Below are 115,343 nucleotides of genomic sequence, written 5' to 3'. Positions count from 1 at the left end.
TAGTCAACGGCTGCTTTCGGATCGTGTACCGAACAGGGGCCAACGATCACCAGCAAACGCGGATCTATCCCACTTAAAATATTTTCTATTGTTTTACGGGCACTCATCACGGTATTGGCTATCTGATCATCAAGCGGATATTCCGCTGCCAATTCATCAGGCGTGACCAGAGTGTCAATGCGTGCAGTGCGCAACTCATCAGTTCTAATAGGCATTATATTCTCTTGGTAACTTCATACAGACGGGCTGTGAAGAGACTCACCTAGACACAATAACGAAATTTAGGCAGGCTGCAAACAGGTAGGGTCGATTCAGAGCCGATAAAATGGCATATAGAAAAATAATTTTAGGAATTGGCGAAAATTGGCGATGTGTTGTGCAAATTATCAACAAATATAAATAGGGGGATAAAAAGAGACGGATCGGCTGCACTGCTCTGGGTAATAGCATCTGTGTAATGGCAGGTTTGTGTCGTCACCGGTGATCTGGTTGCAAAAAATCTCCCGCTACTTGTGTTAGACAAGACATACGTGCAGTAAAACAGTAGATTAGATAAATACAGTAGGCATGGCTTTGTCAGGGGTAGGTGTAGACCACTATCAAAGCATGAGGACGCAATGTTGTAAGGGATAACAATGATGATTCCGCGTTTATCACATGTGCCGGGCGTAGCGCCGGTCACGCACGCTTTTCTTGATGCGCTAAAAGCCCATGGCTTTACGGGGGATGCAGAGCATACTTATGCTGCGCGCCTAAGTATGGCAACGGATAACAGTGTGTATCAACAACTTCCGCAGGCAGTGGTCTTTCCGCGCTCGGTGGCCGATATGCTGCTGTTAATGCAAACCGCCCAGTTAGCTGATTTTAAAACGCTGACATTTACCCCACGTGGCGGCGGAACGGGAACAAATGGTCAATCACTGACGACGGGCATCGTGGTCGATACCTCGCGTTACATGAACCGTATTTTAGAGCTGAATTTAGATGAAATGTGGGTGCGCGTAGAGTCTGGCGTAATTAAAGATCAACTCAATGCTTATCTGCGGCCACATGGTTACTTCTTTTCACCCGATCTCTCCACCAGCAACCGCGCCACGATAGGCGGTATGATTAATACCGATGCCTCAGGTCAGGGGTCACTGTTGTATGGCAAAACTTCGGATCATGTGCTGGGTTTACATGCCGTCATGGTTGATGGCACGCTACTTGATACCGCGCCGATGGCTGTCGCGCTGGCCGAACATCTTGCGCAGAAAAAAGAGCGTATCGGGCAGGTGTACCAAACCGTTCTTGGGCGTTGCCGTGCACAACGTGCATTAATTTTAGAGCGTTTCCCACCATTGAACCGCTTTTTGACAGGCTATGATCTCAAGCATGTCTTTAATGATGACCTCAGCCAGTTTGATTTAACCCGTCTATTAACTGGATCAGAAGGCTCTTTGGCGCTGATTGCCGAAGCAAAACTCAATATCACTGCCATTCCACACGTTAGGCAACTGATCAATATTAAATACGACAGTTTTGATTCGGCACTGCGCCATGCGCCTTTTATGGTACAGGCCAATGCCTTATCTGTAGAGACAGTCGATTCAAAAGTACTCAACCTTGCACGTGAAGACATTGTCTGGCACTCCGTACGAGAGCTGATTACGGATGTCCCCGGTGTGGATATGCAGGGTCTGAATATCGTGGAATTTGCCGGTGATGATGCCACGCTGATTGAGCAGCAGGTCAATGCGCTGTGCGATAAGCTTGATAGCCTATTACCCGAGCATCTCTCGGGTGTGATTGGCTATCAGCGTTGCAACGATCTGGTCAGTATCGAGCGTATTTACACCATGCGTAAAAAGGCCGTTGGGTTGCTCGGCAATACCAAAGGCGCGGCCAAACCTATCGCATTTGCAGAAGATACCTGTGTGCCGCCCGAGCATTTAGCCGATTACATTGCCGAATTTAGAACCTTACTCGATCAACATGGGCTGCATTACGGCATGTTTGGCCACGTTGATGCGGGGGTATTGCATGTTCGTCCGGCGCTGGATTTGTGCGATCCTCGGCAAGAGATCCTGATGAAAACGCTCTCTGATCAGGTTGTTGCACTGACAGCAAAATATGGTGGCCTGATGTGGGGTGAACACGGAAAAGGCTTTCGTTCCGAATACAGCCCGCTGTTTTTTGGTGAAACACTGTGGAACGAGCTGCGCCACATCAAAACCGTGTTTGACCCTGATAACCGGCTGAACCCCGGAAAAATCTGTATTCCACTGAAAGCGGATGCACAATTGGTGCAGGTCAGTGATGAAAAACGTAGCTGGCATGATAAAAAAATCCCGCTAACAGTGCGTGAATCTTACCGCGGCGCACTTGAGTGTAACGGTAACGGCCTGTGTTTTAACTTTGACACCCACAGCCCGATGTGTCCCTCAGTAAAAATTACCCGAGATCGCCGCCACTCACCAAAAGGCCGCGCCGCGTTGGTGCGCGAATGGCTGACACTGTTGGCCGATGAAGGCGCAGATACGCTGGCGATTGAAGCATCGTTGACCGGAACACGCACCACATTCCGCCAGCTAATAGCAAAAACGCGTTACACTTTGGCTGCACGGCGCGGTGAGTATGACTTCTCGCACGAAGTGAAAGAGGCGATGTCTGGCTGCTTGGCCTGTAAAGCCTGCTCAACACAGTGCCCGATTAAAATTGATGTACCGGCTTTTCGTTCACGCTTTTTGCAGCTTTATCACACCCGTTATTTGCGGCCTGTGCGTGATTATATGATTGGCACAGTCGAACAATATGCCCCCCTGATGGCCAAAGCCCCTCGGTTGTTTAATGCCCTCATGCAGCCAACGTGGATGCAACATCTGACAGAAAAAACACTCGGTATGGTCGATGTACCCTTGCTATCTGTGCCGACATTGCCCGAACAGCTAACCGGACACACCGCCTTGCAGTTTGATTATGCACAGTTGCAGGCGCTCAGTCAGGCTGAAAAATCACGTTATCTGCTGGTAGTACAAGACCCGTTTACCAGTTTTTATGATGCAAACGTTGTTGCAGACTTTATCAGGCTGGCTGAACACCTAGGCTTTCATCCCGTATTACTGCCGTTCAAACCCAACGGAAAACCACAACATGTCAAAGGTTTCCTCACCGGGTTTGCCAATACCGCCGCAAATACGGCAGAGTTTTTAAACCATATTAGCGCATTGGGTATTCCGCTGGTGGGTGTTGATCCGGCTCTAGTGCTTTGCTATCGCGATGAATACCGTATCACGCTGGGGGATAAGCGCGGTGACTTTAACGTATTGTTGGCTCATGAGTGGCTGAAAAATCAACTGGCTACCTTGCCTACTTACCGTAAAACTTCTGACACATGGTATTTGTTTGGCCACTGTACTGAAAGTACCGCATTACCTGAAAGTAGCCGAGACTGGGCCTCGATATTTGTGCATTTTGGTGCAGAGTTACAAGCGGTTAGTGTTGGGTGCTGTGGTATGGCCGGAACATACGGGCATGAAAAGAAAAACCGAACACACTCTCAGGGGATCTATGCTTTGTCTTGGCAATCACAACTCAAAATTCGCCCATTAAATCGCTGTGTTTCAACCGGTTACTCGTGCCGCAGTCAGGTTAAACGTGAAGAGAAAACCGCCATTTTACATCCAGCGCAAGCACTGCTGGCGATTTGTCGCGATGGCAATTTGTTGTAGTCACTATCGCACAATCATGTCGGTATAAACCGGTATTCCGTGGCGTTTTGAGTGACAACATCACCCATTGTAAATGTGTAATTATGTGCACTCTAGGGTTGTTATGGGGTTTGCTATCGAGTTATATCCATAATACTTATAGGGGATGTGAAGCACAAAACTGCCATGAATAGCGATGAATACCATTCACGGAATTGCATGCAATTTATTGAATAACATGCTAAAAAAGAGAGTGTACCTATGATGTGGAAGCGTCAGGCAACCCTTAGCCAACTCAATGCAATGGGAACAAATTGTATGGTTGGTCATGTTGGTATCGAATTTATCGCGTTGAATACAGACAGCATTGAAGCGACGATGCCGGTCGATCAGCGAACTACTCAGCCGTTTGGTTTATTACACGGCGGTGCGTCGGTGGTATTAGCAGAGACCCTTGGCTCAGTGGCAGGGTACTTGTGTACAGAGGGTGAACAAAAAGTGGTGGGGCTAGAAGTGAATGCCAACCATATCAAAGCGATTCGGCAGGGTATGGCACGCGGTGTTTGCAAAGCATTACATACCGGTAGCCGACATCAAGTCTGGCAAATTGAGATCTTTAATCAACAAGATCAACTCTGTTGTAGTGCTCGTTTAACGACTGCGATCATTGATTAGCCAACGATTAACCAATGATTAAGTACACAAATATACGTGATATGAGAGTATGTAACCCGAAGAATAGAGCAGTAACCAAAGACAGATTTTAATTTTCTCGTAAGATTTTTATCGTCCTTTTATAGTTACAGTGTCACTTTTTTATTGCGTTTACTCTGACGACGACGGCAAGAGCGGCGGTTAGTATCAGGTTGAGTGTTGTCTTGTTCTTCGCGTAAATGGCGCAATCTCTCGGTTCTGATCACTTCCTGTAGCATAAGCTCTTGTTCTAGCCAGATATCTATACTTTGTTTCATCGTGGTGATCCTTTAAATAGACTTAACAGATGATAACAGGGCGCTAATGCTAATGTTGACAGGCAGAAATCTACCACAGATTGATAGATCGGAAATGGAGAAATAGATTCAAAGTGTGATCAATACAGAGAATTACGGCAATATTTTAGGATAAAAAGATGCAACTAAGTGATGTATTAGTAGAGGGTGCTGTAACACAGATATTTTTAGATGGAAAAGGTGGTGCATTACCCATAAACAGTGTTGTCAATACAATCCCTTCATTACCTGCGTGGATACATCTGGATTATAGCCATCCACAATCGGCAGAGTGGATTAAAAACAGTGATGTTTTGCCTGAAGGGGTAAAAGATGCGTTGCTGGGAGAAAGCTCGCGTCCGCGTTTCACCCGTATCGGAGAAGGTATTTTAGTTACCCTGCGAGGAATTAACTATAACCACGGTGAGCGGCCAGATCAGATGGTTGCATTGCGCGCTTACATCACCCATGAGTTGATTGTATCGACCCGAAAACGTCGGTTATTTCCAGTAGAAGATGTTGAATCTACACTTTGGTCTGGCCATGGCCCGACAGACAGTAGCGAATGGGTTGTCGAGTTGTGTGATGCAATGACCGATTACGCCTCTGAGTTTATTGATGATTTGCATGAAGTTATCATTGAGTTAGAAGATGGTTTAATTGACCACCGAGTCCCCGATCGGGGGCAGTTAGGCTTAATTCGTAAGCAATTAATTATCTTACGCCGCTATCTTTCACCACAGCGTGATGTGTATTCACGTATTGCGGCAGAAAAAATCCCGTGGTTTAGCGAAGAGGACAAACGTCGGATGCAGGATGTTTCCGAACGTCTTGGCCGTACACTCGATGATTTGGATGCGGCTATCTCACGTACATCAGTATTGGCCGACGAAATTGCCAATTTGCTGGCTGATGCAATGAATCGCCGAACGTATGTGATGTCATTGTTGGCCATGATGTTTTTACCTTTATCATTTTTAACAGGATTGTTTGGTGTTAATTTAGAAGGTATTCCAGGTGCAGGGTTTCGTGAAAGTTTTGCGTTTTTTTGTCTCACTCTAGTGGTGGTTGCTATTGGAATAGGGGTTTGGTTGAAGAGAAAACGCTGGTTATAACAGAGCTTGTGTGTAGAAAAAACAGAGATAAAAAAGATCTTTTGCCACAGAGTTTAACAGTGATGACTGAAAAATTGAGCAAAATCAAAGTAGCGATGGTCACGTTATCGCATACTCTATAACGCAGGTGAATACAGTATTTATGCGATGGATGCTGTACTCCACGTTGTCTTAACTTCCTTCAATTTATTTGTATTATAGCGAAACTCTATTTTTGCAGCGCCGATATGATATCGGCGTTTTTTTATACTAATTTCTACTGCTGCATTGCTGCTATCTATATCCCTAATATTTTCTTCTTTCTTCTTTCTTCTTTCTTCTTTCTTCTTGTTTGGTATTTTTACTTTTAAGATCTTTCGCCTCATCAGCAACATACGTTCATAACGTGAGTTGTTGCATACTGATTATTTCGTATATTGGATACAACAAATAACCATGATGAGGCGATAATCAGGCAGACTTAGGCTTTTTTAAGGAAAGCGGCAACCAGAACAATATGTACGCCATTAACTCGGCCTTCAATGTGCTCCGGATTGCTGGTTAGCGTAATATTTTTTACCATAGTACCTCGTTTTGCCGTGAAGTTAGCACCTTTCACGACTAAATCTTTAATCAGGGTAACTGAGTCACCGTCTTGCAGCGGGTTGCCATTGCTGTCGAGTGTTGGTTGGGAGTCATCAGACTCTTCTGCTACACCGGCTGTGGCCCATGCAAGGGTTTCATCATCAAGATAGAGCATATCGAGCAGATCATGTGCCCACACTTCAGTGGATAACTGCTTAAGCTGCCGCCATGCCATCACTTGTACTGCAGGAACCTGACTCCACATGCTGTCGTTCAGGCAACGCCAATGGCTAACATCAGTCAACGCTGGATTTTCAATCTGAGTACGGCAGGTTTCACATAACAATACACTGTGATCGGCATCATCAGTAGTAGAGTGTGGCACAGAGTAAACAGCAAGATTTTGTTCGCTGGTACAAAGTTCACAGTGGGCGTTGCTACGTTGCAGTAAAGTTGCTTCGACTGACATATTTTTTTCCGATAAAGCAGAATAATAAGCTATTAATATAGCATAAACTTAATATCCATGGGAGTCTGGGCGTTTTTGCGCTCGGTAACTGAATAAAAAGAAGCCAAAGAGTGCGTCGTGAGAAGCATATCATGCTTCACTGCTCGAAATATAATCAGATAGGGATATTGAAAAAGAGGATATGCGGGAAATGAACGCTTCCCGCAGTATTTGTGTGTGTTGGTAGTTTACATTGCAGTATTAGTTTGATGTTTGAATGCTTGTTTCATCTTGGATTTGCTCAAATACGTCAGATGTATCTTCTGTATCATTCGCCAATGGCCACCCGCCTAAACGCTTCCAGCGGTTTACCAACTCGCAAAACAGCTCGGCGGTACGCTCTGTGTCATACAATGCAGAGTGTGCCTGATGATTATCAAAGGAAATTTGTGCTGTTTTACATGCTTTTGCCAGTACCGTTTGCCCTAATACCAGACCACTGAGTGCGGCGGTATCAAAGGTTGCAAAAGGGTGGAAAGGGTTGCGTTTTAAGTTGGCTCGCTGTGCAGCGGCCATTAAAAAGCCATGATCAAAAGCGGCATTGTGTGCTACAACAATGGCGCGGTTACATTCAGCCGCTTTGAGCTCTTTGCGCACCACTTTAAATATTTCATGTAAAGCATCATATTCACTGACTGCACCCCGCAGTGGGTGATAAGGGTCAATGCCAGTAAAAGCCAGTGCTTCAGGATTTAAATTTGCCCCTTCAAACGGCTCAATATTAAAACTTAATTTTTGATCGGGCAGCAACCAACCGTTTTCATCCATTTTCAGCGTAACAGCCGCAATCTCTAAAAGCGCATCTGTTGTTGCATTAAATCCACCTGTTTCAACATCAATCACGACAGGGAAATAGCCACGAAAACGGGCAGTTAGGCTGTTAGGGTTGGTTATTTTAGCCATGGGCTCTCTTTGCTGCTGTATAAATGACACGAATGAGCATTCTATTATTGCAATTTATGGGAGGTAACTAAAGTATTCCTTTGCATTGCCGCTAAGTAGAGAGCATTCAAAGAAGAGTAACAGTGAGAAAGTGCTTTATGATTCGTAGCCACCGATACATTCTCATGGCGGTATTATTGATGAACAGCCTGCCTTTGTGGGCAAACACTCGCTTTTTTGCAGGTATTGATGATTCAAAATGGGTAATGACACAAGATTCACCACTTGAATGCCGTTTAGAGCATGTGATTCCAAACTACGGAACAGGCGTTTTTACTAGCCGAGCCAGTAAAAAAATCAACCTTGACTTTGCGTTGCACATGTTACGCCCAATGGCTGAAACACGCCGTACAACACTGCTGACATTACCTCCTCGTTGGATGCCAGGTATAGCATCAGAGTCAATAAGCACATTAACCCTATTTCAACAATTTGATGGGTACATAGCAGATACATATGCATGGCAAATGTTGGCAGCACTTGAGAAAGGGCGTTTACCGACACTGCAATACCGTGATGCTTATTATGGGCACAGTCAGATACAAGTGAGTTTATCACCGGCATACTTTAAATCGGCATATAAACAGTATTTATCCTGTGTACAGCGATTATTGCCCTATAACTTTGATGATATTGCGTATACCGTGCTGCACTATCAACCAGAAAGTGAACTTTTAGTGGCTGACTCTCAGCAAAAATTGGCAAAAATAGCCGAATATGTAAAGCATATTAAAGATGTTGAACTGGTGCTGGTGGCTGCACACGGTGACGATAGAGAAGTGGTTATCAATAGTGAAGAGTTAGCTCGTAAACGGGCTGAAACTATTCAAAATTACTTTGTGAAATTAGGGCTAAAGCCTGAGCAAATACAATTGCAAGTTTATGGTGATAAGCGGCCAGTTGCTGATAATCGTTCACCAACACAGCGTAAACTAAATCGCCGTTTAGTGATTTCATTAGCACGTGGTGCAGAGAGCAGCCTGTAAAATATACGAGTAGAGTAAATTTTTATTGTGCGGTATATAAAACGAAAAAGAGTTAATCGTTATACACCGCACAGATAACAAACTTACAAGATACTTAAATCAACCTAATCCAACAGAGGCTTGCTTATTTTGGATTAATTCAATTTTGTAGCCATCAGGGTCTTCAACGAAAGCAATAATAGTGCTTCCTCCTTTCACAGGGCCTGCTTCTCGGGTAATTGAACCACCGGCATTACGAATAGTTTCGCAAGTGGCTGCAACATCATCAACACCCAATGCAATATGCCCAAATGCAGTCCCCATTTCATACTGCGTTACACCCCAGTTGTATGTTAACTCAATAACTGCACCAGTACTTTCATCACCATAACCGACAAAAGCTAAAGAGTATTTATACTCTTCATTTTCACTGATACGTAATAGGCTCATGCCTAAAATACGGGTATAAAAATCAAGTGAACGCTGCATGTCAGAAATGCGTAACATCGTGTGCAAAATGCGCATAATACCCCTTATAAATGTTAATGATCATCAGTTAATTTGAATATAATGCTATGCATACTCTCAGGAATGCACTAGAGATAAAAGGGTTTTATTAAAAAATAATACCCTTGTGCTTTATTTTGAGAAAAAATAAAGCGGAAAAATAATGTGTTATATTGAATTTATTTCGTATGTTTATCTCTGAGTAACACACTAAATTGTTTCTAGTTGTGTTTTAACTGCTAATTTTATGCATATAAATGCACTTTAATTGCAATTATATTGAATTATTTTTGATAAAAATCAGGCTTAAAATTGATTTATTCGTTATTAATAAAAAATAATTCATTCGGTGTTTCTCTATATCATTTTGTTTTTATTGTTGTTTTTAATTTTCATTGAGCGTGTAGTTGTCTCTTTAGAGCAGTGTTAATTTTAATTAGAAAATAATTTTAAAAAGAGTAGGCTATAGCTGTTGTTTTAAAAATTAATTACTGGATACATAGCAAAAGAGGGGAGTTAAGTCATCGCGTACGTGCAGTAGACGATATGACTTATACCTCAATAGCGGGCTCGTTAAAGTCACTTGTGTTCATGGATGCATATCAGGTGTAAATATGTTGATGATAAATGGAATGAAGTTAAAAGATATCGTTATAAATGCACTAACATTTAGAGTATTATTTGCATTGATTACCGGTGTATTATCAATTGTTTTTCTATGTGAACTGATAATTCAGCTAAATACAGACAGTACTAATTACCATGATTCACTCACTTATTGTTGGGATCTAGGCATTTCAGCTGTATTTATGGCTTTACTGAGTATTACCGCAATAACGAAAGCAATAATATAAATTGAGATAAGCGATATAAAATAGAGTACAAAAATAACAGTATATACAAAGATAAAAGATCAGCTTTGTAATACTGTAATACATAAAGCCCTGTTCATTGAACAGGGCTTTATGTGACTTGCATTTAGTTGCGGCGGCAACGATTAAAAATATCGAGTTCAGGTTGGTATACAGATGTTTTTACATTCATTATTCCTAATAACGAACTAAACAAGTTATCGTGTGAGAATGACTCTGTTTTAGCTCTTTCTTTTAGACAAAGAAGGTCTAAATTATTTTCCTTAGCAAATCCATCAGAAAACCATGTAATCATTGGGATTTTTGTTTGATATTCAGGTGCTAGACTATAAGGTGTTCCATGTAAATAAAGACCATTCTCACCGAGAGACTCACCGTGATCAGAAAGGTATAGCAGAGCAACATTATATTTATCTTCATACTTTTTAAGCATGTTAATGATTTCGGATATGACAAAATCAGTGTAAAGAATGGTGTTGTCATAAGTGTTAATTAACTCTTGCTGTGTGCAATTTTCAATATCACTACGCTGGCAATCAGGAACAAACGTTCGCATCTCTTTAGGATAACGTAAATAGTAGGTTGGGCCATGGCTACCAATCAGGTGTAATGCGATCATTTTTGAACCAGAGATATTTTGAATATCGTTTTCTAGCCCAAGTAAAAATGCACCATCATAACAGGTTGAACCATTACATAGCCCATTTTTCTCTTTTACATTTAATGTGACAGTAGGAATGCGATCACAAACACCTTTACAACCACCATCATTCTCTTTCCAAAGCATCTCAACACCAGCACGTTGCAAGATATCTAACGCATTATCTTGGTTTTTTGCCTGTGCTTCATTGTAATCACTTCGACCTAAATTAGAGAACATACACGGAACTGATATTGCTGTTGCTGTTCCACAAGAGTGCACGTTTTGAAATGAAATAACATCAAGATCAGCAGTGTATTGATTTGTGGGTTTGTTATAGCCATTTAATGCATAATTTTGACTGCGTGCTGTTTCACCGACTAATAAAAAAAACAACGTCGGTTTGGTATTTTTTTCTGATGTTGAAGAGTGCTCAACAGTGATAGGTGATAGCGTGGCATCTAAACCTATTTGTTGATAAATCACTGGTTTAGAAAAATAGGCTTTTTTAATGTATTTATATGTATTGTTAATATAATACGTTGGTACGATAACTGAACGCAATGTTGGATTATTTCTGCCCACGGAAGCGTAATCTTTATAAAATAGTAAAGCAATAATACCCACAATAATAAGTGATGCTACTAATGAGAGTAGTCGCCAGCCTTGTTGTTTTAAAAATGAGGTGTAGCGAATAGGCGTAAATAAAATAATAATTGCTGGTAATAATCCAGTAAGAGAGAGCCAGAGCAGTGCAGATAAGCTAAAGTATGAGTTTGCCTCGCTGACATTCGTTTCAAAGATATTTTGGATCATATCTTGATTAAAAATGACCCCATATTTTGTCATTGCGTAAGAGACTAACGCAGAGGTTATAACCAGCAATATAAAAAATGGCTTTATAAAATATTGCCAATTAAGTAAATTAAGTAAAAAATTGAGTGTTGCAATAATAAAAAATGGGATTGATATAACAAAGAAATGATCGACCGTAGACATTTTCGAAAAAATATCATACAAATTTCGGTAAAACATTTCGTTGAGTACTAATCCAATATAAGTACTGGTTAAGAGCGTAAATAGAGAAAGAGAAACACCTTTAGTGCAAGGGGGTCTCGCTATCATCGATTTGATTCCATTCATTTGATACAACCTAGCAGCCAATGAAAATGAAGCATACACACACCTTAAATGCTGAGTAGTATGTTATTTATCTATCATAACAGGTTAGATAATTGATTATACTGATTTTTTAAGCAAATTACCTACATAAGAACTGACAAGTGAAAAGCGATGCTTGTTTATAGAAAAGCATAACTCTGGTGCTTTTATCAGTATTGATTGTACGCAGTTTCAACGGTGAGTTAATCACTATTTCACCTGTTAATTTGTATGATCTTTATTATACTTAGATGACTTTGCATCGCGATGGATGCCGCTATGAATCCATTCACTGTTCTTATTATCATTGCTATAGGAGTCGGGGCATTTTATGAACTTGTTCAGCAAGTAACCCCTGATATCTTTATTCCAGAACAGGGAGTGGTGTGTGATCGTATTGCTAAATTTTGTGCAACTAAAAGTGGTATATCTCTTCTACACTCTTTACACTATATCAATAGTACTCTTTATTTAGATGGTGCTCATTTAAATAATACAGTTAATAAAGACAGATTGTCCCATATTATGGGTGAGATGCTTACTGACACTACACATATTGATGCTATCAATAGCCAAACCAGTGATATCGTTATAGAGGTTACTGAGAAACCAGCACGTAATATTCAGTTTAGTCATGGTATTTATTGTAATTTAGACACTCAACATTGCAGCCCTGTTTCAGACCGTGCAACGTATATTGAAGTTAATTTGTTCTCTATGGGTGACTAATCAAACTTCATACAGTAGGTAGTAGGGACAGTGGGTGGTAGGGAGACGAGAGATTAGATCTATATGTTATTTTTAGTTCTAATGTACTCATAACTTAGTGTTTAACCCGATACTCTATTTTTTTGTTGTTATTACACTGCTTCTTTATTTTTATTTCAAAGTTGTTTAGTTGATTTTTTATCTATTTTTGTGATTTTAATTTAAGTACCAATGTATTATTTGGAGTAGATAAACGTGAAAAATAAAAAATATATTATATCACTTATCAGTCTACTTGCTTTTTTGTCTGTGTTTTTCTTAGTCTGGTTATCAGTAAGCTACCAACAAGAAAAAGTAAGGCAAAATGTTATGTATGGTATTCGAAAAATCATGGATGATCGAATAGATAAAATTGTTGATGATATGTTGTATATTACAACATTAGAGAATTTACAGTGTAATAGTGCGAGAAATAAGCTAATCAGGCGCGCTTCATACAATACAGATGTCAGATCTTATATTCTTGTGCAAAAGGGGGTGGCTTATTGCTCTTCCTCTTTAGGCAATATGACTGAACCGGTTGAAAACTATTTGTTAGGTGTTGACTTAGATGAGACATACAGTATTGGCTTAAGCCAAGGTGTATTATCATCAGAAAATTCGCCTCTTATTACTCTTTGGATCGGGGGTGAGAACTTAGGGAGTAAAACCGGTGTATTAGCAACGATTCCTCTTTCTATCGAAAGCTATAAAACAATTGTTTTTACCTCTGAACGTATTGATGGTATTGCTCTTGTTATTAATGATAAAGCCGTTGTTACCTCTACAGACAAAATTATCCCCAAAAGCGAGCTTCCTAATCCAATCGTGCGTGTTACATCAGAGCGATATGGTTATGAAGTTTATGTGTTTGGTGATAATCTCTCTCTTTCGATGTGGTATGAAATTTTATTTCTTTCTGTATTGATTGCGCTGATGAGTGGTTTGTTATCTTATTTTTATTTAGGTAACAACAGAGATATGAAAACGCTTATTTTACGTGGTATAAAAAACGATCAGTTTTTTGTGCTATATCAGCCAGTATTCAGTTTACGTGATGGCTCTCTGAGTGGGTTTGAGGTGTTGCTACGCTGGAAGCACCCAACACAAGGGTTAATTCCTCCCGATCAGTTTATTAGCTATGCTGAACATTCAGGAATGATTATTCCGTTAACACAGCATTTGTTTACATTAATTATTAATGATAGTGCATCTCTGGCAGAGATATATCCTGCTCGTACTAAAATAGCCATTAATATTTCAGCTATTCATCTCAATAGCCCTTATTTTATTGATGACTTAATGTCTTTTTATCAACAACTACCCCAAAATCACTTTATATGCGTATTAGAAATTACGGAAAGAGTATTGATTGAAGATAATGAGAGTGCAGAGCATATTTTTGTAAAATTGAGGGCATTAGGGTTTTTGATTGCTATTGATGATTTTGGTACAGGGCACAGCGCATTAATTTATCTACAAAAACATAAAGTTGATTATTTAAAAATAGATAAGGGTTTTATTCAATCTATTGGTTTAGAGACTATTCATACTCCGGTATTAGACTCTATATTACAAATGGCTCACTCTATGGGAATGGAGGTGGTTGCCGAAGGTGTAGAAACTTCCGCACAATTGCTCTATTTGCGTAATTTAAATGTTGATCATGCGCAAGGGTTTTTATTTAGTCACCCATTATCAAAAGAGCAGCTAATTAGCCATCCCGTGGCAGATATCACACTGTAAGATACGTGTGTTCTATATGTTTTATTCAGAACTATGGGCAACGAGATATCACATTGCCTTGAAAGGCTTTAGCGCCTTCAGTGGCAGCATTCCCAGTTTGTATCCTACTGATAAAGACTTTCTTTTCATCTGTAGAGATTGACCATGTTTCGATAATCGTAACATTGCCTTCATCATAGACACCTGCAGCAGTTTTATTTCCCATTGAGATAAAATTAAGATTGCTTGGTGTTATCTTTGTTAAGTTGTTACTTATTTTAACAATGAATTTACTTTTATTAGCCGTATCACTATTTAACTCAGTTAGTTGGCCTGCACTGTTATAACCTTTAATATCACCAACTAGCCAACAGGAGGCTTGAGTTGAAAAAGAGAGCAATAAAAGTGAATAAATAACAATGTGTTTTTTTATCAGTGAAATCATAATGTAAATAACATGTTGAGGTGAGTGAGTTTACTATATGATTTTTTAGTTACCAGTATCAACCATTACTTACAATGACCTTATATTTTATTTTTTTATAAAAAAAGCCCTTATCATAACAATAAGGGCTTTGTGCTTTAGAATTAAGAGTAATCTTAAGCGGCTAGGTTTTGTGCAACAAATTCCCAGTTGACCAGTGCCCAAAAACCATTGAGGTAGTTAGGACGTACATTGCGGTAGTCGATGTAGTAAGCGTGTTCCCACACATCAACAGTCAGTAGTGGAGTATGGCCTTCAGTCAGTGGGCAGCCAGCATTTGATGTGCTGACAATTGCTAGTGTGCCGTCAGCTTTTTTAACCAGCCATGTCCAGCCTGAACCGAAGTTTTTTACTGCGGCATCATTAAACTGTGCTTTGAAAGCATCAAATGAACCGAAAGTGCTGTTAATTGCATCAGCCAGTGCACCCGTTGGTTCGCCACCAGCTTGAGGCGCTAAGCAGTTCCAGTAGAAGGTGTGGTTCCACACTTGTGCTGCGTTATTGAAGATAGGGCCAGAAGAGGTCTTTACAATCTCTTCTAATGATTTGCCTTCAAACTCAGTGCCTGGAACCAGATTATTCAGGTTAACCACATAGGTGTTGTGGTGCTTACCGTAATGGAACTCCAGCGTTTCAGCTGACAAATGAGGTTCAAGTGCATTTTTTGCATATGGTAGCGCAGGTAATTCAAAAGACATTGCTGAAATCTCCGTTATTGTTAGGGCATAGCCCAAGTTCTTTTGCTTCCTAAAATCACACGTTAAAATGGTATGATTAGCCACAAAGGGCTGTTGTATAACTGTTATGGTTTGGGATTTTAGCAAGTTTTTCCTATATTAAAAGGATATTAATGAACATAACGTGTAAATTATCTCGATGCGTGTAACGATTTTTATTTTTTTGAATAAAAAATCAAATGAGTGTGTCTGTATGCACGTTATAGTGTGAAAATTGGGTGCGAAAGCGTATTTCACGGAAGATACGCGCATAAAAATGCATCTGTGTTCTACGAGCCATGCCGTAATATATCCCTACAAAAAAAGGGATTTTTTATTTATGCTCAGACTCGGTAGAATCAGCAAATACTGACATTCATATAATAGGCAATAGAGGTTAACAATGGAAACCATTGATAAAATTAAGCAACAGTTGGCAGAAAACCCAATTATTCTGTACATGAAAGGGTCACCAAAGTTGCCAAACTGTGGTTTTTCGGCTCAAGCAGTGCAAGCAATCATGAGCTGTGGTGAGCGTTTTGCCTATGTTGATATTTTGCAGAACCCTGATATCCGCGCTGAATTACCAAAATTTGCTAACTGGCCAACGTTCCCACAATTGTGGGTTGAAGGTGAGCTGGTTGGCGGTTGTGATATTATGCTGGAAATGGCGCAAAAAGGTGAGTTACAGGCGCTGATTAAAGAAGTTGCAGCAAAATATAAAGATGAATCTGCAGAGTAATATCTTGCTCTCTTATGATTTATTAAAATAAATTATTGGCTTTGATGCTATTAGTCAGAGCTATACACTGATATATATGTATATTTCAGTGTAATAAAGTGGCGCACTCATGTTGTGCCATTTTTTTATTTGTTGCCGCAAACGTTTGGTATTTTGACCAAGATACCGTATGATCCTGACCTCGATGCTTGTATATCTTTGTTTACGTATCGAATTCTTTTCCTGCGTACCCACACTTCTGATGACAGATAGCAGCAGACTTTAGTAACCCATACTATTCATCACATGAATAAACGGTTTGCTACCCCTTTATTTTATTCTGTCTGTTTTATAAGGTTCAGAATGTTCTCTTCTCTAAGACAAAGTATTGCCGGATTACAAATTTTGTTTGTGGCCTTCGGTGCAATGGTTCTTGTTCCGCTTCTGACAGGTTTAAACCCTTCCATGGCGCTGTTAGGGGCAGGGGTCGGAACGCTGCTGTTTCAGATCAGCACGCGTAATCAGGTGCCTATCTTTTTGGGATCAAGCTTTGCATTTATTGCGCCGATTATTTATGCCACACAGACATGGGGTGTGCCTTCGACCATGTTTGGTCTGTGCATGGCCGGTATCATGTACTTTGTTTTTGCCGGTGTGATTCGTGCTCGAGGTGTAAATTTTGTGCACCGTCTATTGCCTCCGGTTGTTGTTGGGCCGGTGATCATGGTGATTGGTTTGTCGGTGGCACAGGTCGCGTGCAATATGGCGATGGGGCGGGTAAATGGTGAGCAGATTATTCCGCTGGATATAGCTATCAGTTTGGCAGGTATCTCTCTGGCAACCACTCTGATTACCGCTGTTTTTTGTAAGGGGTGGATACGTCTGCTGCCAATACTCTCCGGTGTGGTTGTCGGTTATGTTGCGTCGATGATGGCGGGTATTGTTAATTTTGAACAATTGTCTGCTTCGGCATGGTTTGTTATTCCTACCTTTATTACACCGGAGATCAATTGGGCTGCCGCGCTGTTTATGTTACCGGTCGCCATTGCGCCTTGTATCGAACATATTGGTGGTGTGATGGCTATCGGCGGCGTAACGGGTAAAGATTACACCAAATCACCGGGTCTGCACCGTACACTGTTTGGTGATGGTTTAGGTGTCTGTTTTGCCGGTTTGATTGGTGGCCCGCCGGTAACAACCTATGCGGAAGTCACCGGTGCTGTGATGTTGACGCGTAATTTTAAAGTGCTGACTATGACATGGGCGGCTATTTTTGCCATTATTTTGGCATTCGTGGGCAAATTTAATGCGCTGTTGACTTCAATTCCTATGCCGGTGATGGGCGGTATTATGTTACTGCTGTTTGGTTCTATTGCGGCAATTGGGCTGAAGACTTTGATTGATGCAAAAGTTGATCTGGGCTTACCGCGTAATATCGCGATTGTGGCGGTAACACTGACTATCGGGATTGGTGCGCTTGAGCTGAAAATCGGCAGTTTTGCATTGGCGGGCGTAGGGCTGGCTTCACTGGTTGCTGTACTGCTGAATTTGATTTTACCGCATACGGTAGTGAGTCATGTTGATGAAGCTAAATAACTTACTGAGTAAGTAATCAGTAGCAAAGTGCTTTTAACGGATTAATATGGTGAAAGCCATGTGCACGCAGTGTGGTGTACATGGCTTTTTTGCTCCTTTATTTTGGCCGTTTTTCTGTTATCTATCTGAGTGTTAAAAGGTTAGCATTTTTGGTTTTTGAGTACGTTTTTAACTATCTGCATGCACATTCCGCGGAAAATAAACAGATGGGCTGGCATCATCGCAAACCAGTAGAGTAACCCCGGAAAGCCGGCCGGGTGCCACCACGCTCTAACATCCAAATAGCGCAGATTATCTTTTTCAGTGATAGTGAAGTCGAGACGGCCTAAGCCTGGTGCTTTCATTCCAAATAATAAACTCAGTTTTTTTTCAGGATCAGCACAAATCACCTTCCACGAGTCGACTTTATCACCCACTTGCAACATGGCATGTTCAGGGCGCTGACGCACGTGGGGTTTTCCGCCGAATAAACGATCTAGATGTGCGCGGGTTGTCCACAATATATCGGCATAAAAGTAGCCATGATCACCGCCGACTTTGTTGATCTCTTCCCATAAATCTTTACTGCTTACGCGGGTGGCAAGACGATAACCGGCATTTTTAGGATAGAAGCTGTAATCGGCTTTCCATGTTGATTTGGCATCGGCATCGTACCCCCAGCGGGCGGAGTCGAGAAAATCAGAGCCGTGCTTGAGCGTTTCACTGATGGCCTCTCGGTAGCTAAGAAGAGGCTGAGGGATCAGCGCCTGAAGCGGGGCACTGTTGGCAGGGAGGTCGTGCGACAACCCACCAATCAGGGCGCGAGCAATGTTTATCGGTACGGTAGTAATTACACGTAACCATTTTGCAGAGAGTGCCGGAGATAAAAATGGCACGGGAATAATGATGCAAGATTTACCGGTAATATCAGCGTAAATCTTCATCTGATCTTGGTAGCTAATATAATCAGGCCCGCCGACATCAAAAATACCGTCATTAATGGGTGTGTTAATCAGCGCAGAGAGATAGAACAGTAGGTTATCAAGAGCAATTGGGCTGGTTTTCGAGCGCACCCAGCGTGGGGTGATCATTATCGGCAGATGATTGACCAGATCACGCATCACTTCAAATGCAGCGGATCCTGCGCCGACAATAATGCCAGAGCGCAGCTCGATAACTGGAATACCGCTGCCGCGTAGAAGCTCTCCGGTGATCCGACGGGCTTGCAGGTGTTCTGATTGTTTGGCGTGTGGTTGTAATGCACCAAGATAAATGACTTTTTTCACTGATGATTGCTGCAGTATTTGTGCGCAATGTGTGGCCGCACTCTGCTCTTGTTCTAAAAAGTGGTTGCCACCATTCATGCTGTGTACAAGGTAATACACGATATCAATGTCGGTCAGTAAACCGTTGAGTGAGTCTGCGTTTTGCAAGTCAGCATAGACTAATTCAACCTGTGGTGATGTTGCCCATGTTTGATGCTGAAGGGTTGTAATATCACGCGCTGCAGCACGAATATCGTAACCTTGCGGTATAAGATAGTTGATTAAACTGCTACCAATATAGCCGTTTGCACCAAGAATCAATATGCGAGATAGGCTCATGTGCTGCGTTCCGTGCTCAATAAAAAGAAGAAAAGTAACATTATACTACAACCTGATAGTAATCAGGCTGTAAGGTATATTGTTTGCCGCTATACGTTTTTATCTTATAACACGGCGTTTTTATGTCCGTTCTATCAATTATCTTGCTCTTTTGATTGTATAAGTAAAAGGAATTTGTGGGATACAGAGCTTGGTTTTTTATCCCATAAAGCCATTATTTGCTTTTGAATACTCTTCCTAATGTGTGAGTGATCCATGCAGCAAGCAAGCTAACAGGGAAAGCACCGAGAATATCAAATGGAAAGTGGACTCCGAGAAAGACTCTTGCCCAGCCAATGCCTGTTCCACAAAGTAAAATCAAGAGACCTGCAGTACGATAGCGCGACATATATAACGAGCAACCAAGGCTAAAAACCAATGTAGCATGCCCACTAGGAAATGAGGCATTAGCCGCATGATAAAGAAAGGTATTTCCAATAGGCAGCATAAAAGGCCGTGGATGTGGGAATGTGTGGCCAATAATTGAGCATAAGAGATAGCCTAATAGCCCACATCCAAATGCGGTGATAATGGCTTTTCTACTATTGGGTGATCCCAAAAACAGAGCTAAACCAAGGGCAAAGAGAATCAGATCAATGAGCCATGTGGCAATGAAATGGGAAACAACAGAGAGTGTTGGAGAAGGGGGCATACTGGCATTTATCAGCAAAAAAAGTTGATGATTAAGTATTTCCATATTGTGTTTAACTCCATAAGCAGGGTGGTTGAGAGTTAAAAGTAAAGGGCTTAATGCATAGGGTGGAGTCTGGCTTGAAACTCACCGAGTAAGAAAATGATTTACCGATGTAGAGCACAAACTGCGACTCTTTTTTGTAAAAATAGCGCGTTGGTGTCAGTTTCGTTTAAGTTTTGGTTGACATGGAGATGTAATGACAAGTGATAAGCAATAAGCAACGTAAAAGTATGGTGAAGTGTTTGCCACAGGCGGTATGGGTCATTTTGATTATTGATGCATTATGTGTGGCATTTTGGCTCATGAATATCGTGAGTCGCGGGTATTTTTTGCAGTTTGGTTTATTACCTGGCAGTACAAATGTACTGCCTTCATTGCTATTTGCACCGCTTATTCATGGGTCTTGGGCGCATTTATTGAGTAATTTATTGCCCTTTACGCTGTTGTCTTGGTTGGTATTAGGTTATGGCTCGGTTCGTTACTATGGTTTATTAACGTTAGTGTGGCTGGGTGGTGGTATTTTAGTGTGGTTGTTTGCACGCCAAGCTTATCATATCGGGTTAAGTGGGGTTGTTTACGGGCTATGGGCCTATTTATTGGTCTATGCTTGGGTACTACGTAGCGTTAAATCACTGTTGATTGCGTGTGCAGTTTTGCTGGTTTATGGCGTGATGTTTTTTGGCCTCTTCCCTGTGTCATTACGCGTGAGTTTTGAAAGCCACCTCTTTGGTGCCGCCATTGGCGGTGTTTATGCCTATTTATTGGCATGTTATGACAGCCACAAAACAACAAAATAGTAGATAAATAGACAATTACGAAAAGATACAAGTGCTATATTTCCAGAAAGAGGCAAGTTAACGTTACGCTGTAGCACGGTATTAGCGCAGGCTATAACTTGCTATTTTAGTCCAACAGGCGGTAAATAGAGACAGTTTCACTGATCTTCTGGAGAGTTAATATGAGCCACGATTTAAAGAAAAAGCCACAGAAAACTCAACAAGAGCGCCGAGCTGAAAAACGTGAGAAAAAGCATCACGAAGAGCATCAAGATTCGGCAAAGTAAAACGATAAAATCGATTATCAGATTGACCATAAAATATAATATGTAATTGACGATAATCACTATAACCTGTCTTTTGAAGTCATTTTTAAGCGTTGGGTAGCCAACTTAAAAAGGATTATTTCAAAAAGGCAGGTTTTTTTTATGTCTAAACAACCATCAAAGAGCAGAAAGATCGCTGGTGCATATTGTGAACGATACAATCCTATTTATGCGTAATAATACAGGGTTGTTTTTTGTGCAATTTAGCAGTGAAAATTGCTTAAAAAAAGCAGTTAACAAGCGAAATAGAATCTGATAAGGGGCGATGTGAGGTAGCCGAGGAAGCTAAATAATATTGCATGGGAAAGAGTCGCTCACGAAAAAGAGTTGATCCAGATCAATGTGTCAAACCGCGTAATCTCGCCTAATACACCACATCTAGTAGATAGCTTTATCATCTCATCAATATTTAGTGTTTTGCATAAAGTATGGCGAGTTGGTAACAAGTGGAGGAAGTTCAGTGAAGCCGGTGGTAATTAAGCGTGACGGGTGTCGTGTAGCGTTCGATGCAGAAATGATTAAAAACGCAGTCATTAGTGCGGCTCGAACGGTTGAAGAGATGAACCCGACCTATGCTGAAGCCGTGGCAGAGGCTGTCGAATCTTCCCTTAATGGCGCGCAGGAAGTGGCCATTCATACTATTCAAAATGCAGTAGAAAACCAACTGATGTCTGGGCCGCATAAAGCGGTTGCAAGAGCCTACATTGAGTATCGCCACGATCGTGATGTTGCGCGTGAAAAAACCAGCCGTTTGAACAGTGAAATTCGTGGGTTAATTGAGCAGAGCAATGCCGCTTTGCTCAATGAAAATGCGAATAAAGACAGTAAAGTGATCCCAACTCAGCGTGATTTGCTGGCCGGTATTGTGGCCAAACACTATGCTTTGCAGCATTTGTTACCGCGTGATGTGGCACAAGCGCATGAGCGCGGTGAACTGCACTACCATGATCTCGATTACGCGCCATTCTTCCCGATGTTCAACTGCATGCTGATTGATCTTGAAGGGATGCTGACACACGGCTTTAAGATGGGGAATGCTGAAATTGACACGCCAAAGTCAATTTCAACGGCAACAGCAGTGACCGCGCAGATTATTGCGCAGGTGGCGAGCCATATTTATGGTGGCACGACCATCAACCGGATTGATGAGATCCTTGCGCCTTATGTTACGGCCAGCTACAAAAAGCACCATGCAGTTGCGCTGGAGTGGGATATTGCTGACCCAGTGGCTTTTGCGCATGCTCGCACCGAGAAAGAGTGTTACGACGCATTCCAATCACTTGAGTATGAAGTGAACACCTTGCACACGGCAAATGGGCAAACCCCGTTTGTCACCTTTGGCTTTGGGCTGGGGGTTTCATGGGAATCACGCCTGATCCAGCAATCTATACTGAAAAACCGCATTGCTGGTTTGGGGAAAAAGTGTAAAACCGCCGTTTTCCCAAAACTGGTCTTTGCGATTAAAGATGGTTTGAACCATAAGCCGAGTGACCCGAGCTACGATATTAAGCAGCTTGCGCTAGAGTGTGCCACCAAGCGTATGTATCCGGATATTCTGAACTACGACAAAGTGGTAGAGGTGACCGGTTCATTCAAAACCCCGATGGGTTGCCGCAGTTTCCTTGGTACGTATGAGGAAGAGGGTGAGCTGATCCATGATGGTCGTAACAATATTGGTGTTGTCAGCCTGAATCTGCCGCGTATCGCGTTGGAAGCAAAGGGTGATGAACAGGCATTCTTCCGCTTACTGAATACCCGTTTAGCGCTGGCTAAAGAGGCGCTGGATACTCGTATTGCGCGTTTGCAGGATGTAAAAGCCCGTGTTGCGCCAATTCTGTATATGGAAGGGGCATGTGGTGTGCGCTTGAATGCCGATGATAGCGTGGCGGAGATCTTTAAGCATGGTCGAGCGTCTATTTCTCTTGGCTATATTGGTCTGCATGAAACCGTGAATGCTCTATACGGTACACAAACACATGTATACGACTCTGCCGAGCTGCGTGAAAAAGCCATTGCCATTGTGCAGTGCCTGCGTGATGCCACTGATGCATGGAAAGAAGAGAGCGGCTATGGCTTTAGCCTGTACAGTACACCGAGTGAGAACCTGTGCAGCCGTTTTTGCAAAATAGACACACAAGAGTTCGGTATTGTTGCGGGCGTTACCGATAAAGGTTACTACACCAACAGTTTCCACCTTGATGTTGAAAAAGCAGTAAATCCATACGATAAGCTCGATTTTGAGATGCCTTATCCGGCTATCGCGAACGGTGGTTTTATCTGTTATGGCGAATACCCGAACATGCAGCATAATATTGAAGCGCTGGAAAATGTGTGGGATTACAGCTATAGCCGTGTGCCGTATTACGGTACAAATACCCCGATAGATGAGTGCTATGAGTGCGGTTTTACCGGTGAGTTTGAGTGCACCAGTAAAGGTTTTACCTGCCCACGTTGTGGTAATCATGAGCCAACTAAAGTATCAGTGACTCGTCGTGTTTGCGGTTATCTGGGCAGCCCTGATGCGCGTCCGTTTAACTATGGTAAGCAAGAAGAGGTAAAACGTCGGGTGAAACACCTGTAACGTTGGGCTAAATAAGATCTGATTTGAGTGATGCCTGTGATGAAAACACGATAGTTTGTGTGACGGCGTCACTTTTTTATTGCACAGACTCTTTTTTGCTGTACACCAGTCAATGCTTGAAGTGGGAATACTGCGGTGAACTATCATCAATACTATCCGGTCGATGTGATTAACGGGCCGGGAACTCGTTGTACACTGTTTGTATCGGGTTGTGAGCACCAGTGTCGGGGCTGTTATAACCAGTCTACATGGCGGCTTGATTCTGGACACCTGTTTACGCAGGCGATGGAAGATCAGATCATTGCTGATCTGTTAGATACCCGCATTAAGCGGCGCGGATTATCCCTTTCCGGCGGCGATCCGCTGCATCCTGCCAATGTTTCGGCAGTGCTTGCATTGGTTCAGCGGGTGAAACGCGAGTGCCCAGATAAAGATATTTGGTTGTGGAGTGGGTACACACGTGCCGAGCTAACGCCCACGCAACAAGCGGTATTGCCCTATATTGATGCGCTGGTGGATGGGAAATTTATTCAGGCTGAAGCTGATCCGGCATTGGTCTGGCGCGGCAGTGCGAATCAGATTATCCACCGCTTTACGCTGTAAAGCGGTGTGTATTGATCTGAGATTATGTCGCTTTGAGATTATATAACCAGTACAACGTATCTGACCGTTTAGTATTAGCTATTTATCCGAAAGTGATTTATTAGCGTATTTAAGTGTTACTCGGCTGAAACCGCTTCACCAAGCGGTGTTATCTGAGATGATTTATCTGATATCACGTGGAAAATCGCCTGCACTAATTGCCGTATATCATCTTGAGTGGCGATATACGGCGGCATAATGTAAATCAGCTTTCCAAACGGGCGTATCCAAACACCGGCCTGCACAAATTGAGCCTGTAATTGCGCCGTTGATACCGGCTCTTTCATCTCGACAACCCCAATAGCGCCCAATACCCGCGTAGCGGCAACATGGGGCAATGCGGCCAGAGGCAGCAGTTCGGCTTTTAGCTGCGCTTCAATGTCAGCCACCTGTGTTTTCCATTCCCCTGTAGCCAGTAGCGCCAAACTCGCGTTAGCAACACTGCATGCCAGTGGATTAGCCATAAACGTTGGGCCGTGCATAAAGCAGCCTGCTTCACCATTACAGACGGTATCGGCGACATGGCGAGTGGTAATGGTTGCCGCCAGTGTCAGATATCCGCCTGTTAGTGCTTTGCCCAGACACAAAATATCGGGCGTGATACCCGCGTGTTCGCAGGCAAACAACTTTCCGGTACGGCCAAATCCGGTGGCAATTTCATCGGCAATCAGCAATACACCATACTGATCACACAGTGCCCGCACTTTTTGTAAATAGTTCGGGTGGTAAATTCGCATGCCTCCCGCGCCTTGTACGATAGGTTCGAGGATCACCGCCGCAAGCGTTTGGTGATGCTGTTCTATCTGTTGGGCAAAAGAGGCGATATCGCGCTCATCCCACGGATCATTAAATCCACATTGTGGTGCATCAGCAAAGCGGTGTTGTGGTAAAAACCCCTGATACAAGCCGTGCATAGCATTTTCAGGATCACAGACTGACATCGCGCCAAAAGTATCACCGTGATAACCGTGCTTAATCGTCAAAAATTCCGCACGAGGCTCTGCCCGTGCCTGCCAGTATTGCAGTGCCATTTTCATGGCGACTTCCACCGCAACAGAACCTGAATCAGATAAAAATACACACTCAAATTCGGTTGGCGTGATATCCACCAGCGTACGGCACAGTGTTATTGCAGGCTGATGGGTTATCCCGCCAAACATGATATGAGACATCTTAGGGATCTGAGCCTGTAATGCGGCATTGAGTGCCGGATGGTTGTAGCCGTGTACCGCCGCCCACCATGATGACATTCCGTCAATCAGTGCTGTTCCATCCTCTAAATAAATACGAGTTCCGTGTGCAGAGCTGACTGGATAGCAGGGTAGCGGGTTGCTCATCGAGGTGTAAGGATGCCAGATATGGCGCTGATCAAACTCAAGATCGGCAATAGAAGTCATGGCGATAAAATAACCTTATGTAAACCATTATTAATTCATGTTATTGACAGTGTACCTGTGAGAATTACACTAGCCAAAATTTTTTCACGATTATTTATCCGGCAATAGCATGGAGCAAGGTATGGAACAGCCTAGAGTGCAACCGATAGCACAGCAGACATTAGCAGGCGATAACACCGTTCGTCATGATTGGACAGTAGAGCAGAGCCGTGCGTTGTTTGAGCTGCCATTTATGGATCTGCTGTATCGCGCCCAGCAGGTGCATAGGCAGTATTTTGATCCGAATCATGTGCAGGTAAGTACGCTTTTATCCATAAAAACAGGCGCTTGCCCAGAGGATTGTAAGTATTGCCCCCAAAGTGCACGCTACCAAACGGGCGTTGAAGCCGAGCGTTTGCTGGAAGTGGAGAGCGTGCTTGAATCAGCACGTAAAGCAAAACTGGCCGGTTCGAGCCGTTTTTGTATGGGGGCAGCGTGGAAAAATCCGAAAGCGCGTGATATGCCGTATTTGGTCAAAATGGTCGAAGGCGTTAAACAGCTTGGGTTGGAAACCTGTATGACACTCGGAATGTTGACAAGTGATCAAGCTGAAACACTGGCCGATGCGGGGCTTGACTACTACAACCATAATCTGGACACCTCGCCTGAGTTCTATCAGCAGATCATTACCACACGTACTTATGATGATCGCTTGAATACGTTAGCGCATGTTCGCTCTGCGGGTATGAAGGTGTGTTCCGGCGGTATTGTGGGCATGGGTGAAAGTGCGCAAGATCGTGCCGGATTGCTGGTTCAGTTGGCTAATTTGCCCGCACATCCTGAAAGTGTTCCGATTAATATGCTGGTGAAAGTGGCCGGTACACCGCTGGCCGATGCTGAAGATTTAGATGCTTTCACTTTCATTCGTACCATCGCGGTTGCGCGGATTATGCTGCCACGCTCTTTTGTGCGGCTGTCGGCAGGGCGTGAAAAGATGAATGATCAGATGCAAGCATTGTGTTTTATGGCGGGTGCAAATTCGGTGTTTTATGGCTGTAAATTGCTGACAACACCCAATCCAGAAGAGGATAGTGATGTACGGTTGTTCTCACGCTTGGGGATTAACGCGGCAGCATCGGTAACTGAGCAGGGAGATAATGCACTGTCAGACCAATTGGCGGAGCAGGTTATGCAGGCCGAACCGCAGACCAGCAATAGCCTGTTTTATGATGCAACGGTTCAGAAGGCACAATATCAAACTCAGGTGCAGCATCAAACACAGGTACAGCGCGGATGAGCTGGCAGCATAAAATAAGTAGTGCACTGGCAGCTCGTGAAGCACAAGGGTTGTTGCGCCGACGCGTGATCAATCAGCACGGCAGCGATCGCACGGTGAAGATAATAGAACAGATTACGGGCTCGCATCAACCTGAATCATCTGCCTATTTAAATTTTGCCGCGAATGACTATCTGGGGTTGGCTAAAAATCCGCAGATCGTGGCTGCATGGCAAGCGGGATTACATCAATACGGTGCGGGAAGTGGGGCATCTGGCCACGTTTCAGGACACACCCAAGCACATGCTGAGTTTGAAGCGCAGTTGGCAGACTGGCTGGGATATGATCGCGCCTTGCTGTTTATCAGCGGGTTTAGCGCAAATCAGGCAGTGGTGCAGGCGCTGTGTGGCGAGGGCGACAACATTGTTGCCGATAAACTCAGCCATGCCTCGTTGATTGAAGCGGCAATGCTCTCTCCGGCCACCTTACGGCGCTTTGCGCATAATGATCTGTCTGCGCTCTCTCGTGTGCTAGAAAAACAGGCCATCCGTTCATCATCGGCAGGAAATACCCTGATTATCACTGAAGGTGTATTCAGTATGGATGGCGATCTTGCTCCACTGGCGGCGTTACAACGTCACGCAAGTCAGCATTCTGCGTGGTTGCTGGTCGATGATGCGCACGGTATTGGTATTCATGGCCCACAAGGGCGGGGAAGTTGTGCACAAGCTGGCATCAAACCCGATATCTTGGTTGTCACCTTTGGCAAAGCATGGGGCGTTGGGGGGGCCGCGGTGTTGTGCTCACAGGCGGTAGCTGAATATCTGTTGCAGTTCTCCCGCCATCTGATTTATAGCACGGCAATGCCTCCGGCACAGGCCTGCGCACTGCAAGCGGCGCTCCGTTGTGTACAGCAGGCCGATGAGCAGCGTGCTCATTTACGCCAACTGATTAGTCAGTTTCAGCAGGGCTGTCGTGATATTCCCTTTACACTGCAGGCCTCTGATACACCTATACAGCCTCTTATTTTGGGGGATAACCACACAGCAGTGACTCTGGCCAGCCGCTTGCACCAGCGTGGGATATGGGCACCGGCCATTCGCCCACCTACGGTCGCCCCCGGTAGTGCTCGTTTGCGGATCACACTGACTGCCGCACATACACCCGCTGATATTTCACATCTGCTAACCACACTGCACACAGAAGCACGACAAATAGCAGCACTGCATACCAAAACTGCTACTGAGGCCGCGGATGTATAATCATTTTGCTTCCCATAATACACAAATTGCGGCCCGTTTTAGTAAAGCGGCGGCCAGTTATGACAGTGCCGCGGCACTGCAGCGTGAAATCGGGCACGACTTGATGCAGTTAGCCGATATTCCTGCCGGTATTTTGTTGGATATAGGGTGCGGCACTGGATATTTCAGCCGTCAATGGCAGCAACGCGGGCACAGCGTGATTGCACTCGATATTGCCGAAGGCATGCTGGCCGTTGCCGCCGCACAGCAAAGCGCTGAATGCTATGTGTGTGCAGATATGGAATCTATTCCGTTACCTGATAACTCGGTGGATACCTGTTTTACCAGTCTGGCTATCCAGTGGAGCAGAAATTTGCCACAGGTGTTTCGTGAGTTAACCCGGATTACTCGTCCTGGGGGGAAAATTCTGTTTGCTACTTTATTGGAAAATACCCTGTCTGAATTAAGAGCGAGCTGGCATGCGGTTGACCCGAATATTGATCTAGATGCGCATGTGAATGCATTTCTTTCGATTAATCAAATAAATATTGCGCTGGCGCAAGCAGGAATTTCGCACCATCACCTAAACTTCAGCACGAAAAAAGTGATGTACCCCAGTGTTGTTGCCTTAATGCGTGATCTTAAAGCGATCGGCGCAAACCATGTCCACCGTGAACGGAGATCGGGTCTGGGGGGAAGGCGACAATTGGCTGAACTGGAGCGGCACTATCGCGAAAAATTTCAACAGCAAGCGATGCTACCAGCCAGCTATGACGTGTGTTGTGGAGTAATAGTCAATGAGTAAGCGTTTTTTTGTTACGGGCACCGATACCGAAGTGGGTAAGACTGTGGTTAGCCGTGCCTTTATGCAGGCTGCTGCCAGTATGGGGCACTCGATTGTTGGCTATAAGCCCATTGCATCGGGTTGTACAGAAACCAAAGAGGGGCTGCGCAACAGTGATGCATTGGTTTTACAAAGTTCAGCGTCTGTTGCCGTACCTTATGAGCAAGTGAACCCGATAGCACTGCGTGAGCCTATCTCTCCGCATTTGGCTGCCAAGCTTGACGGAATTGATATTGATTTTACGCATCTTTCAAAAGGTGTCACAACACTAGAATCACAAGCTGAACTGGTTCTGGTTGAAGGGTGTGGCGGTTGGCGGGTACCGGTGACAGATACACAAAGCCTCTCTGAATGGGTTGTGGGTGAAAAAATGCCCGTGATCCTAGTGGTAGGCATTAAACTCGGTTGTCTGAATCATGCCATTCTTACGGCGGAGTCTATCGCCAATGATGGTGTTGAACTGGTTGGCTGGGTAGCAAACCGCGTTAATCCGTGCCTGACACACTATGCTGAATTAATTCAAACCCTGCGTGCGCGCATACCCGCACCACAACTAGGTGAAATTCCATATATCTCTCGCCCAGAAACGCAGCAACTAGAAAAATATATGAATTTAACTCCGCTGTTTAGTGAGTAACATAAATTATTCTTATTATATTTTCTTAGCTTTTATCAATACGTTGGATAAATGTTCCACTAACAATACCTAGTTAGGGTCAACAAAAATAAACGCATAAAAAGGCACTAAAAAGTGCCTTTTTTCACATATAACTTAATGACAGTGTTGATAGGTATGTAATTATTCAGCGGCTAATACGCAAGCCGAATCACTGTTGCTCGTATGTGAACCGTGTGCACTTTTTTCTAATCCTAAAACTTCACACGCCTCTTCATAACTTTTTCCTAAATGACAACGTAAAATATCAATCGCAACCAAGTAGTTTTCTTTGTCGGCCATGGGGTCTCCTTACCTGAGTGGCGTGTATGCAATATCAGAGCTTCCTTGTATACACTTACTATCAGTTATAGATCGCATTTTCGCAAGTAAGACTATAGTCGTAATCATTAGTTACCCTTGTTGCCCTATACAGTATAGATGACTGCTTTCATCTTTATGTTTAAGCTTATTTTTCGAATAAGTGTATTGATGCAGATAGGGTATCTGTGCTTTTTTAAGCGTGCTTAGACGGTAAAATTTAGAACATGAAATGCTATATCGTATTTCATTGTCTCTAGAGTTGATCCTTGTCACTTATTTTAAATTAAAATATTGATGAAGATCGTTAAAATGAAAAAGAATATGTCTAAAATGCTTGAAAGATGACATTCAGGCTCTATGATGCCTGTAATTCTACTCATGATTCGACTCTAAGGACGTAACGCTTATGATGCGTATTGCATTGTTCCTTTTAACTAACCTTGCGGTGATGATGGTTTTCAGTTTAGTACTGAGCCTGACAGGTATTCAATCGAGCAGTGTGGCTGGATTAGCTATTATGGCTGGCCTGTTTGGGTTTGGTGGTTCGCTGATCTCACTGATGATGTCTAAATGGATGGCTTTGCGTTCAGTAGGGGCAGAGGTTATCGAGCAACCACGCAATGAAGTTGAACGTTGGTTGATGGAAACCGTGCGTCAGCAAGCACAACAGTCAGGCATTGCAATGCCGCAAGTGGCTGTTTATCACTCAATGGATATCAATGCATTTGCAACTGGCCCAAGCCGTAATAATTCGCTGGTGGCAGTCAGTAGTGGGTTGCTAGAGAGCATGACTCGTGATGAAGCCGAAGCTGTACTGGCCCATGAAATCAGCCATGTTGCAAATGGTGATATGGTCACGATGACCCTGATTCAGGGTGTATTGAACACCTTTGTGATCTTTATTTCACGTATTATTGCGCAAGTGGCATCCGGTTTTCTTTCCAATAATGATGATGGTGAAGAGAGCAGTAACGGAAACCCGCTGATCTACTTTGGTATTAGCATGGTGCTGGAACTGGTGTTTGGTATTCTAGCCAGCATTATTGCTATGTGGTTCTCACGTTACCGTGAATTTCACGCCGATGCGGGCTCTGCCAAGCTGGTGGGCCGTGATAAAATGGTCGCTGCACTTGAGCGTTTAAAAACCAGCCACGAGCCACAAATGGAAGGATCTATGATGGCATTTGGTATCAACAGTGGTAAAAAAAGTTTCAGTGAGTTGTTTATGAGCCACCCTTCACTGGATAAACGAATTGCCGCATTAAGAGCGGGCCAGTATCAATAAGTGTGAGCTCTATAACAAGTTAGTATTAAAGGCTGCCAATGGCGGCCTTTTTTTTAACCGATCTCTCGGTTTTTATGGTCATAACCCTATTATTCTGAAGATCTAATATGCACTTTGTCCAGCATATCAATGCCCATCAAGATTAAAGGGGTACACCATGGCTCTTGCACTGATCCACATAATTTCCGACAGCGTTTGTGCGGCTACGCTACGAGAGATGTTGCGGCGGGCAGGGCGTATACACGAAAAAGTGGTGGTCTTTGATGATACCCTTTGCCATGGCGATTTAACCATTGAACGCAAAGCGTATTGGCAAACCCTAATGAGTGGTAGCCCAACATTTCCATTTTCAGCTCATGAGCTCACACACGCATTACTTTCGATGCAAAAACCGCTCGCTTTATTATCTGATTGGCTTGTTCAAGGGAATACGATACAACTGTGGTTATCAGAAAGCCTGCAAGATGTACTCATGCAAAGCCAAGTTTTACGAAATATTGAAACGGAGTATCAACACCGTCAGCAGGTGCGTTCTGTGCACTATTTACGTGGTGAGCAAGATAGGGCGCACTTACGACAAAATGAGCAGCACGCAACATATTTCCCGTACTCTGCTTATCGGCAGGCAACAGAACTTTGGCAACAGTTAGTAGATGATCGCGGAAGTTTACGCTATCAAGATAAGGGTAAAATCGTTAGTGTACCGGAAAATTTATATGATCCGCTGCTGCTTGATGCTATTGCCCAGCCAGAAGGTATATCACGAGAGTCTATCGCTGAGTTAGATACTCATACTGGAGATATTTTAGAGATATCGCACACTGAATATGCAGGACAATATTCGAAGCGGTGGAGTAAAGCCTTAATGGTAGTCGCTAAAGCTTCTGCCTGTATTCATGACTCGCCTGGCTATGAGTTTTTATTGCAACGTTTACTTTGCTTGATAAAAGAGGGCCGGGTCATTGCCCGGCACATGCATAACTTCTGGCCAGAAGTTGAAGTTTCACTGAGGTAATTTATTTAACCAGATAAACAATTATTGTGATGAAGCTTGTTTTGGTTTTGTTGCAGCGTTTTCTGTTCGCATCCCTTGTAAAAAATAGCCGACTAACACCAACATTGCCATTAACAGCATAGTTTGGGTGGTGGCAATCAGCGCATCTTGTGCTTGCCACGATACCAACATACTGGCTAGAAAACTTAATCCCAATTGAATAGCATTTTGCAATGCCGCAGCACGGCCAGTATGCGCTTTCCATGGTGCTAATGCATTCGCCACCACTATTGGGTAGATAGCCCCATTAGCAACAGCCAATAAACAAAAAGGAATCATCAACAACAGCAAAGAGACATACTTTGTCAGTGGGATGATATACAACATTCCTACACTCAGAATGAATAGCCCAAGCAACCATGGCAGCATTTTTTTACCAGTGGTGCGGGTCAGCAACGTGCGGCAACCATAACCGCCTGCTAAGAAAGCAATGGTTTGGGGGATATAACTCAAACCGATATCACGCGGGCTGTAGCCTAGCTCACCTAAGATAAACGGTGAACCGGTTAGCCATGCAAAGAACGCAGCAGAGCAGGCAGCAAAAATCAGCGCATTACCTGAAAAGATGGTTGATTGCAAAATGGTTATGTAGCTGACCGATTTTTGTGTAGCAGGTTGCGCGCCGCGCGCTTGCAAACGCAACGTGCACAGCAGTAGCAGAATACCAATCACACCCAACGCGACAAAAATTGCCCGCCAGCTGAAGTGTTCAAGTAACCAAACGCCCATCAATGGTGCAAGTGCAGGGGAGAGTGCGACCAGCGGCATAATGGTTGCAAACATTCTATTGGCTTCATTTCCCTCAAAGCGGTCAACAACCAATGCCTGCCAGCTTACTGCGGCAGCACAAACCCCAACCGCCTGAATAAAGCGCAGTACCAGTAATTGTGTCGTACTGGTGACAAACACACAGCCGAAACTGGCGATAGTAAACAGTAAGATCCCCGCCAGCAGAATAGGACGACGGCCAAGGCGATCAGAGAGCGGCCCCCAGACCAGTTGCGCTATCGCAAAACCGGCAAGGAAGATACTTAATGTTGCACCGATAGCACTGGCATTGCTGCCCAGAGAGACCTGCATAGATTCAAATGCGGGCAAATACATATCAGTGGCCAAAAAGCCAAGCATACTAAGCCCAGCAAGGTATACGGTAAAACCGAGGGAGGATTTCATGTGGCTATCCTGTGTTTTTATTGTTATGCGTATAAGGCATCTGCCTGTGAGTTTATGCAGTAAGCTTTATACGGTAAGTATGATATTGCGCGCAGTCTACTGAGTGACGTTTTCCCTGTAAAACGTTAATATTTGTCTATTGCTTTCAATTATATTGATATCAGAATGATGTGGTCAGAATATACACTGCAAGTGGTTGAATCTGTAGCAAGAACCGGAAGTTTTAGTGCCGCAGGGCAAGAGCTTCATCGCGTACCATCGGCCATTAGTTATACGGTTAGGCAGCTAGAGTCTTGGCTTGCTGTTACGCTTTTTGAAAGAAGACATCGCGATGTGGTGCTCACCCCGGCAGGGCAAACGTTTGTTAATGAAGCGCGTGAAACGCTGAAACGGATGAGCGATATCCGTCACCGTTGTCAACTGGTGGCTAATGGGTGGCGTGGGCAGCTATCGATTGCGCTAGATAATATTGTGCGCCCAGATCGTGTTCGGCATCTGGTGGCAGACTTTTACCGTGCATTTCCCGATATGGAGCTGCTCATTAGTATGGAGGTGTTTAACGGTGTGTGGGATGCGCTGGTCGATGGTCGTGCAGATGTGGGTATCGGTGCAACCAGTGCGATACCAGTTGGCGGGAGTTTTGACTACCGTGATATGGGGAGTATGTCATGGCGTTTTGTGGTTAGCCCTGATCATCCAGTCGCACAAGAGGTTCAGCCACTTAGTGATCAAATACTGAGTCGCTATCCTTCTGTTTGTCTTGAAGATACTTCACGGTTATTGCCCAAGCGAACAACATGGCTGTTGGATAATCAGCGCCGTTTGGTTGTACCTGACTGGTATGCAGCAACAGATTGTTTGTGTGCAGGGTTATGTGTAGGAATGATACCAGCACATATTGCAAAACCACTTGTATTGGCTGGTCGTTTAATTGATATGCAAGTAGAAACGCCAACACCAGACAGCCGATGCTGTGTAGCGTGGCGTTCACAAGATCACTCACCAGCTATGCACTGGTTACTGCATTACTTGGGGGATACCGGCACACTTAATCGTGAATGGCTCTCTACTGTTGACACTACCGCATCAGCTGCGGGAGCAGATGTTGACGCTGTACCATAGCGGCGTAGCCATTCCGTTTCGAGTGCATTTGCCCATGAAGGGTGAGGTTCTGGTAGTACCCGATAAAGTTCGCTATGCGCAGTGAATTTTGCTTTTTCTGCTTCACTAAGAGCAGGTAAGTTCAAAATAGTGGGATCACCCCAAACTGCGGGGTCTTCTTTATAAGCTTGCGCTTCAGGGGATAACAAAAAGTTGATAACAACTTTTGCGCCATCAGGTGAAGGTGCATTAAATGGAATAGCCAAAAAGTGGGCACGGGTAATTGCACCTTGCCCAAAAGCATAGGCTTTGGCTGTTTCTGGTAAACGATTTTGTGCTATCGCGTGCTGCACCTCATTAGGGTTGAAACTCAAAGCCATATCAATTTCACCTGCATTGAGCAATGCAAGCATCTCGGTCTGATTGCGAGGAAAAGTTTGCCCTTTTTTCCAAGCATATTCATGAAGAGTATCAAGATATTGCCACAATGGGGCAGTTTGGAATTTAAAATCACTCTCCTTAACATCACGGTATAGCACATCAGGCGTAGGCGCTAATTGCAATAATGCGGCTTTTAGGAAGTTTATACCGTGAATTTCGGTAGGAATGGGGTAGGTAATCTTTCCTGGGTGCTGTATCGCATAAGTAAGAAGATCTTTAAAACCTTGCGGAGGTGTTTTTAGTGTTGCGGTATTATAGATAAAAACCAGTTGGCTTAATCCCCACGGAGCTTCATACCCCTGAGTTGGAAGTGTTGCATCAATTTTTACTGGTAGGCTTTGGTCAACATGTTGCCATTGTGGTAAATCTTCAACAAATGGGCCTTGCAATAAGTCAGCACTGCGTAATGTATTAAAATAGCGCCCTTGCAACCAGACAATATCACTGACACCAAGCTGCTTTTTACCTGCAATTTTATCAGCCATAATGCGGCTAACAATCTCAGTATTATTCGGCGTTTGAGTATGGATAAGAGTAATATTAAAGCGTTGTTTAACGTGAAGTGCCGCCCACTTAAGATAATTATTGAGTTCTGTATTCCCTTCTTGAGTATTAATGTAGACAGTCTGTCCTTGTGCTTGCTGTAATGTCTGTTGCCAAGGTGTGATTTCATCAGCATACACACCAGTGGTCCATAAACTACAGGCAAGCAGTGTCGCTGATATCCAGTTTTTTTTCACAGATCTATCCTCATGCCGGGGAGTTGCTCAGTGCATTATCGGCGATGGTATTACCTTTAAGGCGGCGTAGTTTACCAAAATAAATGTAGATTGCAGCAACTGGCTGTCATTTCATCTTTATCTTGGGAAGAAGAACATTTAATCAACTGTGCATTTAACAAAAACAAGTATATTGTCAACAATAATAATTGGTCAATGCTCAATTATTTACAAAATAAAGTGTAATTATTTAATTGTTTAGTGCGAGTTAATCAAGCACACACATTAAAGAGAGAGATGCAGATAGAGGAGTATACAAGCTATTTGTAGTTAAATACGTACAAGCTACTTAATGATGAGTGAGTTTAGCTAAGTGTCGAGTTTAAGGCATTGTGTTTTTAATGCATCAAATGCTTATAGTAAAAGTATCCTATAAACGCACGCATGTTCTTTTAAGGTTTATAGGATAAAAAAAGAGAAGCGATAAGAAGAGCATACAAAACAGCACGTAAGTATTTTATGTATTAGAGTATGGTCTATGCAATTAATGGTTACGAGAATGTTTCAGCATCAAACCAGTCGTCTGCGCTTTCCCACAAGGCTTGCAAGATCTCTTCAACACGATCTTTATCACCTTTATTTCCCCGTAAAATTGAAATACCCACAGGGCCTCGTTTGATGATGACATCAGGCTCATCGAAGATTGTACTAAGGCGCTTTGTAAGCTCAATGTGTAATTTTTGTTCGAATTGAGTAGGAAGAGATAAATTACGATCAAGCGAAACTTCAATACGCATAGATAACCTCTAGAGATCTCAGTTAGGTATATACATGATAAAAAGAAAGCCTCTTTACTTGCGGTGTATATATATACAGTTGTTTTTAGTGGTTGTCTAGATAACGCAACGATTAAACCGGTTTTAGAGACCGATTCTAGAAGATGAAATTTGACTTTAAAGGCTAAGAGGGAAAAGAGAAAAAGAGGAGGTAAAATATGTTAATCACACAGCAGCTAAAATCTTTACGTTATTAAGCGATACAAATATAAAGCTCGATAAACAGTTATAGCTGCTGTGATAATTATATATTCAGATGTGGCTATTTACCTTGTTTATAAGGGCCATCAATCACCGAATTGCGGGCAACAAGCTCTGGGTGCAGTTCAATAATTTGACCGCCTTCACGTTTATTAATAATGCGATCAATAAGCATATCAAAAGCCATTGCACCTAAACGGGCTTTTGGCTGGTGGATTGTAGTTAATGGTGGCGAAAAGAAGCGTGCATCACGAATATTGTCATAACCAACAATAGAAATATCGTGTGGAATACGTAGATTTTGCTCACCTGCGGCACAAATTGCACCCATCGCCATTGTATCATTAAAGCAGAACACTGCAGTCGGGTGCTGTTTATGGCTTAAAATGGTATTCATTGCCATGTGTCCAGACTCAGGCTCAAAGTTACCTTCGGCAATCCACTGATCATTAATCGGTAAACCAGACTCCTGCATCGCTTTGATAAAGCCATCGTAACGTGTTTGAGTGGTTGTTTTACTCAATTGCCCAGTGATCACACCAATATCACGGTGGCCACGATCAATCAGGTAGCGGGTCGCTAAATAACCACCATCAAAACTGTTATCTTGAATACGGTCGGTGTAGTTGCTGTCAGTGAGCCCCCAATCCATCACTACCATTGGAATGGTACTGTAATTTTCCAGCAGTTCAAGCAGCTGCGCATTATACTCAGAGCACATCACTAGCAGGCCATCAACCCGTTTTTGTGCCAGCATCGCAAGATAGGCTCGCTGTTTTTCAAGGTTATTTTGTGAGTTACACAAGAATAATGTATAGCCTTTGCGGTAACAGTGCTCTTCAACAGATTGCACTATCTCTGCAAAATAAGGCGTATCGCTGGTGGTTACTATCATACCAATAGATTTAGTATGATTAACTTTTAAACTCCGAGCCACTGCACTCGGTGAGTAGTGCAGCTCTTTTACTGCTGCCCATACCCGAGTACGTGTCTCTTCTGCGACAAAGCGCGTTTTATTGATAACATGCGATACTGTGGTTGTTGAAACACCCGCAAGTTTGGCGACATCTTTAATCGTTGCCATAAATTAAGTAGAACTCCTGACTTGAGCGAGCATCAAGACACGGCAGAGGTTAGCCTGTTTGCCTTATTTACTACGGAAGCGTTTGCTTCTGTTGCTTGCTATATTGTGGTAATTAATAATGCAAACGGGCTTTAGTTATCGTTATAAAACTCATGATAGCCCGATGCCAAAAATCCAAAAGATCATTTTCTCTTATAATCTGCGAGACGGGAAGTAGAAAAAAGAAATATTGTGTGATTTTTAGTGACTTCTCGTTTTTATATAACACATCAGTAATCACCAGAAAATACGATTTGTGCTTTGCACAATACGCAACATGATAAAATAGATACTATTTGGTGCAATGTAGTGCCTCTATCTTCTTCATTGCGCGGTTATAGTTGTCTAATTCTATACGTACATTTTCTGGGTGCGTTAATAACTCAGCAAATGCAGAACGAAGTGCATAACTTTGTGGATTAGGTTTGACCACTCTGTCATTAAAAACCTGCGTATTTAACCGAGCAAACTCACTGTTTTGGTTGCTGAGTGTCTTTTCAGACTCTTCATCAAGTGAAAGCCATTCATTGACGGGTTTGTCTAATGCTAACTTATTAGGTTCGTGGCTAAGATACCACTTCACCGCAGAAAGGTTACGGTTAAGATAGTTTGTGCGTTCATTTAAAAATTGTTCACTTGCCACTTTTAGCGTTGGATTTTGTTGCGTCACTTTATTTAAGAGTGTGGCATACCATGCATCAGACGCCTGCACAAATTGTTCATATTTATGAGTGAAGCAAACTTGATCAAATGCGTGAGCTGGCAGAGGGCTAAGAAAGAGCATTAGCGTAAAAAATGGCACTCCATGACGCATAAAATATCCTTAAATTATGTGTTATTTATGTGTTATTTATGTTTTTAAAAGAGTGTATCATTGTTTGTGCGTAATGGAACTCACCTTGACAAATTTAACAAGCTTAACATATGACTGTTTAATGATACTCAAAACATAGCACTTATGCTTACAATGAATAGGCTAGATGAGTGCAAAGCCATGCAAGTACATTACGCAGCACATAAACTTAAGGAGAGAGTATGGAGACTGAATTGTGTTGGGCGCTGCTGACGACTACAGGTGCATTAGCAATGATTGTTGCATTTAGTTTTATCGCGGTGTTTATCTGATCGTGTTTAGACTAGCAGTAGCTACGGCAAAGGTAGTTACTGCTACATTATCGCTATACAGGGAAAGTAGTTTGCTTGTACTTGATAACTCACTTTATACATACTGGCTCATATTAAACGAAAGTATGATTACCGTATAAATGGGAGTTTAAGTGATAATTGACGAAACGGTTTACGTAATGTTTGTGAAAGTGGTACACCACATAATGTAATTAATCCACCAATAATATGGTAATGTTCAACACTTTCCTTTAACAGTATGACTGCAATAATTGCAGTAAATAGGGGCATTAAATTCATAAAAATAGCAGTTTTGCTTGCACCGAGATGTTTAACGGCTTGCAACCAAAAGAAAGGGGCAACAACAGAAGCTGGTATACCTGCATAAATAATAAGTGGTAATGTTTGAGCATTAATATTGATATTTTGTGCTAACAAAAAATGAGGAAGTAACAGTAATACACCAAAAAAAATCTGAATGTATACTGATTGCCATGCAGAAAATGGTAATTGCCATTTTTTCAGTAACACACTATATAAGGCGTAAGCACCTGAACCTGTAAGTAAAAGCAGCTCTCCAATCCCAATTCCCTGATGCAGTAGGCGAATTATATCCCCGCAGCTAACAAGGTACAAAATGCCATACAGTGAAAGTACGGTACCTAAAATTATACCTATTGTTGGCTTTTCAGCCAAAAGTAACAGACTAATCAATACAGTCATTAACGGAATTAATGAGGTAATAATTCCGATATTCATGCACTAATAGTTAATCCGGCGTAATAACCTAATGTTTGGTTGATCGCCATACCAAGCAGAGCAAGAACAATAAACTTCCCCCAATATAGGCGCAGTTTCTGACGATTATTCCACACAGAGAGCAGCATAAAAGGGGTTAACACGATAAAAGCTAATAACCAGCGATAAAAAGCAATTGCAGCAGGATCTATACTGGTAGCGGCCATTTTATTAACAATGGCATTACCTGACCAAATGAGAACAGTAAGCAAAGGAAGGAGGTAGTACATTTAGGCATCAGTAATAAATAAAACAGAAAGAGCAGTGTACTCTTTCTGTTCTTATGTTGCGATTTATACCACAAAATTCATCATAAATAATGCATGGGTTAATATTCTCTATGGAATCATAAGTTTTATTAACACTAAGTTAAAACCCAAACATTTTATAAAACCCAAATAATAATGCTGAGGTAATTGTCAATGGAATGAGTTCCCACATAAGTTGATTAAGAACAGGGTAGTTTGGAATTATCAGTGTTTCTCTGATCTCTTTTTTGCTACGTGAGGGCAGAGCACCTATCTGATCTTGCATAAGTTGATCATCAATTTGATCACGTGTTTTTGCTAGTCTCTCAGAGAGTTTCGCTCCTGAGTTTTTCACTGCACTCGCAACAAAAATCAGAATATAGATAGCAAAAAAGCCAATTGATGCGCTACTGGTCAGATTTGTATGATCTGGGGTTGGAGAGCTATTCCAAAATGAGCTTAAAAATTGCGTTTTACTGTAGATAAAGATAAAAAATTGCTTATAAGGGTCAGCCAACACCGCCGATGCCATCGTTCCATTGTCAATATGAATGCTAAGAAATTTTAAGATAGATATTGCAGTACTGATCACCGCGATAATAACTAAAATCCATCCTATCAAGCGTTTAGAGGCTGATAAGATAACGGCATTCTTATAATTCACGTGTTTACTCTCCAGTTACCAGCAGAATACTGCTTGTTATGTGCTACATATCAGGGTATAGCGTAGCAGAGATATCGGTGTTTCAGAAACATTGAAAATGTTTCATACAATAACTCTTATTTAAGTCATCATCCAGTTTTATTCCCACCTAACCCATAGGTCACTGCTAGATCCTAGATAAACATAAAGCGCAAACAGCAATAAAATTATGCTGTTAACCTATATCTATTTTGTTGTCTGTTATTGCTTTTTTAGCGTTAACATAAGTACCATTGGTTGTATTTCAACCATTTTAGTTGAGAGGCAATGCAAAAGAGTGGGGGCGTTATAAAAGTGGACAGTAAAAATGATAGAATTTTTATGCTATTTACTGTGTGTTATATGCTCGATAATCAAGGTGTTATAAATATGTAGAAGTTTATCTATTTATATTTTAATTACGAGGGTTAATGCAGTATTCATATAATTGACGACGATTATATAAATTAAATACCTCTTGTGAGTCTTTTGTTTGTTTTTTAAAATTATCAATGAAATCATTAATAGTGTTAATCGGATCGTTATCAATATGTTCCATTATCTCTCTTATTGTAGAGAATACAAAAACACCACATCCATTTGGTACATTATCTTGAATGTTACTTTCAATCCATTCAACATTTTCATTAGCAACACCTGCAATATTTGCAGAATCAAGAATCTTATTTTTTGCATCTTCATTTAGTGGTAAGTATGAGTTAAATAAGAAACCCTTCATAACTTCACAATCTGCTGTTTTATTCTTGTATAAGCCAAAAAGCACCCAATGCTCTCCAGTGTTTACTGGGAATAACTCGGTCTGGTTAGAGTTTAATCTATCGAGTACATGAGATGATAAGTTATTCTCATTGCTATGCTCATTAACGAGTCCAATAGGGTAGTTTACTGATAATTTATGATTATCAAATGAGATTTTTTTCACAGTAAAATTAATTTCATCTGTTGTGATTAATCTGTTTGCTCCCCATAAATCAACGTCTATAAAATCATCCTCTGGCGCTATACACTGATTTTGCTGGAGTATATTAGAGAGTGTTTTTTTTACTTCGGAGTTTTGAATAGCAGAACCAACAATGTAGAGTAGTTTAGAAGGCGAATGAAGTTTTTCCATATTGTTATAACCAAGCACCTTAGCATGGTTAGCTATCTCATATAACTTTAAACCAGCTTGTTGAATATCATATTCCACACCAATTTTCCCTCTTTTTTTTCCACTAAAAAGGTCAAAAAGAGCTTTTTCTGCAAGATCACCGCTATTATTTTTTTGTAACGCTATGTTATATAATAAATCAATGTTATTTACATTACCATTTGCAGCAGACTCAGATAGTTTGTTAATAACGTCTGTATTTATATCCTCAGAGAACAAGCTATTAAATTCAACTTCAGGTATATTGAATATTTCATGGATACTTTGACAATGGCTAATCGCTGACATTTAACAATACCTTCTAGTCTGTTTTATCGTTAGCAAATAGGTTACCCATATTTAATTTATATATAAGTTAATAATAATTTAAAATTAGTATTAACCCTGAGGTTATTAATTTTGGCATCATACTTTATGATGTTTTAGTGAGTTTAAGAAAGAATAATTAAATTTAAGGAGGTGAAAAATTGAATAATAATACCTCTATACAAGGACTTAAGCCGTTGCATAGAGGCTATTTAAAACATCAACTTCTTACTTTAACACTCTGACCTTGAAAGGAGACAACCTTACCTGGTTGAATTTTACAACGTTTACGCGTTTCTACTTGTCCATCAACTGTTACTAAACCTTCAGCAATAGCCGCTTTTGCCGCAGCTCCACTTTCGCTCCACCCCTGAATTTTTAACAAGTCACACAGTTCAACGAAAGGGTGGTTTTCTAATTGAAAGATTTCCATCATTTTGCCTTTTAAGGAGTAAAAAATAGCCATTGGCAATCAATAGACTAAAATATTCTTACATTTTATCAGCTAAATACGGTGTAATGCGAGATTAATATTGATACTCAGTGATATTACGGTTGTGCTAGTATGCGCACGTTTCTACACCAATATGGCATTGCTCTTGAACTAATTTGGAACGTTATGATTAATAATGATGTTTTACGTAGCCTACGTTACAGCTTGCAACTCAGTATTGCTCACATGTTGCGTATTTATAGCCATGTTGGTTTAACGGTTTCTACAGATACGTTAAATGGTTGGCTAAAAAAAGAAGATGAAAATGCTTTCATTGATTGTGATGATAATGCATTAGGTGCGTTTTTAGATGGCTTAATTCTTGAATTGAGAGGCCCTTCTCCACATTCTTCAACTAATACGGTAACAGAAAAAGAACCACTAACAAACAATGTTATTTTACGTAAAATCAGAATTGCACTGCAATTACAAGATGAAGATATGCAGGCTATTCTGTCTGCTGCTGAATTAAGAATTTCAAAATCAGAGTTAAGCGCGCTTTTCCGTCAAAAAGGGCATAAGAACTATCGTCCTTGTGGTGATCAGTTTTTACGCAATTTTTTGAAAGGGTTAGCGCGTACTAAACGCGTGTCGTAGAGCAAATAACATATGTACTGGAATAATTTTCAACCACTATACTTGTATGTTAATCAAACGAAAATGATGGAGCATCTATGAGCAAAAGGAGTCGTATTCTGAGTGTTATTTGTGCACTAACGCTCTCTGTATTGGTCACAAGCCTCACTCCGGCAGAGGCATCATCATCGTCAGGCTCATCGTTAAAACTTGCCTCTGCAAGTGCTTTAGTGGTTGATACGCGTAAAGGAAAGACACTGTACGCTAAAAATCCGAATAAAGTTGTGCCTATTGCATCACTGACTAAATTAATGACAGCATTAGTCGTTTTAGACTCAAAACAGAACCTAAATGAAGTTATTACTGTTGACCAGCGTGATCGCGATACGTTAAAGCATACTCACTCAAGGATTAAGTTTGGTACAAAAATAACACGCCGTGATGCGCTGTCTCTTGCGTTAATGTCATCTGAGAACCGAATGGCATCAGCATTAGGTCGACACTATCCTGGCGGAAAACCTGCTTTTGTGAAGGCAATGAATAGAAAAGCAAAAGCGTTAAAAATGACACGATCTCGCTTTGCTGATCCAACAGGCTTATCAACAGGCAATGTATCAACCGCAAATGATTTAGCTAAATTGGTAAAAGCAGCTTATGCACAACCTTTGATTCGTCAGTTTACACAAACTGAAAATCGAGAAATGCACTTTAATACACCTTCATACGTATTACAATTTGTGAATACGAACCCATTAGTCAGAAATGACAGTTGGAATGTTCGTTTAAGTAAAACAGGTTATACCGATGAAGCGGGGCGTTGTCTGGTTATGCGAGCGCAACCAGGCCGAGATGATATCACTATTGTATTGCTTGACTCAGTAGGGAAAAGAACCCCAATGGGGGATGCCAACCGTATTCGTCAGTGGTTAGAAGGCAGTAAACCAGCAAAAATTCCTGTAGCAGCAAAGCGTTAATACCCATTGTTGTATTAATCACGGTATTTTTTGATAATCAAACGGCTACTGTATACCTCTAGTAGGTTAAACAGTAGCCGTTTTTTAACATCGCTTATACTCTTTTTAGCTCTGACGGTGTGTATTACGATGGAAATGCACACGAGCAAGAAAATAATCCTTCATATGTTCAGTCATATTTCCCATATATTGTTCAACTGAATGCCATAAAATCTCATCACTATTCATATCATCGACTTGTTTACGTGCGAGTTGGTCAATAGCAGTCATTTGTTGTTCAGTTAACGTAGTCGTTGAACTTGTCATTAGAGTGCTCCTGTTCATTAAAGCAAAATTAGAGTAAATCATGCTAACAAATCACTATTACGGTCAAAAATGGTTTTGTGTAATAGCGTATATTTTGTAGACACACAAGTGCAGTGAAAAGCAGCAATTTGGCTATATTTAGTGCAAACAGTTCACTTGATTTGTTTTTTTGATATTTCAGGCTTGCCAGCACTGAGGTTCATCGTTAATATTCACCTCGCTTTCTGGTTATGGAAAACATAAATTTCTATAATGTGCGTCCTTAGCTCAGTTGGTTAGAGTACTACCTTGACATGGTAGGGGTCGGTGGTTCGAGTCCACTAGGACGCACCATAAAGTAAAATATAGTCAATGTGTCATACACCCATAGCTCAGTTGGTTAGAGCACTACCTTGACATGGTAGGGGTCGGTGGTTCGAGTCCACTTGGGTGTACCAATAACATATTTACACTCTCATACATGTTAGTGAATAAATATGAGATGATTATAAGGTATTTACTTTAAGTACATGTTTACTTTACACCCATAGCTCAGTTGGTTAGAGCACTACCTTGACATGGTAGGGGTCGGTGGTTCGAGTCCACTTGGGTGTACCACATTTTAGACAAAGCCCGCATAATGCGGGCTTTGTTGTATCTGAATGCTCTCTTCTCGTAAAAAAGCAGCACTTTGTGCTGTTTTAAAATCGAAAAAAACATTAACTCGTGATGTTAGCGGCTTGCCATCTCTAAAATCTTATGACTATCTTGACGTTGTAACCAACGAATACGCAGGATAAAGAGCAGAGCAGCAGTGGTTAATCCGGTAATAAAGCCAATCCAAAAACCGTGTGCTCCCATCGGTGCAACAAGATAATCTGTTCGGCCTAATACATAACCAATAGGTAAACCAATCAACCAATAAGAAATAAACGTGATCACAAAAATTGCACGGGTATCTTTATAACCGCGTAATACGCCACTGCCAACCACTTGAATAGAGTCAGAACACTGGTAGATCCCTGCAAACACCATCAACTGCACAGCAACATGAATGACTTGAGGATCACTGTTATAGATATTGGCAATATTTTCACGGAATAGGATAGTCAAGATCGCTGTAGACATCGCTAACATAAATCCAACTACTAGCCCAGTAATAGCCGCTACACGTGCATCATCAGGCGATTTTTCGCCTAAACGGTGGCCAACACGAATCGTTACGGCGATCCCCATAGAGAGCGGTAACATAAAGACCATCGAGCTAAAGTTCAGCGCAATTTGATGCCCAGCAACAATTGTTGTACCGAGCGGAGAAACTAATAGTGCAACTACAGCAAACAAAGTCACTTCAAAAAACATCGCCATCGCAATGGGAAAACCCAGCCGCATTAGCTTAATCAGTGTTTTACAATCGGGTCTTTCCCAATGAGTAAACGCATTAATATCACGATAACTGTGCGCGCGTGTTGCATACAGCATCATCATGATAAACATTGACCAGTAAACCATTGCTGTTGCAACACCACAGCCGACACCACCAAGTGCTGGCGCGCCAAACTTGCCGTTAATGAACACATAGTTGACTGGGATATTAATCAGTAAGCCCACAAACCCAATGACCATGCCAGGCTTTGTTTTAGAAAGCCCTTCATTGAACGATCGCAGCACCGCAAACATCAAATAACCGGGTACACCCCACATAATGACCTGTAAATAACGCACAGTAAGGTCAGTAAGATGGGGGTCAATGTCCATTTGCTCGACAATAATACGGCTGCCATACAGCACTAACATGATAGGAATAGAGATCAGCCATGCCATCCAAAACCCTTGGCGTACTTTATGACCGATTTTATCACGTCGACCAGATCCATTGAGCTGTGCGACAACGGGTGTTAATGCCATTAGCAACCCATGCCCAAATAATATAGCAGGCAGCCAAATAGATGAGGCAATGGCGACAGCTGCCATATCCGTAGCACTAACTTTACCTGCCATCACAGTATCAATAAACCCCATAGAGGTTTGTGCTACCTGAGCAATTAACACGGGGATAGCCAGTTTTAACAAATTTTTAGCTTCTAAACGATATCGTTGCACAAACACTCCGCATTGAAAAACAGCACGCCGTTGACAACAATGTATTTTTTGTCAGCAGAAAATGCCGTGATAATATCACCCTCGAATCAGAGTAAACCCACTAATTCTACTGGTTAATTCTGTTGTAGCAAACAATTACGCTAAGGTTTCGTTTTGCATTAAAAATCGTTGCTGTATCCGCTAAAATAGACAGTCTAAACTGCTGCTTTAGCACTTCATCATCAAAAATCGAGAGACCGATCATGTTTACAGGAATCGTGCAAGGAAAAGCTCAACTCATTTCCATTACAGAAAAAGACCATTTCCGTACACATGTTATCTCGTTGCCTAACCACTTATTGCACCAACTCACAACGGGAGCATCGGTTGCACACAATGGTGTATGCCTGACAGTGACACAGATTGATGGAAACAATGTCAGCTTTGATCTAATGAAAGAGACGCTGCGTATCACCAATTTAGGGCTATTGCAGTGTGGTGATTGGGTTAATATTGAAAGAGCGGCCTGTTTTGGTGATGAAATTGGTGGGCATGCAATGTCAGGGCACGTTATGGCAATGGCAGAAGTGGTACGAATACTCACATCAGAAACTAATCATCAAATCTGGTTTAAATTGCCTGTTGAGCTAATGAAATATGTGCTCGATAAAGGCTATATTGGTGTTGACGGTATCAGTTTAACCGTTGGGGAAACCACGAAATCACGTTTTTGTGTTAATTTAATTCCTGAAACCCGTGAGCGGACTACGCTTGGACAGCGTCGTTTAGGGGAAAAAGTCAATATTGAAATTGATCCGCAGACCCAAGCCATTGTTGATACTGTAACCCGTATTCTGGCAACACAACCTGTGGCAACACTTAACCCCTCAGGATTCACAACAGCCCCTACAAAGAATTATAAATAATGATGAAGGTTTTGCTCAGTTGGAGCTCAGGTAAAGATGCTATGCTGGCCTTGCTGCGGATGCAAGAAGATCCAAATTGTCATATTGTTGGATTGTTCACGACCTATTCAGCATCAGAGAATGAAGTGCCTATTCAGGGTACACCAATACATGTGGTTCGGTTACAAGCACAACGCATGGGCTTACCGCTAATTGAAATTCCGCAACCTGTTTGGCCAAATAACCGTGTTTACACAACCTCTGTGGTTGAAGCACTACAGCAAAGTCAGCTAGATTTTGACACATTAGCTTTTGGTGATCTGTTTCTTGACGGCATTGCAGAGTTTCGTCGTAGTTACCTCGAACCACATGGGTGGCGTACATATTTTCCACTGATGGGGCAGCCTACCACTGAGCTGGCACAAGAGATTATTGCTCGCAACATAGAGACCTATTTAGTCAGTATTGATACGACACAGTTATCAGGCCATTTTTGTGGTCGGCGTTTTGATAGCTCGTTATTAAATCAATTACCTGTACAAATAGACTTGTGCGGAGAGCGAGGAGAGTTTCACACTCTTGTTATTAATTCACCGGCTTACACGCATCCGCTAATCGTTAAGTGGGAAAATATTGAGAAACAAGAGCGTTTTTATTTTCAGCGTTATACAGCAGTATAAAAAGCATGAATAGTTATATGAAACGGGCTATTAATGGCTAGAAAAGCAACGAATGAATTATTGCAAAAAGCAAAGAAATCAAAGAGTGATGAGTTTTACACACAGCTTTGTGATATTGAGAGTGAATTGCAACATTATAAGATACATTTTAAAGATAAAGTTGTTTATTGTAATTGCGATGATCCACGAGTAAGTAATTTCTTTAAATATTTTGTTAATAACTTCGAAGGGCTAGGTCTCAAAAAAATAATAACATCTTGTTTTATAAGTAATGATAACGACAGTGGGTTTTTCTTTGAGTATAGCAATACAAAAGAAGAAAAAAATAAAATCAGCTCACCCAATGTTTTACCTTATGAAGGGGATGGTGACTTTCGTAGCGTAGAGAGTATTGAATTGCTTAAACAAGCAGATATTATTGTTACAAACCCACCATTTTCATTGTTCAGAGAATATGTTGACCAACTGGTTAAATATAACAAACAATTTTTAATTATTGGGAATGTAAATTCAATAACATATAAAGAGATTTTTACGCTAATTAAAGAAAATAAAGCTTGGTTAGGGATACACCTAGGTAGAGGTGTTTCTGGGTTTATTGTTCCTGAGCATTATGATCTTTACGGAACAGAAACACGCATTGATCACTTAGGAAATAGAATCATTTCGCCAAATAATTGCTTATGGTTAACTAATTTAGATGTTTTTAAACGTCATGAGGATATTCCTTTATCCAAACGATATTTAGGAAATGAGGAGGAATATCTAAAATATGATAATTATGATGGGATTAATGTTAATAAGACAAAAGATATACCACTAGACTATAAAGGTGCGATGGGGGTGCCGATTACATTTTTACATAAGTTTAATCCAGAACAGTTTGAGATAATAAAGTTTAGAAAAGGTGATGATGGTAAAGATTTATCTATTAATGGAAAGTGCCCATACTTTAGAATACTTATAAAAAATAAACGATTATAAATTAAGTTTCCTTAAGGAATATGTAATTAATAAATGTTGTATCCTGATATCATGGCAAATTAGGATACACATAAATACTATTTCAAATGCAAATAATTTACTAACTGTAAACTCGGCAAGCAGTAATCAGCAATTGACCATTTTGGATCATCTAATAATAGTTTCTCAGGGATCACGACTGTCTTCATACGCGCAGCTTTAGCAGAAATGAGCCCCGGTAGTGAATCCTCAAATGCAACGCATTGTATTGGTTGAACATGTAAGGCCTGTGCACATTTAAGGTAAACCTCTGGATGAGGTTTTCCATAAGGTAGCGATTTTGCTGACTCAATAGCATCAAAACAGTCTGTTAAGCTAAGAGCTTCAAGTACCTGATGAATTAATTCTAGTGGTGAAGAAGAAGCTAATCCAATTTTCAAATCACACTTATGGCACAAGCTTAGTACATCTGTTACACCGGGCATTATGGGCTTATAACGTGCAACCAAATTACCAACTTGCTGAACAATCTGTGCAACAACAGCTTCTTTACTGATACCTGACCAAGGAAAGCGGCTATACCATAGATTAACTATCTGATCGATACGTACACCCGTCGTTAATAGTGTATCTTGTAATGTAATATCAACACCGAGTGGACGTAATATATCAATTTGAGCCTGTTGCCAAAACGGTTCAGAATCAACCAATAATCCATCCATATCAAATATGGCTGCCTTTAGCATTCCATCACTCCTTTGAAATAGTACAACTATCTATGCAATATTATGTATATTCATCATGATAAATATCAATATCAAGAGTGAAAAATCATTCGGTCGATCACGGTTTGCGCGTGTGCTAAATAATGTCCACCAAACAAATTGCATAAATTCAGTAAATGATAAAGTTGATAAATGCTCTTACGCTGATTATAACCAGCGGGAAGGGGGCTTAAACGCTCATAAGCCTGCTGAAATGTTGCGGGTAACGGTGTGAATAACGTATTCGCCAGCTCACTTACCGCAATATCACACTCTCTATCGCCCCAATAACAAGCCGGATTAAAAACCACTGGTCCGGTTGATGAACTTCCACAGTGTGTGCTTAACAAATTTCCAAGCAGTAAAGAGGGCTCAATCGTATGCCCAGAGAGAATATCTCTAACGTATAATACAATCTGTTTGATATCTCCAAAATAAATGCCTTTTTCTTGGCACAGCTGTAATTGCCAGCCAATACGTTGTTCAGCAAAAAAAGTGTCCCAACGAAGTTGCCAGCTATTAGGCTGTGGAGTACAACCTAAATTATTGTCCTCATCAAACCCAAATTTTAACTGCTCACCCCATAAGTGCAAACAAGCCAATTGAGCACCTAACTCTGCGGCATCTATCGTATTGAGTGGCGCAAGGTCAATATACTCCATGAGCAAAAAACTTTTATTTCTGAATACACCAACAGCATAAGGGGTGGGTGCACGCACGGTTTCTGTGCTACTTAGTAATGAAAGTGCATCGTATTCACTTTGAAATTGCGATAGGGTAGTGAGATCATTTACTTTAACAAAAACAGGGTGATGCCCATTCGAAATTCGATAATTTTCAGATATCTCACTCCCTCGTAGCACAGTTTTTTCTGAAATCACATAAGTATATTGGAAGTGTTCACTTAACAACGTACAGACTGTATGCCACATAGTATGACCCCTTACGTAAAGTGATAGGGAAAAGTTACCGCTGTGTTATGTTAGTTCAATCAAGTCGTATATTAATTAAGTATAATCTCTGGATTAGCGCACAATTGAGCACATTGTGGTATTAAATATAAACAAAAAGCTTTGGCTTACAAAAAGTGATGTGAATACGTTATGCATTGTGTCGTGTTTCAATGCGTTTATGTAATGTAGTGTTATACCTCATTTTTAAATTTATTCCCATTATTGTAGTTCATACAGTTTAAGCTTGTAGCAAAGGCAATTGTGGCCGATAGCGAGCCTGGCAATCGAGTTTTTGTTTGGATAATTCACGCATAGAGTAAGGAAATAGCACGTATTCGGTTAGTTGATGACCAATTGGTAAATATTGCACACATCATAAGGGTGCAATTGATCTTTTGTTGGTGTTAACATCAACTTATCAGGTGGCTATTGATAGATATAGCAAGAGAACATCTGTGTACTAAGTTGTGTACCAATGTAGTGATGGTTTATTAGATTTATACACAACAAACTGTAAATTAACGATTATTAAAGCTGTATGTGATCTTTCGTGTGGGTCACCACTGCAGAATAAGGAATCATTATGCCTGTTATTACCCTTCCTGACGGCAGTCAGCGTCAGTTCGATCATGCTGTTTCTATTATGGATATCGCGCGTGATATCGGCCCAGGTCTGGCGAAAGCCTGTATTGCCGGCCGTATTAACGGTGAACTGGCTGATGCCAGCGATCTGATCGAACAAGATGCACACGTTGCTATTATTACGGCAAAAGATGATGCGGGTGTCGAAATTCTACGACACTCCTGCGCACATCTGTTAGGTCATGCTATCAAGCAGTTGTGGCCAGACACCCGTATGGCAATCGGCCCTGTCATCGACCACGGTTTTTACTACGATGTGGATATTGACCGTACCTTAAGTCAGGAAGACTTAGATCAGCTTGAAAAGCGCATGCTTGAGCTGGCGAAAAAAGATTACGATGTCATCAAGAAAAAAGTGAGCTGGCAAGAAGCCCGTGACACATTTGCTACACGCGGTGAAAATTATAAAGTCGCCATTCTTGACGAAAATATTGCGCGTGATGACCAGCCGGGTCTGTATCACCACGAAGAGTACGTTGATATGTGCCGTGGCCCGCATGTGCCTAACATGCGTTTCTGCCACCATTTTAAACTGCAAAAAACTGCAGGTGCATATTGGCGTGGTGATAGCAGCAATAAAATGCTGCAACGTATTTATGGTACGGCGTGGGCAGATAAAAAACAGCTAAGTGCTTATTTACAGCGTTTAGAAGAAGCAGCAAAACGCGACCATCGTAAAATCGGCAAGCAGCTTGACCTGTATCATATGCAGGAAGAAGCACCGGGTATGGTCTTTTGGCACAATGATGGCTGGACTATCTTCCGTGAGCTAGAAGCGTTTGTTCGCATGAAACTGCGCGAATATGACTACCAAGAGGTCAAAGGCCCATTCATGATGGACCGCGTGCTGTGGGAGCGTTCAGGTCATTGGGAAAAATACGCTGAAGCAATGTTCACCACCTCATCAGAGAACCGTGAATACGCCATTAAGCCAATGAACTGCCCAGGCCACGTACAGATTTTCAACCAAGGTTTGAAATCTTACCGTGATCTGCCACTGCGCATGGCTGAATTTGGTTGCTGCCACCGTAATGAGCCATCAGGCTCACTGCATGGCCTAATGCGTGTACGCGGCTTCACCCAAGATGATGCCCATATTTTCTGTACTGAAGATCAAGTACAAGAAGAAGTAACCAATTGTATTAAAATGGTTTACGACGTCTACAGTACTTTCGGTTTCCAGAATATTGCAGTAAAATTATCAACACGTCCGGAAAAACGCATTGGTTCCGATGAAACATGGGACAAAGCAGAAGAGGGTCTGGCCGAAGCACTGCGTGCAAATGGCTTAGATTTTGATCTTCAACCGGGTGAGGGGGCATTTTATGGCCCTAAAATTGAATTTACTCTGCATGATTGTTTAGATCGTGCATGGCAATGTGGTACTATCCAGCTCGACTTTGCACTGCCAGGTCGTTTAAATGCCTCTTACGTTGGTGAAAATAACGAACGCCACGTACCAGTCATGATTCACCGTGCAATTTTGGGTTCACTCGAGCGTTTCATCGGTATCTTAATCGAAGAGTACGCAGGGTACTTCCCGTCATGGCTAGCACCGGTACAAGCGGTTATCATGAATATTACTGATAACCAAGCCGATTATGTACGCGAATTGACCGAAAAGCTGCAATCTGCAGGTCTGAGAGTAAAATCAGACTTGAGAAATGAGAAGATTGGCTTTAAAATCCGCGAACACACTTTACGGCGTGTACCGTATATGCTGGTTTGTGGCGATAAAGAAGTGGAAGGCGGCCAAGTCGCCGTACGCACCCGCCGCGGTAAAGACCTAGGCAGTATGAATGTTGACGAATTCATTGCTCATTTGAAGCAAGAAATTCGCAGCCGTAATTTGAATCTTTTAGAGGAATAAGCTTATTAAAGGCGCAAAACGAGTTCAACCGACGCGACCAAACCGTATTAACGAAGAGATTCGCGTCCGTGAAGTCCGTCTGATCGGCGTAGACGGCGAGCAAATCGGTGTTGTTAGCATCCTTGATGCTCGTGAAAAAGCAGCAGAAGCAGGCGTTGATCTAGTAGAGATCAGTCCTACAGCGGAGCCGCCAGTTTGTCGTATCATGGATTACGGCAAATTCCTTTATGAAAAGAGCAAGGCTGCGAAAGAGCAAAAGAAAAATCAAAAAGTTATTCAGGTTAAGGAAATTAAATTCCGTCCTGGTACAGATGACGGCGACTATCAGGTCAAACTACGCAACCTGATTCGTTTTCTGGAAGAAGGCGATAAAGCTAAAATCACACTGCGTTTCCGTGGTCGTGAAATGGCTCACCAACAAATCGGTGTTGAAGTTCTTAACCGTATCCGTGACGACTTAGCAGAACTTGCTGTAGTTGAATCGTATCCGAGCCGAATTGAAGCACGTCAGATGATTATGGTGCTCGCACCTAAGAAGAAACAGTAAGGCATATACAAGTAGTTTATGTTGGCATTTCGATGCCAACATAGCTCGCCTAGCTGGTTCGTTTCAATTAACAATGCGGAGTAGATACTCATGCCAAAAATGAAAACCGTGCGCGGTGCCGCTAAGCGCTTTAAGAAAACTGCTTCTGGTGGTTTCAAGCGTAAGCAGTCTCACCTGCGTCATATCCTGACTAAGAAATCGACTACTCGTAAGCGTCACCTACGTCACAAGTCCATGGTTGCTAAGTCCGACCTGGTTCTGGTAGTAGCGTGTCTGCCGTACGCATAACATTTTTTTTTCAGGTTTAAGACGATTAGGAGATAACCATGGCTCGTGTGAAGCGTGGTGTGACTGCACGTGCACGTCACAAAAAAGTTCTGAAAGCAGCGAAAGGTTACTACGGTGCCCGTTCTCGCGTTTATCGTGTTGCTTTCCAAGCAGTAATTAAAGCAGGCCAATATGCTTACCGTGACCGCCGCCAGAAAAAGCGTGTGTTCCGTCAGCTGTGGATTGCACGTATTAACGCTGCAGCACGTCAGAACAGCATGTCTTACAGCCGTTTCATCAACGGTTTGAAGAAAGCTTCTATTGAAATCGATCGTAAGATCTTGGCTGATATCGCAGTATTCGACAAAGTAGCATTTGCTGCTCTGGTAGAAAAAGCGAAAGCAGCACTGGCATAAGCTAGTTCAATAGGTAAGGGAGGCATTGCCTCCCTTATTTTTTTACTTAAAAGCGTTAACTGATACAGCCAATACATTACAGAATGACTTATTATTCCAGCATCATCTTTCGTTTCTTTTTTTGCTTTATCCCCCAATAAACAGGGAGGATTGCTTCGCGTTGAGAAAAGAAACGAAAGACGAATGCAAAAAGCCTCCCAATGGGAGGCTTTTTTGTTAGGTAATTGTAGATTTTACAGCAGTAATAATAGAACAACGCTCTAAAATGGCACAGTATTAAAGACGGCAAACGCTGATTTAATCATGATAGGGTATTAGCATTTGGTGAATAGACAGGAAAACGATAATATCCTTGTTTATTGATAAGTTACAGTTACGAGCAACTCCCTATATGGGGTAATTGAGGAATACACATGCAACAGCAATTAGCAGAATTAGTTGCACAAGCTCAGGCCGCTATTGAGCAAGCGAATGATATCGCGGCACTAGATACGGTGCGTGTTGAGTTTTTAGGTAAAAAAGGGCACATGACTCTGCAAATGCAGTCTTTACGCAATGTGCCAGCAGAAGAGCGTCCAGCCGCAGGTCAGGTAATTAACCTTGCTAAACAGCAAGTACAAGATGCATTAAATACAAAAAAAGATCTGCTTGAATCAGCTGCCCTCAATGCTCGTTTAACTGCTGAAACTATTGATGTTTCTCTACCAGGTCGCCGTATTGAAAACGGAGGCTTGCACCCTGTAACACGCACTATCGAACGTATTGAAACTTTCTTCGGTGAGTTGGGTTTCAGTGTGGCTAACGGCCCCGAAATTGAAGATGATTTCCATAACTTCGATGCCTTGAATATTCCGGGCCATCATCCGGCACGTGCTGATCATGATACGTTTTGGTTTGATGCACGCCGTTTGCTACGTACGCAAACCTCTGGTGTGCAGATTCGTACCATGCAAAATGAAGAGCCGCCAATTCGCATTATTGCTCCAGGCCGTGTTTACCGTAACGATTATGATCAAACCCACACGCCTATGTTCCATCAGGTTGAAGGTTTAATGATCGATAAAAATATCAGTTTCACGCAGTTAAAGGGTATTTTGCATGACTTCCTGCGTAATTATTTTGAAGAAGATTTGACCATTCGCTTTCGCCCATCTTACTTCCCGTTTACCGAACCTTCTGCAGAAGTTGACGTTATGGGTAAAAACGGCAAATGGTTAGAAGTGCTCGGCTGCGGCATGGTACACCCAAGTGTGCTACGCAATGTAGGAATCGATCCTGAAGTGTATTCCGGTTTTGCATTTGGTATGGGCGTAGAGCGTTTAACCATGTTGCGTTACGGTGTCACTGATTTACGTTCTTTCTTTGAGAACGATCTGCGTTTCCTTAAGCAATTCAAATAATTTCGGGAGTCGAATACAATGAAATTCAGCGAATCTTGGCTACGTGAGTGGGTTAATCCTACAATTAGCACCGAAGAATTATCAGAACAAATTACCATGGCAGGCTTAGAAGTTGATGCTGTTGAGCCAGTTGCCGGTGCATTTAGTGGTGTCGTAGTTGGGCATGTAGTTGAGTGTGCGCAGCATCCTGATGCAGATAAACTGCGAGTCACTAAAGTTGATGTGGGTAACGACACTCTTATTGATATCGTTTGTGGTGCACCAAATTGTCGCCAAGGCCTGAAAGTCTGCTGTGCAACCGTAGGTGCAGTGCTGCCGGGTGATTTCAAAATAAAGAAAGCCAAACTACGTGGGCAACCCTCTGAGGGTATGCTGTGCTCTTTTGATGAGCTGGCAATTCCGGTTGAATCTGACGGTATTATTGAATTACCGGCTGATGCGCCCGTTGGCATGGATATACGTGAGTATCTAAAACTCAACGATAACGCGATTGAAATCGGCTTAACACCAAACCGTGCTGATTGTTTGGGTATGGCGGGTATCGCCCGTGAAGTGGGTGTACTGAACCGTTTACCGGTGACTGAGCCAGCGATTAACCCCATTGTTGCAAGCATTGAAAATGTGCTACCAATCAAGGTGAATGCACCTCAGGCTTGCCCGCGCTATTTAGGTCGAATTATCAAGGGGATTAACCTTAATACCGCAAGCCCATTATGGATGCAGGAAAAACTGCGCCGCTGTGGTATTCGCTCGATTGACCCGGTTGTTGATATCACTAACTATATGTTGCTTGAGATGGGGCAACCAATGCACGCATTCGATGAAAGCAAAATCGATGGTGGTATTGTTGTTCGTATGGCAGAAGAAGGTGAAAAGCTAACACTGCTCGATGGCAACGAAGTGACATTACGCAGTGATACATTAGTTATAGCTGACCATAAACAACCACTAGCAATGGCCGGTATTTTTGGCGGTGAGTACTCAGGTGTAACGGCAGATACGCAAAATGTGTTACTTGAATGTGCCTTCTTTAGCCCACTGAGCATCACAGGCCGAGCACGTGCTTATGGTTTGCATACGGATTCATCGCACCGTTTTGAACGTGGTGTTGATCATGCCATGCAGTATAAAGCGTTAGAGCGTGCCACTGCATTGCTACTTGAGATTTGTGGCGGTGAAGCAGGCCCTGTTATTGATGTGACTTCTGCAAGCTATTTGCCACAAGCTGCGACTATTACGTTACGCCGTCACAAACTTGATTCGCTGATTGGCTATGTTATTGAAGATAATGTAGTTACTGATATTTTAACCCGCTTAGGTTGTCAGGTCAGCAAGACAGCCGACGGTTGGACGGCTATTGCGCCATCTTGGCGTTTTGATATGGAAATTGAAGAGGACTTGGTCGAAGAAGTGGCCCGTATCTTCGGTTACAACAATATTCCAAATGAAGCTCCGTTGGCTGAGTTGCGTATGAATGACCATAAAGAGTCAAACTTACCGCTTAAGCGAGTTAAAGCAGCATTGGTAGATTGTGGTTATCAAGAGGCGATTACTTATAGCTTTGTTGATCCGAAAATTCAGGCTTTATTGCATCCAAATGAAGAAGCAATGATTTTGCCAAACCCAATTTCTGTTGAAATGTCGGCAATGCGTTTATCTCTATGGTCTGGTTTATTGGGCGCAGCGGTGTACAACCAAAACCGTCAGCAACCTCGTGTTCGCTTGTTCGAAAGTGGTTTACGCTTTATTCCTGATGCTAGCGCAGAAAACGGTGTTCGCCAAGAAACGATGCTGGCAGGTTTAATTACCGGTAATCGTAATGGTGAGCATTGGGCTCAAGAGAGCAAAACGGTTGATTTTTTTGACCTAAAAGGGGATTTAGAAACAGTTCTGGAGCTAACTGGACGTTTAGCAGATATTAAATTCCAAACGACATCTAACCCCGCTCTGCATCCTGGGCAAAGCGCAGCTCTGTTTTTAGATGGCGAGCAAATTGGTCTGATAGGCGCTTTGCACCCAGAGCTTGAGCGTAAGCTGGATCTTAACGGCCGTACTATGCTGTTTGAAGTGCAATGGGATAAAATCTCTCAACGTGTGATCGCTTCTGCACAGAGTATTTCACGTTTCCCTGCAAACCGCCGTGATATTGCAATTGTGGTAGATGAAGCTGTTTCAGCACAAAATATTGTTGATGAATGTCAGAAAGTTGGCGGAAATCAGTTAGTTGGCGTAAACTTATTTGACGTGTACCGTGGAAAAGGTATAAATGATGGTTGTAAGAGCTTGGCAGTAAGCCTCGTTCTGCAAGATACTTCCCGTACACTGGAAGAAGAGGAAATTGCTAACGCTGTGTCTAACATAGTGGAAGCGTTAAAAGTAAGATTTCATGCATCCTTGAGGGACTAAATCTATGGCACTCACCAAAGCCGAAATGGCAGAGAATCTATTTGAAAGCCTCGGACTCAGTAAGCGAGATGCCAAGGATCTGGTTGAAGCGTTTTTCGAGGAAATCAGAAAGGCTTTGGAGAATGGCGAACAGATTAAGCTGTCTGGTTTCGGAAACTTTGAGCTTCGTGATAAAAACCAGCGACCTGGGCGTAATCCGAAAACCGGTGAAGATATTCCGATTACAGCCCGTCGGGTTGTAACCTTTAAACCGGGGCAAAAACTAAAGGCACGTGTTGAAGGCACGGATGTAAAAGAGTAAATAGGGTGATATTGCGCGTATATAGCGCGCATTTGTCTGCTATTTATTTTTTTAGTGCATCTATATTCAGATGCTGATTATTCAGCAATCGTGCTATTTATCCCTAAAAGGCTACCGTATTTATGGTAGCCTTTTTTAATCGCTCTTTGAGCACCGTATTTTACGTTATATGCTCTACGCTAGGATGGCGAAAATTGAACAGTGCGAAATTTGGCGACATCAACGGAGGTTTTTTATGCGACTGGTTGAGTTGTTAAATGGTGACTTTTTAAGTCTTTCATTAGTAAATGAGTGGCACTTAACGGCTAGTGAGTTTACGTTAAACAACGGTACAAAAGTCTCTATCTGGGATACAGGGGTTATTATATTTTCACCCCAAACATATTCTGAACGCGATATTATTTTGTCATGTGGTATACATGGTAATGAAACCGCACCTATCGAGCTGTTATCTGATTTAGTTCAGACATTACTGCTGGAAAAATGGCAAGTAAATCAGCGGGTGATGTTTATATTTGGTAATCCTGCAGCAATTAATGCCAATGTACGTGAGGTTCGTGATAACTTAAACCGGTTATTCAGTGGTGCACACCTTGGTGGACGCTCACGTGAACGCGATCGAGCAGCAAAACTCGAAGCCTATGTTGATCGATTTTTTCGCGAAGGTGGAGCAACTCGGGCACGTTATCACTATGATCTTCATACTGCTTTACGCAGTTCACTGTATGAAAAATTTGCTATTTACCCTTATTTACATGATTCTGCTCACAATTTAGAACAACTCGCTTTTTTATCGGCCTGTGGTATTAGTGCGGTCGTACTAATGAATGCACCAAGTACAACCTTTAGCTACTTTTCAAGCAAAGAGTTTTCAGCGCATGCATTTACTCTTGAACTGGGTAAGGCTGCACCTTTTGGGCAAAATGCCCCTCATGCATTAACGTTGTTACGTACACAATTGATAAATTTTTGTGGTCAGATTGATTATGTATGGCCGCAATCAGTAGCCGAGGTAAATGTATTCGCTGTTTATCGCGAGATTCGCCGTAATAGTGATGATTTTCGATTTTTGTTTTTAGATGATCTCCCTAATTTTGCCTTTTTTCAAAATGGTGATCGGTTTGCTGTTGATGGCGATATAAACTACTGCATTGAACAACCCCAAGAGACCATTATTTTTCCTAATCTCAATGTTGCAATAGGGCAGCGTGTATGTCTGACCGCTATCCCCATTTCTATTCCACTTCTTTTACAGAATAATCTTAAATCCTAATGTCTTTTTACTCTTTAATGGAATTACAGCATCGTCGCTGTCGTCAAAAAATAGTTGTGATGAGTGCTATTTTATTGTTGATGATGCTATTTAGTTTAATGGTGGGTGAACAGTGGTTGTGGCCAACGCAATGGAATACACCTATTGCGCAAATGCTGGTTTTTGAATTGCGTTTACCGCGCATGATAACAGCGTTGTGTGTTGGTGGTGCACTGGCTATTGCTGGGTCATCAATGCAAAATTTGTTTGCAAATCCATTAGCCGAACCTGGACTACTTGGGTTATCAAATGGTTCAGGGGTTTTACTCGTTATTGTGATGTGGTGGTTTCATGGTTTCCCTCCAATTTGGTTAGTGAGTTTGTTATCCATTATTGGGGCACTGGTTATTACTTTGTTTTTATTGTGGCTCGCGCATGTAAAACGATTAAATAATGCACGATTGCTGTTAATGGGAGTTGCATTTAGTATTTTAAGCGGTGCAATGATGACATGGATGGTATATCTAAGTGATGATTTGAGCTTACGCCAGTTAATGTATTGGATGATGGGTAGTTTTAGTGGCGTCAGCTGGAGTCAGCTAGTGATGTTACCCTTGTTATTATTACCAGTAGCCTGGTTACTTCGGCAGTCAGCCTCATTTAATTTACTTTTGTTGGGAGAATCATCAGCAAAGCAATTAGGGTTAAATATTCGTTGGTTACGCGTGACGCTTGTTATTGCTGTTGCTTTTATTGTTGGAACAAGTGTTGCGTTAGCCGGAGTAATTAGCTTTGTCGGATTAATTATTCCCCATTTATTACGCCTTGCTGGTTTTACTGACCAACGCTATTTATTACCTGCATGTTTCATTGGTGGAGGAATAGCTTTGGTATTTGCAGATTTATTGGCGCGGTTATCATTACAAGCAGCAGAGTTACCTGTAGGTGTCGTAACTGCGAGTATTGGTGCACCATTATTTGTTTGGATGCTGTTAAGTCAATTAACAACAGATTAATACGCATAAAATAAATATACATCTATTTTCATCTCAATAAGGTTATATATGTTAACGTTACTGAGCGTTTGTTTAAATAAGCGATTAAAACATATTTCAGGGCAAATAGAGCCGAATAAAATAACTCATTTAATTGGGCCTAATGGGGCAGGGAAAAGCACGTTACTTGCTGTAATGGCTGGTATGTTAACACCTGATAATGGCAGTGTACGTTACATTGATAATGGCATAAATGAAGATATCACACAGTTGTCACTGCATGAATTAGCGCGTTTTCGAGGATATTTAGTACAGCAACAACTGCCTGCTATGGATATCCCTGTGTATCAATATATTTATGCACACTATCAGGGGGTAGCATCATCTGTTGTTGAGACGACTATTATTATGTTAACTGATAAGTTGCTATTAACAGATAAACTACCGCGTCGAATATCACAACTATCAGGGGGCGAGTGGCAGCGAGTTCGTTTAGTCTCTGTTTTTTTGCAAGTTTGGCCAACTATCAACCCTGCTATGAAGCTGTTATTTTTAGATGAACCAATGACTGCTCTTGATGTTGCGCACCAAGTCATTATTAATGATTTACTAAAAACATTAATAATACAAGGTGTAACTATTATTATGACTGGGCATGATCTTAATCATACATTGTGTAATGCTGATAATGTGTGGGTCATATCAGAAGGTCTGTGTATTGCATATGGAAATACAGACTCAATAATGACTGAGGCATTGTTATCATCAACATATGGCGTACCTTTCAAGTGTATGAGCATTGAAGGTCGGAAGATATTATTGACACCATAACAGCTGTCATATTTATGGTGTTACTATAAGTCAGTAAGAATAAAGTGACACTGTCACTTACTGGCTGTTTTAAAAAATAAAATAATGGTAATGATATATGATTAGGGTATTTCCATTTCGCTTTGCTAGTTTAGCCATTACAGTACTCTTATTAGCAGCATGTTCCTCTTCTCCGGTAAAAAAAAGCACATCGATTAAAGGTTCACTCGGTGATCCCATTATGGTTATTGCTGCACTACATGAACAGCTTGATGATTGGTATGGAACACCCTACCATCTTGGTGGAATGACAAAACAAGGTGTTGATTGCTCTGGTTTTGTTTCAGTAACATTCAAAGACCGTTTTGCTCTTGGCCTACCGCGTACAACCAAAGAACAAGCACGTAAAGGCGCTAAAGTGACGAAAAGTGAACTTCAACCTGGTGATCTTGTTTTTTTTCGCACCGGAAGAGGGCCTAATGGGTTACATGTAGGCATTTATGCAGATGATAATAGCTTCATTCATGCATCAACCTCTTCAGGCGTGGTGAAATCATCAATGAATAATCCGTATTGGCGACAAGTGTATTGGCAATCTCGTAGGTTATAAGATCAAACAATAAAGTAGAATACTGTATTTAATAAAAAATTTTAGTATAGTGAATGTTTTGCTATCAGGGGAATTTAATGGCCCGCAGAATTGTTTATACATTTAAAGGAAAAACAAAAGAAATTCCTTTTGCTTATACACAGTACCACGATATGTATGAGGCAGTAGCTAAAGCCGAGTGTATTGATTTAAAAGCATTTATTTTGATGGAGCAACAAGTTGCTGCAACATCAAAAGGTTCAAAAGCAGTAAAAGACTTCCGGCATAACTACTTTCTGACATTAGGTTTTTCAGTGATTACGTTTGTAAAAGATGAGAAAGAAGAGCAGGGAGTTGTGAATAAACGACAATAAGAAAAGAGAGATTGTATAAACTAAGGCACCGAATAGGTGCTTTTTCTATGTAATACGATGAAGGCCCTGTATTTTTATTCTAAGCAAAGAGAGTGGGTTCAGTAGATATAAAAAAAGCATCCCTAGGGATGCTTTTTACTTTTAGTAAAACAAAAGTCTTACTAAAGAAGGCTCAATTACAGCTTGATTACGTTAGCTGCTTGAGGACCTTTCTGACCTTGTTCAACGTCAAAAGAAACCTTTTGACCTTCAGCCAGAGTTTTGAAACCTTCGCTCATGATAGCACGGAAGTGAACGAATACGTCAGCGCCGCCGTTATCTTGAGTGATGAAGCCAAAACCTTTCTCTTCGTTGAACCACTTAACGGTACCAGTAGATTTAGACATTTTAGTCTCCTGAAAATCTTTTATTTAAAGTTAAACATTACGCATAGCGCGTTCTAGCCAGAATAAAGAAATATTTATGATGACCAATTGAACGAAAATCTTCAGGACAACTACTAACAAAGTTAAGCGGTGTAGCGAAGCGTTCAGAATCAAATTGTTGCATAAATAAGGTCTGCTTTACAGGCCGGAATGGATGTTACCACAGATTAGCCTCTTGTACATACTTATTTGCTTGGTTTTCATAAATTTTTCGTAAACTCAAAACTAACAACAGAACGTTGTAATGCGCACTGCCGCTTGATTATAGCTTATAATCCACAGACATCCACAAGTCATTAATGAAATTTCGTGATAAAAGACCAATAAGTTGTTTTTATTTAAAAAAAGACATCGTTTTATAAGAATATGAGAAAGAAAAGGGTGGTACTGGTTATTTTACACTCATATTTTTGATGGTCATTTATGAAGCAATGAGTAATCTAGTCTGTTTTTTTTATGTTAAGCAAACTAAATTGAAAAGCAGTGAAACTAATAATGATGAAGAGGAGGAGTGCAATAACTGATCTAGTTCACATTTCAATCATTTCCATTACAAAGTATAATGCAGAGATTGCTATGATTTTCTTCTAAAATTTTTGTATCTCTGAGTATTAGTGTATCATTTATGAATAAGCCACGTTATTGGTTTGTGTTGATCTTGTTTACGCTTGCTCTTGCAGGTTGTAGCAGCTCAAGCAGACACACTTCAAAACAACCCAGTTATCAATATACAACATTAAGCCCACAGGCTAAATGGTATATGTCTTCTATAAAAAAATCATCACGTCGCTATGGGGTTGATGAAAAGTTGGTTATTGCACTGATACAGATTGAGTCAGGGTTTAACCCTAATGCCATTAGCCGTTCAAATGCTATTGGGTTAATGCAAATTAAACGCGAAACAGCAGGACGAGAAGTGTTTCGTGTTTATAAAAATAGCTCAGGTATGCCAACAAAAAGCTATTTACTTAACCCAGCAAATAACATTGATATAGGTACTGCATATTTAAGTATTTTACGTGATAAACAATTGGCGGGTATCCGGCATCCTAAAAGTATGCATTATGCAATGATGGCAGCATACAGTAATGGTGCTGGTGCATTGTTACGCTCCTTTCATCCAGATAGAAAAAAAGCACTGCAAAAAATTAATCGCATGAGCCCTGAACAAGTTTATCGGTATATCAATACACAACATAACGATCAACAAGCGAGACGTTATATTTATAAGTTAAACTCAATGTATAATGCGATTTAATTAAACAATACTTATTTAACATATAACCGTGGCTTGATTGTCACGGTTTTTTCTATCTATTCTTACCTATAAAGCATTAGACCAGTGCAATAATGAAAATGAATTGATTTTTTTGCTGCGTCTAAAATTTATCGGGTGTTATACACGTAGCTTATATCTTAAATCGCCATTGTCATTTGTTTTCGTTATTGACTGATTTGTTTTTAACCAGATCAATGGTTATTTATATCATTTATAGTGAATAATTGAATAAAGAATCACAGTAATCACTGCCTACTATTTTGTGTATATTGCTATAAAATCGCTTCTATTAATCCCCCATAGTTTTCATCCCATATTAAATATAATTGATTGTCTTTTAAGATGCTATTTTAGTATTTAGTGTACAAATATATTTTATATGACATAGAGAATTGAGCAGTTACTTTTAATGAGTAAATATAAAAACCTTGAACACTATAAGCGTAGTGTTAATTTGTCATGAGTGGTATTAGCCATGTTGTTGTACACAATAACAGAGCAGTCAATGTGAGTGGATAACGAGATAAAAATGATAATTATCTCTAAACATCAGCGTTCTGATTGGCTATAAATCACCCATTTAGCAGTAAGCTTTTTTGATAAACAAAAGAGCCACTATCTAGGACACAAGAACAAGAGGGGATTGTTATGATAATTTGATGTGATCAATCTCGATTATGTTGATTCAATTCTCGTTTATACATATTCAAAACTGACAGTGTTTTATATTTTTATAACTGCAATTGTGCTTTACATGCTTTAGATTTTACGTAGCGCGATCAGTTTGTTACGCATTTAGGCTAGTAGACGATATGATAAGTGATGAGCTGCGATTTAACCTACCTAAAGTGCACGATGTTAACATGCCAATATCGTATGTTTTGATTGATTATCTTACGGTTATCAACGTAGCAGTCATTTCAAATTATCCTTTCAAGAAGGGTGGGTTCTTTATACAACAACCTAGTATACATTTTTACTTATGTGATTACGTACTATGTACAGTATGCTTCGCATTAAATTGATTTAACATAATATACATTGTGCGCACTAGTGATGTGCGTATAAGATTATGTGTAATACTAAGAACATTTTTGTGTTAGTTGAAAACATTAATCTAAAGATACAAATACAACACTTAATTTATACAAAATATAAACAACCAGAAGATTGATCGCGCTATGCAAAATCTGACTCTACCTCTCACTATATAAGGCATGAATTTAATGCTGCGCACAGTATAAATTTGTTTATATGATAAATAATATACGTATTATCTTGGTTATTGAATTAAAAAATAGACGTTTAGTATATTAATTAATCTTTTCTGCTCTGCTTTAGAAGCAACTAGCTTGTTATTTAATCATGCAAAATTAAATACTTCGCTTCTAAGAAATCCTTTGCTGATATAGCGACATGTGCGTAAAATTTGCGAGTATTCAATGACATTAGTGATTATTCATTTTTATGATAAAACACATTGTCCATAATATAAAATGCTTGGGGCCGATATAGTGATATCGGCTTGTTTAGACCATTCTTCAGGATCTCCCGACATTGAACAAAAAACTTGGTCTTGGTGCATTAACTGCACTAGTACTTAGCTCCATGGTTGGTGCTGGTGTTTTTAGCCTACCTCAAAATATGGCAGCCGTGGCTAGCCCTGCTGCTTTGCTCATCGGTTGGAGCATCACAGGTGTTGGTATTATTTTTCTAGCACTCACATTATTACATTTATCACGTTTACGACCCGATCTTGAAGGTGGCATTTTTACGTATGCTCGTGAAGGATTTGGTGAGTTTATAGGTTTTTGTTCTGCTTGGGGTTATTGGTTATGTGCTGTCATTGCTAACACCTCTTATTTGGTTATTTTATTTGCAACATTAAGCTTTTTTACTGATAGCCCAGGGCATGTCATTTTTGGTGATGGTAATACATGGCAAGCTTTATTGTGCTCATCTGCCCTACTTTGGATTGTTCACACAATGGTTTTACGTGGTGTACAAGAGGCCACAAGTATTAATAATTTAGCCACAATTGCTAAACTTATTCCATTGTGTATTTTTATTATTTGTGCAGTTTTCTTTTTTAAATGGGATACGTTCCATATTGATTTTACGGGTATAGCATTAGGTACACCTGTATGGCAACAAGTCAAAGAAACAATGCTGATTACCGTTTGGGTGTTTATTGGTGTTGAAGGTGCTGTTGTTGTGTCCTCTCGTGCAAAACACAAACATGACATTGGCCGGGCAACTATGCTAGGTTTGTTATCAGCATTAGGGATCTATTTATTGGTAACATTATTAGCTGTAGGAGTAATGCCTAGATCTGATGTTGCTTTATTACGCAATCCTTCAATGGCAGGTATGCTTGATTTAATGATTGGCCCTATGGGTAAAATCATTATTAGTCTGGGACTAATTACCTCTGTCTGTGGTGCATATTTGAGTTGGACCATTTTAGCTGCTGAAGTTCCTTATGTTGCTGCACAAAAAAATGCATTTCCACGTTATTTAGCAAAATTAAATAAAAATGGATCTCCATCTGCGTCTTTATGGTTAACGAATAGTTGTGTTCAGATTGTATTATTGCTGATCTATTTTTATGGTGGAACGTACAGTTCTTTATTAACGATTGCCTCTGAAATGGTATTAGTGCCCTACTTTTTAGTGGGCGCTTTTTTGCTTAAAATTGCGATAGAACGAAACAGTATACTTTTAAAAACAATCAGTTGTGGTGCATGTACTTATGGTATATGGCTATTGTATGCATCAGGGCTTCCTCATTTAATGTTATCTGTTTTAATGTATGCTCCGGGTATGCTGCTTTTTTTCTATTCGAGAAAAAATAATATTGATGTTATCCCTCTAGAGCGTGTTGATCGGATGGGCGTTGTAATGTTGTTGCTAGGTATATTGCCTGCAACATGGATGTTGTATCAAAACTTACATTCATAACACTTAAAAAAACCGATGTTAATGCATCGGTTTTTTATTTAAAACTAAATAAGCTATTTCACTTTCTTATGATAGGTACTATCTTATGCCACTCAGTAATGAAGACTCAGATGTCATTATTATCACAGGAGGTGCAAAGCGTATTGGTTATGCACTGACTCGTTATTTTTTACAACAACAAAAAACAGTTATTATTAGCTACCGAACATATTACCGCGAAGTAGATGAGTTAACAGCATTAGGTACTATTTGTATTTGTGCAGATTTTTCTACTGATCAGGGTATTGAATCATTTTATGATCAAATTATGGTTACATTAAAAAAGCTGAATAAACATAAAATAAAAGCGTTAATTCATAATGCATCGGAGTGGAAAACAGATCAAAAAAAAGTAAGCGAACTCAGTATTGTATTAAATACAATGATGCAAATTCATGTTAAAGCACCTTATTTACTAAATATGTTACTGGAAACTTATTTTGATGATCATTCGGATATTATTCATTTTACTGATTATGTTGTGGAAAAAGGCAGTGATAAGCACATTGCATATGCTGCAAGTAAAGCTGCATTAGAGAATTTAACACTCTCATTTGCAAAAAAATTAGCACCTTTCGTCAAGGTTAATGCTATAGCGCCTGCATTAATTATGTTTAATACGCATGATGATGCAGAATATAAAATTAAAGCATTAAATAAATCACTCATGGGTATTGTGCCAGGTGAAATTGAAATTATTAAAGCAGTACAATATCTGCTTGATAGCCATTATGTAACAGGTAGGATTTTACATGTTGACGGTGGTCGACATTTACAGTAATTGATAAAAACTTAAAATTCACAATAATACAAATCACGATCAAAATTTATTTTCTTGCTATGCCCGATTAATTATCGGGCATGATTTATACAGTAAATGACCTACTCTACTATTTCAATATTTAAACGTGGAAGCAGTGATTTTCCTTTGCCTATTGGCCTACGATGTTTTGATTCTGCATCTATTCGGTTAAACTCTTTGAGTGGGGTCACTTTTGTGGGTATACATGTTGTCAGTAATGGTAAATTCACTTTACCGTTACCACGTAATGTTGTGGTGAGTCTTGTATCTGGATGTTGTTCTTCGTATACCCAATTAACTTGTGGTACTTCCCGTAATATTCGACGGTAACGTAATTGAACATTCTCAGACAGAGCTTCAACTATTGCAATCTCTTCTTCTATTTTCGCTGCCCAAATATCCCCTTCTAAGCTCATTGCAATATGTGCTGGAGGATAGCGTCGCTCTTGAGTTAGTTTTTCAAGTAATGAAAATTTATTGAGTTTATCACTGTCACTTTTTGATGCAATTGGCCTTTGCCATGAGAAGCTTATTTTTTTTGTGTTACAGGGTAACAATTTAATATGACGAGTTGCCTGTAATGTTATCATCATTGGAAAACGAGTATGCACCGCTTCAAAACGTTGCTCTGAATTACCGACAGCTGTAATTGCATTAGCGAATCTATCTTTACTCTCATTTATATTACAGATAATTTTATTGAGTTCATTATAGTCTCCTGAGCATACTGCTAACCCAGGATAGCGTTGAACAATTTTTGTTGAGGGTATTAAGTGAGTACTTTGAGTCTCAGGTGCATAAAATTGCCGATATATTTTCATTAATAGCGGAGTGAGCTCTTCCCCACCAATAATTTCAGTAACAGGAATGATGTCGGGAAGATTACCTTCATCTTCTCTGTTCCATTGTGGTAACTCATACAGCCAAAGATGACTAATAGGGTTTCGATCTAAAAATGAATCAAGTACATCAAGAGCACAATCAATATCATATTTTGCGGATTTTAAAGAAAGACTCATGTAAAGACCTTTTTATTTTAGACTATGTGGTATGTAAAATTGTTTAAATCATACATTGGATGATGACTTAATTTCAAGTAATTAAAATAAAAAGAGCAAGCAATAAAAACACTCGCTCTTTTTTATTATTTGAGCTTTATCTATATAAGAAAATAGGTCGGCTGGTTTTATGGTTATTACACATTTGAAAATGTGATATGTATTGGGGATTTTCTTGCTAATTGGATATTATCAAACTGATTAAGATCGGCATTTCTCATTAAATTATGCAAATCACGGATATAGTGTTGCCCTCTGGATGAGTAGCGAACTAAACCATTAGCTAAAGAATAACCTAGCAATTGATCATCATTATTCTGCATTTTCTCTCTTCGCATGCGGAAGTCTTGATACGCTGGATTAATATTTAAATTATGAATATATGCATATACAGAGTCATATAATGTATTAAATCCGGCGAGTCTGACTCTTCCATGATCTGCACGAATAACATAATTTTCATGTTGCGGTGATTCATTTTGACCAAAGAGAGCATTACCGTGTTTAGCCGTGTATGATGTCCCCCACCCACTTTCATCAATACTTTGTGCTAATACAAGCGAGGCAGGCACAATATTAACGCGTGTAAGCAGATGGCTAAAGTCACCATTTGATACGTCATATTTTACATATATGTCATTAAGCCATTCAGATTCATCATTAGATAATGATTTATCATCAAGCTCTTGATTATGTAATTTGATTATTTCTGCTCTTGTTTCTTTTATCTCTCTATTTACTTTTTTAATGATAGGCAGCATTATCATAATAAATGCTTTTTTCTTTTGTGGTGTATCCATATCACGAAGGCCGTCTGGTAAATTATTACAATAAACGGTAGGAACACCACTGCTATCTATATTAGATATATTATGCTTTTGCATAAATTGCATATAATCTGATGCATTATTTAATGCTATATGTTCAACAGGCGTTATATGCTGTTTATCTGATAAATTTGGTCGTTCACTTGCATAAGCCATTGACGATAAAAAAATAGCGGTACATGTAGCAATAGCTTTTAACGTCAGCGTAGTTTTTCTAAATAAAAACATAAATCGAATCAACCATTCTGGTGTTAAAATAAGACAGCTTGATATATATACAAGCGGTAAGTTTAAAATGTGATCAACCTTGTACCGTGATTTGTTTTCTATGCACACTCATTATCTGTGTCAAAACATGTCACCCAACACCCAGCGGCTACAAAACGATCAATTCAACTTACTTATAGCGACCACATTAACATTCATGTAAACTACCATGATGGTTATTAACTGATAAGAGCTGATTTGTCTACTTTCATAGGTGGAAAAATGAAGAATAAAATTTTGTCATCACCTGCACTATTGGTATTACTGTCTACTGCTACTCATGCAGCAACACCCTTTGATATCCCCAAAGAAAGTGGCTGGTCTGGTTTTATTTCTGGCGGTGTCAATATTACACAGAATAAATCAAACTTATATCTTGGCCCAACAGGTGAAAATGATGGTAATAAATATGTAGAAGATAAAAATTCGTCTGTTAAAGCACGGAGTAAACTAGCCCCTTCTTTTAACGTAGATTTACGCTATACACTCGGTGACTCAAGAACACAGTTTTATTTAGGTAATTTGATCCAAGATTCTGTTCGGCTCGATTTCTCTCAGCAAGTTGGTGTTCGTCAGCAGGTGGGTCAAAGTGGTATTTTTTCTGCTTCCTATGTTTTTTCTGGATTAGCAAATAAAGTATGGCAAGACCCTTATGCTTTTGGGGTTGATCGTTCTGATACCAAGCGAAATACGAGAGGGGTTCAAATTGGATGGCAAAATATTTTAGGCAGCAATTTTTCAGCTGACTATACTTATCGTAATTTGTCTATCAAAAATGAAACGAGCGGACAACTTTTATACCAAAATAATGAGTTAACATCAACTCAAATGCAAATGCTTGATCGAAATGGTTATAGTAATTCATCTCGAATCTCTTATTTTTATGCTATCAATCAACGCCAATATTTAATACCTGAGTTCAGGTATGTTGATAACCAAAGAAACGGTTCGGCAATGAGTAATCAACAGTATGGTATGCTAGTCAGTTATTTTTGGCGTTCGATGCCATATAATTTAGTGAGTAACATATACGTAGGAAAGATAGACTACTCGCAAGAAAATCCGATATTTGGTAAAAAAACCAATTCAACTGACTTTGCTGCGAATGTGACCCTGTTTAGAAGTAATATTTTTCATATGCCGAAACTCTCTCTTTATGGATCTTTAGCGTATGGCGAAATAGACTCTGATGTAACCTTTTTTAATTCTCAGTTAAGCAATCTTGCTATTGGAATGATGTATCGTTTTTAACAGTTTACTGACTATTTCATTATCTTCATCATTCCGATTTAAATAGAAACGCCCTCTTTTAGAGGGCGTTTTTTTAACAATTTCACATTATTTATGTATTAGTTAAGTGCGTCATCAATGGCTATTTTTACCCGTTTGTCTGAAATCGGATACGGTGTCCCCAATTGTTGAGCGAACAAGCTGACTCTTAGCTCTTCTAGCATCCAGCGTAAATCGGATACTTTATCTGGAACAGGCTGCCCTTTTGAGACTTTACCTAGCAATAGTTGATACTCTTTCTGTACTGACTCAACTTTAAGCATTTGTGCTCTATCACGATTCGGATCAGTAGGTAGTTTTTCTAAACGGCGCTCAATAGCATTTAAATAACGTTGTATATCAGGTAAACGTTGCCAACCGCATTCACTAACAAAGCCTCGGTAAATTAAATTTCCCATTTGAGCTTTGATATCAGACAGCGCAAATGCCATGGTAAAATCAACTTTTCCTTTTAAACGTTTATTTATTTCATGTGATGTGGTTAATATACGTTCAACTTGTTGAGCAATATCCACTACAGTATCATTCAAATGTGCTCTAACATGATCACGCAGTTGCTCAAAATGGCTATTTTCCCATGCTGGCCCACCAAACTCTGTGGTTAATTTATCAATACCAGCATCAATACAGTCATCAATTAAATCAAGAACTTTACCAAATGGGTTAAAATAAAGCCCTAGTTTTGCTTTATTAGGCAAACGCTCATGCAGATATTTAATGGGTGAAGGTACATTTAATAATAATAACCGACGTGTTCCTTTTAGCATTGCTTTGTGCTGTTCTAATTCGGTTTCAAAAAGTTTAATACTGACAGAGTCTTTATCATCAACCAATGCAGGAAAGGCTTTTACTGAGTACCCTCCTCGTTTTTGCTCATAACATTGTGGTAATGAACCAAAACTCCAGAGATGTAAACCTGACTGCTCAATACCATCATCAGCAACGGCAGAAAGCGTCTCTTGCACCTTTTCTTTCAGATTCAGTTTTAATGTATCCAGATCAGTGCTCTCAGCTAATTTCTGGTTTTTATCATTTACAACCCTAAACGTTATGTTGAGATGATCAGGGATAGGTGTTGCCCCCCAATTCTCGCGTGACACTGTCACGCCAGTCATGCGGCGAAACTCACGTTCAAGTGCATCAAGTAAATAACCATCAAGCGGTTGTATTCGACTTAAAAATGCTTGAGCATAATTAGGTGCAGGAACAAAATTACGGCGTATTGGCTTGGGTAGTGATTTAATCAGTGCGATAATGAGCTCTTCCCGTAAACCGGGGATTTGCCAGTCAAAACCTATTGCATTAACTTGGTTTAGTACTGGCAATGGAATATGTACCGTGACGCCATCAGCTTCTTGACCTGGTTCAAATTGATAAGACAGTTTTAATTTCAGGTTGTCCTGATACCAAAAGTTGGGGTAATCTAACTCGCTGATTTTCCCCGCCCCTTCTTTAATCAGCATTGATTTTTCAAAGTTGAGTAAATCCGGTTGTGCTTTTTCTGTCTGCTTCCACCAACTGTCAAAATGTCGACCAGAAACAATATCATGTGGTAAACGTTGATCGTAAAACGAAAATAAAGTTTCATCATCAACTAAAATATCGCGCCGACGTGATTTATGCTCTAACTCTTCCACTTCCGCCAATAATAAACGGTTTTCACGGAAAAACTTATGCCGCGTATTCCACTCCCCTTCAACTAACCCTGAGCGGATAAATAGCTCACGAGATAACAACGGATCAATCTCGCCATAATTGACTTTACGCGCAACAACAATAGGAATGCCATAAAGTGTGACGCGCTCACTGGCCATAACCGCATTTTGTGCTTTTTCCCAATGCGGTTCACTGTAGCTACGTTTTACCAAATGCTGGGCCAGCGGTTCTATCCATTCAGGTTCAATACGGGCGGCAATTCGCCCCCATAAACGCGATGTTTCAACAAGCTCGGCAACCATTGCCCATTTAGGGGATTTCTTAAACAGAGCAGAACCTGGGAAAATAGCAAACCGAGCATTACGCGCACCCTGAAATTCATTTTTCTCGGCATCTTTCATACCGATATGGGAAAGCATACCGGTGAGGAGTGCTAAATGAACGGAACGAAAATCTGCGGGTTCTTCATTAATAGAAAGGCCTTGTTCACGCACAACTTGACGTAATTGTGTGTAAATATCCTGCCATTCACGAATACGTAAATAGTTAAGGAAATCAGATTTACACTGTCTGCGAAACACGTTGCTCGAAAGTGCCTTTTGCTGATCGCGCAGATAATCCCACAGGTTCACAAATGCCAAGAAGTCAGAGTCTTTATCATGAAAACGGCGATGCTTTTCATCTGATGCTTGTTGTTTTTCTTGCGGACGTTCACGCGGGTCTTGAATAGACAACGCGGCAACAATGATCATAACCTCACGCAGGCAACCATATTTAGGCGCATCTAACACCATACGTGCCAAACGCGGATCGACCGGAAGCTGTGATAACTTGCGCCCCAGTGGAGTTAAACGCTTTTTCGCCTCTTTTTGTTCAGGATCTAGCGCACCCAGCTCTTCAAGCAAGCGAACGCCATCTTGGATATTGCGTTTATCTGGCGCTTCCACAAATGGGAATGCACTGATATCCCCTAACCCTAATGAGGTCATTTGCAAGATGACCGACGCTAAGTTGGTACGCAAAATCTCAGGATCAGTAAACTCAGGGCGCGATAAGAAATCATCTTCAGAGTACAAACGAATACAGATACCGTCAGAAACACGGCCGCAACGCCCTTTACGTTGATTGGCCGATGCCTGTGAAATTGGCTCTATAGGTAAACGCTGAACTTTGGTGCGATAACTGTAACGTGAAATACGCGCAGTTCCCGGATCAATGACATATTTGATCCCCGGAACAGTCAGTGATGTTTCTGCTACGTTGGTTGCCAATACAATGCGGCGACCCACAGAGGGTTGAAACACCCGATTTTGTTCTGATGATGAGAGACGTGCATACAGCGGTAAAATTTCAGTATGCGGCAACTGGCGCTTTTCCAAAGCATCAGCGGTATCACGTATTTCACGCTCACCGTTCATGAAGATCAGAATATCACCACGATTTTCCAGATAGAGCTCATCCACTGCATCAAAGATAGTTTGTAGCTGATCGTTATCTTCCCCCGCATCAGCAGCGCAATAATAACGGACCTCTACCGGATAAGTGCGACCAGACACTTCAATGATCGGTGCATTATTAAAATGTTTGGAAAAACGCTCAGGATCAATGGTTGCAGAGGTAATAATCACTTTCAAATCGGGGCGTTTTGGCAACAGCTCTCGCAGATAACCCAGAATAAAATCAATATTCAGACTGCGCTCGTGCGCCTCATCAATAATAATGGTGTCGTATTGGGTTAAATACCGATCATTTTGAATTTCTGCCAGTAAAATACCGTCAGTCATCAGCTTAACGAGCGTGTTATCACTCACCTGATCATTAAAACGTACTTTATAACCAACGGTTGATCCCATTTGGGTTTTCAACTCATCGGCGATACGGTTTGCGACTGAACGCGCAGCCAAGCGGCGTGGTTGGGTATGCCCGATTACCCCCTGAATACCACGGCCAAGCTCTAGACAGATCTTCGGCAATTGCGTAGTTTTACCTGATCCGGTTTCTCCGGCTACAATCACCACTTGGTGATCTCTGATGGCATTGAGGATGTCATCTCTTTTTTGGCTAACCGGCAGTTCCGGCGGGTATTCAATGGCAGGAATTGAGGCGCGACGAGCCTCTATCTTACGCTTGGCATCCGTAAGATCAGTGGTTATCTCATCAACTACTTTTTGTAGTGTTTGCGGATTTTTAATCTTCTTTGCGCCTTCAATCCGGCGCTGCAAGCGGCGGCGATCACGCAGCATAATACCGTTTAAATCGGCTATACGGGGCAATAAAGAGGATGTTGCAATTGAGTTACCGTTCATTATTGTGATTCTTATTCAATTCCAATACGGAGTCAGGGTGTTCTGCACGGCACACATGCCAGTTCTGCTTTATGCGATAGTGTCTATATTACACCTGATATTCTGTGAATATTATCACAGAGCGGCATGTCATGCTCTTTAGCAACCTGTTCTTATGAGTGAGTATACTTTTCGAATGGAAAAACAAGGTGTTTTTTTGATAGAAACAGAACCAAGTATCAAGAGATAAAGGGAAATATGTCACAACTGATACGGTAAAAATGCTGAATATTTCCTCAACGAGATCTCACTCACTGACGTTTCAAGATACCCAAGATGACTGTCACCCTACCAACAAGAAAAGGATCTGGTTTGATACGATAGAACCTACCGAGTGGGTTCATATGAGTGAAACGTGGTTTGATGTGATAGAGCCTCTTGCCGAGCATGTTGATCACACTGATATCTACTTTGATGCTGAAGAGTTACCTGCTGATGTTGAGGAAAAAATTGAGGCTTTTGTGCCTTTTACGGAAGATTGTCGACGATGTATTCAACAACTTATTTGTACACTTAGCCGTTATCAAACAAACGCCATATTTTCAGCCTGCTTATCAAAAATCATTCCAAGTATACCGCTAAATATTATAATGATCGCCGAAAGCATGTATAAGGCGTTCATAGAAAAAAGAGAGATTGATACTGCATTATTACAAGCTCTGGGTATTGCTTCATGGGTTATTCCTAATGATTTTAATATTATCTCTACATTGGCTCGTTTTATTCAAGAAACCATAATTCATTGGACAGAAAATACATATATCAATCACTTCTTTGATAAGAGTGAACAATTTTTACCTGAAAATACGTTTACTGCTCTGGCAATCTTTTCAATTATCGCCAACCACTGGATTACTAAAGAAAACAAACCTCAACGTGCTTTGTTAAACGTTCCGAATTTTATCGCAAATCTTTTATTACGCGCTAACTTTTATTGGCGACACTTAGGAAACATGGTTAATACGGTAAAAAGTGAAAGTAACATTATCGCTAATCAATATGCATTTGAAGTGGACACCTATTTAAAAACAGGTAAACTCAATCAAGTAAGTTCAAAAATAGGCATTACCGCATTATCATCAAACTCAACAACAATACCTGAATTTTTTTTAAAAGCCACAGTGCAAAATGAAATAAAGCCATTATCACTTATTACACCAATATCCAGCGATAATCTGGCTGAAAAAATACACACATTCTCCATCGCCAAATTACAAAAAAAAAGCAACATAGACAGTTTGCAAAACTGCCATACATATAAAAAAGAACAATATGAATGGAACATGACATACTCACATTTAAATACAAAATGTGATGCATTAATGCCTTTATCAGCATCCCCTGCTACTTTCAAAAATATAGATACTGAATATAAGGTATTACCTCAAACACCTAAACCTTTATCCTCAACGGCGAATCAGTATAATGTGGCAGCACAACTCCCCCTTATTACAGCAACAATTGCAATAACAACGGTAAACATACCCCACACCTCCTCTGTTTTGTACGCAGTTAAAAAACATAAGCGTATTGCAGCATTTATCATGACAGGTTTAACCCTGCTGACTACTATTGCCATTAAAATACCCTATTATATAAATCTCCTTTTCTTTCCCACCAAAAAAAACTTACATCACCTAGATAAAATAACCATCAGTAATATCAATAAAACACTCAATGTAGATGAGGAAATTAAAAAAATTCAGAAATTGCATGTAGTGAATCTAAACATAATCCCTGAGAAGTATTATCAAAACCATAGAGGGAAACGTGCTATTGAAAAAGAAAAAAATACTAATGACATAGCCAATTTATTTCAACAAAACAATTTCACAGGAATAAATAAAATTATCATTGGGGCCATTTATGATAAAGCTTACCATTCGCCAGAAGTTAGTTTACAAACGGGCGAAAGAAAAAAAGTCATGGTCATCATGAAATGTATACAATACATTGATGTTTTTATTCGTGAAAACCCTCATTTAAAAAAATACAGCATATATCATCATGCGAAATCAATAGAGAAATCACTCTATCAATATTTAGAGTCCATAGAGAGCAGACGCCTGGTTATTATTCTTTCTCATTTAACAGCATCTAATAATAAAGATGACGCAGCTCAATATGGCATAGCCAACAAAGAAGGTCTTTACACATTGCTAAAAGAAAATAATATTACTCAAGAAAGTACCATTTCAAGAAAATCACTTGCCTTTTTAACAGCCAATTTACTCCTAAACAGCGGAAGCGTGAAGATCAAAAAAAAGACAGCTTCATTTATTTCAGGGATTAATGCTAAGAAATTAAACATTGGAATGTCAGAGTCACTGGTGTTTAATTATATATTCAATGTATTAATAAAAAAACACTATGAGCATTTTATCAAAAGTATCTTAGTTCAAGGTGAAATGTTAGGTTTTCATCTCACACATTATTTACAGGAGAGCCTAACTCATGAGTTTAACTTGTGCAATATCGTGATGACACATGCAGAAAAAGAGAAAACAAATCATTATATAACGAATAATATTGTTAGACACTTTATACCGATGTTAAATGAAAAACATGTGAAATATGCAATAAATTCGACTCCTTGGGGGCTTATGCATATCAGCATGACTCTCTTTAAACGGTTAGGTGTTGATTACAAAGATATGGATGATACTGATCTTTTCAATGCTGGCGTGTTATTTTTTAATCTGTTGAATAAAAATGCAATACCTGCGGCATGGGTTGATGCCTTTTTACTTCCTGCTAAAATACACTCTACAATACACTCAGAAAATAATACATTCTATAGAGTAAACGATGCTGATATACTTGAAGCGTATTTCATGCAACTAGAAAAAGCAATTGATAGATATCAATTGCTAAGTGAAAAATTAAATCAACACATAAGCAACTTGAGCACATTTAAAAATAGAAGTGATTTTTTATTTCACCATATAGATTGGCATATTATTTACTCAACAAAAGAGCTTGCATATGTAGAAATAACAGGAGATCTTGTTCAAAAAGAAAATAAAGACGATGATTTTTTCACTCCGGTCGATAAGCCATGGCCAGAGGAGTTTTCTCAAGCAAACTCACGAGATAAAGCATATGCTATTCAAAATAAAAAACTAAAATCATCATTTAAGACGGTTGACAAGCATTATCTCTTAACGACTATCAACGAGCTCCCTAAAAAAGAATTTGATTTCATAAACAATGCAACAATTAATGAGGGTATAGTAACACTGTTTGCTAACTATTATCCAGGAGTGAGTAAGAAAACAGTCACTGGACTACTGCCCTCTCCACAAAGAATAAAAATACCTTTAGAAGATGGTTTTTATACTTTCTTTGCAAAAAATTGGGATGAGACAAGAATTTATTCTTTTTGGAAAACCAGAATTGGTTATGTAATAGCAAGAACTGAACATGAGTTACCTATATATCAATCACACTTATTTGATTCTATTGGGCTATATGATAATTTTAGTTTAAGAAGCATTCAGCAAGGGAAAATACTTAAAACAAGTAATGACCCTATTGAAATATTTATCGATGCTGCATTAGAGCCTCATGCGGACCTATTTTATCAGCAAATACATAAAATAGGTTATGATGAGACAAGCAGTGAAAAAATCATGCGATTTTTAGTTCCTTTTTACGACTGTGTAGAAAACATCAAAGAGAAAAAAGTGCCTGAATCAATAGCTTCATGCACACTTGAGGTTTTAGGGCTAACAAGTACGGCATTAAAAGCCTCTGTACTATTAGCAAAAATACCTAGATTTTTAATTAGAGGGTTTATCGCATCAGGCTCTCGTATTGCGATGATGCTTAGGCTTGTTGGCACACAAAAATTACTACATCAAATAGAAAATACATTGATAAAAAGAGGTCTCTTATCTGCAAATTCAATAACAAGTAAAAAAGCATTCATCAGCCTTGGGCTTGCAATCACCAGAGTATTTGATCCCGGCATTGAATTAACATATCAGATTATAAAACTAACCAAAACAAACACACTTAAACTTCTTGAACTATTTAAAAATATATTTAAAGATAAATTTAGGATAACTAAGAATATAGCTCATCACTATTTACCCTTATCTGCTACAGGCGGATATAATATCGGATTAAGTCATATTATGTTTTGCTCTGTAAAAAAAAGAGGGAAAAGAGTACCAATGGATACAGTGTTTTCATGTATACCCAGAAAAAAGAGTGTGAGTTTGAAAAATGAGGTCAAAAGAGTAAGAGTCGATTGGAACTCAATTACAGCAGATAGAATCCACGGTTCATCTACTGTCGAGCAAGATTTAAGAAAGCTTGAAGTTATTTATGGGAAAAACAAGCATGAACTAGAGTCTATTAGCGATTATACTTCTGGAGGTTCAGATGCTATTAATTCATTTTTAAGAGGCGGAGAAACTCAATTACGGCAAGATACTAGCAATATAAAACAGACCATCGCTCAAATGCTGACAGAGTATGATGCTCTTGAGGATTACAGTAACTATTCGTATAGGGTTATGAACACAAGATCAAGTGCAGCAGATGGGTTTAGTAAAGGCGATATAATCACAGATAAAGGATTTGTTAGCTCATCTGCTATTTTAACTAATGCCAATAATTGGCACGCAAATTCATGGTTAAAAACAAGAAAAAAACCAGGTGATACAACACTCCTGATCATTTACAACCCCGATATTGAGAAAAAAATCGCAGGAAATAATCTTTTAGTTGATCATATTTTAATTAAACCAAATACAAAATGCGAGATACAAAAAGTAACAAATATCATTACCACAGAAGGAGAAAATATTCGAGTTATTGCAGTTGTTCCAAATAAAAAAAATACTGTAGCCAAAGATATTTATACAGGCGATGCGATTGATGAGTAATAATATCAACTTGCTCGTGACGCAAGCCTCCCCTGCTTATTACTCATACAAAAAAGACGCTAAGTATAAAAAATAACCAGGAAATCAGGCTATTTTTTAATACGCTTTTTATATAAAAGGTAATAAAATAGTCAATGCCAACCAACATCATTATCATTAAGTTTGGAACACAAAATAAAAAAAATATAAAAACCGTATTTCACACTACAAACAAACAGATTCCCGCTATCATTAGCAATATTATTTTTTTTGGTAGACATATTTGATGAGTGATACAAAAAAAAGCCTGCACCCACGCAATCTGCATTGTACATCTTATGATTTTGCAGCATTGACAAAAACTAACCCTGAACTAGCAACGTATGTACAACGTAATGCTTACGGCACAGACTGTATCAATTTCTCTGATCCGAATGCGGTGAAAGCCTTAAATCGTGCGCTACTGAAGCATTTTTATGCAGTAGAGAGCTGGGACATCCCAGAAGGTTATCTCTGCCCCCCTATTCCAGGTCGTGCAGATTATATTCACTATCTTGCTGATTTACTGGCTGAAAGTAATCATGGCCGGATACCTAAAGGTAAAAGCATTACCGGTATTGATATCGGTGTTGGTGCAAATATTGTGTATCCTCTGCTCGGCCAACATATTTATAATTGGCAGTTTATTGGCTCAGATGTTGATACTACTGCACTAGAGTCTGCTGGGCGGATTCTGGCACAAAATCCGGCTTTGCGCGCCCACATATCACTTCGCCACCAACCCTCGTTAGAGCATATTTTTACCGGCATCATCCAACCTGATGAGATGATTGATTTTACACTCTGCAACCCACCATTCTATTGCTCTGCTGAGGAAGCAGAAGAAACATCACAGCGCAAGCGCGATAATCTTGGTTTTAACCAAAAGATTCGTGGCAATAAAGTAACCGTCTCAGCACACTCCGCATCAAATTTTGGTGGTAAAAACAATGAGTTATGGTGTGATGGTGGAGAAGTTCAATTTATCTGCACAATGATTGCTGAAAGCCAAAAGTTTTCCCAACAATGCTTTTGGTTTACATCACTCGTATCAAAAAAATCAAATCTGTCTGTTATTTATGATGCTTTACAAAAGGTGGGTATAGTAGAAATGAAAACGGTAGAAATGGCGCAAGGTCAAAAAATTAGCCGTTTTGTTGCATGGACATTTCTTACCCCTGCACAGCAAAAAGCATGGCGGATGTACCGTTGGAAAGCGCGTGGATAAAAGTTGTTTATCCATATAGTCTAAGTAGTATCAATTATTAAATATACCTTAAAAATACCGTAAACAATGTGTTTACGGTATTTTTTATTATAGAAAAATAACAAGCACATTATTATACCTATCTCTATTCAACACTTAAAATAAAGTTTTTAACTTATGTCACTTTTTTTACTTTTAGTGATAATTGCTTCTACCTTATTTATTACGACCACTTTTTCATCTTGTAATCTACACTCTTTCATCTTGTGATTTAATAGTATGATAAAAATATAAAAATCTCTTCATCACATAGAGCTAAGTAACCCGTGCAAGCTATCAACACTGTCACTATGTGTCTTATCAAGACAAGCACAGAAAGTTAAAATTGAACCGGAGAAAATAAAAATGGCATATACCGTTAATAGCAACTCAGGTGCGCTTAACGCAGCTATATACTGCGCAAATGTTGCAACAAAAGATGGATTAAATAAATTGACTAATCCACGAAGTGTTCTTGAGTATATTATAAACTTCATTACTTTTGGGGCAATAAGAAAAAATTATTCTGAATCATATAACGCATTTTCAAATGCAATGACAACCGCACTATTAAGCTCATCTGCGAACATCCCCCCTTATAAAGTACCTGAAACACTCATTGTTGATTTTTCTGGCTATACAGTAAAGTTCAACTCATCACAAGAACATAGTGAACTGCCAGAACATATCACTATTGAGGTTAGAGGACACGGAAAAGAAAGCTCGAAAGCCTTGGTTGATAAAGATTTATATTCCAAAATCTGCACTGCATTGGTTTTACGCCATAAAGGGAATCTCCCTCCTACGTCAGCAGTATTAAACGATAATAACGGCGCTAATTTGCGCGGGGGGGTATTTGAAAATTTTGATATGTCTGGTGCTTACCTTCCATATGCAGATTTTTCTGGTGCTAAGTTGTCTAATTTAAATATGAGTAAAGCAGATCTACATGATGCAGTTTTTAATACCAATGACTCATGCCCCACGTCTTTGGAGAATATAAATTTCGACGAGTCAACTCTAGACGGTGCTTTTTTTCAACAAATGCTTCTAGAGAATGTTTCATGTAAAGGCGCTAGCTTGCAACATATCCATATGAATAATTGTTGTTTTAAAAAAATAGATTTCAGTGGCGCCAATTGCAAAGGTGCAGATCTAAGTGGTGAATTTCCACATTATCGTTTTGTGATGGGGATTACGTCACCCTCTTTTTATCAACCTGTATATATTAACTTTAGTGATGCTAACTGTGAAGGTGCTGATCTAAGTGATAATAATTTTAGTAATACTAACTTCAAAGACACTAAGTTAAATAGAGCTAAAATAGAGAACACATTATTAGATGCATCTGATCTAACTAACACAAAATTAAACGATATCCCACTATCAGAACGCCCCCTACTGCGGCTTCCTAAATGGGATGAAGAATCACTAAAGAGGTATATGAATTATATAGAGAAGGGTAATAATCGTAATATTCTGACGACGATAAACAGCATCAGCGATCAGTATCGTGAAGTAAAGCTACGTATGGCGCATGAGCTTATTGATTCACTGGATTCAATAAAAAATTCACGCACAGGGATTTATACTTTAGCAAAACCTATTATAAAAAATTTCTCTAACGGTATTTACGGTGAAGATGAAAAAATCTCTACTTGGTTAGGGAAGTACTCACGTTAATACAGACAAAAACCTAAACACTCCCTACTTAGAACACATAACGCAAACGTAGTGCTGTTTGCTCTATTGGCGAAAGTGCCAACCACTCAGCACGGATAGCCACCGCTTCCTGCGGGTAATCGGTAATTAGCACATCAGCCCCCAATGCCAGCATGTGGATCATCTGCTTGGGGTTATTTACGGTCCAGACATGGATCTGCTTTCCGCTTTTGTGTGCTCTGGCAATAAGCTTTTCCGTTGCCACCGATTGATTGACAGCCAAGAACTGCGTATTTATACGGCTTGGATCACCGATTGACGTTGTCACTATTAGCCCTGTTGTAATCGAAGGGTCACGCTGACGCACCTCTTCTATCGCACGTGCATTAAGTGATGTAATCACCACTTGTTGAGTCATTTTCTCTTTCTGTAATAACGCAACCACCTTTTCGGCTAAAAAAGGATCTGGGCGGTTATATTTTAGCTCAATATTCAACCCAATTTTATTACGTGCTGCATCTAACATCTCTGACAACAACGGCACAGACTCTCCGGAAAAAGTGGCTCTGTGCCAACTACCTGCATCGGCAGATTGAATTTGTGCCGCACTCAGATCAGAGACTTTACGAGGATCATTAGCTATCCGCATTAAATCAGCATCGTGCAACACAACTAATTTCCCATCAGCCGAAGTTTGTACATCAATCTCAGCATAATCAGCGTGCTCTGCAATAGCCAGACGCAGTGCTGCCAGTGTATTTTCTGGCCCACGTACAGCTCCGGCTCGATGTGCGGTAATCAAAATTTGATCGGATTTAGGTTCGTCAGCCAAATGATATAATCCAGCAGCAAGCATCACGGTAAAAACAGCAATCAGAATTGTGCCCACCAGCTTTATTGATAAAGCATTTTGGTGGGCGGTCGTATTACGCTCTAATCGCGCCAGTGAAGCTAACTGACCACCCGACTCACGATATAACTGTTGAACAATCAGTGCTTCACCTGACATTCCTAACAAAGACCATCCCGCACTGAGAATAAAAATCAACGTTGCCACCAGCGTGACTATCACAACTTCAGTAGATAATCCTATCGCAAGATGATCCAATCCATAATCAGCGATTGTAGAAATGACGCTATTCAGTGAAAAAATCAGTATCGCTAATAATAACCACCAGCCCCCTGCCACTTTAATAATAAAACGCTCATGGCAAGCAGTCATTTGCCAACTACAACGTAGAGCACTAATCGCACCAAGACGTTTACTCACAATCATGGTTAACGCCAAAATTGAACGCGCCCATAAGTGAATAGCAAAAATGGCATAACCGAGAACCAACAGAGCAATACATCCTAAAAAAATAAACCATTTTGTTGGCTGATGATAAAGGTAGTAATTAATATCGTGACGCTGTAACAAAAAATAGGCGGCAATCGCCCCTGCTATGATAAAAGGCAAACTAGCCAACAACAAACCCAACGCATATATTCCGCCTAACCGCAGAAAAACCGGCAACCGACCCAGTGCGAACACCAAAGACCGAATAGGCCCAACGGGGCGATCATGCACCACTGATGCGGCCAAAATAGTGACACCTGCGCGTTGGGTAAAAAACAGTGTAAAACTGCTGCATAATGTCACCAAAATAAAGAGTATTCCGTAAGGGGATAACGCAAAAGCCATTAGGTCATAATTAGTAATCGCCACATTTCCCGTTCGGTTGATCAGATGATTAAGAACCAAACTAGAAAGCGGCACTATAATTCCTGCTGACATCAATGCAAATAGCAGTTCAAACTCAATCAGTTTACGCCCACTACGCCGAATATTTCTCCACGCCTCTTGCCAATATTGGCTGATAAACCCTGATTGAGGTGTCAACTTCATCGAACTGCGCATGCATTCTCCTTATGGTGCACGGGTTGTATACGGTGTCTCTCTATACGATATACAAAAGCGACCACAAGGCTGCTTAAGTCTGAGTGTTTATGACATTATAACAGCGTCATCTTCACGTGAACGTAAACTAAAGGTGAATACTGCATCAACTCATCATGTTTCCATCACCATAATCAATAGTAATGACAAATACGTTTTAATGTCTTTATCACGACTATATCCCCGTAAATATTGAAACTGAAATACAAAATAACACTCACAGCAATAACTAAAACTTATTTCAAGATGAGAGGTATGCAGCAATATAGTCTTTTAAACACATTTTTCTATGTGAGCTTTCCCGCTATTACAGCCTATTTTAGGCTGTTTTATGTGCATTTTTACCTGTCATTTTTTTCACGCTAGATAAAAGAAAAATGTTCATTTTCGTAGGGATAAAAGTGATTAATTTTACAGCTAACACCCCTTTTTAGAGGATAACGCTATAACCAATATAAATAGCATAACGATAAAAAATAAGGTTATGTGGAATACTCACCCGACATTTTTGGTACAATCAATGATAATAATCTGATTTGGCATCTGTTTTTCTTATTCCACCAGCGTTGTAGTCCGCTATGTAGAGTAAGCATTGAGCCACGTCAAAACACAGAAAATAACACCCCGCAAAGAGTGATCAAAGTTATGGATTATCGCCAGTTACGTGCATTTACAGCCGTTTTTGAAGAGAGAAATATGACTGCAGCAGCACATCGTTGCCACATTTCGCAACCTGCGCTATCAACTGCTATTCGGCAACTCGAAGATCAACTGGGTATCGAATTATTTATTCGCCAGCCTAAAGGTGTTGCACTGACCGAAGCGTCGCGCCGACTTTACCCAACAGCGCGTCGTTTGGTAAATGAGATTAACGCTCTGCCTGATCTGTTTGTTGAACAAGGTAGTGCATTGAGTTTACAGATTGGCCTGATGCCCTCTCTTGGCCAGCAGCTTCAAAGCCAGATCATAGCAGCATGTTATCATGCGATCCCCAATCTAAAGCTGGATGTTCGATCGGGTTGCTGTGGTGATATGCGGATCAGCCTTGATACTGCGTTGTGTGATGATGATCTGTTCTTTCCGTTAATTGATGAAGAGTATCGTATAGCGATCGCTGCCGATCATCCACACAGCATCGTCTTACGCACGCTATTTGCTGAAAAAAACACCATTTCAGCCAGTGATATTCCTGCAAAAAGCTGGCTAGTCTGCAATAACAGCACCAGCTATCAGCGTATTATGGGTATCCTTGCACAGCACTCTCTGGTGCTCTCACCTAAAGCAAAAGCAGAAACTGATATTCAACTAGCCGCAATGATCCATGCAGGGCTCGGTGTTGGCTTACTACCAAATAGTATATTAGCAGACTGGCCAACTTTGCAGACATACAAACTGCCAGAATTGACACTTTCCCGCAGAATTGGCTGGTGTTACAGCGTAGAAGCAGCTCAATTACCTGCCGTACAACAAATTATTCACTACTTCTCTCAGCCAAATCGCCTTAAATAACCACCTATTTATGCTCTATTAGCGCATGTCTGCAAAAAATCGGTCAACTATTCTATTTACTCGAAAGATTAGACCGATTTTTTGCGCTTTTTAGCCCTATTTTTTCGTGTAAATTGATGTTATTCCCACAACAATGGGTTTTTAACCAAATAGCAAAACATACAACACAGATGAATACAGGAAATAAGCGTATGCGTAACGTCTTAGTTTTAAAATCCAGCATTATGTTAGCCAAATCAGAATCAAACAAAATGGCTGACTTTTTGATAACACAATATAATGAAAAAGGTGACAACGTCACAGTTCGCGATCTCGTCGCGAATCCTATTCCCATGCTCGACAGTGAAACAGTAGGCACACTTCGCCCTACAGGGGAGTTAAGTTTACGTCAGCAAGAAGCTCTCGCATTATCTGATCACTTAATCCACGAACTGCTTGCTCACGATATTATTGTGCTTGCTGCACCTATGTATAACTACAGCATTCCCGTTCAACTAAAATCGTATCTTGATATGGTATTACGGGCAGGAAAAACATTTCGTTATACTGAAAAAGGGCCAGAAGGTTTAATTCACGGAAAGAGCGCCATAGTATTAAGTAGCCGCGGGGGTATTCATAAAGATTTACCAACAGATCACATTACGCCCTATTTGACGACTGTACTCAACTTTATGGGAATTACCCATATTGATTTCGTTTATGCTGAAGCTATTGCATATGGGCCCGATGCAATAAACCAAGCACATGTTACTGCACGTGAAAAATTAGCCACAATCATAAAATAGAAGTAAAAGATAGACATATAATAATACAACTATCGCATCATGAAAAATAGACTACTCAAAAGCGTAGATTTAAGTATTACATCAAAACAGTGCATCTAAATATATCATTTAGATAATATCTTTTAGATATAAAAGATAAATAACGTGTTGAAATAATAATTGGAATAAAGGATATCCACATGAAATATATTGATCTCCTCGCCCGTATAATGATGGCTTATATCTTTATTATTGCAGGCTGGGGTAAATTAGGTGTAGGTTATGCTGGTGTTGCAGGGCATATGCAATCTGTTGGATTGCCGGGTATTTTATTACCCTTGGTAATCTTACTTGAGCTTGGTGGTGGTTTGGCTTTACTTATCGGCTTCCACACACGCTTTATGGCTGCAGCGTTGGCTCTGTTTTGTATTATGAGTGGTATTCTTTTTCACTATCAACCCACTGAAAATATGCAAATGACAATGTTAATGAAAAATATAGCAATGGCCGGTGGTTTGCTCATGTGGGTACAACATGGTGCAGCAGCATTAAGTTGGGATGCTTATCGCTCAAGATTATGTAAAAGAAAACAATAAAGAAGATAATCAAAATAAGCAAAACAGCAATATAAAAAGCTCACATCGTGGGCTTTTTCATGCGTAATCTCTTTTAATATCCTACCTCTATAGTATTACATGTCGTATTACGTTTACATTAGGTGACTAAATAAGTCTATTTATACTCTTTCAATCGTGAGTAACACTGCCCTATTATGAATAACGCTTATTTATTTGTTGCAACATTGGAGTATTCACTTTATGCCCTTTGCGGTAAATGTTCCTGTATTAGCTATCGACGACGTATTAATAAAACATAATGATACGGTGCTAATTGCGCCTTTCTCAGCACAAGTAATGCAAGGTCAACGCGTATCACTGACTGGCGAGTCAGGGTGTGGTAAAACCACGCTACTTATTCAACTTTGTGGTATGTTTCCAACACAAAGTGGCAGTATTTCACTCTTTGGAAACCCAATTTCACCTGAAACACAAGCGAGTATTCGCCAAAAAATAGCCTATTTACCGCAACAAATTCCTGCAATAGAGATGTCTGTTGAACACTATTTACAACGCATTTTGCAGTTTTCACACAATCAACACCTAAATACACCCACTATGCAACCGATTATGCAGCAAAGAACAGTCTCGCTCCTCGAAGAGATTGGTTTAAATGCCGACATTCTTACACAACGCATGTCAGATCTTTCTGGCGGACAGCGCCAGCGAGTCGGTATTGTTGCATGTCTGCAACTTGATAGACCACTACTGCTTGCCGACGAGCCTACTTCGGCACTCGACAGTGAAAGCAAACATAAATTTTTTGCTTTACTCGAAAAACAGGCTTGCAGTTTGCTTGCTGTTACACACGATCCTGATCTGATGCAGTTTTGTCATCGCCACTGGTTAATCACTAACCAGCAATTCCACGAGCAGCCTTTACAGCATCAATTACCTCAGGAGCGCGTATGAATGAACTTTATGTAAGTTGGATAGATGTGGCACTCGGTGCACTACTGTTCATTATTCCTCTGAGTTTAAGCCGTTGGCTAAAGTTAAAACTTGAAGCAGATATGCTGACATCAGCACTACGGATGGTTATCCAACTCATACTCATTGGTTTTTATCTTGAATATTTGTTTAAACTCAATAACCCATTTTTGAATATTATTTGGCTGTTAGTGATGATCTCTGCTGCAGCATCTAATGCCATCAAACGGACTCCACTCCCTCGTGCACGTCTGTTTGCACCCGTTTTTATCGGTATATCTTTAGCCTCACTCTCTGTATTGGCCTATTTACTGCTAGTGGTTTTACAACCAACTCCGCTCTACGATGCCCGTTTTGCCATTCCACTGGGTGGTATGCTATTTGGCAACGCATTAACGGCTAATTATTTAGTGCTTGATCGTTTTTACCGCGCCATTATTAGCCAACAGTCTATGTGGATGATGGATCTCTCATTAGGGGCTACGCCCTTTGAGGCTGCATTGCCACATCTGCGGCAAGCGATGCGTTCAGCATGGTCACCTGCAATTTTATCAATGGCAACACTTGGGGTCGTTTCTCTTCCTGGAATGATGACAGGGCAAATTTTAGGTGGTAATAGCCCTCTGCTGGCTATTAAATACCAAATTCTCATGATGTTAGCACTGTTAGCTTGCACTACGCTCTCATCAACATTGATGATTTTACTCAGTTTGCGCCATACCTTAACGCCACAAGGGATCATGGATCCAGTATTGACTCAGCTCTATCGTGATTAGCCATTTACATTGCAGTGAGTCACAGTAAGCACCTGTTCAAAAGAGTGCGCAATAATCTGTTTATTTATCGCGCACTCTTTCTAACACAACGGCCTGATCAGCAAATTCAAGATACGGTGTAATATCTATACCACTATCAAATACAAACTCAGTCAATAGCTTACGGCATATGGCTACCAACATATCTGGTTGCCATGGCTTTTCAAGATAGTACTGAATCTGTGCACGGTTTACTGCCTCAATGGTATCTTTGTGAGATGCCTGCCCTGTGAGCAAAACTTTTTTCATCAGATAAAAACGCGGGTCAACAGCAAGTTCAGCCAGAAAATTAACCCCATTTTTTCCCGGCATAATATGATCTGATATTACCAGTGCGATACGTTTTCCCTTCGCATCAAGATCATCAATTAAACAGATTGCTTCTGCAGCCGACTCACACTCTTCAACATTGATCCAACTGGCTAACTTATCTAGATCACGCACCACGGCACTGAGCACTTCACGTTGATCATCGATACAAATCAGATATAACCTTTCCATATGATTCTCCCTGAATGGTTTATATACTTTACGCTGCCCAACATTGATCTTCGTTGGCCTTATTGCAGCTGTTGTAGTGGGATCCGCACTCGAAACTGCGTATAATCTACGCTACTTTTAAGTAACAGATCGCCTCCGTAGCTCTCAGCTAACCGCTTGACGATATACAGCCCCAAACCTAAACCAACTGTTTGGCCACGTTTTTTGGTGGTAAAATTTGGCTGGAAGATCCGCGCGGCAATCTCTTCGGGGATCATCGGCCCATTATTTGACAATATCACCTGTATTGATCGTTTTCCTACCCGTGAAGTGATCCACAATGTAGGGTTCGGTGTGTGGGCTTCTTTCATCGCATCCCAGCCATTTTTGATGATATTAACCCACATCTGCACCAGTTCGATGTGATTGCCATATATTGGTGAGAGCTCGCCTAAATTTAGCTCCACATTTACCTCTCGTAGAGGGCTTTGCAATAATGACAAAGCCTCATGTAAAGAGTCATTCACATCGACCCCCCACTGCCGCTGGTAATCACCACCACCGAGCTGTTTAACTGATTTTACAATCCCACTAGCATGGCGTGCAGCTAATTGCATATCATAACAGTCACGGCCTATCTCCCATAATTGCAAAGCCTCATCAAGATGCTCAGGAAGATGCTCCGGTACTGGCTGATCACCCAGCGCACGTGCCCATGTTTTGGCTTGCGCATGCGAAAGTGCAAATTGATCACGCAACAAGTGAGCTAAATTGCGTACCTGTAAACTAGACGCTAACTGCCCTTGTTCCCGCCCTTGATCAAACCATGTAATCAATGCCGGAGAACGATCTTTGAGCAAATGACGTGTAACATCACTAAGATAGTCTGACTTACGTGCCAATACACCTACCGCATTATTTAACTCATGTGCTAAACCTGCGGCTAATTGGCCAAGCGTAGAGAGCTTCTCAGCTAAGTGTAAACGTCGGTTTGCAGCTTCTTGTTCACGTGCCATTTGGCTTAAACGCCACTGTCGCCGTTGCAGCTCCTCAACAATAACGGGCATAAATTGTTCACTTAAACTACCAAAGCGTTCACGATCAACAGGTACAGTACGCAGATCTATCCATGCCAATTCAGCTTTTGTCTCAGCAACGACTCGGCTAGAAGCCACCAGCCGATATGAGAAAAAGCTGTGTACACCAATAAATGTTCCCGGTGAAGCTAAAAAAAGCTCCGTTTGCTCCTCTTCACCAATATCATCCAATGCTTTTACTGTTGCCTTGAGCTGCCCTTCACGCACATAGTAGAGACGATCATTAAATTGCCCTTGATCCATCAACACATCACCAGTGTGCAAACAAAGTTGATACTCTGGGTGCATGAAATAGTCACGAATAATCCGTTCGATAACGGCCAACTGCTCTGTTTTAGCCTCGCTCATCAAATAATCCCAAACTGAGTGAGCAATACCAACATACATAAACTCAACACTACGCCAATAATACCCAGCCATGTCCCTGTTTTTGCCATTTGTGAAGACGCCACCATTCCTGTGGCATGTGCTAACACATTGGGAGGGGTGCTAATAGGCAATGCCATACCTAATGAAGCTGCAAAAGTCACACCTAAGATCAACGTAACCTCATTTAACCCACTGACCGAACCTGCTAATGCAGCCATTAACGGTAGCAATAAGTTTGCTGTTGCAGTATTCGACATAAAATTTGCCATCAACAACGTTAATATCGCTGCCCCCACTAATACTGCTATGGGTGAATAATCTGCAAACGGAATAGTCTGTACTAAACGCTGGGCTAACCCAGTTTTCTCAAGTGCTAAACCTAAAGCAATACCACCAGAAACTAACCAGAGCACATCCCATGATATTTTTTTCATATCATCACGAGTGATAATGCCAGTAGAAATAAACACTGCAACGGGGATCAGAGCAACAACATACGAGTTCATATTGTGCAAACCACCCAACATCCAGAGCAGTATGGTGGTAATAAACGTGATATACACAACAATTGCCTTACCTGTTTTCAAAAATTTACCACGAATTTGTAACTCAATTTCTTTTTGTGATGACGGATAAAACACATTCAGTAACCACCAACCAATCAGTAACAACACCAACACAAACGGCACACCAAAGCTCATCCATTGCCCAAACGAAATTGCATGTTCAGAGCTCAAATACTTCAATGCAACTGCATTAGGTGGTGTACCAATAGGAGTACCAATTCCACCAATATTCGCTGCAATGGGAATAGACAATGCAAACGCGATCCGCCCCCGATCTCCTGCGGGTAATACTGCCAATACGGGGGTCAATAAAGAGAGCATCATCGCGGTTGTTGCGGTATTACTCATAAACATCGAAAAAATTGCTGTAACAACCATCAAACCTAACATGACGTGGCGTAAATTTTTACCAAACGGCTTTAGCAATACACGGGCAAGATTGACATCTAAACGAAATTTAGTAGCAGCCATTGCAAGAAAGAAACCACCTAAAAACAATATGATAATAGGTGATGCAAACGTACTCATGATCTCTTGATATCCCAATACAACCCCAAAATCAACAGCATCAGCAGCAGGCAGAGCCAACCAAATTGCGCGATCTGAAATCAGCAATAGCTCCAGTAAAATGATGAGCACGGAGGTAGCATAAATTGGAATAGGTTCAAATACCCAACACAGCGCAGCCAATATAAAAATGGCTATAACACGTTGTTCAACCGTGGTTAAACCTGGCATCATAAACCAGTGAGAAGGCACTAACAGCATGATCAAAAACAACAAAAATGGCATTGCCGTCATCAATACTGACGTTATCGCATAAAAATCATGCCGCGTTTTACTGACTCTATCCATGAATAATCACCATGATCTTTAATCCCTAAAGTTATTAATGGAATATGCTAAAAATGGGAAAATTTCACCGTGAGTCACATCTAAAAACAGCCATTAAATATTGAAACAAACGTTCATTTGATTTACATCAATTATTTTTGTAATTTAATTACAGTTAAGATGTGGAGTAATCTGATGAACATCGCAATATTTAGCAGTAAACAGTATGATCGTAAGTTCTTTAATCTGGTAAATCGTACCTTTAATTTTAAACTGGATTTTTTTGACTTTAAGTTTGATGCTAAAACAGCACGTATGGCCGAAGGTGCTGATGTTGTTTGTATTTTCGTCAACGACACGGCTGACAGAGAAGCAATTCAAATTCTTGCACAACAAGGTATTAAACTTATTGCATTACGCTGTGCTGGCTTTAATAACGTTGATTTAGCTGCCGCTGCTGAATTTGGTATTGCGGTTGTACGTGTACCTGCCTATTCACCAGAAGCAGTAGCAGAGCATGCTGTTGGTATGATGCTAACGCTCAACCGCCGTATTCACCGCGCTTATCAACGTACCCGTGATGCTAACTTTTCACTTGAAGGGCTCACCGGATTTAACATGCACGAACGTACTGCAGGTATTATTGGTACAGGGAAAATTGGTATCGCTACCATGCGGATTTTGAAAGGGTTTGGCATGAAACTGCTTGCTTTTGACCCGTATGTTAATCCTGAAGTTGAAAAACTTGGTGGTGAGTATGTAGATTTAGACACGCTACTTGCTCAATCAGATGTAATCTCACTGCACTGCCCGCTTACCCTAGAAAATCGTCATCTCTTAAATGAAGCGGCATTTGCTAAAATGAAGCAAGGTGTAATGATCATCAATACAAGCCGTGGGGCATTACTTAACTCGCAAGATGCTATTGAAGCACTTAAGCAAGAAAAAATTGGTGCACTTGGTCTTGATGTATATGAAAATGAGCGTGATCTGTTCTTTGAAGACAAATCAAATGATGTCATTAAAGATGATATATTCCGCCGCCTCTCTGCTTGTCATAATGTGTTATTTACTGGCCACCAAGCCTTTTTAACTGAAGAAGCATTAACCAATATTGCTGATACCACACTGAGTAATATTGCAGAGTTTGCTCGTACTCAACATTGTACCAATCAAGTTATTTTATAAAGAAGAGACTATTATATTTATACAACAGTGTGTAAATATTTTTAGACATAACAGGCTGTAACGTGTATGTTACGGCCTAAATAAGACAAGTTGATCTATTTAAATATTGAAATGTTGTATTGCCTTAATCTATTTTACATGTAAGAGCTCTTACCTCCTTCTCTTTTCTCTTTGAACTCATAAACACCTCTCCTCAGTTTTATTGACATTTTGTACAATAATTAATTGTTTTCATTACGTTAATTGAAAAAAAACGATCTGTTATATAAATAACTGATAAATATCCTAAAGATAGCTGACTAATCACACCTTGTTTGTTTCTTATTTTCTGCTAAGTTATGCACTCGCTTGCACAGAACGTTCGTTCAGTAAAGCAGTTTATAATCATACTCTTTCGAACATTGGGTGATAATCATTGCTAAAAACTGGTTCATTTTCCTATCGGCATGAAGCAGTAAGTAAAAGCAATAATAATTTAATTTCGCTACACATTGACTAGCTTAAACTTTCACGTCTAATTTTATATGTGAAACAACACCAATAGTGACAAAAAGATCACAAATGGTCATGACAAAAACCACACATGAGGAACACGTCGTGCAACGACAACAACCACTACAACGCCGTAGCCGTGAGCGCGTTCAGCGTATTCTCGATGCCGCCGCAGAATTATTCGAACAAAAAGGGATTGATGCAGTCAATCCTGGTGATATTGCAACTCAAGCGGGTATTACGCGGACATCGTTATACCGTTATTTTCCTAATAAAACATCCGTTATTCATGCGCTGGCTATCTGCCACCTTGAGAAATTGCGTGAGCAATTCCGTGCAGTCAGTGATCAGCATTTAGACGGTGAAGCTTTAATCAATGCCCTGCTTAATGTACATATCCATTTTTTAAGTAAAGAGCCAGGTTATCAAGCAGTTTGGTCATCTGTGGCTATTACACCTGAACTTCATACTCTGTATGAGTTGGAAAATGAGTGGTTATCTGATATTTGGGGAAATTTGATTACACACTTAAACCCACAGTTTGATGAGAGCCGACTCCCGACAATCCGCCGAATGATCCCACTGATTGTTACTGCAGTATTGCGCGATTGCTCACGCGATAATACAGAACAACTTGACGCTTATTTCTCAGAGTTACGTAATATGCTGCACCAGGTATTTGGTTTACACGCCAAATAAACAGAAGGCCAAGGAGTGGCCTCTGCTCTATCTTATAAAGTACTGATTTAATCTAGACATGCTTATCTCTTATTTCTTATTTCTTATTTCTTATTTCTTATTTCTTATTAAAATTATCCTCTACAATTTCATTTCTCGTTAATTCACTCTTAATATAATATATCTGTTATTTAATATTTTCCTTTACCACTCTGCTCTCAATATATTCCCAATACATTTTAAATACAACCGTATTAAAACATACCCACCGTAATAGCAGAGAAATAAACAATCATGAATTTCAATGAACCTAAGTTATCGCAATCCTTCGCAGCATTATGATTTTTATATGCTCTTTATTATACTCTACTCATCAAATAAACATCGCTAAAAACGCACTGGTTAAATACAAGAGAATCACACTGATTAATCGTTGTTTTGATGGCGTTGATTTTTCTTTTAAATTTACATCATCTACATTTGTATATTGATGATACATGATTAATGGCCATACCCAGATTAAAAACCCAGCAGCCAGTAATATTAACCTTACTGTAATTGAAACCATCAGTATGGTTGAATATATCACATTAACAGGTGTATGAAGTGCTTGATAAACTGTATTTCCACACGTAATAAAAATACCCACAAAACCAGTAAATGGCAGTAAGCGGTGAAAGGCCTGTAAACGGCAGCGTGCAGCAACCATTAATAAATGGGTAAATACTGCACCTAACGTCAGTAGTGTAGAGATAAGTAAACCAAACGTCTTTGGCCATATATCAATAAACAAAATAGCTGTACTAATCGCTAAAATAGCAGATAATTTATTACAATAATCTGCCCAGCGTGTTGCGGTAGAAATAGAGAGCTGCTTTATTGTATACAATGAGAAAAAGTGTACACAGGTTGTCGATATTGCCAGCCCAATTAACCATTCACTCTCATTAATGGCTGCAATACAGAGCGCACTGAATACTCCCCATAAAAAAGTAAGCACATATGATTGCTTGACTAACCTGCGCCGCTGACCTGGACATATCTGCCCTTTTCCACGCATAAGACTCAGTGTCAGTGTTGCCATCAATACCGTTGCAAGAAGCACACTGATAAACAAGGGAAGTGATGTGCTAAAAACGTAAGAAGAGGGTGTAATAAATGAAATCATACTATCGGCCATAATCAAAACAGTGCAGATCAACAGCTCTGTTATTAGAAAAATCAACGCGCAGAGTATAAAGTGAGAACCACTAAACTAAAACATTCTTAAACATACGACTGACATAATGTGATCTCAATGACCTTACTTAATACACTCTCTCTTAGTTTACTCTGTTTCTCTCTGCTGGGTTGCGTTTCAACCCCTTATGCCTCAGCGGATAATGAGCTCACAAACCCATTATCTGAACCCAGTGTGGTATCTCTTGCTGACCTTGCACACCATCATTTTGTTCTCCTTCGTGTTGATGGTAAATCATGGCAACCGTCTGCCCCCCAATTGCACGCGCAGGCTATGTATCCTGGTATTGATTTTAATGAACAAAATATTCTTAGTTCAACATTTTGCAATACGTTACAGGGTCACGTAAGCCAAATAGATAAAACAATACAGGGTATACTGATACCCATTAATGGTTCTCTACCCACAAAAAAGACCATATCAACAAAAAAATGCAGTGATAAGCAGTTAAATCAGTGGGATACGCTATTTCAGCAAATGATAAAGGCAGGTGTAACACTCAAACAGCAGGACACAACACTATTTATCGAAGGGAGTGGCCACACAATGGTATTTATGTTACGTGATTGGGTATATTAATCATTATAACAAAATATAAAAAACCGGAATGCTATTTAGCCATTCCGGTTTAGGGTTTCACTCTATCTATAAAGCTTGATATACAAGTACTTTTTACTGTACGTATTACAGAGAAACTGACTATTTTTACGTTAACATTCAAAGTCATCAGCAACCTATGTGTTTATTACGGCTTATGTTGCAGATAACTTCACCGTGTTGAAAAACATTGATAAAACTTTTTTGAACACTTTATTCAATTTCACGTTTCCAATAACTCGGCGAATTTGAAAGCCGATACCGTGGTTTTCCATTTAATGATCGTTTGGTTATAACAAACAAACCAATCACAAGCAGTAATACAACAGCACTTAACAGTAATGGAACTAGCATCCTGCCACCTCCTCGGCGATTGGCTTGCGTAGCTTTGTAGCAGTAGTTTTTGAGAACACTACGAAAAACAAAACATTTACTTCATAACTGTTTTCATATCGTTCAAATATAGATAACTTTCGTTATTTATAAATGATAATAGCTTTTTTTCACTTTCAACGTATTACTCAATTAATTTTCATTGTTACCGTTTGTTTAACAAGCTATTTAACGACTTCCTTGCTTACTGTTATTGCTTTACAGATGCCACATATTGCTAAACTCACTCCTTCGAGGTTGCTCCTTGATATGATTAACTCACTATTTTTTCACAATCTGACGCTTTTATAACCTATTTCCACAGAACTCCTGTAGGAGTCACTCTATTGGCGTAATATTGCATTACGCACGATCTAGCAGCAGATTTATTTGTTGCTTTGTTGCTTTGTTGCTTTGTTGCTTTGTTGCTTTGTTGCTTTGTTGCTTTGTTGCTTTGTTGCTTTGTTGCTTTGTTGCTTTGTTGCTTTCCAGCATTTTGTCATGCTTGCTTTCGCGGCATACAAGTGTGCTTTTTTAATGTACCTATCAAAAAAGGCATCGTTTATATGATACCTATTATTGAGTGTAGATCGACTTTGAAAATTAGCCAGAAAATAAATAGCAAAAATCACCAAATTTTTAGCATAATCGTCTAAAACCACAACAGTGTGTTTAGTGCATATGATCAAGACAAACGACAATACCCTTCTCCTTAAAGTTGATATTTCATTTATCAACTCCCCCAAACTCAGTAATTAAGTAAAAGTTTGAAATAAAAGGAAAAATCATAATGAATAACACTGAAGTGTAAAAACAAGACACTTTATTACGTTAAAATATGATACACATCAACCCGTTTATTTTTACATAACACAAATGACTCACTTCAAACTTTATAACATAAAATACTAAAAAAACGCCTGCTAATTTGATTTACGATAAGGTTTTATGCTTAATCTTAGAGGCTTATTTTATTGGTTTGAGTTGGAAACAATATCAAACGTTATATTGGCAAGATAGCCAGAGCCATGATCGGTAGCCGTATCGGTTAGTATGATTTTTACTCTTCTTCCCCGCTTGGGGCAGTTTGTCATTTCAAAAGAAGGAACTATTACATGAAGGGAATAACACTGGCGTGTGCACTTTCAACCGTTCTCACAACCTCTGTATTCAGCTACTCGGCTGCCGCAGCTGAACAATTTGTCACTATTGGTACGGGTGGCCAAACCGGAGTGTATTATGTGGCCGGTCAGTCTGTTTGCCGTTTTTTAAACCGTGGTGCAGCAAATCATCAAATTAAGTGCAATGCCCCTGCCAGTGGTGGTGGCGTTGCAAATGTAAATGGCCTGCGCAGTGGTGAATATAATTTCGGCATTATGCAGTCAGATCACCAGTATAAAGCAATGAAGGGCCTTGCTCCGTTCCAAAAAGAGGGTGAAATGGCGGATATGCGCGCAGTGTTCTCCTTACAAAGTGAAATTTTCACTGTTTTAGCGCGAAAAGAGGCGAATATCAGCAACTTTGATACGCTACAAGGAAAACGCGTTAATATCGGTAACCCAGGTTCAGGTCAGCGTGATACATTTGAAGAGCTAATGTCGGCAAAAGGCTGGAATCGTTCGGCATTTAGTTTAGTCTCTGAGCTTAAACCGGCAGAACAAGCTTCTGCGCTTGGCGACAATAATATTGATGCGATGAGCTATTTTGTTGGCCACCCGAATGGGGCAATTCAGGAAGCATCAACCACCACAAATGCCGTACTAGTGCCTGTTACAGGGCCAGAAATTGATAAACTACTGGCCGAAAAACCCTATTTTACCAAAGCTGATATTCCAGGGGGGTTATATAAAGGCAACCCAGACCCTGTTCCTTCCATTGGTGGAAAAGCCGTACTCTCTACCCGTGCCGATACTGACCCTGAAATTGTTTACCAACTGGTAAAATCCGTCTTCAGCAACATTGACCGCTTCAAGAAGCTTCACCCCGCGTTTGCTGAGTTACAAGAACAAGAGATGATTAAAGTGGGTCTTTCTGCACCGCTGCATGAAGGAGCCGCACGCTACTATCAAGAGCGTGGCTGGATGTAATCCCCCTACCCACCGGTGTTTATTTACGGGTGGGTATATGTTTAACCCGATGTCTGTTTAGCCGATTATTTTAACTTAATGTGGCTTACCGGGTTTTTACTTTTACCTGTACACAATATTAGCTCACCACTACGTGCAGGTATGCCGCGCTTAATAAACATTCGTTTATTAAGTCAGTCTGTTTAGTTGTATCCGTTGAGTTATCTTATGCAACCACAATCACTCTCTACTGAAGAACTTATTGCAGAAGATGTTGGTGCACGTTTGCCAACTGGTGCTATGGCATGGACAATTGCCGGATTAGCACTGATATGGTCTCTGTTTCAACTGTGGATAGCCTCTCCACTTCCCTTTATTTTTGGTGTTGCAGTATTAAATGATACTGAAACACGTGCTATACATTTAGCCTTTGCGCTGCTGCTTGCCTATCTGGTGTTTCCTGCATTTCGCCGCTCCCCTAGAAAGTATGTTCCGGCTATTGATATCGCGCTGGGGCTGGTTGCCGCGGCGACAGCCGCCTATCTGTTTGTAATGTATAAACAACTGGCGCTCAGACCCGGAAATCTGGCAACTGCTGACTTTATTACGGCCTGTATCGGCATCCCCCTACTGTTAGAAGCGGCGCGTCGAGCATTGGGCATTGCACTACCGGCGATAGCACTCACCTTTTTAGCCTACAGCCTTGCAGGGCCGTGGATGCCGGGATTATTAGCCCACCGCGGCGTAAGTTTAACGGCTCTGGCCAACCACCAATGGATCACAACCGAAGGTGTATTTGGTATCGCTCTGGGGGTATCCACCAGTTTTGTATTCTTGTTTGTGCTGTTTGGGGCCTTGTTAGAGCGTGCCGGTGCCGGGCACTATTTCATTCAATTGGCATTTAGTATGCTCGGACATTTACGCGGAGGCCCAGCCAAAGCTGCGGTTGTCGCCTCTGGGCTAACAGGGCTGATTTCAGGATCATCGATAGCCAATGTAGTAACTACCGGTACATTTACTATTCCGATGATGAAGCGTGTCGGTTTTAGCGCAGAAAAAGCCGGAGCGGTAGAAGTGGCCTCATCGGTTAATGGGCAAATTATGCCTCCGGTCATGGGCGCTGCCGCGTTTTTGATGGTGGAATATGTCGGTATTCCCTATGTTGATATTATTAAGCACGCCTTTTTGCCTGCGGCAATTTCATACATTGCCTTGCTGTATATCGTGCATTTGGAAGCACTCAAGCTGAACATGCAGCCACTGGCACAGCACTCAGCACCCCGCCCGTGGTTATATCGGTTAACAGGGTTTGCATTTGGTGCTGCGCTCATTAGCGGGCTTTCGCTGTTGGTATATTACGGTTTAAGCTGGTTAAAACCGCTTTTGGGAGATTATGCACTCACCGGTATTGGTGTGTTAATTGCCATAACTTATATTGGATTACTGAAAATTGCGGCCAGTAACGAACCTTTGGCGGTTGAAGACCCCGATAAACCACTCAACCAACTGCCAAAAACCCGTGCAGTACTGCTTTCCGGCCTGCACTTTTTACTGCCAGTTGTGGTTCTAGTGTGGTGTTTAATGATTGAGCGTTTGTCTCCGGGCTTATCTGCCTTTTGGGGCAGTGTAATACTGATGATCATTTTGCTTACACAGCGCCCACTGCTAAATATGTTACGCCGTGATAACCGCCACTGTTATGGCCGTTTTATTGATGGTGTAATTGATCTGCGCGAAGGCTTAATTGCCGGTGCCCGCAATATGATTGGTATCGGTATTGCAACCGCTACCGCCGGTATTATTGTCGGCGCGGTATCGCAAACCGGTGTTGGTCTGGTATTGGCCGATTTGGTCGAACTGCTCTCTATGGGCAATCTGCTGTTAATGCTGCTGCTCACTGCCGTACTCAGCCTAATTTTAGGTATGGGGCTGCCGACCACGGCAAATTATATTGTGGTATCGAGCCTGCTTGCGCCGGTTGTCGTGGCGCTGGGGCAACAAAATGGGCTGATTGTTCCGTTAATTGCCGTTCATCTGTTTGTGTTTTATTTTGGAATTATGGCTGATGTTACTCCTCCGGTTGGATTGGCCTCATTTGCTGCGGCTGCCGTATCAAAAGGTGACCCGATAAAAACCGGTATTACTGCGTTTTATTACAGTTTACGCACTGCCGCACTGCCCTTTTTGTTTATTTTCAATACCGACCTGTTGCTGATCAACGTTGATTTTGCACACGGCGTACTGATATTTATTGTTGCCACCCTTGCTATGCTCATTTTTGCCGCAGCCACACAGGGCTACTTCCTGACTAAAAGCCGCTGGTATGAAACCATATTGCTTTTGCTGGTGGCATTTACCCTATTCAGACCCGATTTTTGGCTGGATAGAGTCTCTGACCCTTATCAAACCACACCACCTGCAGAGTTAAGCCAAACTCTAGGTTTAGTCGATGAAAACAGTACGCTACGCTTAGAACTTCAGGGGGAAGATGCGGTAGGAAAACCTCGCCAGTTTACTGTATTACTTACCGTACCTGATGGCGCATCAGGTGAAGAGCGGCTGGAAAAATTAGGGATCAGTACTTATCAGGAAGATAATATCACACGCATTGATACCGTAACATTTGGTAGCCCTGCCGCCACTGCCGGTATTGAATTTGATCAAACGCTCTTACAAATTCGTACCCCAACAACGCGTATCCCTAAAGAGATAATGTGGATCCCTGCATTTATTCTTTTTATCTTTATTATACAGTTACAGCGCCGTAGAGTTCTCAAAGAGAAACATTATCATTCATCTTTTTCATACCCTTTCTCTACTTCTGCTAAATAAAAAATCGTATTTCAATAGGATAAAAATAGGCCACTTTTATGTGGCCTATTTTTTTTATTGCGCTTATAAAAAATTAAAATCAAAACACACCCAATAAATAAACAAAATAAAAACATTGGGTATGCATATTATTTACGATGGTGAGATCACACAAACTCAATATAAAACAAATAGACACATTTAATGTCAAATTTGATACAATTAACACACAATACAAGGAATCTATTTTCTGCGAATTACCATAAATTATACCTATTAGAGTAATAGAATAACCAAGCTATTTAGTTCATAGGTAACGCATCTATACTTAGATAACACAGTAGCATAAAGACAAGGAATACAAGATGTCTGATAAAAAACTTACTACCGCTTTCGGTGCTCCTGTACCGAATAACCAAGATGTTCTCACCGCAGGCCCTCGTGGCCCTATGTTGTTACAAGATGCATGGTTTCTTGAGAAACTGGCTCATTTTGATCGCGAAGTAATTCCAGAGCGTCGTATGCATGCTAAAGGCTCTGGTGCATTTGGTCATTTCACTGTTACGCATGACATCACTAAATATACAAAAGCAGCACTGTTTTCTGAAGTAGGTAAAAAAACTGAGATTTTTGCCCGTTTTTCAACTGTTGCTGGTGAGCGAGGTGCCGCTGACGCTGAACGCGACATTCGTGGTTTTGCAGTTAAATTTTATACTGAACAAGGTAATTGGGATCTTGTAGGGAATAATACCCCAGTATTCTTTTTAAATGATCCAATTAAATTCCCAGATTTAAATCACGCTGTAAAACGTGACCCTTATACTAATATGCGTTCAGCCAATAATAACTGGGATTTCTGGACTCATTTACCTGAAACTTTGCACCAAGTAACCATTACCATGAGTGATCGTGGTATACCATTCTCATATCGCCATATGCATGGGTTTGGTAGTCATACCTATAGCTTTATTAATAAAGCTAATCAACGTTTTTGGGTCAAATTCCATTTTACTACTCATCAAGGTATTAAAAACCTTACTGATGAAGAAGCAGCGGCAATCATTGCCAATGATCGTGAAAGCCATCAACGTGATTTACTTGAGAGTATTGATCGTGGTGATTTCCCTCGTTGGACATTAGCTGTTCAAATTATGGAAGAGAAAGATGCTGAAACATACAAAGTTAATCCTTTTGATTTAACTAAAGTATGGTCGCATAAAGATTATCCATTAATTGAAGTGGGTGTTATGGAATTAAACCGTAACCCAGATAACTATTTTGCTGAAGTAGAACAAGCCGCTTTTGCACCAACAACTATTGTACCGGGTATTGGTTTTTCACCAGATAAAATGTTGCAAGGCCGTCTATTCTCTTACGGTGATGCACATCGTTATCGTTTAGGTGTTAATCATAGCCAGATTCCAGTTAACGCTCCACGTTGCCCTGTTCACTCATTCCACCGTGACGGTGCAATGCGTGTTGATGGTAATAATGGCCGAACTCTGGGTTATCAGCCGAATAGCTACAAAAAATGGGAAGAGCAACCTGATTTTGCCGAGCCACCACTTGCAATTAACGGTGATGCTGCACACTATGATCGTAATATTGGTAATGATCATTTTGCACAAGCGGGTGACTTATTCCGTTTGATGTCACAAGATGAGCAGATTCGTCTGTTTGAAAATACTGCACGCGCTATGTTTGGTGTAGAAGAACACATTAAACTGCGCCATATTTGTAACTGCTTCCGTGCTGATCCAGCCTATGGTATGGGTATTGCTACCGCGTTAGGTATCTCACCTGATGCAATAATGAATAAACATAAGTAATCTTTAAAACTCTCATATTATAGCGTTTTAAATCAAGCGGCATTATTATAATGCCGCTTTTATTTATATTTAAACACTGTTTTTCATAAAACCATCTCCTTCCCTCTCCCATAAATAGCTCGCCTCACCTTATTATTCATAAAAGTCTAAACTGTGCAAAATCACATTCAGCATAAAAAATAAACACCATTTCTAATCGTTATCAGGAATTACACTTATGCTGTTTATCTTGTTAATGTGGTAGTTTTTAAGGCCTAGAGACTCTGTTTATTTTCAATGGCACTTGAAATTTAGAATAAGGAAATATATTAATGACTAATAATATTATGGGATCTATTATTTCTTTTGGAAATACACCACAAAATCCTTCTCTATTAAGATTTAAAGATGCAGATAGTATAACTAAAGGGATAATTCCAGAAATAGAGCTTTCTACGCTAGATGAAATTGTTGATTTTTTTAGAATGCTATTCTTTATGGAAACAAAAAAACAAGCAATAAGTTATGCTATGTCAGATTTTTTTGATGAAATAAAACAACTCCAATCACAATCAACATCTTTATGTAATAATAAAAGTAATCAACTAGACATAATTAACAATGAGGGATTACGCATATTTGCGTGCTGCATGAAAACGATTGAACTTACTGATAGTAAGCAAATACAGCGATTCACTTTTAAATTTCAATTTGAAAGTGCGCTAGAGGAACTACCAAAAAGTGGTGATGACTATGAAAGTAAAGCTGAAGATATAACCAAAGCAAGAGCTGTTTTTTTTTATAATGGATATGAGATTTCACATTTTTCGTTAAACATGAATGACTATGAAAAAATAATTTCAAACACTACCCTTTTTCATTTAAATAAAAATGAGCAGTCTGTTTCAATACAAAACAAAGCCATTAAAGGAAAGAACAGCCCACTGTTAAATATTGCGCTTACCGACTTTATTTCAAAATCATCTATAAGATGAAGTAGAACATAGAAAACAATGATGAAACATTTAGAGGTAATGTGCTTCACTGATTAATTGATTCCATTTACCTTGAGGAGTACTATTTCAAGGTAAATGGCCATTGAATTGACATGAACAAATTATACCGAACTGCATCCAATAAGCATATCTCGGTGTTTTATGCTATTTATTCTAAAAAGAGTCTACCACATTACCCTCAGTAAATCCGCACTTTCAACGTGAATGATGTAGTTTTGTTGTTAGCTTTTACACCACCCATCTGATAAACGCGAATAATATACTGACCTGACTTAAGAAGAGTGTCATTATAATTATCATCAGAGATTGAACTGTTAAATAATACATCTCCACCATCAGGGCCAATAACATTATAGTACGTTGTTAACCGTTTACTTTTTAGGTAAATCTGCATCTGTTGGCCTTTTTTGGCAATCAGTTTATAATCACTAATATCTCCTCCAGTGATCTTTCCTCTTAGCTCTGTAACCGATTGACCCTGACGAAACTCAACATATTGTGAGCTATCTGCCGCCCATCCCCATGGACAAGTGGAAAGCAATACTACGCCAAGAAATCTGGCCATCATTTTCTGCAAATAATGTTGCATTTCATGACTCCACTCAAACAGTCATTATTACCAGCTATCATCTAATTTCAGAAAACGTACGGATATATAATGCCTCAACCTTATCACGAGCCCATTGTGTTTTACGTAGAAATTTTAACGATGATTTAATCGAAGGATCATTTATAAAGCAGTTAATATTAATATAGTCATATAAATCATCCCAACCATAGTGCTCAAGTAGTCGGGTTAGAATTTTCTCTAGGCTTAAACCGTGTAGCGGATTGTTAGGTTGCTCGTTCATCAAGTTACTCTCTGTTATTATTCACTTTGCTTGTACAAATAGACGTTAGGGATAAAGTCTAACAGAGAACCCTTCATAACTTAAAAATATAATAGCTTCACTATTTACTGATGAAAATTAGCAAAACTATACTTTGAAGAGAGAAAGAGAAAGAGAAAGAGAAAGAGAAAATTTAGTCTAATTTTAGAATACAGCTGTTCTAACAAAAAAAGGGAAGCCAAAGCTCCCCCGTTTAAGCGTAAAAGTGATTCAACACAATTACATGTGTTCGCACATCGCCTTGGCAAATTCACTGCACTTCAATAACTTAGCATCATCCATCAGACGCTCAAAATCATAAGTGACCGTTTTCGCGGCGATAGCGCCTTCCATGCCTTTCACGACAAGATCGGCCGCTTCGAACCAACCCATATGGCGCAGCATCATCTCGGCAGACAAAATCAGTGAGCCTGGGTTCACTTTATCTTGTCCGGCATACTTAGGTGCTGTACCGTGAGTCGCTTCAAACACTGCACACTCAGTACCAATGTTAGCACCCGGTGCAATACCAATGCCCCCGACCTGAGCGGCCAAAGCATCAGAGATATAATCACCGTTTAAGTTCATGGTGGCGATAACATCATACTCAGACGGACGCAGCAAAATCTGTTGCAAGAATGCATCAGCAATGCAGTCTTTAATGATAATGTCACGGCCAGTTTGTGGATTTTTCAGTTTCATCCACGGACCGCCATCAAGCAGTTCAGCGCCAAACTCTTCACGAGCCAGCTCATATCCCCAGTCTTTAAAAGCCCCTTCGGTGAACTTCATGATGTTGCCTTTGTGAACCAGCGTCAGTGAATCGCGATCATTAAAAATCGTGTATTCAATTGCTGCACGGATCAAACGCTTAGACCCCTCTTCCGAGGTTGGCTTAATGCCGATACCGCAATTCTCAGTAAAGCGAATTTTCTTCACGCCCATTTCATCACGTAAAAAGGCGATCACTTTATCTGCATCGGCGGTGCCTGCTTTCCACTCAACACCAGCATAAATATCTTCCGCGTTTTCACGGAAAATAACCATGTCAGTCAGTTCAGGATTTTTCAACGGGCTCGGTGTTCCGTTGTAATAACGCACTGGGCGCAAGCAAATGTACAGATCAAGTTCTTGACGCAGAGCCACGTTCAAAGAACGAATACCACCGCCAACCGGAGTAGTCAGTGGGCCTTTAATCGCCACTCGGTATTCACGGATAAGATCTAATGTCTCTTTCGGCAGCCAGATATCTTCCCCGTAAATCTGGGTCGATTTCTCACCGGTATACACTTCCATCCACTCGATTTTACGCTGACCGCTGTACGCTTTCTCAATTGCGGTATCAACCACCAGCTTCATCGCGGGAGTAACATCAATGCCGATACCATCACCTTCGATATAAGGGATGACCGGATTATGTGGAACAACCAGTTTGCCATGTGCATCCAGTGTGATTTTCTGGCCTTCGGTCGGTACAACTACTTTGCTTTCCATTGACATCTCCTGACATCTCCTTCGAGCGTCCATTTGTTATGGTTTTGTAAGAGGCGCGTCAATAATACTCGAACATTATCGTTCCGCCAATCTCTTGCAGAATCCGCTATACTGTTTCGCTCACAGAATTTATTGAACAGAGTAAAATGATTACACGCCCAACGAAAAAAAAATCAGCCAAACCGTTTAAACGCAGCCCGTTACGTAAACCCACGTCTCCGTTATCCGAACCGCAGCGTATCATTTTGTTCAACAAGCCGTTTGATGTTCTACCGCAGTTTACTGATGAATCTGGTCGAACCACATTAAAAGATTTTATCCCCGTACAAGGTGTTTATGCGGCCGGTCGCCTCGATCGCGACAGTGAAGGCCTAATGGTGCTAACCAATGACGGTAAACTACAGGCCACACTGACACAGCCCAATAAACAGACGGGTAAAATTTACTGGGTTCAGGTTGAGGGCGTGCCAACAGAGGCTGATTTACAACGCTTACGTGAAGGTATCACTTTAAATGATGGCCCAACGCTACCTGCTCATGTGCAGTTGCGTGATGAACCGCACTGGCTATGGCCGCGTAACCCGCCGATTCGTGAACGCAAAGCCATTCCCACATCATGGCTTGAATTGACACTTTTTGAAGGGCGTAATCGTCAGGTTCGCCGAATGACCGCGCATATCGGGTTTCCAACATTGCGTTTAATTCGCTTTCAAGTGGGTCAGTGGGATCTTGAAGGGCTTGAAAATGGCACATGGCGTGATATCAGCCCTACTTCAACCAAGATAAAGTAAGCCAGCTTATATCCCAAAACAAGATATGCTCTTTGCTCTGCCCTGCAACGTAAGGGCACGGCTAAACAGGGTTTTGCTGATCTGGGCGACACCTCTGTTCTATGTTAAAATCTGCTGCCTGAATTCTGAGAGAAAAATTCCATCAACTTTTTATCGGGCCATCTGCATGGCCACAACGGGTGTAATACACAAATGTCTGATAACAGCCATATCAAAGTGATCGTCGGGATGTCCGGCGGGGTTGACTCTTCCGTTTCCGCTTACCTGCTGCAGCAACAAGGCTATCAGGTTGAGGGGCTGTTCATGAAGAACTGGGAAGAAGATGACACCGAGGAGTATTGCTCTGCGGCACAGGATCTGGCCGATGCTCAAGCCGTATGCGATAAGCTGGGCATGAAGTTACACACGGTGAACTTTGCCGCTGAATACTGGGATAACGTTTTTGAACACTTCCTTGAAGAGTACAAAGCGGGCCGCACGCCAAACCCTGATATTCTGTGCAATAAAGAGATTAAGTTTAAGGCCTTTTTAGAGTTCGCCGCCGAAGATTTAGGCGCGGATTATATCGCTACCGGCCACTATGTACGCCGCTCTAATCGTGATGAAAATGGTCAGGTACAACTGTTGCGCGGGCTTGATCAAAATAAAGATCAGAGCTATTTCCTGTATACGCTGGGATCTGAACAAGTTGCACAAAGCCTGTTCCCTGTCGGTGAACTCGAAAAACCAGAAGTTCGCCGCATTGCCGAAGAGATTGGGTTGATCACCGCCAAGAAAAAAGACTCTACGGGGATCTGCTTTATCGGTGAACGTAAATTCACAGAATTTTTAGGCCGTTACCTGCCAGCACAACCGGGCAAAATCGTCAGTGTTGACGGTATTGTCATGGGCGAGCATCAGGGTCTGATGTATCACACGCTCGGCCAGCGTAAAGGGTTGCTGATTGGCGGAACCAAAGAGGGTTCGGAAGAGGCGTGGTATGTGGTTGAAAAAGATGTGGAAAATAATCAGCTGATTGTTGCACAGGGCCATGATCACCCGCGCCTAAAATCAAACGGTTTGATTGCGCAGCAGTTACACTGGGTTGATCGCCACACTGTTACCGCACCTTTCCGTTGTACGGTGAAAACCCGTTATCGCCAGCAGGATATTCCGTGCACTATCACCCCGCTTGGTGATGATAAAATCGAAGTGCGTTTTGATGAGCCACAAATTGCCGTGACCCCCGGCCAATCTGCCGTATTTTATGCCGGTGAAGTGTGCTTGGGCGGCGGTATTATTGAGGCGCAAATCAAGGAGTGATTTCAGTGGCAAAAAATACCACGGATGTTGTCATTGCACTTTCCGGCATGTGTCAGGCAGTGAGATTAGTGCAAGAGATTGCACGCGATGGAAACAACCACAGCGAGGCGCTTCGCGCTTCGCTACATAGCATTTTACAAACATCTCCTACATCAACGCTGGCCGTTTTTGATAATGAGCCGCTAAATCTGCGCCTTGGATTAGAGACGCTGATTAACCAGTTATCTGGCATGAAGGGGCAGCAAGATACGCAACTGACTCGCTATTTAATCGGGTTGATTATCCTTGAGAAAAAGCTCTCAGCCCGTAAAGACAGTATTTCTATCTTGTCTGATCGTATCACACGGCTTGATCGTCAGCTTGCCCACTTTGATCTGCTCGATGAGCAGATAGTTAGTGCGATTGCCGAGATTTATGTTGATGTCATCAGCCCGCTTGGGCCACGTATTCAAGTTACTGGCAACCCAACCCATCTGCAAAATAGCCTTGTCCAAAGCCGAATTCGAGCCTGTTTGTTGGCCGGAATTCGGGCTGCCGTATTGTGGCGACAAGTGGGTGGAAGCCGATTGCAACTGGTCTTTTCGCGCGGAAAACTGGCTGAACAGGCCAAGCGTATGCTTGCCGAGCTGTAAATGGCCCGCTTTTTTCTATTTTCTGTATCAACGTTTACTATCTGAACTCAGGAGTTTTATCCCCATGGAACTGTCCGCTCTGACAGCTGTATCCCCGATTGATGGCCGCTACGGCGATAAAGTCACCGCCTTGCGTGGCATTTTCAGTGAATTTGGTTTGCTGAAATTTCGGGTAATGGTAGAAGTTCGCTGGTTACAAAAACTTGCCGCCTGTGAAGGCATTGCTGAAGTACCGGCACTCAGCGCCGACGCAAACGCTTTCCTTGATCAGATTGTGAGCGATTTTTCTGAAGCCGATGCTGCACGGATTAAAACCATTGAGCGCACCACCAACCACGATGTCAAAGCGGTTGAGTACTTCCTGAAAGAAAAAGTAGCCGCCCAGCCCGAGTTGAATGCGGTCAGTGAATTTATTCACTTTGCCTGCACCTCTGAAGATATCAACAATCTGTCACACGGGCTTATGCTGAGTACGGCACGTACAGACGTGCTAAATCCAGTATGGCGTACGCTGATCGACCAGATCAAAGGTCTGGCACACACCTACCGCGACATGCCACTGCTTTCACGTACCCACGGTCAGCCAGCAACACCGTCAACGGTCGGTAAAGAGATGGCTAACGTGGCTTACCGCCTAGAGCGCCAATTCCGTCAGCTGCAACACGTTGAGATCCTAGGTAAAATTAATGGCGCGGTAGGTAACTACAACGCACATCTGGCGGCCTACCCTGATGTTGACTGGCACCATTTTAGTGAACGTTTTGTTACTTCACTTGGCCTAAATTGGAACCCGTACACCACACAAATTGAGCCGCACGACTACATTGCCGAACTGTTTGATGTGGTTGCCCGTTTCAACACTATTTTGCTCGATTTTGACCGCGATATGTGGGGCTACATTGCGCTCAATCACTTTAAGCAAAAAACCATTGCCGGAGAGATCGGCTCTTCTACTATGCCGCATAAGGTGAACCCGATTGACTTTGAAAACTCAGAGGGCAATATCGGGTTAGCCAATGCACTGTTTGATCATCTGGCGGCTAAATTGCCGGTTTCACGCTGGCAGCGTGACTTAACCGACTCTACCGTACTGCGTAATTTGGGTGTTGGCGTAGGCTATTCACTGATCGCCTATCAATCCACCCTTAAAGGCATCAGCAAGCTTGAGGTGAATGAGGGCAACCTTGCGAACGAGCTTGATCACAATTGGGAAGTATTGGCAGAACCAATTCAAACCGTGATGCGCCGTTACGGTATCGAAAAGCCGTATGAAAAACTCAAAGAACTGACCCGTGGTAAACGCGTAGATGCAGAAGGTATGCAGCAATTTATTGATGGTTTAGCCCTGCCTGAGCATGAAAAAACTCGTCTAAAAGCCATGACACCGGCCAACTATATTGGCCATGCTGTGCATATGGTTGATGCATTAAAATAACACGATATCATTTTGTAAATGCAATGATTTAACAATTTCACGATGTAGTTATACCCAGTTGCCTTACAAAACTTCCCATGCATTAAATAAAATACACTGCATATTCAAGCCGATAACTCTGTTGTCGGCTTTTTTGTTTGCACTTTTGTTTAGCATAGGTTTAAACAAACACATTATGTTGTGCGATAACATATAGCATGTTAATACTGGTTAACACAGTGAGGTAAAATTACCCACCTCTTTTATATGGCGAATAAATCAGTCACTGTCCGAGGTTTTAATGCGCATTCTGATTGTTGAAGATAATGCCCTGCTCCGCCATCACCTGAAAGTGCAGCTTGAAGAGCAAGGGAATCAGGTTGATGCGGCAAAAGATGCCGTAGAAGCGGACTATTTTCAGCAAGAGCATGAACTGGATATCGCGCTGGTCGATCTCGGCCTGCCCGATGAAGACGGTTTATCGCTGATCCGCCGTTGGCGAGCCGCTGGAAAAAAATTGCCGATTCTGATACTCACCGCACGCGAAAGCTGGCAAGAGAAAGTTCAGGGGCTGGAATCAGGTGCTGATGATTATGTCACCAAGCCATTTCAGCTCGAGGAAGTGGTTGCCCGTTTACAGGCACTGCTTCGCCGCAGTAACGGCATTGCGTCTACCTACATGACCGCCGGCCCGTATCAGCTAAACCTGTCACGCCGCGAACTCACTATTCACCAGCAACCGGTAAAACTAACCGCATTTGAGTATAAAATCCTCGAATACCTGATGCGCAACCACCAGCAGGTGATCAGTAAAGATCATTTGATGTTCCAGCTATATGCTGATGCCGAACTGCGTGAAACCCACACCATTGATGTGCTGATGGGCCGCCTGCGCCGCAAACTAGCCCTTGAAGAGAGTGAGGGGCATAACGATGTGATCACGACCGTACGGGGTCAGGGATATCGCTTTGAGCTAAGTTGCCAATAATGGTGATATTTTCTCGGGTAACACAAGGCATTAACCGTATTAAACAGGCTATCGGCAACCTGAAATTTCAGTCATTACGGCTGCGTTTTCTGCTGGCAACCGCCGTATTAATTGGCGTGTTATCACTGCTGTACGGCGTTGTAGCGATTGGCGGTTATATCTATGTGTTTGAGAAATCGACCTACCGGATCATGAGCAGTGAGGGAAATTTATTCGTTAATTTCGCACACTGGAAAGAGGATAAGCTCAGCGTACACGTCCCCGACAGCCTGTTGCGCAATAAAATGCTATTGGCATGGATTTATGATGCTGACGGAAAATTGCTCTGGCGGCTGGAAAATGTACCGGAATTTGAAAAAGCGATAGCCCCTGAGTGGCTAAAAAAACCCGGTTTCTATGAGATAGATAGCCCGCACCCAATAGCCACCTACCCGCTGATGAACAACGAGCGTTTAAAAGCGGGTCTGAATGAGTATCTTGATGATGCAGTCACCTACTCGGTGGCCGTGAACACCTATCCGGCCAGTAATGAACTGCCATCAATGACCATTGTTACTTTAGATGTTGTGCCGCAAGAGTTACAAAATGCTGATTATGTCTGGTTGCTGTTTGAGTGGGTATTACTGGCGCATGTTCTGCTAATCATCCCGCTTTTATGGCTGGCAGCCAACTGGAGTTTATTGCCCATTGCCAATCTTGCCCAACAAGTTGAAGAGCTAGAGAATAACCAGCGCCAACAACTCGACTTCAGCCCAAAACCGCCTCAGGAGTTGCGCCGCCTGATCATCAATTTAAACCGGCTGATTACCGCACAAAAACAGATGCAAGAGCGTTACCGCGCAACACTGGGCGATCTGACCCACAGCTTGAAAACCCCACTGGCCGTACTACAAACTACCCTGCGCTCTGTGCGGTTATCCCCCGAAAAAAATCATTTTGACGAAGCCGAACCGGTGCTACAAGAGCAGATTGACCGGATCTCACAACAAATCGGCTATTACCTGCGCCGTGCCGATCGCCCGCACGATGGGCCACTTAACCGTAAATTAACCTCGGTGGCCGGTATGCTCGATGCCTTATGTGGTGCATTTAATAAAGTTTATGCGAGCAAAGGAGTTAGCTTATCACTTGATATTTCACCAGAGCTTATCTTTATTGGCGATAAAGATGACTTTATGGAGGTAATGGGAAATATCATTGATAACGCATGTAAGTACAGTCTGGAATTTGTCTCTATCCGTGCCAACATGCAAAATAACCAACTGATACTGATTGTTGATGATGATGGCCCTGGTATTCCAGCCAATAAACAGCACATTGTGGTACAACGTGGACAGCGGGCCGACACATTAAAACCAGGCCAAGGGCTTGGTTTAACCATTGCACTGAGTATTATTGATCGCTACAAAGGTGAGATGCACTTCCACTCTGGCGCACTTGGTGGCGCGCAAGTGACTGTTATGTTTGGCGATCAAGAAGAGTGACTGCAATATTTGCTCCGTATAAAGCACACAGAGATCCTAAGATAAGCAAGATAGAGGCGAAAAGAACACGTATAATGCGCCAACCGCTATTTTGAGGATACCTGACACTATGCCATACCAACTAAATATTAATTGGCCCACTTTTATGGCGACATATTGGCAGAAAAAACCTGTCATTCTTCGTGGGGCATTTACTGATTTTATTGACCCGATGTCTGCCGATGAGCTGGCCGGTATTGCCACCGAGCCAGAAGCAGACAGCCGCATTGTCAGCTTCAAAAACCAGCAATGGAATGCCCAGCATGG

The 115,343-nt window shown here is 40.9% G+C and carries 103 protein-coding genes, 3 tRNA genes and 1 other annotated feature (2 of these 107 only partly in view); of the genes, 65 read left to right on the top strand and 41 right to left on the bottom strand.

What is annotated here, in order from left to right; genetic code table 11:
- A protein-coding gene (locus ACRC53_RS04785) for a 3-deoxy-7-phosphoheptulonate synthase (RefSeq protein WP_438642402.1) crosses the window boundary here: on the bottom strand, positions 1 to 215 show its 5' end (the start). It extends 835 nt beyond the left edge of the window; 215 of the gene's 1,050 nt are visible here — the first part of the coding sequence; the start codon lies at positions 213 to 215; the stop codon falls past the left edge of the window.
- 423 nt (positions 216 to 638) lie between these two features.
- Here ACRC53_RS04785 and ydiJ point away from each other — a divergent pair, with 423 nt between their 5' ends.
- Positions 639 to 3,710 (top strand): D-2-hydroxyglutarate dehydrogenase YdiJ, encoded by a 3,072-nt coding sequence (gene ydiJ, locus ACRC53_RS04780; RefSeq protein WP_438642497.1) that lies wholly within the window; start codon positions 639 to 641, stop codon positions 3,708 to 3,710.
- 240 nt (positions 3,711 to 3,950) lie between these two features.
- Entirely contained in the window at positions 3,951 to 4,364 is a 414-nt protein-coding gene (gene menI / locus ACRC53_RS04775) for a 1,4-dihydroxy-2-naphthoyl-CoA hydrolase (protein WP_438642401.1), read from the top strand.
- Between the two features lie 125 nt (positions 4,365 to 4,489).
- Here the strand turns inward: menI and ACRC53_RS04770 are convergent, their stop codons facing one another.
- Entirely contained in the window at positions 4,490 to 4,660 is a 171-nt protein-coding gene (locus ACRC53_RS04770; protein ID WP_438642400.1) for a hypothetical protein, read from the bottom strand.
- Between the two features lie 158 nt (positions 4,661 to 4,818).
- Here ACRC53_RS04770 and zntB point away from each other — a divergent pair, with 158 nt between their 5' ends.
- Positions 4,819 to 5,793, top strand: coding sequence for a zinc transporter ZntB (gene zntB / locus ACRC53_RS04765; protein ID WP_438642399.1), 975 nt, complete (start codon positions 4,819 to 4,821; stop codon positions 5,791 to 5,793).
- Between the two features lie 140 nt (positions 5,794 to 5,933).
- Here the strand turns inward: zntB and ACRC53_RS04760 are convergent, their stop codons facing one another.
- The 3 genes from ACRC53_RS04760 to rnt all read right to left on the bottom strand — a co-directional run bounded on the left by ACRC53_RS04760 (position 5,934) and on the right by rnt (position 7,768).
- The gene (locus ACRC53_RS04760) at positions 5,934 to 6,158 is read right to left on the bottom strand and encodes a hypothetical protein (protein ID WP_438642398.1); all 225 of its coding nucleotides are present in this window, start codon (positions 6,156 to 6,158) and stop codon (positions 5,934 to 5,936) included.
- Between the two features lie 95 nt (positions 6,159 to 6,253).
- Positions 6,254 to 6,826 (bottom strand): PhnA domain-containing protein, encoded by a 573-nt coding sequence (locus tag ACRC53_RS04755; protein WP_438642397.1) that lies wholly within the window; start codon positions 6,824 to 6,826, stop codon positions 6,254 to 6,256.
- Between the two features lie 240 nt (positions 6,827 to 7,066).
- Entirely contained in the window at positions 7,067 to 7,768 is a 702-nt protein-coding gene (gene rnt, locus ACRC53_RS04750; protein ID WP_438642396.1) for a ribonuclease T, read from the bottom strand.
- A 164-nt stretch (positions 7,769 to 7,932) separates the two neighbouring features.
- On the opposite strand from rnt, the gene ACRC53_RS04745 reads away from it, so the two are divergent.
- Entirely contained in the window at positions 7,933 to 8,793 is an 861-nt protein-coding gene (locus tag ACRC53_RS04745; RefSeq protein ID WP_438642395.1) for a flagellar protein MotY, read from the top strand.
- Positions 8,794 to 8,892: 99 nt separating this feature from the next.
- Here the strand turns inward: ACRC53_RS04745 and gloA are convergent, their stop codons facing one another.
- Entirely contained in the window at positions 8,893 to 9,297 is a 405-nt protein-coding gene (gene gloA / locus ACRC53_RS04740) for a lactoylglutathione lyase (protein WP_438642394.1), read from the bottom strand.
- Positions 9,298 to 10,257: 960 nt separating this feature from the next.
- Entirely contained in the window at positions 10,258 to 11,934 is a 1,677-nt protein-coding gene (locus ACRC53_RS04735) for a phosphoethanolamine transferase (RefSeq protein ID WP_438642393.1), read from the bottom strand.
- Positions 11,935 to 12,231: 297 nt separating this feature from the next.
- Between ACRC53_RS04735 and ACRC53_RS04730 the strand changes: the two genes are divergently transcribed.
- Positions 12,232 to 12,681: a YcgJ family protein gene (locus ACRC53_RS04730; protein ID WP_438642392.1), complete on the top strand. Its 450-nt coding sequence runs from the start codon at positions 12,232 to 12,234 to the stop codon at positions 12,679 to 12,681.
- 234 nt (positions 12,682 to 12,915) lie between these two features.
- Positions 12,916 to 14,445 carry a cyclic di-GMP phosphodiesterase gene (locus tag ACRC53_RS04725; protein ID WP_438642391.1) on the top strand — a complete coding sequence of 510 codons (1,530 nt, stop codon included), beginning with the start codon at positions 12,916 to 12,918 and terminating at the stop codon, positions 14,443 to 14,445.
- Between the two features lie 31 nt (positions 14,446 to 14,476).
- Here ACRC53_RS04725 and ACRC53_RS04720 read toward each other — a convergent pair whose 3' ends face one another.
- Both ACRC53_RS04720 and sodB read right to left on the bottom strand, forming a co-directional pair.
- The gene (locus ACRC53_RS04720; protein WP_438642390.1) at positions 14,477 to 14,869 is read right to left on the bottom strand and encodes a hypothetical protein; all 393 of its coding nucleotides are present in this window, start codon (positions 14,867 to 14,869) and stop codon (positions 14,477 to 14,479) included.
- Between the two features lie 155 nt (positions 14,870 to 15,024).
- Positions 15,025 to 15,606 carry a superoxide dismutase [Fe] gene (sodB, locus tag ACRC53_RS04715; protein ID WP_438624144.1) on the bottom strand — a complete coding sequence of 194 codons (582 nt, stop codon included), beginning with the start codon at positions 15,604 to 15,606 and terminating at the stop codon, positions 15,025 to 15,027.
- 421 nt (positions 15,607 to 16,027) lie between these two features.
- On the opposite strand from sodB, the gene ACRC53_RS04710 reads away from it, so the two are divergent.
- Positions 16,028 to 16,366, top strand: coding sequence for a Grx4 family monothiol glutaredoxin (locus tag ACRC53_RS04710; protein ID WP_438642389.1), 339 nt, complete (start codon positions 16,028 to 16,030; stop codon positions 16,364 to 16,366).
- A 342-nt stretch (positions 16,367 to 16,708) separates the two neighbouring features.
- Positions 16,709 to 17,941, top strand: coding sequence for a uracil-xanthine permease family protein (locus ACRC53_RS04705; RefSeq protein WP_438642388.1), 1,233 nt, complete (start codon positions 16,709 to 16,711; stop codon positions 17,939 to 17,941).
- Between the two features lie 140 nt (positions 17,942 to 18,081).
- Here the strand turns inward: ACRC53_RS04705 and ACRC53_RS04700 are convergent, their stop codons facing one another.
- Together ACRC53_RS04700 and ACRC53_RS04695 are read right to left on the bottom strand one after the other, a co-directional pair.
- On the bottom strand, positions 18,082 to 19,524 hold the full coding sequence (locus tag ACRC53_RS04700; RefSeq protein WP_438642387.1) for a DUF2867 domain-containing protein: 1,443 nt from the start codon (positions 19,522 to 19,524) through the stop codon (positions 18,082 to 18,084).
- Between the two features lie 214 nt (positions 19,525 to 19,738).
- Positions 19,739 to 20,260, bottom strand: a complete 522-nt coding sequence (locus tag ACRC53_RS04695) for an undecaprenyl-diphosphatase (protein ID WP_438642386.1) — start codon at positions 20,258 to 20,260, stop codon at positions 19,739 to 19,741.
- Between the two features lie 227 nt (positions 20,261 to 20,487).
- On the opposite strand from ACRC53_RS04695, the gene ACRC53_RS04690 reads away from it, so the two are divergent.
- The 3 genes from ACRC53_RS04690 (at position 20,488) to nrdG (ending at position 24,543) form a co-directional block, all read left to right on the top strand.
- Entirely contained in the window at positions 20,488 to 21,054 is a 567-nt protein-coding gene (locus tag ACRC53_RS04690; protein ID WP_438642385.1) for a rhomboid family intramembrane serine protease, read from the top strand.
- 765 nt (positions 21,055 to 21,819) lie between these two features.
- A complete protein-coding gene (gene nrdD / locus ACRC53_RS04685; RefSeq protein ID WP_438642384.1) occupies positions 21,820 to 23,940 on the top strand; it encodes an anaerobic ribonucleoside-triphosphate reductase in 2,121 nt (706 codons plus the stop codon).
- A 135-nt stretch (positions 23,941 to 24,075) separates the two neighbouring features.
- On the top strand, positions 24,076 to 24,543 hold the full coding sequence (nrdG, locus tag ACRC53_RS04680; RefSeq protein ID WP_438624136.1) for an anaerobic ribonucleoside-triphosphate reductase-activating protein: 468 nt from the start codon (positions 24,076 to 24,078) through the stop codon (positions 24,541 to 24,543).
- A gap of 116 nt (positions 24,544 to 24,659) precedes the next feature.
- Here nrdG and bioA read toward each other — a convergent pair whose 3' ends face one another.
- A complete protein-coding gene (bioA, locus tag ACRC53_RS04675; protein ID WP_438642383.1) occupies positions 24,660 to 25,979 on the bottom strand; it encodes an adenosylmethionine--8-amino-7-oxononanoate transaminase in 1,320 nt (439 codons plus the stop codon).
- 232 nt (positions 25,980 to 26,211) lie between these two features.
- Between bioA and bioB the strand changes: the two genes are divergently transcribed.
- The 4 genes from bioB to bioD are packed head-to-tail and all read left to right on the top strand — an operon-like array spanning position 26,212 to position 29,956.
- A complete protein-coding gene (gene bioB / locus ACRC53_RS04670; protein ID WP_438642496.1) occupies positions 26,212 to 27,255 on the top strand; it encodes a biotin synthase BioB in 1,044 nt (347 codons plus the stop codon).
- Entirely contained in the window at positions 27,252 to 28,496 is a 1,245-nt protein-coding gene (gene bioF / locus ACRC53_RS04665; protein WP_438642382.1) for an 8-amino-7-oxononanoate synthase, read from the top strand. The genes bioB and bioF overlap by 4 nt, the downstream gene beginning before the upstream one ends.
- The gene (gene bioC / locus ACRC53_RS04660; protein ID WP_438631239.1) at positions 28,489 to 29,280 is read left to right on the top strand and encodes a malonyl-ACP O-methyltransferase BioC; all 792 of its coding nucleotides are present in this window, start codon (positions 28,489 to 28,491) and stop codon (positions 29,278 to 29,280) included. Before bioF ends, bioC begins: the two co-directional genes overlap by 8 nt.
- Positions 29,273 to 29,956, top strand: a complete 684-nt coding sequence (gene bioD / locus ACRC53_RS04655; protein WP_438642381.1) for a dethiobiotin synthase — start codon at positions 29,273 to 29,275, stop codon at positions 29,954 to 29,956. The genes bioC and bioD overlap by 8 nt, the downstream gene beginning before the upstream one ends.
- Before the next feature lie 162 nt (positions 29,957 to 30,118).
- Here the strand turns inward: bioD and ACRC53_RS04650 are convergent, their stop codons facing one another.
- The gene (locus ACRC53_RS04650; protein WP_438642380.1) at positions 30,119 to 30,277 is read right to left on the bottom strand and encodes a hypothetical protein; all 159 of its coding nucleotides are present in this window, start codon (positions 30,275 to 30,277) and stop codon (positions 30,119 to 30,121) included.
- Between the two features lie 427 nt (positions 30,278 to 30,704).
- Between ACRC53_RS04650 and htpX the strand changes: the two genes are divergently transcribed.
- Positions 30,705 to 31,583, top strand: a complete 879-nt coding sequence (htpX, locus tag ACRC53_RS04645; protein ID WP_438642379.1) for a protease HtpX — start codon at positions 30,705 to 30,707, stop codon at positions 31,581 to 31,583.
- A 157-nt stretch (positions 31,584 to 31,740) separates the two neighbouring features.
- Entirely contained in the window at positions 31,741 to 32,598 is an 858-nt protein-coding gene (locus ACRC53_RS04640; RefSeq protein ID WP_438642378.1) for a DUF3658 domain-containing protein, read from the top strand.
- A gap of 21 nt (positions 32,599 to 32,619) precedes the next feature.
- On the opposite strand, the gene punC is transcribed toward ACRC53_RS04640, so the two are convergent.
- Positions 32,620 to 33,810 carry a purine nucleoside transporter PunC gene (gene punC / locus ACRC53_RS04635; RefSeq protein WP_438642377.1) on the bottom strand — a complete coding sequence of 397 codons (1,191 nt, stop codon included), beginning with the start codon at positions 33,808 to 33,810 and terminating at the stop codon, positions 32,620 to 32,622.
- A gap of 168 nt (positions 33,811 to 33,978) precedes the next feature.
- Here punC and punR point away from each other — a divergent pair, with 168 nt between their 5' ends.
- On the top strand, positions 33,979 to 34,932 hold the full coding sequence (punR, locus tag ACRC53_RS04630) for a DNA-binding transcriptional activator PunR (protein ID WP_438642495.1): 954 nt from the start codon (positions 33,979 to 33,981) through the stop codon (positions 34,930 to 34,932).
- Here punR and ACRC53_RS04625 read toward each other — a convergent pair.
- From ACRC53_RS04625 to ACRC53_RS04610, 4 genes are all read right to left on the bottom strand, one after another.
- Complete coding sequence (locus ACRC53_RS04625) at positions 34,836 to 36,092, bottom strand: ABC transporter substrate-binding protein (protein ID WP_438642376.1); 1,257 nt, start codon at positions 36,090 to 36,092, stop codon at positions 34,836 to 34,838. The two genes, punR and ACRC53_RS04625, sit on opposite strands and share 97 nt — an antisense overlap.
- A 530-nt stretch (positions 36,093 to 36,622) precedes the next feature.
- Positions 36,623 to 36,868, bottom strand: coding sequence for a DinI-like family protein (locus tag ACRC53_RS04620; protein WP_438642375.1), 246 nt, complete (start codon positions 36,866 to 36,868; stop codon positions 36,623 to 36,625).
- Between the two features lie 301 nt (positions 36,869 to 37,169).
- The gene (gene purR / locus ACRC53_RS04615; RefSeq protein WP_438642374.1) at positions 37,170 to 38,192 is read right to left on the bottom strand and encodes an HTH-type transcriptional repressor PurR; all 1,023 of its coding nucleotides are present in this window, start codon (positions 38,190 to 38,192) and stop codon (positions 37,170 to 37,172) included.
- Positions 38,193 to 38,523: 331 nt separating this feature from the next.
- Positions 38,524 to 39,045, bottom strand: a complete 522-nt coding sequence (locus tag ACRC53_RS04610; RefSeq protein ID WP_438642373.1) for a hypothetical protein — start codon at positions 39,043 to 39,045, stop codon at positions 38,524 to 38,526.
- A 221-nt stretch (positions 39,046 to 39,266) separates the two neighbouring features.
- On the opposite strand from ACRC53_RS04610, the gene ACRC53_RS04605 reads away from it, so the two are divergent.
- The gene (locus ACRC53_RS04605; protein ID WP_438642372.1) at positions 39,267 to 39,356 is read left to right on the top strand and encodes a cytochrome bd-I oxidase subunit CydH; all 90 of its coding nucleotides are present in this window, start codon (positions 39,267 to 39,269) and stop codon (positions 39,354 to 39,356) included.
- A 129-nt stretch (positions 39,357 to 39,485) separates the two neighbouring features.
- Here the strand turns inward: ACRC53_RS04605 and ACRC53_RS04600 are convergent, their stop codons facing one another.
- From ACRC53_RS04600 to ybcJ, 5 genes are all read right to left on the bottom strand, one after another.
- A complete protein-coding gene (locus ACRC53_RS04600; RefSeq protein ID WP_438642371.1) occupies positions 39,486 to 40,115 on the bottom strand; it encodes a DMT family transporter in 630 nt (209 codons plus the stop codon).
- A complete protein-coding gene (locus ACRC53_RS04595; protein ID WP_438642370.1) occupies positions 40,112 to 40,384 on the bottom strand; it encodes an EamA family transporter in 273 nt (90 codons plus the stop codon). Before ACRC53_RS04595 ends, ACRC53_RS04600 begins: the two co-directional genes overlap by 4 nt.
- A gap of 139 nt (positions 40,385 to 40,523) precedes the next feature.
- Complete coding sequence (locus ACRC53_RS04590; RefSeq protein WP_438642369.1) at positions 40,524 to 41,066, bottom strand: YniB family protein; 543 nt, start codon at positions 41,064 to 41,066, stop codon at positions 40,524 to 40,526.
- Between the two features lie 433 nt (positions 41,067 to 41,499).
- Positions 41,500 to 42,543, bottom strand: coding sequence for an ElaD/SseL family deubiquitinase (locus tag ACRC53_RS04585; protein WP_438642368.1), 1,044 nt, complete (start codon positions 42,541 to 42,543; stop codon positions 41,500 to 41,502).
- A 238-nt stretch (positions 42,544 to 42,781) separates the two neighbouring features.
- Positions 42,782 to 42,994, bottom strand: coding sequence for a ribosome-associated protein YbcJ (ybcJ, locus tag ACRC53_RS04580; RefSeq protein ID WP_438642494.1), 213 nt, complete (start codon positions 42,992 to 42,994; stop codon positions 42,782 to 42,784).
- A gap of 186 nt (positions 42,995 to 43,180) precedes the next feature.
- On the opposite strand from ybcJ, the gene ACRC53_RS04575 reads away from it, so the two are divergent.
- Positions 43,181 to 43,651: a DUF1456 family protein gene (locus tag ACRC53_RS04575; protein WP_438642367.1), complete on the top strand. Its 471-nt coding sequence runs from the start codon at positions 43,181 to 43,183 to the stop codon at positions 43,649 to 43,651.
- 77 nt (positions 43,652 to 43,728) lie between these two features.
- Positions 43,729 to 44,604 (top strand): D-alanyl-D-alanine endopeptidase, encoded by an 876-nt coding sequence (pbpG, locus tag ACRC53_RS04570; RefSeq protein WP_438642366.1) that lies wholly within the window; start codon positions 43,729 to 43,731, stop codon positions 44,602 to 44,604.
- A gap of 105 nt (positions 44,605 to 44,709) precedes the next feature.
- Here the strand turns inward: pbpG and ACRC53_RS04565 are convergent, their stop codons facing one another.
- Complete coding sequence (locus tag ACRC53_RS04565) at positions 44,710 to 44,910, bottom strand: hypothetical protein (RefSeq protein ID WP_438642365.1); 201 nt, start codon at positions 44,908 to 44,910, stop codon at positions 44,710 to 44,712.
- Between the two features lie 256 nt (positions 44,911 to 45,166).
- Here ACRC53_RS04565 and ACRC53_RS04560 point away from each other — a divergent pair.
- The 3 genes from ACRC53_RS04560 (at position 45,167) to ACRC53_RS04550 (ending at position 45,507) form a co-directional block, all read left to right on the top strand.
- Positions 45,167 to 45,243, top strand: a tRNA-Val gene (locus tag ACRC53_RS04560).
- 27 nt (positions 45,244 to 45,270) lie between these two features.
- Positions 45,271 to 45,347: transfer RNA gene (locus ACRC53_RS04555), tRNA-Val, on the top strand.
- Positions 45,348 to 45,430: 83 nt separating this feature from the next.
- Positions 45,431 to 45,507, top strand: a tRNA-Val gene (locus ACRC53_RS04550).
- Positions 45,508 to 45,621: 114 nt separating this feature from the next.
- Here ACRC53_RS04550 and ACRC53_RS04545 read toward each other — a convergent pair.
- Positions 45,622 to 46,992: an MATE family efflux transporter gene (locus ACRC53_RS04545; protein WP_438642364.1), complete on the bottom strand. Its 1,371-nt coding sequence runs from the start codon at positions 46,990 to 46,992 to the stop codon at positions 45,622 to 45,624.
- Between the two features lie 242 nt (positions 46,993 to 47,234).
- On the opposite strand from ACRC53_RS04545, the gene ACRC53_RS04540 reads away from it, so the two are divergent.
- Genes ACRC53_RS04540 through ACRC53_RS04530 form a run of 3 tightly spaced genes read left to right on the top strand, consistent with a single transcriptional unit; the run spans position 47,235 to position 49,540 of the window.
- Positions 47,235 to 47,897 carry a riboflavin synthase subunit alpha gene (locus ACRC53_RS04540; RefSeq protein ID WP_438642363.1) on the top strand — a complete coding sequence of 221 codons (663 nt, stop codon included), beginning with the start codon at positions 47,235 to 47,237 and terminating at the stop codon, positions 47,895 to 47,897.
- Complete coding sequence (locus ACRC53_RS04535; RefSeq protein WP_438642362.1) at positions 47,897 to 48,556, top strand: hypothetical protein; 660 nt, start codon at positions 47,897 to 47,899, stop codon at positions 48,554 to 48,556. The genes ACRC53_RS04540 and ACRC53_RS04535 overlap by 1 nt, the downstream gene beginning before the upstream one ends.
- Positions 48,557 to 48,589: 33 nt before the next feature.
- The gene (locus tag ACRC53_RS04530) at positions 48,590 to 49,540 is read left to right on the top strand and encodes an adenine-specific methyltransferase EcoRI family protein (protein WP_438642361.1); all 951 of its coding nucleotides are present in this window, start codon (positions 48,590 to 48,592) and stop codon (positions 49,538 to 49,540) included.
- 77 nt (positions 49,541 to 49,617) lie between these two features.
- On the opposite strand, the gene hxpB is transcribed toward ACRC53_RS04530, so the two are convergent.
- Both hxpB and ACRC53_RS04520 read right to left on the bottom strand, forming a co-directional pair.
- Positions 49,618 to 50,265, bottom strand: coding sequence for a hexitol phosphatase HxpB (hxpB, locus tag ACRC53_RS04525; RefSeq protein ID WP_438642360.1), 648 nt, complete (start codon positions 50,263 to 50,265; stop codon positions 49,618 to 49,620).
- Positions 50,266 to 50,336: 71 nt separating this feature from the next.
- A complete protein-coding gene (locus ACRC53_RS04520) occupies positions 50,337 to 51,215 on the bottom strand; it encodes a fructosamine kinase family protein (RefSeq protein ID WP_438642359.1) in 879 nt (292 codons plus the stop codon).
- Positions 51,216 to 51,819: 604 nt separating this feature from the next.
- Here ACRC53_RS04520 and thrS point away from each other — a divergent pair.
- The 12 genes from thrS to ACRC53_RS04460 all read left to right on the top strand — a co-directional run bounded on the left by thrS (position 51,820) and on the right by ACRC53_RS04460 (position 63,105).
- Positions 51,820 to 53,748, top strand: a complete 1,929-nt coding sequence (gene thrS, locus ACRC53_RS04515; RefSeq protein ID WP_438642358.1) for a threonine--tRNA ligase — start codon at positions 51,820 to 51,822, stop codon at positions 53,746 to 53,748.
- 4 nt (positions 53,749 to 53,752) lie between these two features.
- Entirely contained in the window at positions 53,753 to 54,295 is a 543-nt protein-coding gene (gene infC / locus ACRC53_RS04510; protein WP_438642493.1) for a translation initiation factor IF-3, read from the top strand.
- Between the two features lie 90 nt (positions 54,296 to 54,385).
- Entirely contained in the window at positions 54,386 to 54,583 is a 198-nt protein-coding gene (gene rpmI, locus ACRC53_RS04505; protein ID WP_010863568.1) for a 50S ribosomal protein L35, read from the top strand.
- A 38-nt stretch (positions 54,584 to 54,621) separates the two neighbouring features.
- The gene (rplT, locus tag ACRC53_RS04500; protein ID WP_438624108.1) at positions 54,622 to 54,978 is read left to right on the top strand and encodes a 50S ribosomal protein L20; all 357 of its coding nucleotides are present in this window, start codon (positions 54,622 to 54,624) and stop codon (positions 54,976 to 54,978) included.
- 86 nt (positions 54,979 to 55,064) lie between these two features.
- Positions 55,065 to 55,196: a sequence feature (Phe leader region), on the top strand.
- 195 nt (positions 55,197 to 55,391) lie between these two features.
- A complete protein-coding gene (pheS, locus tag ACRC53_RS04495; protein ID WP_438642357.1) occupies positions 55,392 to 56,378 on the top strand; it encodes a phenylalanine--tRNA ligase subunit alpha in 987 nt (328 codons plus the stop codon).
- An 18-nt stretch (positions 56,379 to 56,396) separates the two neighbouring features.
- Positions 56,397 to 58,784 carry a phenylalanine--tRNA ligase subunit beta gene (pheT, locus tag ACRC53_RS04490; protein ID WP_438642356.1) on the top strand — a complete coding sequence of 796 codons (2,388 nt, stop codon included), beginning with the start codon at positions 56,397 to 56,399 and terminating at the stop codon, positions 58,782 to 58,784.
- A 4-nt stretch (positions 58,785 to 58,788) separates the two neighbouring features.
- Positions 58,789 to 59,085, top strand: a complete 297-nt coding sequence (gene ihfA / locus ACRC53_RS04485; RefSeq protein ID WP_438621973.1) for an integration host factor subunit alpha — start codon at positions 58,789 to 58,791, stop codon at positions 59,083 to 59,085.
- Between the two features lie 235 nt (positions 59,086 to 59,320).
- Entirely contained in the window at positions 59,321 to 60,358 is a 1,038-nt protein-coding gene (astE, locus tag ACRC53_RS04480; protein ID WP_438642355.1) for a succinylglutamate desuccinylase, read from the top strand.
- The gene (btuC, locus tag ACRC53_RS04475) at positions 60,358 to 61,353 is read left to right on the top strand and encodes a vitamin B12 ABC transporter permease BtuC (RefSeq protein ID WP_438642354.1); all 996 of its coding nucleotides are present in this window, start codon (positions 60,358 to 60,360) and stop codon (positions 61,351 to 61,353) included. The genes astE and btuC overlap by 1 nt, the downstream gene beginning before the upstream one ends.
- Before the next feature lie 48 nt (positions 61,354 to 61,401).
- Positions 61,402 to 62,163: a vitamin B12 ABC transporter ATP-binding protein BtuD gene (gene btuD, locus ACRC53_RS04470; protein WP_438642353.1), complete on the top strand. Its 762-nt coding sequence runs from the start codon at positions 61,402 to 61,404 to the stop codon at positions 62,161 to 62,163.
- Between the two features lie 97 nt (positions 62,164 to 62,260).
- On the top strand, positions 62,261 to 62,752 hold the full coding sequence (locus ACRC53_RS04465; protein WP_438642352.1) for an NlpC/P60 family protein: 492 nt from the start codon (positions 62,261 to 62,263) through the stop codon (positions 62,750 to 62,752).
- A gap of 77 nt (positions 62,753 to 62,829) precedes the next feature.
- Positions 62,830 to 63,105 (top strand): DUF2960 domain-containing protein, encoded by a 276-nt coding sequence (locus ACRC53_RS04460; protein ID WP_438642351.1) that lies wholly within the window; start codon positions 62,830 to 62,832, stop codon positions 63,103 to 63,105.
- Positions 63,106 to 63,281: 176 nt separating this feature from the next.
- On the opposite strand, the gene cspE is transcribed toward ACRC53_RS04460, so the two are convergent.
- Positions 63,282 to 63,491 carry a transcription antiterminator/RNA stability regulator CspE gene (gene cspE, locus ACRC53_RS04455; protein ID WP_438621967.1) on the bottom strand — a complete coding sequence of 70 codons (210 nt, stop codon included), beginning with the start codon at positions 63,489 to 63,491 and terminating at the stop codon, positions 63,282 to 63,284.
- A 664-nt stretch (positions 63,492 to 64,155) separates the two neighbouring features.
- Here cspE and ACRC53_RS04450 point away from each other — a divergent pair.
- From ACRC53_RS04450 to folM, 3 genes are all read left to right on the top strand, one after another.
- Positions 64,156 to 64,788 (top strand): transglycosylase SLT domain-containing protein, encoded by a 633-nt coding sequence (locus tag ACRC53_RS04450; RefSeq protein ID WP_438642350.1) that lies wholly within the window; start codon positions 64,156 to 64,158, stop codon positions 64,786 to 64,788.
- 1,578 nt (positions 64,789 to 66,366) lie between these two features.
- Positions 66,367 to 67,770: an amino acid permease gene (locus tag ACRC53_RS04445; RefSeq protein WP_438642349.1), complete on the top strand. Its 1,404-nt coding sequence runs from the start codon at positions 66,367 to 66,369 to the stop codon at positions 67,768 to 67,770.
- Positions 67,771 to 67,855: 85 nt separating this feature from the next.
- Positions 67,856 to 68,590: a dihydromonapterin reductase gene (folM, locus tag ACRC53_RS04440; RefSeq protein ID WP_438642348.1), complete on the top strand. Its 735-nt coding sequence runs from the start codon at positions 67,856 to 67,858 to the stop codon at positions 68,588 to 68,590.
- A 101-nt stretch (positions 68,591 to 68,691) separates the two neighbouring features.
- Here folM and ACRC53_RS04435 read toward each other — a convergent pair whose 3' ends face one another.
- Positions 68,692 to 69,630: a DNA replication terminus site-binding protein gene (locus tag ACRC53_RS04435; protein ID WP_438642347.1), complete on the bottom strand. Its 939-nt coding sequence runs from the start codon at positions 69,628 to 69,630 to the stop codon at positions 68,692 to 68,694.
- A 176-nt stretch (positions 69,631 to 69,806) separates the two neighbouring features.
- Complete coding sequence (locus ACRC53_RS04430; RefSeq protein WP_438642346.1) at positions 69,807 to 70,724, bottom strand: glucosaminidase domain-containing protein; 918 nt, start codon at positions 70,722 to 70,724, stop codon at positions 69,807 to 69,809.
- A gap of 261 nt (positions 70,725 to 70,985) precedes the next feature.
- Here ACRC53_RS04430 and ACRC53_RS04425 point away from each other — a divergent pair, with 261 nt between their 5' ends.
- Positions 70,986 to 72,014 (top strand): DUF2860 family protein, encoded by a 1,029-nt coding sequence (locus ACRC53_RS04425; protein WP_438642345.1) that lies wholly within the window; start codon positions 70,986 to 70,988, stop codon positions 72,012 to 72,014.
- A 98-nt stretch (positions 72,015 to 72,112) separates the two neighbouring features.
- On the opposite strand, the gene hrpA is transcribed toward ACRC53_RS04425, so the two are convergent.
- A complete protein-coding gene (hrpA, locus tag ACRC53_RS04420) occupies positions 72,113 to 76,015 on the bottom strand; it encodes an ATP-dependent RNA helicase HrpA (RefSeq protein WP_438642344.1) in 3,903 nt (1,300 codons plus the stop codon).
- Between the two features lie 383 nt (positions 76,016 to 76,398).
- Here hrpA and ACRC53_RS04415 point away from each other — a divergent pair, with 383 nt between their 5' ends.
- The 3 genes from ACRC53_RS04415 (at position 76,399) to ACRC53_RS04405 (ending at position 83,896) form a co-directional block, all read left to right on the top strand.
- A complete protein-coding gene (locus tag ACRC53_RS04415; RefSeq protein WP_438642343.1) occupies positions 76,399 to 80,949 on the top strand; it encodes a hypothetical protein in 4,551 nt (1,516 codons plus the stop codon).
- 265 nt (positions 80,950 to 81,214) lie between these two features.
- Positions 81,215 to 82,195: a 23S rRNA (adenine(1618)-N(6))-methyltransferase RlmF gene (gene rlmF, locus ACRC53_RS04410; protein WP_438642342.1), complete on the top strand. Its 981-nt coding sequence runs from the start codon at positions 81,215 to 81,217 to the stop codon at positions 82,193 to 82,195.
- Positions 82,196 to 82,579: 384 nt separating this feature from the next.
- Positions 82,580 to 83,896 (top strand): pentapeptide repeat-containing protein, encoded by a 1,317-nt coding sequence (locus ACRC53_RS04405; protein ID WP_438642341.1) that lies wholly within the window; start codon positions 82,580 to 82,582, stop codon positions 83,894 to 83,896.
- A 28-nt stretch (positions 83,897 to 83,924) separates the two neighbouring features.
- On the opposite strand, the gene ACRC53_RS04400 is transcribed toward ACRC53_RS04405, so the two are convergent.
- Positions 83,925 to 85,775 (bottom strand): glycerophosphodiester phosphodiesterase family protein, encoded by a 1,851-nt coding sequence (locus ACRC53_RS04400; protein ID WP_438642340.1) that lies wholly within the window; start codon positions 85,773 to 85,775, stop codon positions 83,925 to 83,927.
- Between the two features lie 684 nt (positions 85,776 to 86,459).
- Here ACRC53_RS04400 and ACRC53_RS04395 point away from each other — a divergent pair.
- The 5 genes from ACRC53_RS04395 to ACRC53_RS04375 all read left to right on the top strand — a co-directional run bounded on the left by ACRC53_RS04395 (position 86,460) and on the right by ACRC53_RS04375 (position 90,410).
- Entirely contained in the window at positions 86,460 to 87,323 is an 864-nt protein-coding gene (locus ACRC53_RS04395; RefSeq protein ID WP_438642339.1) for a LysR family transcriptional regulator, read from the top strand.
- A 191-nt stretch (positions 87,324 to 87,514) separates the two neighbouring features.
- Positions 87,515 to 88,108 carry an FMN-dependent NADH-azoreductase gene (locus tag ACRC53_RS04390; protein ID WP_438642338.1) on the top strand — a complete coding sequence of 198 codons (594 nt, stop codon included), beginning with the start codon at positions 87,515 to 87,517 and terminating at the stop codon, positions 88,106 to 88,108.
- 179 nt (positions 88,109 to 88,287) lie between these two features.
- The gene (locus ACRC53_RS04385; RefSeq protein WP_438642337.1) at positions 88,288 to 88,683 is read left to right on the top strand and encodes a DoxX family protein; all 396 of its coding nucleotides are present in this window, start codon (positions 88,288 to 88,290) and stop codon (positions 88,681 to 88,683) included.
- A gap of 222 nt (positions 88,684 to 88,905) precedes the next feature.
- Positions 88,906 to 89,616: an ABC transporter ATP-binding protein gene (locus tag ACRC53_RS04380; protein WP_438642336.1), complete on the top strand. Its 711-nt coding sequence runs from the start codon at positions 88,906 to 88,908 to the stop codon at positions 89,614 to 89,616.
- Complete coding sequence (locus tag ACRC53_RS04375) at positions 89,613 to 90,410, top strand: ABC transporter permease (RefSeq protein ID WP_438642335.1); 798 nt, start codon at positions 89,613 to 89,615, stop codon at positions 90,408 to 90,410. Before ACRC53_RS04380 ends, ACRC53_RS04375 begins: the two co-directional genes overlap by 4 nt.
- 60 nt (positions 90,411 to 90,470) lie before the next feature.
- On the opposite strand, the gene ACRC53_RS04370 is transcribed toward ACRC53_RS04375, so the two are convergent.
- From ACRC53_RS04370 to ACRC53_RS04360, 3 genes are read right to left on the bottom strand one after another with little or no spacing between them, the layout of a single operon-like run.
- The gene (locus ACRC53_RS04370; protein ID WP_438642334.1) at positions 90,471 to 90,950 is read right to left on the bottom strand and encodes a response regulator; all 480 of its coding nucleotides are present in this window, start codon (positions 90,948 to 90,950) and stop codon (positions 90,471 to 90,473) included.
- A gap of 59 nt (positions 90,951 to 91,009) precedes the next feature.
- Complete coding sequence (locus ACRC53_RS04365) at positions 91,010 to 92,374, bottom strand: sensor histidine kinase (protein ID WP_438642333.1); 1,365 nt, start codon at positions 92,372 to 92,374, stop codon at positions 91,010 to 91,012.
- Positions 92,374 to 93,816, bottom strand: a complete 1,443-nt coding sequence (locus ACRC53_RS04360; protein ID WP_438642332.1) for an SLC13 family permease — start codon at positions 93,814 to 93,816, stop codon at positions 92,374 to 92,376. The genes ACRC53_RS04365 and ACRC53_RS04360 overlap by 1 nt, the downstream gene beginning before the upstream one ends.
- 174 nt (positions 93,817 to 93,990) lie before the next feature.
- Between ACRC53_RS04360 and ACRC53_RS04355 the strand changes: the two genes are divergently transcribed.
- Both ACRC53_RS04355 and ACRC53_RS04350 read left to right on the top strand, forming a co-directional pair.
- The gene (locus tag ACRC53_RS04355) at positions 93,991 to 94,983 is read left to right on the top strand and encodes a 2-hydroxyacid dehydrogenase (protein ID WP_438642331.1); all 993 of its coding nucleotides are present in this window, start codon (positions 93,991 to 93,993) and stop codon (positions 94,981 to 94,983) included.
- Between the two features lie 597 nt (positions 94,984 to 95,580).
- Positions 95,581 to 96,174, top strand: a complete 594-nt coding sequence (locus ACRC53_RS04350; RefSeq protein WP_438642330.1) for a TetR/AcrR family transcriptional regulator — start codon at positions 95,581 to 95,583, stop codon at positions 96,172 to 96,174.
- Between the two features lie 352 nt (positions 96,175 to 96,526).
- On the opposite strand, the gene ACRC53_RS04345 is transcribed toward ACRC53_RS04350, so the two are convergent.
- The gene (locus tag ACRC53_RS04345; RefSeq protein WP_438642329.1) at positions 96,527 to 97,333 is read right to left on the bottom strand and encodes a hypothetical protein; all 807 of its coding nucleotides are present in this window, start codon (positions 97,331 to 97,333) and stop codon (positions 96,527 to 96,529) included.
- 117 nt (positions 97,334 to 97,450) lie between these two features.
- Between ACRC53_RS04345 and ACRC53_RS04340 the strand changes: the two genes are divergently transcribed.
- The gene (locus tag ACRC53_RS04340) at positions 97,451 to 97,972 is read left to right on the top strand and encodes an META domain-containing protein (RefSeq protein WP_438642328.1); all 522 of its coding nucleotides are present in this window, start codon (positions 97,451 to 97,453) and stop codon (positions 97,970 to 97,972) included.
- Positions 97,973 to 98,203: 231 nt separating this feature from the next.
- On the opposite strand, the gene ACRC53_RS04335 is transcribed toward ACRC53_RS04340, so the two are convergent.
- Together ACRC53_RS04335 and ACRC53_RS04330 are read right to left on the bottom strand one after the other, a co-directional pair.
- Complete coding sequence (locus tag ACRC53_RS04335; RefSeq protein WP_438642327.1) at positions 98,204 to 98,344, bottom strand: hypothetical protein; 141 nt, start codon at positions 98,342 to 98,344, stop codon at positions 98,204 to 98,206.
- Between the two features lie 404 nt (positions 98,345 to 98,748).
- A complete protein-coding gene (locus tag ACRC53_RS04330) occupies positions 98,749 to 99,063 on the bottom strand; it encodes a hypothetical protein (RefSeq protein ID WP_438642326.1) in 315 nt (104 codons plus the stop codon).
- 414 nt (positions 99,064 to 99,477) lie between these two features.
- On the opposite strand from ACRC53_RS04330, the gene ACRC53_RS04325 reads away from it, so the two are divergent.
- The 4 genes from ACRC53_RS04325 (at position 99,478) to ACRC53_RS04310 (ending at position 106,042) form a co-directional block, all read left to right on the top strand.
- On the top strand, positions 99,478 to 100,449 hold the full coding sequence (locus ACRC53_RS04325) for a TAXI family TRAP transporter solute-binding subunit (RefSeq protein ID WP_438642325.1): 972 nt from the start codon (positions 99,478 to 99,480) through the stop codon (positions 100,447 to 100,449).
- Between the two features lie 207 nt (positions 100,450 to 100,656).
- A complete protein-coding gene (locus ACRC53_RS04320) occupies positions 100,657 to 103,260 on the top strand; it encodes a TRAP transporter permease (RefSeq protein ID WP_438642324.1) in 2,604 nt (867 codons plus the stop codon).
- Between the two features lie 344 nt (positions 103,261 to 103,604).
- A complete protein-coding gene (locus ACRC53_RS04315; RefSeq protein WP_438642323.1) occupies positions 103,605 to 105,068 on the top strand; it encodes a catalase in 1,464 nt (487 codons plus the stop codon).
- 311 nt (positions 105,069 to 105,379) lie between these two features.
- Positions 105,380 to 106,042: a hypothetical protein gene (locus tag ACRC53_RS04310; RefSeq protein ID WP_438642322.1), complete on the top strand. Its 663-nt coding sequence runs from the start codon at positions 105,380 to 105,382 to the stop codon at positions 106,040 to 106,042.
- Positions 106,043 to 106,241: 199 nt separating this feature from the next.
- Here ACRC53_RS04310 and ACRC53_RS04305 read toward each other — a convergent pair whose 3' ends face one another.
- The 3 genes from ACRC53_RS04305 to icd all read right to left on the bottom strand — a co-directional run bounded on the left by ACRC53_RS04305 (position 106,242) and on the right by icd (position 108,426).
- Positions 106,242 to 106,652 (bottom strand): DNA breaking-rejoining protein, encoded by a 411-nt coding sequence (locus ACRC53_RS04305; protein WP_438642321.1) that lies wholly within the window; start codon positions 106,650 to 106,652, stop codon positions 106,242 to 106,244.
- Between the two features lie 37 nt (positions 106,653 to 106,689).
- Positions 106,690 to 106,914 carry a VF530 family DNA-binding protein gene (locus tag ACRC53_RS04300; protein WP_438642320.1) on the bottom strand — a complete coding sequence of 75 codons (225 nt, stop codon included), beginning with the start codon at positions 106,912 to 106,914 and terminating at the stop codon, positions 106,690 to 106,692.
- A 258-nt stretch (positions 106,915 to 107,172) separates the two neighbouring features.
- Positions 107,173 to 108,426: an NADP-dependent isocitrate dehydrogenase gene (gene icd / locus ACRC53_RS04295; protein ID WP_438623976.1), complete on the bottom strand. Its 1,254-nt coding sequence runs from the start codon at positions 108,424 to 108,426 to the stop codon at positions 107,173 to 107,175.
- Positions 108,427 to 108,572: 146 nt separating this feature from the next.
- Here icd and rluE point away from each other — a divergent pair, with 146 nt between their 5' ends.
- The 7 genes from rluE to ACRC53_RS04260 form a co-directional block, all read left to right on the top strand.
- Positions 108,573 to 109,217 (top strand): 23S rRNA pseudouridine(2457) synthase RluE, encoded by a 645-nt coding sequence (gene rluE, locus ACRC53_RS04290; RefSeq protein ID WP_438635914.1) that lies wholly within the window; start codon positions 108,573 to 108,575, stop codon positions 109,215 to 109,217.
- Positions 109,218 to 109,409: 192 nt separating this feature from the next.
- Complete coding sequence (mnmA, locus tag ACRC53_RS04285; RefSeq protein WP_438642319.1) at positions 109,410 to 110,519, top strand: tRNA 2-thiouridine(34) synthase MnmA; 1,110 nt, start codon at positions 109,410 to 109,412, stop codon at positions 110,517 to 110,519.
- Between the two features lie 5 nt (positions 110,520 to 110,524).
- Positions 110,525 to 111,151 carry a high frequency lysogenization protein HflD gene (hflD, locus tag ACRC53_RS04280; protein WP_438642318.1) on the top strand — a complete coding sequence of 209 codons (627 nt, stop codon included), beginning with the start codon at positions 110,525 to 110,527 and terminating at the stop codon, positions 111,149 to 111,151.
- Positions 111,152 to 111,215: 64 nt separating this feature from the next.
- On the top strand, positions 111,216 to 112,586 hold the full coding sequence (gene purB, locus ACRC53_RS04275) for an adenylosuccinate lyase (protein ID WP_438642317.1): 1,371 nt from the start codon (positions 111,216 to 111,218) through the stop codon (positions 112,584 to 112,586).
- 280 nt (positions 112,587 to 112,866) lie between these two features.
- On the top strand, positions 112,867 to 113,553 hold the full coding sequence (gene phoP, locus ACRC53_RS04270) for a two-component system response regulator PhoP (protein WP_438642316.1): 687 nt from the start codon (positions 112,867 to 112,869) through the stop codon (positions 113,551 to 113,553).
- A complete protein-coding gene (gene phoQ / locus ACRC53_RS04265) occupies positions 113,553 to 115,037 on the top strand; it encodes a two-component system sensor histidine kinase PhoQ (RefSeq protein ID WP_438642315.1) in 1,485 nt (494 codons plus the stop codon). The genes phoP and phoQ overlap by 1 nt, the downstream gene beginning before the upstream one ends.
- A gap of 109 nt (positions 115,038 to 115,146) precedes the next feature.
- Positions 115,147 to 115,343, top strand: partial view of a ribosomal protein uL16 3-hydroxylase gene (locus ACRC53_RS04260; RefSeq protein WP_438642314.1) — the 5' end (the start) only. The gene runs 982 nt beyond the window's last position; 197 of the gene's 1,179 nt are visible here — the first part of the coding sequence; the start codon lies at positions 115,147 to 115,149; its stop codon lies off the right edge, out of view.

The organism is Plesiomonas sp. (genome assembly GCF_051652165.1).
GTDB lineage: Bacteria > Pseudomonadota > Gammaproteobacteria > Enterobacterales > CAMTGL01 > Plesiomonas.
The sequence above is the reverse complement of the archived record's forward strand: the minus strand, read 5'-3'. Positions and strand labels throughout refer to the sequence as shown.

Bases quoted from the DNA above. Each gene is read 5' to 3' on its own strand.
- ydiJ (WP_438642497.1), top strand. From the start codon at position 639: ATGATTCCGCGTTTATCACATGTGCCGGGCGTAGCGCCGGTCACGCAC.
- menI (WP_438642401.1), top strand. From the start codon at position 3,951: ATGATGTGGAAGCGTCAGGCAACCCTTAGCCAACTCAATGCAATGGGA.
- ACRC53_RS04770 (WP_438642400.1), bottom strand. From the start codon at position 4,660: ATGAAACAAAGTATAGATATCTGGCTAGAACAAGAGCTTATGCTACAG.
- zntB (WP_438642399.1), top strand. From the start codon at position 4,819: ATGCAACTAAGTGATGTATTAGTAGAGGGTGCTGTAACACAGATATTT.
- ACRC53_RS04760 (WP_438642398.1), bottom strand. From the start codon at position 6,158: ATGAGGCGAAAGATCTTAAAAGTAAAAATACCAAACAAGAAGAAAGAA.
- ACRC53_RS04755 (WP_438642397.1), bottom strand. From the start codon at position 6,826: ATGTCAGTCGAAGCAACTTTACTGCAACGTAGCAACGCCCACTGTGAA.
- rnt (WP_438642396.1), bottom strand. From the start codon at position 7,768: ATGGCTAAAATAACCAACCCTAACAGCCTAACTGCCCGTTTTCGTGGC.
- ACRC53_RS04745 (WP_438642395.1), top strand. From the start codon at position 7,933: ATGGCGGTATTATTGATGAACAGCCTGCCTTTGTGGGCAAACACTCGC.
- gloA (WP_438642394.1), bottom strand. From the start codon at position 9,297: ATGCGCATTTTGCACACGATGTTACGCATTTCTGACATGCAGCGTTCA.
- ACRC53_RS04735 (WP_438642393.1), bottom strand. From the start codon at position 11,934: ATGAATGGAATCAAATCGATGATAGCGAGACCCCCTTGCACTAAAGGT.
- ACRC53_RS04730 (WP_438642392.1), top strand. From the start codon at position 12,232: ATGAATCCATTCACTGTTCTTATTATCATTGCTATAGGAGTCGGGGCA.
- ACRC53_RS04720 (WP_438642390.1), bottom strand. From the start codon at position 14,869: ATGATTTCACTGATAAAAAAACACATTGTTATTTATTCACTTTTATTG.
- sodB (WP_438624144.1), bottom strand. From the start codon at position 15,606: ATGTCTTTTGAATTACCTGCGCTACCATATGCAAAAAATGCACTTGAA.
- ACRC53_RS04710 (WP_438642389.1), top strand. From the start codon at position 16,028: ATGGAAACCATTGATAAAATTAAGCAACAGTTGGCAGAAAACCCAATT.
- ACRC53_RS04705 (WP_438642388.1), top strand. From the start codon at position 16,709: ATGTTCTCTTCTCTAAGACAAAGTATTGCCGGATTACAAATTTTGTTT.
- ACRC53_RS04700 (WP_438642387.1), bottom strand. From the start codon at position 19,524: ATGAGCCTATCTCGCATATTGATTCTTGGTGCAAACGGCTATATTGGT.
- ACRC53_RS04695 (WP_438642386.1), bottom strand. From the start codon at position 20,260: ATGGAAATACTTAATCATCAACTTTTTTTGCTGATAAATGCCAGTATG.
- ACRC53_RS04690 (WP_438642385.1), top strand. From the start codon at position 20,488: ATGGTGAAGTGTTTGCCACAGGCGGTATGGGTCATTTTGATTATTGAT.
- bioA (WP_438642383.1), bottom strand. From the start codon at position 25,979: ATGACTTCTATTGCCGATCTTGAGTTTGATCAGCGCCATATCTGGCAT.
- bioB (WP_438642496.1), top strand. From the start codon at position 26,212: ATGGATCTGCTGTATCGCGCCCAGCAGGTGCATAGGCAGTATTTTGAT.
- bioF (WP_438642382.1), top strand. From the start codon at position 27,252: ATGAGCTGGCAGCATAAAATAAGTAGTGCACTGGCAGCTCGTGAAGCA.
- bioC (WP_438631239.1), top strand. From the start codon at position 28,489: ATGTATAATCATTTTGCTTCCCATAATACACAAATTGCGGCCCGTTTT.
- bioD (WP_438642381.1), top strand. From the start codon at position 29,273: ATGAGTAAGCGTTTTTTTGTTACGGGCACCGATACCGAAGTGGGTAAG.
- ACRC53_RS04650 (WP_438642380.1), bottom strand. From the start codon at position 30,277: ATGGCCGACAAAGAAAACTACTTGGTTGCGATTGATATTTTACGTTGT.
- htpX (WP_438642379.1), top strand. From the start codon at position 30,705: ATGATGCGTATTGCATTGTTCCTTTTAACTAACCTTGCGGTGATGATG.
- ACRC53_RS04640 (WP_438642378.1), top strand. From the start codon at position 31,741: ATGGCTCTTGCACTGATCCACATAATTTCCGACAGCGTTTGTGCGGCT.
- punC (WP_438642377.1), bottom strand. From the start codon at position 33,810: ATGAAATCCTCCCTCGGTTTTACCGTATACCTTGCTGGGCTTAGTATG.
- punR (WP_438642495.1), top strand. From the start codon at position 33,979: ATGTGGTCAGAATATACACTGCAAGTGGTTGAATCTGTAGCAAGAACC.
- ACRC53_RS04620 (WP_438642375.1), bottom strand. From the start codon at position 36,868: ATGCGTATTGAAGTTTCGCTTGATCGTAATTTATCTCTTCCTACTCAA.
- purR (WP_438642374.1), bottom strand. From the start codon at position 38,192: ATGGCAACGATTAAAGATGTCGCCAAACTTGCGGGTGTTTCAACAACC.
- ACRC53_RS04610 (WP_438642373.1), bottom strand. From the start codon at position 39,045: ATGCGTCATGGAGTGCCATTTTTTACGCTAATGCTCTTTCTTAGCCCT.
- ACRC53_RS04605 (WP_438642372.1), top strand. From the start codon at position 39,267: ATGGAGACTGAATTGTGTTGGGCGCTGCTGACGACTACAGGTGCATTA.
- ACRC53_RS04600 (WP_438642371.1), bottom strand. From the start codon at position 40,115: ATGAATATCGGAATTATTACCTCATTAATTCCGTTAATGACTGTATTG.
- ACRC53_RS04595 (WP_438642370.1), bottom strand. From the start codon at position 40,384: ATGTACTACCTCCTTCCTTTGCTTACTGTTCTCATTTGGTCAGGTAAT.
- ACRC53_RS04585 (WP_438642368.1), bottom strand. From the start codon at position 42,543: ATGTCAGCGATTAGCCATTGTCAAAGTATCCATGAAATATTCAATATA.
- ybcJ (WP_438642494.1), bottom strand. From the start codon at position 42,994: ATGGAAATCTTTCAATTAGAAAACCACCCTTTCGTTGAACTGTGTGAC.
- ACRC53_RS04575 (WP_438642367.1), top strand. From the start codon at position 43,181: ATGATTAATAATGATGTTTTACGTAGCCTACGTTACAGCTTGCAACTC.
- pbpG (WP_438642366.1), top strand. From the start codon at position 43,729: ATGAGCAAAAGGAGTCGTATTCTGAGTGTTATTTGTGCACTAACGCTC.
- ACRC53_RS04565 (WP_438642365.1), bottom strand. From the start codon at position 44,910: ATGACAAGTTCAACGACTACGTTAACTGAACAACAAATGACTGCTATT.
- ACRC53_RS04540 (WP_438642363.1), top strand. From the start codon at position 47,235: ATGTTTACAGGAATCGTGCAAGGAAAAGCTCAACTCATTTCCATTACA.
- ACRC53_RS04535 (WP_438642362.1), top strand. From the start codon at position 47,897: ATGATGAAGGTTTTGCTCAGTTGGAGCTCAGGTAAAGATGCTATGCTG.
- ACRC53_RS04530 (WP_438642361.1), top strand. From the start codon at position 48,590: ATGGCTAGAAAAGCAACGAATGAATTATTGCAAAAAGCAAAGAAATCA.
- hxpB (WP_438642360.1), bottom strand. From the start codon at position 50,265: ATGCTAAAGGCAGCCATATTTGATATGGATGGATTATTGGTTGATTCT.
- ACRC53_RS04520 (WP_438642359.1), bottom strand. From the start codon at position 51,215: ATGTGGCATACAGTCTGTACGTTGTTAAGTGAACACTTCCAATATACT.
- thrS (WP_438642358.1), top strand. From the start codon at position 51,820: ATGCCTGTTATTACCCTTCCTGACGGCAGTCAGCGTCAGTTCGATCAT.
- rpmI (WP_010863568.1), top strand. From the start codon at position 54,386: ATGCCAAAAATGAAAACCGTGCGCGGTGCCGCTAAGCGCTTTAAGAAA.
- rplT (WP_438624108.1), top strand. From the start codon at position 54,622: ATGGCTCGTGTGAAGCGTGGTGTGACTGCACGTGCACGTCACAAAAAA.
- pheS (WP_438642357.1), top strand. From the start codon at position 55,392: ATGCAACAGCAATTAGCAGAATTAGTTGCACAAGCTCAGGCCGCTATT.
- pheT (WP_438642356.1), top strand. From the start codon at position 56,397: ATGAAATTCAGCGAATCTTGGCTACGTGAGTGGGTTAATCCTACAATT.
- ihfA (WP_438621973.1), top strand. From the start codon at position 58,789: ATGGCACTCACCAAAGCCGAAATGGCAGAGAATCTATTTGAAAGCCTC.
- astE (WP_438642355.1), top strand. From the start codon at position 59,321: ATGCGACTGGTTGAGTTGTTAAATGGTGACTTTTTAAGTCTTTCATTA.
- btuC (WP_438642354.1), top strand. From the start codon at position 60,358: ATGTCTTTTTACTCTTTAATGGAATTACAGCATCGTCGCTGTCGTCAA.
- btuD (WP_438642353.1), top strand. From the start codon at position 61,402: ATGTTAACGTTACTGAGCGTTTGTTTAAATAAGCGATTAAAACATATT.
- ACRC53_RS04465 (WP_438642352.1), top strand. From the start codon at position 62,261: ATGATTAGGGTATTTCCATTTCGCTTTGCTAGTTTAGCCATTACAGTA.
- ACRC53_RS04460 (WP_438642351.1), top strand. From the start codon at position 62,830: ATGGCCCGCAGAATTGTTTATACATTTAAAGGAAAAACAAAAGAAATT.
- cspE (WP_438621967.1), bottom strand. From the start codon at position 63,491: ATGTCTAAATCTACTGGTACCGTTAAGTGGTTCAACGAAGAGAAAGGT.
- ACRC53_RS04450 (WP_438642350.1), top strand. From the start codon at position 64,156: ATGAATAAGCCACGTTATTGGTTTGTGTTGATCTTGTTTACGCTTGCT.
- folM (WP_438642348.1), top strand. From the start codon at position 67,856: ATGCCACTCAGTAATGAAGACTCAGATGTCATTATTATCACAGGAGGT.
- ACRC53_RS04435 (WP_438642347.1), bottom strand. From the start codon at position 69,630: ATGAGTCTTTCTTTAAAATCCGCAAAATATGATATTGATTGTGCTCTT.
- ACRC53_RS04430 (WP_438642346.1), bottom strand. From the start codon at position 70,724: ATGTTTTTATTTAGAAAAACTACGCTGACGTTAAAAGCTATTGCTACA.
- ACRC53_RS04425 (WP_438642345.1), top strand. From the start codon at position 70,986: ATGAAGAATAAAATTTTGTCATCACCTGCACTATTGGTATTACTGTCT.
- hrpA (WP_438642344.1), bottom strand. From the start codon at position 76,015: ATGAACGGTAACTCAATTGCAACATCCTCTTTATTGCCCCGTATAGCC.
- ACRC53_RS04415 (WP_438642343.1), top strand. From the start codon at position 76,399: ATGAGTGAAACGTGGTTTGATGTGATAGAGCCTCTTGCCGAGCATGTT.
- rlmF (WP_438642342.1), top strand. From the start codon at position 81,215: ATGAGTGATACAAAAAAAAGCCTGCACCCACGCAATCTGCATTGTACA.
- ACRC53_RS04405 (WP_438642341.1), top strand. From the start codon at position 82,580: ATGGCATATACCGTTAATAGCAACTCAGGTGCGCTTAACGCAGCTATA.
- ACRC53_RS04400 (WP_438642340.1), bottom strand. From the start codon at position 85,775: ATGCGCAGTTCGATGAAGTTGACACCTCAATCAGGGTTTATCAGCCAA.
- ACRC53_RS04395 (WP_438642339.1), top strand. From the start codon at position 86,460: ATGGATTATCGCCAGTTACGTGCATTTACAGCCGTTTTTGAAGAGAGA.
- ACRC53_RS04390 (WP_438642338.1), top strand. From the start codon at position 87,515: ATGCGTAACGTCTTAGTTTTAAAATCCAGCATTATGTTAGCCAAATCA.
- ACRC53_RS04385 (WP_438642337.1), top strand. From the start codon at position 88,288: ATGAAATATATTGATCTCCTCGCCCGTATAATGATGGCTTATATCTTT.
- ACRC53_RS04380 (WP_438642336.1), top strand. From the start codon at position 88,906: ATGCCCTTTGCGGTAAATGTTCCTGTATTAGCTATCGACGACGTATTA.
- ACRC53_RS04375 (WP_438642335.1), top strand. From the start codon at position 89,613: ATGAATGAACTTTATGTAAGTTGGATAGATGTGGCACTCGGTGCACTA.
- ACRC53_RS04370 (WP_438642334.1), bottom strand. From the start codon at position 90,950: ATGGAAAGGTTATATCTGATTTGTATCGATGATCAACGTGAAGTGCTC.
- ACRC53_RS04365 (WP_438642333.1), bottom strand. From the start codon at position 92,374: ATGAGCGAGGCTAAAACAGAGCAGTTGGCCGTTATCGAACGGATTATT.
- ACRC53_RS04360 (WP_438642332.1), bottom strand. From the start codon at position 93,816: ATGGATAGAGTCAGTAAAACGCGGCATGATTTTTATGCGATAACGTCA.
- ACRC53_RS04355 (WP_438642331.1), top strand. From the start codon at position 93,991: ATGAACATCGCAATATTTAGCAGTAAACAGTATGATCGTAAGTTCTTT.
- ACRC53_RS04345 (WP_438642329.1), bottom strand. From the start codon at position 97,333: ATGGCCGATAGTATGATTTCATTTATTACACCCTCTTCTTACGTTTTT.
- ACRC53_RS04340 (WP_438642328.1), top strand. From the start codon at position 97,451: ATGACCTTACTTAATACACTCTCTCTTAGTTTACTCTGTTTCTCTCTG.
- ACRC53_RS04335 (WP_438642327.1), bottom strand. From the start codon at position 98,344: ATGCTAGTTCCATTACTGTTAAGTGCTGTTGTATTACTGCTTGTGATT.
- ACRC53_RS04325 (WP_438642325.1), top strand. From the start codon at position 99,478: ATGAAGGGAATAACACTGGCGTGTGCACTTTCAACCGTTCTCACAACC.
- ACRC53_RS04320 (WP_438642324.1), top strand. From the start codon at position 100,657: ATGCAACCACAATCACTCTCTACTGAAGAACTTATTGCAGAAGATGTT.
- ACRC53_RS04315 (WP_438642323.1), top strand. From the start codon at position 103,605: ATGTCTGATAAAAAACTTACTACCGCTTTCGGTGCTCCTGTACCGAAT.
- ACRC53_RS04310 (WP_438642322.1), top strand. From the start codon at position 105,380: ATGACTAATAATATTATGGGATCTATTATTTCTTTTGGAAATACACCA.
- ACRC53_RS04305 (WP_438642321.1), bottom strand. From the start codon at position 106,652: ATGCAACATTATTTGCAGAAAATGATGGCCAGATTTCTTGGCGTAGTA.
- ACRC53_RS04300 (WP_438642320.1), bottom strand. From the start codon at position 106,914: ATGAACGAGCAACCTAACAATCCGCTACACGGTTTAAGCCTAGAGAAA.
- icd (WP_438623976.1), bottom strand. From the start codon at position 108,426: ATGGAAAGCAAAGTAGTTGTACCGACCGAAGGCCAGAAAATCACACTG.
- rluE (WP_438635914.1), top strand. From the start codon at position 108,573: ATGATTACACGCCCAACGAAAAAAAAATCAGCCAAACCGTTTAAACGC.
- mnmA (WP_438642319.1), top strand. From the start codon at position 109,410: ATGTCTGATAACAGCCATATCAAAGTGATCGTCGGGATGTCCGGCGGG.
- purB (WP_438642317.1), top strand. From the start codon at position 111,216: ATGGAACTGTCCGCTCTGACAGCTGTATCCCCGATTGATGGCCGCTAC.
- phoP (WP_438642316.1), top strand. From the start codon at position 112,867: ATGCGCATTCTGATTGTTGAAGATAATGCCCTGCTCCGCCATCACCTG.
- phoQ (WP_438642315.1), top strand. From the start codon at position 113,553: ATGGTGATATTTTCTCGGGTAACACAAGGCATTAACCGTATTAAACAG.